Source organism: Bradyrhizobium sp. (genome assembly GCF_022844465.1).
Taxonomy (GTDB): Bacteria; Pseudomonadota; Alphaproteobacteria; order Rhizobiales; family Xanthobacteraceae; genus Bradyrhizobium.
In genome coordinates this window covers 1-111,799 of the sequence record NZ_JALHLP010000012.1, presented here as the reverse complement: position 1 = coordinate 111,799, position 111,799 = coordinate 1, and the positions used below count along the sequence as shown (strand labels likewise).

The window sequence follows — 111,799 nt, the reverse complement described above, 5'->3', positions numbered from 1 at the left end:
GTCCGGTGAAATCGTGCTGATGACGCTGGTCGGCGGCCTCGGAACCGTATTCGGCCCGGTCGTCGGCGCCTTCGTCATTATCGCCATGCAGCACAATCTCGCCGGTTTCGGCCAGTGGGTGCTGGTGATCCAGGGCGTGATCTTCGTGGCCTGCGTGCTGACCTTCCGCCGCGGCATTGTCGGCGAGATCGGGCATTACTTGAAGCGATCGCTGTAAGGCCCACGATCGTGCCTACCGACAGGGGCGCGCACGCTTGGCCGCGTGGACCTGTTGAGCGGCGGTGCCGATGCGCCGGTCAGGTGACCAGCTTCAGTCCGACTATTCCCGACACGATCAGCCCGATGCTGGCGAGGCGAGCCGCGGTAGCAGGCTCGTCGAACAGCCAGATGCCGAGCAGCGCCGTTCCAACGGCGCCGATGCCGGTCCACACCGCATAGGCGGTTCCGATCGGCAGTGATCTCAAGGCCAGTCCCAGCAGGAGGATGCTGGCGGCCATCGCCGCGAGCGTCAGTACCGACGGTACAGGCCGCGTGAACCCTTCGGTGTATTTGAGGCCGATCGCCCAGCCGATCTCAAGCAAACCTGCCGCAAACAAAAACGCCCACGCCACCGCGACCCTCCATGTTTTCAGGCAGGGTCGTCCCTGCGGATAGATGTATTCTTGGGAATGTCGTCATTCCCCGACGGATATGGGGTTGCCCCGTTACGTCACAATCGCCAAATCACGCTTGATTGAGCCGGTTTTCCCTGCCAAACGCTCGAGCCTCATGTCCGACCTTGCCGTCACGTCCGAATCGCCGTCCCTGTCGCCGCTTTCGATTGAAGTGGCGCGGCGGCGGACGTTTGCCATCATTTCGCATCCCGACGCCGGCAAGACCACGCTGACGGAGAAGCTGCTGCTGTTCGGCGGCGCCATCAATCTGGCGGGCCAGGTCAAGGCCAAGGGCGAGCGGCGCAACACCCGTTCCGACTGGATGAAGATCGAGCGCGAGCGCGGCATCTCGGTGGTTACCTCGGTGATGACGTTCGAGTTCGAAGGCCTCGTCTTCAACCTGCTGGACACGCCGGGCCACGAGGACTTTTCCGAGGACACCTACCGCACCCTGACCGCGGTCGATTCCGCGGTCATGGTGATCGACGCCGCCAAGGGCATCGAGGCGCGCACGCGGAAACTGTTCGAGGTGTGCCGGCTGCGCGACATCCCGATCATCACCTTCATCAACAAGATGGACCGCGAGAGCCGCGATACCTTCGAACTCATGGACGAGATCGAAAAGACGTTGGCGCTCGACACCACCCCGATGACCTGGCCGGTCGGTCGCGGCCGCGACTTCCTCGGCACCTACGACGTCATCAATGGCGGCGTGCGGTTGCTGGAGGGCGGCGGCGCCAAGACCGGCGCCGCGCAGCAGATCGACATCGCCGATCTCGCCGGCCGCAACCCCAATCTCGACGTTGCCCAGATCAAGGACGAACTCGCGCTGGTCTCCGAAGCCTGCAAGCCGTTCGAACTGGAGGCGTTTCGCGAGGGCCATCTGACGCCGGTCTATTTCGGCAGCGCACTGCGCAATTTCGGCGTCGGCGACCTGCTGCAAGGACTCGGCAAGTTCGCGCCGGCACCCCGCGCGCAGGAAAGCAATCTGCGCAAGGTCGAGGCGGCCGAACCGCGCATGAGCGCCTTCGTGTTCAAGATCCAGGCCAACATGGATCCGAATCACCGCGACCGGATCGCTTTCGCACGGCTTTGCTCGGGCAAGCTCAGCCGAGGGATGAAGGCGAAGCTGGTCCGCACCGGCAAGAACATGTCGCTGTCGGCGCCGCAATTCTTCTTTGCCCAGGACCGCTCGGTAGCCGACGAAGCGTTTGCCGGCGACGTCGTCGGCATTCCCAACCACGGCACCTTGCGGATCGGCGATACCCTGACCGAGGGCGAGGACCTCACCTTCGTCGGCGTGCCCAGCTTTGCGCCGGAAATCGTCCGCCGCGTCCGCCTGACCGACGCGATGAAGGCCAAGAAGCTGAAGGAAGCTTTGCAGCAGATGTCGGAAGAGGGCGTGGTCCAGGTGTTCCGGCCGCGCGACGGGGCGCCGGCGCTGGTGGGCGTCGTCGGTCCGCTGCAGCTCGACGTGTTGAAGGCGCGGCTCGAGGCCGAATATTCGCTGCCGGTGGAATTCGAAGTCTCGGAGTTCCAGCTCGCACGATGGGTTTCGTCCGACGACCGCAAGAAACTCGAGGCCTTCATCGCCGCCAACAATTCCGGCATCGCCGACGACGTCGATGGCGATCCCGTGTTCATGGCCAAAAACGAGTTTTATCTCGGCTACACCCGGGAGCGGGCCGAGGGGATCACCTTCTCCAACGTCAAGGACGTGAAGAAGAAGCCGTAAGGGGCGCGCTTTCGCCTTTGCCCTCGCTGTCGTCCTCCGCGAAAGCGGGGGACCCAGTACGCCGCGGCTTCTCCGTTGATCACTACCGTCTCTGGAATACTGGGTCCCCCGCTTTCGCGGAGGACGACGGTTGAGGCTTTGGCTCCACCAAGCTTCACTCATGCATCCAGTGGATGCATGTTCCGCCATGAACGCGGGGAACGCTGCCCCCTTGATCCCGGCCAAACCGGATATCAAGTTGTGGGACTGTACCCGAGGGATCGCCGCATGTTCCGGCGCTTCACTGTCTGCCTGATCATCATTGGCGGGTTGGGCGCCGCCGACGCCCAGCAGCGGCGCCAGATCGATGCCACGCCGTTTGCGCATGCGCCCTGCAGCGTGCTCGATGGCCAGCCCTGTACGCCGACGTTTTGCAGCGTGTTCAACGACGGCCCCTGCATTCCGGAAATCTTCTATCCATACGGCCAGAACCTGCAACTCACCATCGCAAGCGTGCCGTCGCGGGACCAGGCGGCGAAGTATCGCAAGCCGGACCACGACCTCGATACCATCGGCGACCTGTTTGCGGCGCTGCGATCCTGCTGGGCGCCGCCGCCCGCCGTCATCGCGCGCGAGGGCATGCAGATGTCGGTGCGCTTCAGCTTCAAGCGCTCGGGCGAAATCATCGGCACGCCGCGGGTGACGTATGCCACGGCGGGTGTCCCGACGGATACAAGGGCCGCTTATCTCAAGGCGATCAATGCCTCGCTCGCAGCCTGCGTGCCCCTGAAAGTCACCGATGCGCTCGGCTCCGCGCTGGCGGGACGGCCGATCGCCATCCGCTACGTCGACAATCGCGATCTAGGCCGGCCAGCGGCGCAGCCGTGATCTTTGATGACCGCCCGGCGCATTGCGCTCCACACCGTTTAGATGGTACGCGGTTTCCGGAAGAATCACCCGCGCAAGGAGGACATCGTGGGATTGCTGGTGTTGATCCTGGGCCTGATCGTGTTCCTCGGCGTCCACACGCTCCCCACCCAGCGCAAGCTGCGCGCGCAGGTAATCGCCTCGATGGGTGAGGCGGGCTACAAGATCGGCTATATGCTGGCCTCGTTTGCCGGCCTGGCGCTGATCATCTGGGGCTTTGGCGTTTACCGCGCGACCGGCTGGATTGACGTCTGGAACCCGCCGACCTTCCTCAAGCATATCGCCATCGCCCTGATGCTGCCCGCGGTTATCCTGGTGGTGGCCTCCTATCTCCGCGGCCGGATCTACACCACCCTGAAGCATCCGATGCTGGCCGGAATCAAGCTGTGGGCGGCCTCGCATCTGCTCGCCAACGGCGATCTCGGCTCGATCCTCCTGTTCGGCTCGTTCCTCGGTTGGGCGGTGTTCGACCGCATCTCGCTCAAGCATCGTTCCGACGCCGGCGCGCCGCCGATTCCCGTCGGCGGGCTTGGCAACGACCTGCTCGCGATCGCGGTCGGCGTCGTCGCCTATCTGGCGCTCGCGTTCGTGTTCCATCCGGCCGCGATCGGCGTCGCCGTGGTTGGAGCCTGACATGTCGGTTCAGTCGGCCATCAAGCGCAAAACTGCACCGGATATCCGCGCTCGCAAGAATGGCGAGCCGATCGTGATGCTGACCGCCTACCATGCACACACCGCGGCATTGGTGGATCGACATTGCGACGTCATCCTGGTCGGCGACTCCCTCGGCAACGTCATGCACGGCTTCGAGACCACGGTGCCGGTGACGCTGGAGATGATGATCCTGCAAGGGCATGCGGTGATGCGGGGGTCGCAGCACGCGCTGGTCGTGGTGGATATGCCGTTCGGTTCCTATGAGGCATCGAAAGAACAGGCGTTTCATTCGGCGGTGCGGATTCTGAAGGAAACCCATTGCGGGGCGGTGAAGCTCGAGGGCGGCGCGCGGATGGCGGACACCGTCGCGTTCCTCTCCGAGCGCGGCGTGCCCGTGATGGGGCATATCGGATTGACGCCGCAATCGATCAACACCCTCGGCTCGTTTCGCGCCCAGGGACGTGATGAAGGCAGCTGGGATCCGATCCTGAATGATGCGAAGGCGATCTCGCAAGCCGGCGCCTTCTCGGTCGTGATCGAGGCCGTCGCCGAACCGCTGGCGCGAAAGATCACCGAGACCATTGCCATTCCAACGATCGGGATCGGCGCCAGCGCGGCCTGCGACGGTCAAGTGCTGGTGCTGGAGGACATGCTGGGCCTGTCGCCGCGGACGCCAAAGTTCGTTCGTCGCTACGGCAACCTCGGCCCGGCAATCGAGGCTGCGATCCAGGACTATGCGACCGACGTGCGCTCGCGCGCATTTCCCGGACCCGAGCATGTTTACGAGATGAAGAAGAGCTGAAGAGGCGCGCCATGGACTGGTCGCAGCATTCCATTCCGCCGATGCGGCTCGAGCCCCGGTTCGGTGATCGCGTGGTGCCGGCCTTCTGCGACCGGCCCAAAAGCATCTCCGCGATGGTGGCCAATGCGGTCGCGACAAATCCGGAGGGCGAGGCGCTGGTTTGCGGCGACAGGCGAATGAGCTGGCGCGAAGTTGCGCAGGCGTCTGCGCGGATCGCGGCAGGCTTTCGGAAGCTCGGCCTGCAGCGCGGCGACCGCGTCGCGGTGCTGCTCGGCAACCGCATCGAATTCGTGCTGACCATGCTCGGCGCGGCGCATGCCGGCCTTGTGACGGTGCTGCTCTCGACCCGCCAGCAGAAGCCGGAGATCGCCTATGTGCTCGCGGATTGCGGAGCGCGGCTGTTGATCCACGAGGCCGGGCTCGCCGACCGGCTGCCCGACGGCGGCGACATCCCCGACGTGACGCATCGGATCGCCGTCGACGACGATGCGCTGATATCGCGATTCTCCGAACTGGCCGACAACGCGCCGCTGGCGGCGCCGGTCGAGGTCGGCGAAGAAGACACCGCGATGATCCTCTATACTTCCGGCACCACCGGGCGGCCGAAGGGCGCGATGCTTGCCCATTGCAACATCATTCACTCGGCGATGGTGTTCGTGTCGTGCCTGAAGCTGACCGCGGCCGACCGCTCGATCGCCGCCGTGCCGCTCGGGCATGTCACCGGCGTGGTCGCCAACGTCATGACCATGGTCCGTTGCGCCGGCGCGCTGATCATCATGGCGGAGTTCAAGGCTGCGGCCTATTTGAAGCTCGCGGCGCGCGAGCGCGTTACCTACACGGTGATGGTGCCGGCGATGTACAATCTTTGCCTGCTGCAGCCGGACTTCGACAGCTACGACCTGTCGAGCTGGCGGATCGGCGGTTTCGGCGGCGCGCCGATGCCGATCGCCACCATCGAGAGGCTCGACGCCCGGATTCCCGGATTGAAACTCGCCAACTGCTACGGTGCGACCGAGACCACTTCGCCATCGACCATGATGCCCGGCGAGTTGACGGCAAGCCATATCGACAGCGTCGGCTTGCCGTGTCCGGGCGCGCAGATCGCGGTGATGGACGCCGACGGCCGCGAACTGCCGCGTGGCGAGATCGGCGAAATCTGGATTCACGGCGGCTCGGTCATCAAGGGCTACTGGAACAATCCGAAGGCCACCGCGGAGAGTTTCACGGCGGGCTTCTGGCATTCTGGCGACCTCGGCTCGATCGACGCCGAAAATTTCGTCCGGGTGTTCGATCGCCAGAAGGACATGATCAACCGCGGCGGCCTGAAGATCTACTCGGCGGAGGTCGAGTCGGTGCTTTCGGGCCATCCCGATGTGGTCGAGAGCGCGATCATCGCCAAGCCGTGCCCGGTGCTGGGCGAGCGCGTCCATGCCGTCGTGGTGACGCGTCGCGCGGTCAGCGGCGAGGCGTTGCGCGCCTGGTGCGCCGAGCGGCTGTCGGATTACAAGGTGCCGGAAACCATCGATCTGACCGCCGAGCCGCTGCCGCGCAATGCCAACGGCAAGGTGATGAAACGGCAGTTGCGCGACGCCTGGGCGGCGGCGCGGGCCTAACAGAGGGAAGGCAGTTGGTCACGTGCACCCATCGGCGAGCACCAGTTTACTTGTCGTCGTCTCATGGCGCACCTTGAACAGGTCCTGAATTTCAGGGTCACCCAGAAATGCTTCTGCCTTCGCGCGCTCTGGAAATTCGATGATGACCATGCGTTCGGGTTTCCAGTCGCCCTCGATTGTCGTTGGCTGAACCCCTTGCACTATGTATTTGCCTGAATGTCTTGCGAGGAATGCAGGGATTTCATGTACTTTCTGAAACCACCGAAGTCATTCACCTTCAAGTCGAGCACCAAATACGCCTTCATTCCTTGCCTCGCGAACCAGGGCTTCGGTTCTGATTCAATCAGAACCTCTGTGCTTACAGCTTAGGCGCGCTGCCCTTGGGCATCGACTGCTGGTCGGCGGCAGCCGACGCGCTGTCGATCGCCGCCGCGCTGATGACCTGTTTGACGTCAAGCAGCGTGAATTGGGCGATGCTGACCCGGTCCGGCGAGGCGCCCGGAACCAGTTGCACGCTCAACACCCCCTCGCAATTGGCGCCCTTGGCTTCGGACAGGATGGCGTTCAGGTCCTTGGCCTTGGTCTGCGCCCGCTTGATGACCGCCACGCAGCTGCCGCGGACGGTTTCGCCGTTGAGCTTGACGGCGGCCTTGGGATCGAGCGGCTTGTCGATCGCCTGCAATGCCGCACCGTCCTTGTACTTGCCGCCGACCGACACGATCGAGCCTTTGCGATAGATGTAATACAGATGCTGATCGCCGATGATGGTGGGAACACCGTACTTGCCCATGACTTCCTTGATCATGTCCGCCTTCGACGGCTGCTGGTCCTGCGCGAATGTCAGGTTGCGCGCGACGAAATAGGCGCGGTTGGCGCTGGCCGGCGAGGAGAAGCTGGTCGCCAGCGTCTCGCCGTTCTGCCTGGGGTTCGCAGGCAGGCTGAAATTCATGGCGGCGACGTAGCTGGTGTTGCCGAGCTTCTGTTGCTGGATGTCGGTCTTGGTGTCGGTGCGGCCCTTGAACAGCGAGTCGAAGACCGCGCGCGCCGATTCAGCGTTCGATTCCGGCGAGATGCCGAGAATGTCGGGGCGCAGCTTTCCCGAGAACGCGGTCTCCGGCAGCTTCGGCTTGATGTCGTCGGCCAGCGCCGCTGCAGGCGGGGATGCCAGTCCCATGGCGAGCATCGAAACCAGGGCGCGGCGAAGCATGAATCACCTGCGAAAGCAGCAATGGATAAAATGTCGGGCGGGCGGGATTACGCAAACTTTGAACCGCCATGTCAACGTCGTCGAACGATTTCGCCGGCCGGCCGACGTCACCATTAACGCTTTGATCCGCCTAGCTTTGCCTTGCCAGCGCCATATCGTTAGGATACCCCCCGGCGATGCAGGAATCGGGCGCGCGACGCTGCTGCCCGCTTGCGGCTCCTTGGGATTGGATAGCTTTAAGTGTCTGAATTATTTAATGAAGTTGATGAGGAGGTCCGTCGCGATCAGCTCAGGAAGCTGTGGGAAAAATATTCGTTTCTGATCATCGCCGTCGTGATCCTGATCATCGCCTCGGTTGGCGGCTGGCGGGGTTATCAGTATCTGGAAGGCAAGAAGGCGGCCGAGGCGGGGGCTGCCTTCGACAAGGCGGTGGAGCTTTCCGAAGCCAACAAGCATGCCGAGGCCGAAGCGGCCTTTGCCGACCTGGCTGCAAAGGCGCCGTCCGGTTACCGCGTGCTGGCGCGGCTGCGGATGGCGGCGGAAGTGGTCAACCGCGATCCCCAGGCCGCCGCCAAGCTGTTCGACGAAATCGCCGCCGACCGCAATGTCGGCGCGGCCGAACAGGATCTGGCGCGGATTCGTGCCGCTCAGTTACTGCTGGAAAGCAGCAGCTATCCCAATATGAAAGCGCGCCTCGAAGCCGCCGCCGCGCCGGGCGCTACCTTTCGCCATACCGCGCGCGAATTGCTGGCGCTGTCGGCCTGGCGGGCAAACGACGCCTCTGCAACGCGGCAATGGCTGGATTTGATCGCCAATGACGGCCAGACGCCGCCGAGCCTGCGCTCGCGCGCGGAGGCGCTTCAGGCCTTGCTTCCGCCGGTCGCCAAGAGCTGACCGATCAAGAGCTGACGGAGACAGAGTTGAGTGGGAAAACGACCATGCGCCGCCTGCAACATCTGATCGCAGCCGTCCTTCTCATCGCGGCTTCCGGCACGCTGGCGGGTTGTGCCGGCGGCTTCGGCAGTTTCGACCCCACCGACATGCTCGACTTCCTCGACACCAAGAAGAAGCTGCCGGGCGAGCGCAAGCCGGTATTCCCTGAAGGCGTGCCGGGTCTGGATCAGGGTGTGCCTAAGGAACTCTACAGGGGCTCGCGTCAGCAGCAGGCCGATGATCCGAACGCGCAGGCGGCCGCGGCCCCGGCGCCGGAGGCGTCGAAGCGCGGCCCCAATGCCAAAGGCAAGTCGGCCCCGGCGACCGCCGCCGCGGACCCCGACGCCGCGCCCGAGGAAGACGCCAGCGCCGCCGCGCCGCCCCCGCCCAAGCCGGCAAAGATCGTGCGCAAGCGCACCACCGCGCCGCCGCCCGATCAGCCTGCGGTCCCGCAACAATCCGCCGCGCCGTTCCCCGCGCCGATGCCGAGCGGCACTTTCACGCGCTGATCTGTTCTTATCACTGGATTGACACGCCCTCGAAAACGGGGCGTCTGGATTATTCATGCCCTTTACGATCGCGATCATTGGCCGGCCGAATGTCGGAAAGTCGACGCTGTTCAACCGGCTGGTTGGGCAGAAGATCGCGCTGGTGGACGACGAGCCCGGCGTCACCCGCGACCGGCGCGAGGGAAAAGCCCGTCTCGGCGACCTCGAATTCACCGTGATCGACACCGCCGGCCTCGACGAGGGCGCCAAGGGTTCGCTGACCGCGCGGATGCAGGAGCAGACCGAGGCGGCGATCGGCCTTGCCGATGCGCTGATGTTCGTGGTCGACGCCCGCGCCGGGCTGACGCCGAACGACCGCGCCTTTGCCGATTTCGCCCGCCGCGCCAACAAGCCGGTGGTGCTGGTCGCCAACAAGAGCGAGGGCAGGCACGGCGAAGTCGGCGCGATGGAATCCTACGCGCTGGGCCTCGGCGATCCCGTTCAGATTTCGGCCGAGCACGGCGAGGGCATGAGCGATCTCTACGATGCGCTGGCCGCGCTGATGCCGGTCCCGGCCGACGAGGGTGAAGCGTTCGACGACGACGACGTGATCCTGTCCGACGAGGAACTGGCGCAGCGACCGATCCGCGTCGCCATTGTCGGGCGGCCCAACGCCGGCAAGTCCACGCTCATAAATCATCTGCTGGGCGAGGAGCGGTTGCTGACCAGTCCCGAGGCCGGCACCACGCGCGACTCGATTTCGGTCGAGATCACCTGGCAGGGGCGCGAGTTCCGGGTGTTCGACACCGCGGGCCTGCGGCGGCGCTCGCGGATCGAGGAGAAGCTGGAAAAGCTGTCGGTGGCGGACGCGCTGCGCGCGATACGCTTTGCCGAAGTCGTCGTGATGATGATGGACGCGCAGAACCGGTTTGAGGAGCAGGATCTGCGGATCGCCGATCTGATCGAGCGCGAGGGGCGGGCGATCGTGCTGGCGGTCAACAAATGGGATCTGATGGAGCGCAAGGGCAGCCTGATTTCGGCATTACGCACCGACGTCGATCACTGGCTGCCGCAGGTCAGGGGCGCGCCTGTCGTCGCGGTGTCCGGCTTGATGGGCGAGGGCATCGACCGGCTGATGACTGCGATCGAGGAGGCCTACGCGGTCTGGAACAAGCGGGTGCCGACGGCCACGCTCAATCGCTGGTTCGAGCAGGCGGTCGACGCCAACCCGCCGCCCTCGGTGTCCGGCCGCCGGCTGAAACTGAACTACATCACCCAGGCCAAGGCGCGGCCGCCGAGTTTCATATTGTTCTGCTCGCGCGCCGACGCGGTGCCGCAATCCTATCTGCGCTATCTCGTCAACTCGATGCGCGAGGCCTTCGATCTGCCGGGGACGCCAATCCGGATCATGTTGCGCGAGAAGGCCAATCCGTTCGCCCACAAGCGCAAGCGGCCGTCATGAGCGAAGGCGCGTCCGCGCGTGATTCGGACATGCCGCCGGCGCCGAACCGCGCGGCGGCGGCGTTCATTTTCGTCACCGTCCTGCTCGACATGCTGGCGCTCGGCTTGATCCTGCCGGTTCTGCCCAAACTCGTGGAGAGCTTCGTCGACAACGATACCGCGAGCGCGGCGCGGATGTTGGGATTGTTCGGCACCGCGTGGGCGCTGATGCAGTTCGTGTTCTCGCCGATCCTCGGCGCGCTCTCGGACCGGTTCGGCCGGCGGCCGGTGGTGCTGTTGTCGAATTTCGGGCTGGCGCTGGATTACGTGCTGATGGCGCTGGCGCCGTCGCTGGCCTGGCTGTTCATCGGCCGCGTACTTTCAGGGATCACTTCCGCCAGCATCTCCACGGCCTTTGCCTACATCGCCGACGTGACGCCGCCGGAACGGCGCGCGGCGGTGTTCGGCAGGATTGGCGCGGCGTTCGGCGCCGGGTTCATTCTCGGCCCCGCTGTCGGCGGCCTGCTCGGCGGCATGGACCCGCGCCTGCCGTTCTGGATCGCCGCGGGCCTCAGCTTTGCGAATGCGCTCTATGGCTGGCTGATCCTGCCGGAGTCGCTGCCGCCGGAACGCCGGGCGCCGTTCCGCTGGAAAAGCGCCAATCCGCTTGGCGCGCTGCATCTGCTGCGGTCCAACCGGATACTCGCCGGGCTGTCACTGGCGAATTTCTTTGGGCAGGTCGCGCATGTGGTGCTGCCCTCGACCTTCGTGCTTTACGCCACCTACCGGTACGGATGGGATACGACGACCGTCGGCCTCACGCTGGCGATGGTTGGGGTCTGCGCCATGGTGGTGCAGGGCGCGGGCGTCGGGCCGATCGTCAGGTGGCTTGGCGAGCGCCGCGCGCTGCAGCTCGGGCTCGCCTGCGGCGCGCTGGGGTTCTTCATCTACGGCGCGGCGCCGAGCGGGCCGTTGTTCTGGATCGGCATCCCCGTGATGTCGCTCTGGGGCGTTGCCGGGGCCGCAATCCAGGCGCTGACGACGCAGCTTGTCGCGGCGGATCAGCAGGGCCAGTTGCAGGGCGCGACCGGCAGCGTCAACAGCATTGCCCAGATGGTCGGACCGTTTCTGTTTACGCTGACATTCGCCTACTTCATCGGCGAACAGGCGCCCGTGAAACTGCCGGGCGCGCCGTTCCTGCTGGCGGCGGCACTGCTGGCGCTCGGGCTTGTGATCGCCTGGCGCACGCTGGCGACAAGGAAAGGCTCCGAGGCGTAGCAAGCTGGTCGCGCGGCGCGCCGCCTCATGCCCGGCCGCGAAAGCTCATCAGGTCGCGGGCCTTGTAGTCATACACCTTGCCGGTCTCGTTCCAGTCGGGCCCGCACATCGGCACGATGAACGCCGCAGCCTGCTCCGGCGTATCGAGCGTCATCGGATCCTCGCCGGGAAACACCGTGGCGCGCAGGCGGGTGCGGATCGGGCCGGGATCGAACAGGTTGACGCGCATGCTGGTGCTGGCGGTTTCATGCGCCCAGACCCGCACCAGGGTTTCCAGCGCGGCCTTCGAAGCGGCGTAGGGGCCGAGATAGGCGGTGGCCTTGCTGGCGGCCTGCGAGGTGACGAACACCGCGCGCCCCGCGTCGGACTGTTTGAGCAGCGGCTCCATGCAGCGGATCAGCTGAAAATTCGCCGTGACGTTCACCGCCAGCACCTCGTTCCAGGGCTTCAGCTCGATATGCCCGAGCGGCGAGGAGGGACCGGCGACACCGGCATTGCCGACGAGAATGTCGAGCTTGCCGTGGCGCTCATGCAACGCCGCGCCGAGCCGCGCGATGCCCTCGAAATCGGTGACGTCGAGCGGAACCAGCGTGGCGCTGCCGCCGTCATTGCGGATCTCGTCGTCGAGTTCCTCAAGACCCCCTTGCGTGCGCGCGACGGCGACGATGTGCGCGCCGGCGCTGGCGAGCGCGCGCGCGGTGGCGTAGCCGATGCCGCGCGAGGCGCCGGTGACCAGGGCGATGCGGGAGGCGAGGGGTTTGGTCATGCAAGCAACTCTAACTGATCGTCGTCCCCGCGCACGCGGGGACCCATACGCCGTGACGGTTATGATGGGGAAAGGTGGGTGTGTCTAATCGCGTCCGAAAACGAAGGCCGGTGGCTATGGGTCCCTGCTTTCGCAGGGACGACAAATCAGCTTGCTTCCGCCAGCAGCGACAATTGCCGGGGTTGCGGCTCGACCTGGGTCTGGTCGGTGAGGTTGGTCGGATAGGCGCCGGTGAAGCAGTGATCGGAGAATTTCGGGCTGGCGGGATCGCGCCCGGGCTCGCCCATGGCGCGGTACATGCCGTCGATCGACAGGAACGCCAGCGAGTCCGCGCCGATGATCTCGCGCATCTCCTCCAGCGAGTGGGTCGCGGCGAGCAGGCCACCGCGGTCCGGCAGGTCGATGCCGTAATAGTCGGGATACAGGATCGGCGGCGAGGCGAGGCGGAAATGCACTTCGCGCGCGCCGGCATCGCGCATCATGCGCACGATCTTCCTTGACGTGGTGCCGCGCACCAGCGAGTCGTCGATCAGGATGATGCGCTTGCCTTCGATCGCGGCGCGGTTGGCCGAATGCTTCATGCGCACGCCGAGTTCACGCACGCTCTGCGTCGGCTGGATGAAGGTGCGCCCGACATAGTGGTTGCGGATGATGCCGAGTTCGAACGGCACGCCGGAATGCTGGGCGTAGCCGATGGCCGCGGGCACGCCGGAATCCGGCACCGGCACCACGACGTCGACGTCGACATGGCTCTCGCGCGCGAGCTGGGCGCCGAAGGCCTTGCGGACCTCGTACACCGAGCGGCCGCCGACGATCGAATCCGGCCGCGAAAAGTAGATGTATTCGAAGATGCAGGGCCGCGGCGGCTTCGGCGGGAACGGCTTGTGGCTGTGGGCGCCGGCCTCGTCGAACACGACGATCTCGCCGGGTTCGACGTCGCGGACATATTTGGCGCCGATCATGTCAAGCGCGCAGGTTTCCGAGGCCAGGATCGGATGGCCGTCGAGGTCGCCGACGACGAGCGGGCGGATGCCGAGCGGATCGCGCGCGCCGATCAGTTTCTTGTTGGTCAGCGAGACCAGCGAGTAGGCGCCCTCGATCGCGCGCAGCGCCTCGATGAAGCGGTCGATGAATTGGCCGCGCCGGGACTGGGCGACCAGATGCAGGATCACCTCGGTGTCGGTGGTCGACTGCATCATGGCGCCGTTCTTCACCAGCTCGCGGCGCAGCGTCAGCCCGTTGGTGAGGTTGCCGTTATGGCCGACGGCGAAACCGCCGGCATTGAGCTCGGCGAACAGCGGCTGCACGTTGCGCAGGATGGTGGCGCCTGTGGTGGAATAGCGGACATGGCCGACGGCGGCGTTGCCGGGCAGGCGCTCGATCACCTCGCGGCGGGAGAAGGTGTCGCCGACCAGGCCGAGACGGCGTTCGGAATGGAAGCGGCTGCCGTCAAAGGAGACGATGCCGGCGGCCTCCTGGCCGCGATGCTGAAGCGCGTGCAGTCCGAGCGCGGTGATGGCAGCGGCCTCGGGATGGCCGAAGATGCCGAATACGCCGCACTCCTCACGCAGCGTGTCGCCTTCGAGATCGTCCTGCAACGCGATGCCCGGATCTGGGATGCCTGCCATCAGGCCGGGATTCGGATTGGGCTGGCCGGCGGGATCGGAGGGGTTTTGCATCGCGTCCATCGCCTCTCGTTTGGCCGGAATCAGCGGACCGCGGGTTTCTCGATCAGCTTTTTAAGGCCGTCGCGGGCAGGTTTACTGTAGCCATCGCCGGAGCCGGCGGCTGCCGGGTCGGCGTCAGTCTGGTCGTCTTCGGGTTTATTCTTCTTGAATCTCTTTAAGATGGTGTTCTCGGGGTCGTCAGGCAAGAGCGACATTAACCATTGCCCGGTGCCGTCAAGCACAGTCCGGGACTTGGCGCCGGTGATCCAGTCCGGCCGCTGCTTGTCCGGGACCAGCCAGCTGAAGAACAGGAAGGCGACCACCACGATCAGGAGGCCGCGGGCCAGCCCGAACAGGAATCCCAGCGTACGGTCCAGCGCGCCGATCCTGGAATCCAGGATCATGTCCGAAATCCGCACCGTGATGATGGACACCACGATCAGGGTGCCGATGAAGGTGCCGGCCACCACCACCACGGCCGCGACCGTGTCGTTGTTGAAATAGGTCTTGGCGGTCGGCAGCAGCTTCGAGAAGGCGTAGAGCGTCACCAGCGCCGCCGCGCCCCAGGCTGCGATCGAGAGGATTTCGCGCATGAAGCCGCGCACCATGGCGAGCAGCCCCGAAACCAGCATCACCCCGAGCAGGACGAGATCGAGTATCGTTATCGGCATCGGCTGGTCAGGTCCGCTCGTAAGGTCTCAAGCCCGCGAATCGATGGTCGGCATGGCCCCAAATGAGGGGCAGACGGCGCATCCCGCAAGGCCGGATATCCCGCCATTCCACCCGCCTTTCGCGCGCGTTGTATAGCGGCGGGGCGGGGGCGCGTCACGCCGCTTTAGCCGTTCTCCCGACGGAATCGCGCCGGTGTGGCATTTTTCTCAGGCGCGGCGGAATCCCGGCCGGCTCCGGCGTTTCCTGCCGCGTTTCGCGGACTGCCGCGCGCCGCGATTTCGGCAACCAGGCTGGTTAACCCGCCGACGCTGTTCAGCGTCAGGCCGCCGCCGTCGCCGCCGATCTCGCCGCGTGCCGATTCGGGCAGCACGGCCCGGCCAAAGCCGAGCTTGGCGGCCTCCTTCAGCCGGGCGGAAGTCTGCGCCACCGGCCGGACCGCGCCCGAGAGCGATATCTCGCCGAAATAGACCGCATCGGTCGGCAATGGCGCGTTCGCCAGCGAGGACACCAGCGCCGCCGCCGCCGCCAGGTCGGCCGCGGGTTCCTGGATCCGCAGGCCCCCGGCCACGTTCAGATAGACGTCGTAGCCTGATAGTTTGACCCCGCAATGGGCCTCCAGCACCGCCAGCACCATCGACAACCGGCTCGGATCCCACCCCACCACCGCCCGCCTGGGCGTGCCCAGCGTGGTCGGCGCCACCAGCGCCTGCAGTTCCACCAGCACCGGGCGGGTGCCTTCGATGCCGGCGAATACGGCGGTGCCGGGGCTGCCGATATCGCGTTCCGACAGGAACAGTTCGGAAGGGTTGGAAACCTCGCGAAGGCCGAGGCCCGTCATCTCGAACACGCCGATTTCATCGGTCGGGCCGAAGCGGTTCTTGACCGCGCGCAGGATGCGGAACTGTTGCGAGCCTTCGCCCTCGAACGACAGCACGGCGTCGACCATGTGCTCGACGACGCGGGGCCCCGCGATCTGTCCGTCCTTGGTGACGTGCCCGACCAGGATGATCGCCGCCCCGGATTTCTTGGCGAAACGAATCAGCGCCTGCGCCGAGGCGCGGACCTGGGTCACCGTTCCCGGCGCCGACTCCACGGTGTCGGTCCACATGGTCTGGATCGAGTCGATCACGATCAGCCGCGGCACCGCGCCCTCCGACAGGGTCGAGACGATGTCCTCGACCGAGGTTTCGGCGGCGAGCTGCACCGGCGCGTCCGCCAGCCCCAGCCGCTCGGCGCGCAGCCGCACCTGCGCGACCGCCTCTTCCCCTGATATGTAGACCACGCGATGGCCGGCGCGGGCCATCAGGCTGGTGGCTTGCGTGAGCAGCGTCGATTTGCCGATGCCGGGATCGCCGCCGACCAGCAGCACCGAGCCGCGGACAAACCCGCCGCCGGTGACGCGATCGAGTTCGGTCATGCCGGAGGACAGCCGCGGGGCGTCCTCGGTCTTGCCGGTCAGCGATTCCAGCTTGAACGTCCGGCCCTTGCGCCGGGAGCGGATCGACACCGGCATCGAGGTCGCGCCTGATGTATCCTCCTCGCTCAGCGTGTTCCACTCGCCGCAGGAATCGCACTTGCCCTGCCAGCGATTATACGCCGCGCCGCAGTTCTGGCAGACAAAGGAGAGGGTGGATTTGGCCATGAAGATTCGGTCACTGAGGGCGATCTGATATCGGATGAATGGCCGACTCAAATCCTTCATCTTTAGGTAGAATAGCGGCTTGACTTTGTTGTTCCTATTTTGTTCTATAGCGTTTCTTGGCGACCGCGTCAAAGGAAGGAAATTCGATCGGAATCCTCTGTAAGGACTTTGACCTGCCCCTGAACTTTCATCCAGCGGCGATTAGAGTCTCGGCGGATTTTTTACGCCGTCTGGCGCGGGGGGAGCGACGCTACGCGATACGGCCCGTTCCCGGCGAGCAAGAAGATCGGATGAAATGGACATTTCATTCTTCAGCGAAATAGATAATTCTCAACTGCCGAGCTGCACCAATGCAGCCTTCGGGCTAAGGTCGTTGGGAGCTAGGAGTTGTAATCCCCAGAGCGGTCGCGCCCGGCTGCGTAAAGAGCATTTTCAGCCACTTCGTCACGACATCGAGGTGAGGCATCGCGGTATCCCCGAGCGGCCTAATAAGGCCAATTTCCCGACTCAGTATATTCTCATCGGAAACACGCACGAGCCGCCGATCTTGCTCACCCATCAACTGCGGCAACAGGGCCTTAGCCAACCCGACCGCGACGATTTCCCGGATCGTCTCGGTGCGACTGGCCTTAAAATCCGGTTCGATTTTTCCGGATGTCCTTGCCGTCCAGCGTGCCTCGGGCAAGTGTGCGTATGCATCCTCCAGTGTCGCCCAGGGCAAATCTGCGGGCTTCGCTCTCGCGGCCGCATATACGGCATATCTCACTGCGCCAAGTCGCTGCGCGTCGCCACCCATACGCTCGCGAGGTGAATCAAACCGTACCGCAACATCTGCCTCGCGACGCGTGAGGCTAAGGTTGCGATTGTCTGCAACTAGCTCGATGCGAAACTTTGCCTGCCGACGGAGAGCAACGAGCCCGGGGACCAGCAGATAGTCCACCAGGAACGGTACGGCGGTTATGCGAACCGTCCGTTGGAACACCTTCGACGACGGATGCCCCACCGCTTCCTCGGCGGAGCGCAGCGCGGAGTCTGCGGCCTCGATGTTAGCCAACGCCTCCCGAAACGAATGAGTTGCGTGAAGCCGCAGACCGTGCCGCTCGAAGATACGAGTTCCCAGCTTGGCCTCAAGACGCTTCACCCTCCGGGATACTGTCGTTGCATCCACATTGAGGCGGGCCGCCGCCGCCGCGACGGTGCCGAGCTGCGCAACCAACAGTGCACACTGCCAATTTTCCCATTCCATAAGCTGCATTATTGCATGTCTTGAACCGAAAGTCTCCACTTTATCAAGCATTTTCGCCGCTTACAGTTGAAGCTCACTTGGAGGAGAAGACCATGAGCAACGCAAAGACACTGTTGGAGTTCGCGGGTGTGCAGTCGAAGCCGGCAAACCTGACTGGTGCAACGGTCATCATCATCGATGCGCAAAACGAGTATGTCGACGGCCAACTGCCGCTGCATGGGATTGGGCAGGCCGTCGACAAGATTGCCGAATTGATAGCCCGCGCCAGAAAGGCCGGCGCACCTATTGTCCACATCGTCCACAAAGGGCGGGCGGGCGGCTTGTTCGATCCCGACGGGAATGGCGGAAAAATGATTGAGCGAGTTCTTCCATCCGGCGCAAGAGTTATTTCAAAGACACTACCGAATGCATTCGCGAAGACAGACCTAGACGCGCAGCTAAAGGCGATTGGAAACGATGCCATTATCATCGTCGGTTTCGCGACCCATATGTGCGTGAGTGCCACAGCACGCGCAGCGCTCGACCTCGGCTATCGCACCACAGTTGTTTCCGACGCAACTGCCACTCGAACGCTTCCCGATCCGACCGACAAAGGTAACATCGACGCTCAAGATGTTCATCGCGTAGCCCTCGCCGAACTTGCCGACCGTTTCGCTTCAGTCGTGTGCTTGAACGAGATTCCGCTCTGACGGACAGCACGCCCTTGGGATTTAAGATATTGATATTTGCAATCTAAGATAGATAAAATGTCAACGGACGCATCTATCGCACAATTCAACGCATCACGGCGTGATGTTGTCCCGCGTCCAGATACCGAGCGGCTGTTCGAGACCGCGAATCGTCCGGGGCGGCTGTTCGACAAGCCGGATGAAGTCGGCGTTCGAACTGCCGGTTTCGGTCCGTGCGCGCCGCACGAGATCGTCGCTGGCCACCAGGGCGCAACCGAACTCGCGGGTCAGGGTCTCGAGACGGCTGGCCGCATTGACCGCCGTTCCGATGACGGCGAACTCCAGCCGGTTCAATCCGATATCGCCGAGCACGACCTCACCATAGTGCAATCCGATGCTGACCCGGATTGGCGGCTCGCCGCTTTTGTTGCGTTCCAAATTCAAAGCATCGATCGACCCGATCATGGCCTGCGCGCAGCGCAGCGCGTTGACGGCGTCGCGATCGCCGGTGAACGGCGTGCCGAAGGTCGCCATCAGGCCGTCGCCGAGATATTTGTCCAGCGTGCCGTCGTGCCGGAAAACCTCCCGTTCCATCCGCTCGTGGAACAGCCGCAGCGTGCCGATGATCTCCACCGGGGTCCGGCCGTCCGCATAGGCGGTGAAATCGACGATATCGGCGAACAGCACCGCGACGTTCTGGGTGCGGACCTGCTTGAGGGGCTGGTCGTTTCGCGACAGTTGCGCGACGACATTGGGCGAAAAATAGCGAGCCAAATTGGTGCGTTCGCGTTCGATCCCGGCATGGCGGATTAACAGGGCGTTGGCGCGGCGCGCCGCCTGCGCCAGGATCATGGCGACGATCAGGAAGACAACGATCTGCTGGAACCGGGCGCCAAGACCGATCGCCGCGGGGTCGATGATATCGAACAATCTGACGTCGGCGCCGACCGCGGCCCGGACGCGTTCCGACAGCGCAGCGTGGGTTTCGGGCTGCAGATAGACCCAGCCGACGCCGATGGCCCACAGGGCGGAAGTCGAGATTCCCATCGTCACGACGGTGCGCCACGAATAGGCCAGCGTCGCGGCGGCCAGGAAAACGAAAAAGTAGATGAAGCTGTCGAACCTGAACTGCATCCCGATCGGCCAATTGACCGTGCTCCAGGGATTGGGCACGACGCTGAGAAAGGTCAGCAGCGCCAGATCGCAAAACATCAGCAACAGCTCCGGCGGGGACCGGCCGGTCTTGCCGACCTTGAGCTGGGCCCAGCCGATGACGGCAAACAGGCCGAGCATCAGCACGTAGTAGATCACCTCCCGGTTTGGATTGACGATCGGCAGCGTGACGGCCGTCACCGCCAGCGCCACCCAGCGGGCGCGAACGGCGAGCAGCAGGCCCTGGCGCTTGCTGTCCGTAAGCGCCGCCTCGGCGAATTTCAAGGTGTCTTGCCGGACCTCGGCCCGTCCGGCTGCCGCGCTACCGGGATTGCTGATATCAGCCGCTTCCGCCAATGCGCTCAAGACGTCGCCTCCAGTTCAGACTTACCGGATCATGCCCTATTTTAGACCCTCATGGTGAGGAGCGCGGAACGCGCGTCTCGAACCATGCGGCTCCGACCTTCCCCGCGGCCATCCTTCGAGACGCCGCGGGGCCTGTCATCGGGCCGCGCTTCGCGCGGACCCGTTGGCGGCTCCTCAGGATGAGGTCGAGCAATTTTGACGCAGTAGGCTGATCACGAAAACGCCGTCCACAGCAGCGAGAGGCCGGCGGCCAGCATGATGGCGTCCAGCAGCAGGCGAAAGACACCGGGTTCGAGCCGCAGCACGATGCGCCTGGCGATAAAGGCGCCCGACATCAGCGAGGCGCCGGCGATCAGGCCCTTGAGCGCAATATCCGGCGTCAGCGCGCCGAAGCGCTCGAAGGTCACCGATTTGCTCAGGTAGAGCCCGAGCGAGCTGGCGGCCTCGGTGGCGAGAAACGCGCCTTTGGTCAGCCCGAACGACAGAAACAGCGGCACGCTGAGCGGCCCGGTCGAAACCACGATGCCGGTGAGATAGCCGATGATCGCGCCGCCCACCGCCAGATGCCAGAGCTGCGCCTTGAGCTGATGGCGCGCCAGCCAGTGCCGTAGCGGCACCATGGCGATCAAGAACAGGCCGATTGCGATCTCGACGGCGTGCGCGGGCAGCGCCAGCAACGTCCGCGCGCCGAGCGCCGCGGCCGGAATGCCTGTCAGCGAATAGGCCAGGCAGGCGCGCCAGTCGACCTCGCGCCACCAGGCCAGAACGCGCGACAGGTTCGCCATCACCGCCGCGACCGCCATGATCGGCACCGCTTCCCTCGGCCCATAGTGATTGACCAGTACCGGCATCAGCATGATCGACGCACCGGTGCCGACGATGCCCGAGAGGGTGCCGGCGACAAGCCCGGCCGCGAGGACGAAGACGAAGCTCAAGCGATGCGATCTCCGCGACGGTTCGGGCGAGAGCGGAAACAGTAGCAACTTCCGGATAGCGATGTCATGGCGGCCGCCGCCGCACAGCGTAGGCGTTGCCGCGAAGATCGCATATTGCGCGGCTGGCGGTCGAAGCCAAAGCTGCTAGGATAGGCTCAAACCACACGAACGGAGCATCGCCATGGACGCCGTGACACCGAAGGGCGGGCAGACCGCGGACGCTCATTCCCATCTGGTTCGCCCCGACAGCATGGAATGGCAAAAGACGCGCTTCCCCGGCTGCGAAGCCAAGACGCTGCTGTTCGATCGCAAGACCGGCTTAATGACCGCACTGATGCGGTTCGCGCCGGGCGCGGTGTTGCCCGACCACGAACACGTCAACATCGAGCAGACCTATGTCCTCGAAGGCTCGCTCGTTGACAAGGAAGGTCCGGCGCAGGGCATCGAATGCAAGGCCGGCGAATTCATCTGGCGCGAGGAGGGCAGCCGCCATGTCGCCTGGTGTCCGCAAGGCGGGCTGATGCTGGCGATCTTCCAGGTCCCGAACAAGTTCTTCGAGGCCGACGGCCGCGTCATCGACGCCGCCGGCGAGGACTGGGACGCGGCCTGGGGCCACACCCGAAAATAATCCTCCTAACGCAGCACGATCCACGCCGGCGCATGGTCGCTGGCGCCTTCCTCGCCCCGAACCTTGCGGTCGACGCCGGCCTTGCGCAGGCGCGGCGCAATCGCCGGGCTCAGCAGCAGATGATCGAGCCGCAGTCCGGCGTCGCGCGGCCAGCGGTTGCGCTTGTAGTCCCAGAACGTGAACATCGGTTTTTCCGGGTGCAACGTCCGGATAGCATCCGTCCAGCCCTGGTCCACCAGCGCCTTGAACGCCGCGCGGCTCTTCGGCTGGATCAGCGCGTCCTGGTCCCATGACTTTGTCGGATAGATATCGAGTTCGGTCGGCGCGACGTTGTAGTCGCCGGCCAGCACCACCGGGATATCCTGTTTGAGCAGTTTGCCGGCGTGCGAGCGCAGCCGCCTGAACCAGTCGAGCTTGTAGTCGAATTTCGGCCCGGGCTGCGGATTGCCGTTCGGCAGATAGATGCTGGTGACGATGATGCCGTTGACGGCGGCCTCGATGTAGCGCGCCTCGTCATCCCCGCGATCGCCCGGCAGCGCGGTGCGCGTCAATACCGGTTCGGCGTTGCGGGCCAGAATGGCGACGCCGTTCCAGGTCTTCTGTCCGCGCCATACCGCGCCGTAGCCGGCCTTGTTGATTTCCACAATCGGGAAATCGGCATCGGTCGATTTCAGTTCCTGAAGCGCCACGACGTCGGGTTTGGCCGCGCGCAGCCAGCGCAACAGGTTGGGCAGGCGGCGGTTGACATTGTTGATGTTGAATGTCGCGATCTTCATGTAAAGCTCGCCGGTGTCACGGTATTTTTCGCCTGACACTTCGGCCCGAACGGAGGCGGCCAGGGAGCTGCAAGCCTCCCATTCGCCTTTGCATGGGGTTGTTTTCGCAATTTTGTTTTTGGCCCGGCGGTGGGCGCGCTAGGTGGAAGCCGCGGCAGGCTGCGCCGGGGGCGCGGCGGGGGGTTCTGCAGTGACGTCGCCGCCCTTGTAGATCCGCGCATAGCGCTTGCCGAGGCTGGTCAGCACTTCATAGCCGATCGTGCCGAAATGGTGGGCAAGTTCGTCGACCGTGATGCCGTCGCCGATCAGCGTCACCCAATGGCCGCGCCGCACGGCGCTCCTTTCGAGATCGGTGACGTCGACCGCCGTCAGGTCCATGGAGATCCGCCCTGCGATCGGGCAGCGCTTGCCGGCGACCACGACTTCGGCGCCGCGGGTGCCGTCATTGGCGCTGGCGGCGCGGAAATAGCCGTCGGCATAACCCGCCGAGATGATCGCTATTCGGGTCGGACGCCGCGCGGTCCAGGTGCCGCCATAGCCGACGCTGTCGCCGCGCTCGACATCGCGGATCTGCACGATGCGCGCCTTCAGCGCGATCACGGGCTGCATCGGGTTGTCGGCTTCGGGCGTCGGATTGATGCCATAGAGGGCGGCTCCCGGCCGTGCCAGATCGAACTGGAATTGCGGGCCCAGGAATACGCCGGACGAATTCGCAAGCGACTTTGACACCCCGGAGAACAGGCTCGCGATCTCGCGAAAGGCAGTGAGTTGCCTGGCGTTGGCGGGATTGTTGAGCAGCTCCGCGGACGCGAGATGACTCATGACGAGGGTGATGCCGTGGTCGCCCGCGGTGATGCGTGGGATGATGCCCTGCGCTTCCGTCACCGTCATGCCAAGCCGGTTCATGCCGGTGTCGATGTGAATGGCGGCGCCGCCCGACCAGCCGGAGCGGCGGCAGAACACGTCCCATTCCGCGAGTTCATTGAGGTCGCCGATGACGGGCTTGCAGTCGATGCTGGCGTAGGCCTCGCCGGTGTTCTGGAAGAATCCGTCCAGCACGTAGATCGCAGCCGCCGGCGCCGCGCCGCGGACCACGCGGGCTTCATCGAGGGTGGCGACGAAGAACGTCTTGCAGCCGGCGGCGGACAGCGCGCGCGCGACTTGTTCAGCGCCGCAGCCATAGGCGTTCGCCTTGATCACGCCGGCGCATTCGGCAGGCACCGCGGTCTTTTCGAGCTTGCGCCAGTTGGCGACGATGGCGTCGAGATCCACGGTCAGCACGCCGGTCGCGCTCGCGAGCGCGGCGGCCTGGTTCGCCTCAGGCGAAAGCAGGGTGGCTTGCGGCATGGATTTGGGATCGGGGGCGATGTTCATGCCGCATTTTACGCGGCGGGGGGCGACGGTTCAACCGCGCCAGCCACCTCAATGGCCCCGTTCCGGCACGTTGCCGTCGTGCGCCAGGTCGCTGAAGCGCGTGAACTGGCCCTCGAACTGGAGCTCGACCGTCCCGGTGGGGCCGTGGCGCTGCTTTCCGATGATGACTTCGGCCTTGCCGTGAACCAGCGACATGTCGAGCTGCCATTTTTCGTACTCGGGCGTGCCGATGCGCGGCTCCTTGTTGGCCAGGTAGTATTCCTCGCGGTACACAAAGATCACGACGTCGGCGTCCTGTTCGATCGAACCGGATTCGCGCAAATCCGCCAGCTGCGGTCGCTTGTCGTCGCGGTTTTCGACCTGACGCGAGAGCTGCGACAGCGCGATGATGGGAACATTGAGCTCCTTGGCCAGCGCCTTGAGGTTGGTGGTGATCTCGGTCACTTCCTGCACGCGGTTGTCGGAGCGCTTGCCCGATCCCTGCAGAAGCTGGATGTAGTCGATCACGATGAGGTCGAGGCCCTTCTGCCGCTTCAGCCGGCGCGCCCGCGCGGTGAGCTGCGAGATCGACAGGCCGCCGGTTTCGTCGACGTAAAGCGGAAGCGACTGCAACTCGATGGAGTAATCGCGGATTTTTTCGAAATCGGTTTCGGTAATGCCGCCGCGGCGGATCATGCTGGAAGCGATGCTGGTTTGTTCGGCGAGGATACGCGTGGCGAGCTGTTCGGCGGACATTTCGCAGGAGAAGAAGCCGACGATGCCGCCATTGACGGATTTCATGGTGCCGTCCACCTGCACCTCGGCGCGATGCGCCTTGGCGACGTTGTAGGCGATGTTGGTGGCCAGCGCCGTCTTGCCCATGCCGGGGCGGCCGGCGACGATGATCAGGTCGGAGGGTTGCAGGCCGCCCATCTTGACGTCGAGGTCCCGCAGGCCAGTGGCAATGCCGGACAGGTTCCCGTCACGCTGAAAGGCTTTCGCCGCCATGTCGACGGCGACCGTGAGCGCCTGTGAAAAGCGCTGGAAGCCGCCATCATAGCGGCCGGACTCGGCGAGTTCGTAAAGCTGGCGCTCGGCATCCTCGATCTGCGCGCGCGGGGCGAAATCCACCGGCGCGTCGAAGGCGACGTTGACCATGTCCTCGCCGATACGGATCAGGTCGCGGCGCAGCGCCATGTCGTAGATGGTGCGGCCGTAGTCCTGCGCGTTGATGATCGTGGTCGCCTCGGCAGCCAGGCGGGCGAGGTATTGGCCGACCGTCATTCCACCGATGTCGGTCTCCGCCGGCAGGAACGTCTTCAGCGTAACGGGGGTGGCCACCTTGCCCATCCGGATCAGGCTGCCGGCGGTCTCGAAAATCGCCTGGTGAATGGGTTCGAAGAAATGCTTCGACTCGAGGAAGTCGGAAACCCGGTAGAACGCGTCGTTATTGACCAGGATCGCGCCCAACAAGCTCTGTTCCGCCTCGATATTGTGCGGCGCGCTTCGAAACGACGGGGTTCCCACGTCGGGAGCGAGCTTGAGGACGTTCGAATCAGTCGGAGCCATGGGCCAGATTATGCTTCGGATTGTTGACGTTGTCGGGATTCCGGGAATCGCGGAAGCGGGGCGCGATAAAGCGCCACTCCCAGGGAGAGTGGAAGAGTGAAACCCCCTTATGCACGATTCACACATGCGAGGTGTGAATCCGGACCGGCCCGCGCATTCTCCTTGACGACGTTTAAGCCGGAAGCGGGTAATACCGACAAGTTCCGCTGAAAATACCGGCGATCCCTAGGGGGAACCTGACCTCATCGCGCGCTGAACCGGGGCAAGGGCGACCAGGCGTTTCAACTCGCGCTCTCAGGTGTTGATCAGATCAGGATAAGATAGATCAACGCAACCAGGGCAGCGCCCACGCCGGCCGCGATCAACGCGTAGTCGGTCCTGGTTTCGGCATCGAAGGATGCTGGATGCTTCCGCTGCTTCATAACCGACGTCTACGGCAGACCGCCGGTTTCTTGTGTGAAGCAGATCACATCGACTCGATTTTTGCTCGCGGCGGCAGGACGCAATCGCGAACCTGGTCGCGACCCCTCGGCCGGCGTTCGTCAGCGCTGCCTGCGGCCGGTCCTACCGCATGCGAATCTGAGGCGCGTGTTGGCGCAGCGTCCTATTCGCCGGCCAGTTGCAGCCGCGGCTGTTTTCCCAGTTCGATCCCGCGAAGCCGCGCTTCTTCCCCCACAATGTAGTCGCGCGTCATCGGCACCACGCCCTGGCGCTTGGCGATCTGGATCTGGAAATTCATCAGGTTCTGTTTTCGGAACGACATTTCCGAACCCGCCAGGTAAAATTCCCACATCCTGGCGAACCGTTCGTCGTAAAGGCGCACGGCTTCTTCCCGCCGCGCCATGAAGCGCTCGCGCCAGGCTTTCAGCGTCTCTGCATAGTGCAGCCGCAGGATCTCGATGTCGCAGACCAGCAGGCCGGCTTTCTCGATCGCGGGAAGCACCTCGGAGAGGGCGGGAATGTAGCCGCCGGGAAAGATGTATTTGGTGATCCAGGGGCTCGTGACATCGGGTCCGGTGGAACGGCCGATCGAGTGCAGCACCATGACGCCGTCATTATCCAGCAATTCGGCGCATCGCCTGAAATAGGTTTCATAGAAGCCGACGCCGACATGCTCGAACATGCCAACCGAGACGATCCGGTTGAAGCGACCGGGGATGTCGCGATAATCGCTGAGCACGAACCTCGCCGTCCGCGACAGGCTGTTCTCGCTCGCCCGCGCGTTGGCGACCTGCAATTGTTCCGACGACAACGTAATTCCCGTGACCTCGGCGCCGGTCATCTCAGCCAGGTAGAGACCAAGACCTCCCCAGCCCGAGCCGATGTCGAGCACGCGGGCGCCGCGCCCGATCAGAAGCTTGGCGGCCAAGTGCCGTTTCTTGGCGAGCTGGGCGTCGTCGAGCGAGGCATCCGGGGTTTCGAAATAGGCGCAGCTGTATTGCTTGTCGGCGTCCAGGAACAGGGAATAGAGACGTTGGTCGAGGTCGTAGTGATGGGCAACGTTGTTCCGTGCCCGGCCGCGCCCGTTGAACTGCCGGATATGCCGGCCGAAATACCGAAGCCACCACTGAGCCTTGGCCCAGCCCGGCACCATCTCGGGCTGGTCCAGCAGGATTTCGAGCGCGTCGGCGATGGAACCGTCCTCCACCACGAAGGTGCCATCCATATAGGCTTCGCCGAACGCCAGTTCGGGATTGAGCAGGATCCGCAGTTGCGTCCGTTGGCTCAGGAAGCGGACCGACACCGGACGGCCAGTGCCGTCACCGCAGGTGAATCTGGTTCCGCCCGCGGCAGTGAAGGTGATCGTGCCGCGGCGAACGAATTGTTCCAAGAAATAACGCAGCAAACGATCCATCAGAGCACCAATGGAACGACCGGCGATTACACCCAACGCGCGATGGAGGCGATGTTCCAGACGGCGTTGGAACCAACATAGTACTGATGCTGCCACAGCGCTAGTGCCTTGTGGTCAAAGGAGATATTTCCGGCGGCCGCGATCCACGCGGGCGCGTGATCAGTGCGCTTCCATTCGCGGCGTAATCGGCTAAAAGGTGACGGCCGCCGTCCGCGTGGCGCGTCGCCGGAGGCGATTCCAGATCTGGAGAAGCAGGGAATGGTGAGCCGAGCGCTCAGTTTGGCGACGGTGACGCTGCTGATCGTCTGCCTCACAGCGGGGCCAGTGCGGGCGCAGGAAAACCTCGACGCCGGCAAGAGCCCCTCCCAGATATTCTCGGGAACCTGCAGTGCCTGTCACAAGAGCCCCCGTGGCCTGCTGAAGAACGTGCCGGCCTCGTCGCTGCCGGGCTTTCTCCGTCAGCACTATACGACAGGGAGCCAGATGGCCTCGCTGCTTGCCGGGTTCCTCATCTCCAATGGCGCTGCCGATCCCCGCTACCAGGCAAAGGATCAGCCCAGGCAGAAGGACGCCAAGCAGGACGGCCGGCCGGATCAGCCCGACCGCTTCGGCCGCAGGCCACCTGCGGGTGTACCGGCAGCCGAGGCTTCCCGACCCCAACTGGAAGAAGGAAGGCCGCAAGGCGAGGGCGGGCGTCCCGGCCGCGACGCCAAACGGCTTGCCAGGCCGACCGTTGCTCCCGATGGCGACCGGCCGGCTGATGGTCAGACGCCGGCGCAGGCTGCATCTGACAGCAAGACTGGCGGCAAGCAGAAGCCTGCCAAACGCGCCAAGCCCGGCGGCGACGAGCCGTCGAAAGCGGAGGAAGCCGCCCGGGGGCAGGCAGCAAAGGACGAATCGTCGACCGAGGCCGCCGGGGCGGAAGGCAGCAAGGCCGAGGCGGCCAAGACCGAAGGCGACAAGCCGGAGGCAGCCAAGCCTGGTGGCGCGGCCAGCAACCCCGCCGGCGAGGCCGACACGCCCACCGACGAGAGCAAGTCTGAAACCGCCAAGGTGAGCCCACTCAAGGAGAGCGCCGGCAACGAGCCCGCGCCGCTTCGGCCTGATTCGGTGCCGCCGGTCACGACGGCTCCGCCATCCCCTGCCGCCGTCGGCGGGCCTGAGCCTGCGGCGGGTTCGCCGGCTGCTGCTCCGGGGACACCGGCATCCGCAGCACCTCCCGCGACCACGGCTACGGCGCCTGTCTCCCCACCGGCACCCGTCGGCCTGCCGGCACCGCCGATTTCGCGATAAGCTTCGCGCCCGCTTGGAAACCGACACCCGCTTGACCGAATCTAGAGCGTTGCTCTAGAGTAAGAATCCAGTGCGGGATTCAAAATCAGGGTGGGGTAGGTGCGCGAAGATTTGCTGGCAGCGGGATTGGCGGTGTTCGACCGCGACGGCTACGAAGGCGCAACCGTGGCCGCCATTCGAACCCGCGCGCGGGCTTCCAACGGCAGCTTTTTCCATTTCTTCCGCTCCAAGAAGGAACTCGCCGGAACCCTGTTCCTGGAAATCCTCGGGCGCTATCACGCAGCGCTGCTGGCGGCGGTCGATGAATCCTGCGGCGCGCGGGAAGGCGTGGCCCGGCTGATCCGCGCGCATCTGGACTGGGTGGTGAACTCCAGGCGCGAGGCCCGCTATCTCTTCGAGATTTCCCGTGGCGAATGGAGCGAGGATATCCGAGACGCGCAGCGCGCACTGAATTTGCGCCTGGCGGAAGCGGTCGAGCAGTGGCGTGCCCCGTTACTCGCGCGCGGTGAATTGCGGCCGATGTCGGCGCCGATGTTCTTCAGCCAGATCATCGGGCCGGCGCAGATATTCTGCCGGGCCTGGCTCTCGGGCCGCGACCGCGCCGACCCCACCAGCCAGATCGACATCCTGATCGACTGCGCCATCCGTTCGGTTGTCGTGACCGAACCCATTACAAAACCCGGTGAAACACCATGATTGATCCCGATTTTGCTCCGATCGCCACCCGCATCCGCGAGCATGTCGGGCGGCAGGGTTTCATGACTCATATCGGCGCGCGGATATCCGAGCTGACGCGGGGCGCATGCACGCTCGCGGTAGACCGGCGGCCGGAGCTCTTGCAGCAGCACGGCCTTTTCCACGGTGGCGTCACCGCCTTCCTGATCGACAATGCGACCACCATTGCGGCCGCGACCTCGCGCGGGCAATCGGCGCTGACGGCGGAGTACAAACTGAATTTGCTTTCGCCGGCGACCGGCGAGCGTCTGATCTGCCGGGCGCGCGTCATCAAGCCGGGACGTCAGGTCGCCGTCGTTGCGGCCGATGTGTTTTGCGTGACCGAGGGCGTGGAAAAGCACACCGCGACCGCCCTGGCCTCGATCGCGATGCTCGACGAGCAGGCGGCGGCCAGAATGCCGAGCCCGGCCTGACGCGGCCGGGCTCGAATTCAAGACCATTCGAGCGGTAGAGGCGTTACTGCTCGCTGGCCGGGGCCGGCGCCACGTCGTCGTGCTGGGCTTCCGGGTCGAAGAATTCGCCTGCGGCGGCGAGCGCCTCGGCGGCGGCGTCCTGGTCCTCCTGACGGGTCGAGATGTCCTCGCCACGGTTGATGCGCTCGGCCTCGTCGGCACTGCGTGCCACGGTGACGCTGACGCTGACTTCGACTTCCGGATGCACCGCGATGGCGATCGTGTGCTTGCCGATGGTCTTGATCGGCGCATCCAGCATCACCTGGCTTCGGCTGATGGTGACGCCGTCCGCCTCGAACGAGGCGATGATATCGCGCACATTGACCGAGCCGAACAACTGGCCGGTCTCCGAGGCTTGCCGCAGCAAGACCACGTTGCGCCCGTTGATCTTCTCCGCCACCTTGGTCGCCTCGCCCTTGGCCTTGAGGTTGTTGGCCTCAAGTTCGGCCTTCATGCCGTCGAACTTCGCGCGGTTGTCCGAGGTGGCGCGCAGCGCCTTGCCGCGCTTGAGCAGAAAATTGCGGGCGAACCCGTTCTTGACGCGGACGACTTCGCCCATCTGACCGAGTTTGGCGACGCGTTCCAGCAAGATGACTTCCATGTTCGTTCTCCTTTTCAGTATTCGGTTTTCAATTCAGGGGATGGTTGGCGTTTCAGGAAGCGGGCAAGGGCGGCGGCTTGCCGCGCAAATAGCGTTGGCGAATTCCGAAGACGGCATCTGCAAGACCGAGCGCGATCATCGCCAGCACCGGCCAGCCAAACACCATGACGAGGGCGTAGGCGCAGGAGAGAAAGAAGGCGCGGCTCTTGAGCGCAAGCGTCACCGTGTGCAGGACGGCAAAGCCGGTCAAGGCGTAGGCCATCATCAGCGCGGCGGTCGCGATCTGCGCGAACATCGCAAGCAGCCCGCCGGTAAAGCAGAAGGCCAGCGCGACCGACAATGCCACCATTGTCATCGGCGGCAATTCCGCGGTCTTCAGATCGGGCCAGGCCCGATGCAGCCGGCCGGACGTCGCCGTGATCTTGGCCGCGAGCCAGAGGTTGAGCGTCAACGTCATCATGGCGACGATCGTTGCGGCCGCCGGCGCGATAATCGCAAGGGCTGCGACCCAACGTTCGATGTCGCCTGGGGGCACCGTATCGCGCGGCCCGAGAATTCGCGAGAGGCCGCGCCGCAACGAGTTGGCGATCGCCTCGGCGTCGGTCCCAAGCGTCAGCATGGCCGCGATCGTGGTCATCGCGGCAAAGCCTGCGATCCACAGCAGGATGCGGCCGATCGGATACCATTCGAGCGGCGGCGCGACCGGCGCCGAACCATTGCCCGGGGCTGCATCGGGCACCGGGCGTCCCAGCAGCGCGAGATGGCCAAGCCACCAGGCTGGCACGGCCACGGTGATCACGAAGGCGATGCAGTAGGCCAGGCCGAAGACCGCGCCCAGCCCGGAAGCCGCCACGATGCCGCCGACCGTCGCTGCGATCGGTCCCCACCCCAGGGCCGCCACCATCAGCGGCAGCGGCGCCAGATAGAACAACAGCAACGAGATCAGCGCGCCCGAAATGATCGAGGCGAACATCAGCGCCGACGCGCAGCCGGCTGCAAGACCAATGAGGACAATCGCGATCATCAGCTGTCCCGCTCCTTTCGAGCGGTTAGAGGTCGTCTCGACCCCAACCATCGGCGACCGGACGACCCGGAAGCCTTATGAAGCATTGCGACCGGCGGCGCGAAGGCCGCCGGTCGAAGACGTCCTAGCGAATGACGTAGGGCAGCAGGCCGAGGAAACGCGAGCGCTTGATGGCGCGCGCGAGCTCACGCTGCTTCTTGGCGGATACGGCGGTGATGCGGCTCGGCACGATCTTGCCGCGCTCGGAGACGTAGCGCATCAGCAGCTTGGAGTCCTTGTAGTCGATCTTCGGCGCATTCGGGCCCGTGAAAGGGCAGGTCTTGCGGCGGCGGAAAAACGGACGGCGTGCACCAGCTTCAGCCATGATGATTATTCCTCTTCCGTCGCTTCAACAACGTCCTCGCGCGGCCGGCGCGGGCCACGGTCGCCGCGGAATCCGCCGCCATCGCGATCACCCCGGAATCCGCCTTCGCGGTCGCCGCGGAAACCGCCGCCGCGATCGTCACGCTCGCGGTCACGATCGGCCTTGCGCATCATCGCCGAGGGGCCTTCCTCGTGCTCTTCGACGCGGACGGTGAGATAGCGGATGACGTCTTCGCTGATCCGCTCCTGTCGCTCGATCTCGGATACCGCGGCGGAGGGCGCATCGATGTTCATCAGCACGAAATGGGCTTTGCGATTCTTGTTCATGCGGTAGGTGAGCGAACGCACGCCCCAGTTCTCGGTCTTGGTGATCTTGCCGCCAAGCCCTTCGACGATGCCCGTCATCTGGGTGGTCAGTTCTTCGACCTGCTGGGTGCTCGCATCCTGGCGCGCGAGAAAAACATGCTCATAAAGAGGCATGGGTGTCCTTTCCTGTGTTGGCGCAGTTCCCGGCGGCAAGCCCTTCGAGACCTTCGGAAAGGACTCGATACTGCTCAGAAGGCGGAAGCACGGGACGACGGGCCGACTGGCCCTGCCACATCAACATCGCCAAGAAGGGTGAGATTGCTGGGACCGTCCGTTCAGCTCCCGGCCGGGATCTACGGATGCGCGGGTTATAAGGATTTTCGGCGCGCTGGCAAGGCTCGCCAGCGGCCGGAGCCTCCAGCCTTGATCTATTTGTTTGTATATCATACAAATAATGCAAGCGAGGGAAAAATGGCTCCCAAATCGGTCCAGACAGCTCCTAAGGGGAAGCCCGGCGATCCAAAGCACGACGCCCGCGCCACCCGTTCGGCCGGACGACAGATGCGCTCGCGGCTGTTGGACAAGGCCAGCGGGCTGTTCAAGGAGCGGGGTCTTTCCGGCGCGTCGATCTCGGACATCGCGCGGGCGGCCGAAGCGTTTCCGAGCCAGATCACCTATTACTTTCGTACCAAGGAAGCGCTGTTCGTGGAGGCTGCGTGCCGCGACCTGCTGTATGTGGCGCGCGCGGCCGAACAGGCGGCAGCGAACGCCCGCACGCCGCAGGAATATACCTGCGCGCTGGTCGAGGCCGTCACGGCGACGGATTCGGTCGCCTTTTTTGCCGAAGCGCTGACGCTCACCCGCCGCCGCCAGGACCTCGCCCCGCTGGTCGAGCGCACCATCGAGCGGCTTCACGGCGAGGGGATGCGGGCCTATGCCGGCCAGATCGAGCGGCACGGCTGGCAAAGCTTGCGCGATCCCGACACCAGTTCGCGGCGGTTCTGGGCGGTCGCGCTCGGCGTCATGGTGGAGGGCTATGCCATGGGCCGGTCGGCCAAGGAACTGTGCAGGGACATGCTGCGCGTCCTGGGCGATCAGGCCACCGCGAAGGCCACCGGCGACAAGGCCCGGCTGCGTGTGGTTGGCGATCGGGACGCGCCCGATTCAGACCAACCCGATTGGAAGAGATCACCATGACCGCGCTTCGCATGCGAGCCCGTGACTTCCTCGCCGAGGATCAATTGATCGCGGTGCGCCGCCGCGTAACGTGGAAGGGCGCAGCCCTGATTGCGCATGCCTGGGCGCTGATCCTGGGGTCGATCGCGCTGGTGGCGTGGTGGCCCAATCCGCTGACCTTTCTGCTCGCGGTTGGCGTCATCGGTTCGCGGCAGCTCGGGCTTGCCATCCTGATGCATGACGGCGCGCATGGGTGCCTGTCGGCGAACGAGAAGGTCAACCTGACCCTGAGCCAGTGGTTTTGCGCCTACCCCATCTTCGCCGAGACCCGCGCCTACCGCCGCTATCATCTGCAGCACCATGCCCGCACGCAGCAGGAGGATGATCCTGATCTGGTGCTGTCGGCACCGTTTCCGATCACCGCGATGAGTTACCGCCGCAAGTTCTTTCGCGATATCTCCGGGCAGACCGGGTATCAGCAACGCAAGGCGCAGCTACTAAACGCGCTCGGCCCCGCCGACTGGCCGCTCGCTCGGCGCGTCGCGCATTTTCGCGAGAAACTTGGCCCGCAACTGGCCGTCAACGCGGTGCTGTTCGCCGGCCTTGCCGCCGCCGGCGTATGGTGGGCCTATCCGCTGTTATGGCTGTTGCCGCTCCTGACCTGGCAGATGGTCATTACCCGCATCCGCAACATCGCCGAACATGCCGTGGTTCCGGACTCTTCGGATCCCTTGCGCAATACAAGGACCACGCACGCGAACTTCCTCGAGCGGCTGTTCATTGCGCCGTATTACGTGAACTATCATCTGGAGCATCATCTGCTGTTCTATGTGCCCTGCTACAACCTGCCGCGCGTCCATCGGATACTTTCCGAGAGTCGTTTTGCGGATCGCATGGAGGTGCAGCCCAACTACGCCACCGTACTGCGGTTGGCGACTGCCAGGCCAGACCATGAGGATCGGCCGGGCGACGTCGTGAGCAGCGTGCGCCGCGCCCGAGCCGGGAAGGAAGTCGGCGGCGACCAGCAAGCGGGCGGGTTCTAGGGCGCCAATTGGGAAGAAGCCCTCGCGATTCCGCAGCGCGGCTTGACATCACGGCCCCCGTCAGTGTCTTACGGCCCCATTCCAATGGGGGGGCGCCGATGACGGCCGCATTTACTTTTCCGGGGCAAGGTTCCCAGGCCGTCGGCATGGGCAAGGCCCTGGCGGAAGCCTTTCCGGCCGCGCGCGCCGTGTTCGACGAGGTCGATGCCGCGCTCGGCGAAAAGCTGACCGCCATCATCTGGGACGGCCCGGCCGAAACCCTCCAGCTCACCGAGAACGCCCAGCCTGCGCTGATGGCAGTGTCGCTAGCGACGCTGCGGGTGTTGGAGGCCGAGGCGGGCTTTTCCGTGGGGCGGGATGCGGCTTTTGTCGCCGGCCATTCGCTCGGCGAATACTCCGCGTTGGCCGCGGCCGGCAGCCTCAGCATCAGCGACACCGCGCGGCTGTTGCGCACCCGCGGCCTTGCGATGCAGCGGGCAGTGCCGGTCGGCGCCGGCGCCATGGCCGCGCTGCTTGGGCTCGACTATGAGGCCGCGGTGGCCGTCGCCGACGAAGCCGCCCAGGGGCAGGTTTGTCAGGCCGCCAACGACAATGGCGGCGGGCAGGTGGTGGTGTCCGGCGACAAGGCCGCCGTCGAACGCGCGCTCGATATCGCCAAGACCAGGGGCGCCAAGCGCGCCATGCTGCTGCCGGTGTCGGCGCCGTTCCATTGCCGGCTGATGCAGCCTGCGGCCGATGCAATGGCGAAAGCCTTGGCTGATGTGACGATCAAGCCGCCGGCCTCGCCGCTGGTTTCGAACGTGCTGGCGGCTCCGATCACCGATCCCGACGAAATCCGCCGCCGCCTGGTCGAGCAGGTCACCGGTACCGTGCGCTGGCGCGAGTCGGTGGCCTACATGGCCGGGAACGGCGTCACGCTGTTTTTCGAAATCGGCGCCGGCAAGGTGCTGAGCGGGCTCGTCAAACGCATCGCCGACGGCGCGGTCGGCGTATCGATCGGCGGCCCCAACGACATTGCCGCCGCCAGGGACGCATTGGCGGCTTCGGCCTGAAGCTCCCGAAAGGAGATATCGATGTTCGATTTGACGGGCAGGACGGCGCTGGTCACCGGCGCGACCGGCGGCATCGGCGGAGCGATCGCCCAGGCGTTGCACACGCGGGGCGCGACGGTGGCGATTTCGGGCACCCGCCGCGAGGTGTTGGATTCCTTTGCCGGCAAGCTTGGCGAGCGTGTCCACGTGCTACCGTGCAACCTGTCCGACAGCGCCGAGGTCGAGGCGCTGGTGCCGGCGGCTGAAGCCGCCATGGGACAGGTCGATATCCTGATCGCCAATGCCGGCATTACGCGTGACAACTTGTTTGTGCAGTTGCGTGACGAGGACTGGGATGACGTCATCAAGGTCAATCTGACCGCGACCTTCCGTCTGGCGCGCGCTGCGACGAAGCTGATGATGCGCAAGCGGTTCGGCCGGATCATCGCGATCACCTCGATCGTCGGCGTGACCGGCAATCCCGGTCAGGCCAACTACACGGCGTCGAAAGCCGGGATCATCGGCCTGATCAAGACGCTGGGCGCGGAATATGCCAAGCGCAACGTGACCGCCAACTGCATTGCGCCCGGTTTCATCAAGACGCCGATGACGGACGCACTCAACGACAAGCAGCGCGAGGCCATCCTGGCCAAGGTCCCCGCGGCGCGACTCGGGACGCCGGAGGATATCGCCGCGGCGGCCGTCTATCTCAGTTCGAACGAGGGAGCCTACGTCACCGGCCAGACGATTCACGTCAACGGCGGAATGGCCATGTTTTGAACCGGTTGTTGCCCCGATCGAAGCGGCCGAGGCTCGTTTGCCGGGGGCGGTCGAGGCTTGTGGTCAAGGCTTGGGAAGTGTGATAACCGAACCCCCGACGGGTGGGCAAACAAGGCCATTGCAGGACTCTGAAACCCTGTATATTGGCGTGGCGACGCCTGCCGTTCGCCGGGGCTTCTATCGGCTACCACCGAGCCGAATCAAGACACCGGGCCGAATCAAGACGATGCGCGAAAGCGAAGGAAGTTTAACGACCACGATAGCTCGTAGCGTGTCTGTAGCGTCTTGGGGTCGGGTCCAATGGAACAAGTACGAGGTTGAACGATGAGTGAGATTGGCGAGCGGGTTAAGAAGATTGTGGTCGAACATCTCGGTGTTGAACCGGAGAAGGTTGTCGACAACGCAAGTTTTATTGACGACCTCGGCGCCGACAGCCTCGACACCGTCGAGCTTGTGATGGCATTTGAAGAAGAGTTTGGCTGTGAGATTCCCGACGACGCCGCCGAGACGATCTTGACCGTCGGCGACGCGACCAAGTTTCTCGAAAAAAACGCGAAGAGCTGACGCCCCGGGCGGTTGGAGACAAAGCCGGACGGGCCGTTGTCGAACGGCCCCCCGGTTTCTTGTTGTGGACCGTTGATTCCGGGCTGGAGTTTTGACATGAGGCGGGTTGTCGTCACTGGGCTGGGCATGGTTACGCCGCTCGGCTGTGGCGTTGACGCCACGTGGAAGCGCATGCTCGACGGCCAGAGCGGGGCGCGGAAGATCGACACTTTCGAAGTCGCCGATCTCTCCAGCCGGATCGCCTGCGTGGTTCCGCGCGGCGACGGCACCGACGGCACCTTCAATCCGGATCAATGGATGGAGCCGAAGGATCAGCGCAAGGTCGACGACTTCATTATCTTTGCGATGGCCGCCGCGCGCCAGGCGCTCGACGACGCCGGCTGGCATCCCGTGAGCGAAGAAGAAAAATGCGCGACCGGCACCCTGATCGGTTCAGGGATCGGCGGGCTGTCCGGCATCGCCGATACCGCGCTGCTGCTGAAGGAGCGGGGGCCGCGCAAGATATCGCCCTTCTTCATCCCCGGACGCCTGATCAACCTGGCTTCCGGCTATGTCTCGATCGAGCATGGCCTCAAGGGTCCCAATCATTCGGTGGTGACCGCGTGCTCGACCGGCGCGCATGCGATCGGCGACGCCTCCCGGCTGATCGCGCTCGGCGACGCCGAGGTGATGGTGGCGGGTGGAACGGAATCGCCGATCTGCCGACTGGCGATGGCTGGATTTTGCGCCGCCCGCGCCCTCTCGACCGGTTTCAACGAGCAGCCGCAACGGGCATCGCGCCCCTATGACAGGGATCGCGACGGCTTTGTGATGGGCGAGGGCGCCGGGATCGTGGTGCTCGAGGAGTACGAGCACGCCAAGAGGCGCGGCGCCAAGATCTACGCTGAAGTCGCCGGCTACGGCCTGTCGGGCGACGCCTATCACATCACCTCGCCGGCGCCGGATGGCGATGGCGGCTTCCGCAGCATGGCCGCAGCGCTGAAGCGCGCGGGCATCGCGGCTTCCGACATCGACTATATCAATGCGCATGGAACCTCGACGCAGATCGGCGACGAAATCGAACTTGGCGCGGTCGAGCGGTTGCTTGGCAACGCCACGTCCAAGGTGTCGATGTCCTCGACCAAGTCCTCGACCGGCCATCTGCTGGGGGCGGCCGGCGCGATCGAGGCGATCTTCAGCATCCTTGCGATTCGCGACAACGTCGCGCCCCCCACCATCAATCTGGAAAATCCGTCAGTCGAGACGGCGATTGATCTGGTGCCGCGGGCGGCGCGCAAGCGCGAGATCAATGTTGCGCTGTCGAATTCGTTCGGGTTTGGGGGCACCAATGCCTCCCTCATCGTTCAGCGCGTGACCGGCTAGCAAGTGTCTTGAACGAATCCACCGTTTTGCCTTAATAGGCATGATCTCTACATATGGGCGTGTGCTAGTGACTCGGCAGGGGATTGCCGGCGGCGTTGAACCGGCAGGATTCAGGTTGTACCGATGAGTGAGAGGCCGCCCATTTCACCACGCAGCCCGCGCGCTGCGCTGGAGCCCGAGCAGGTGCCGCCGCCGCCGAAGCGGTCGGCGCGCGCCAGAAATCCTTTCGTTATCGTTGGCAATGCGATCATCACCCTTCTCATCATTCTGATGATCGGCGCAGGCACCGGCTATTATTATGGCAGGCAAGCGCTGGAAATGCCGGGCCCGTTGCAGGAAGACAAGATCGTCAACATTCCGGCGCGCGCCGGCAAGCGCGACATTGCCGACGTGCTGCTGCGCGAGGGGGTCATCAACGTCAATCCGTGGGCGTTCATCGGCGGGGTGTTTGCGCTGAGGGCGAGTTCCGATCTCAAGCCCGGCGAATACTCGTTCCAGAGGAATGCCAGCCTGCGCGACGTCATCGCCACTATTGTCGAGGGCAAGGTGGTTCAGCACGCGGTCACGATTCCCGAGGGCCTGACCTCCGAACAGATCGTGACGCGACTTACCGACAACGAGATCTTCTCGGGTTCGGTGCGCGAAATGCCGCGTGAAGGCACGCTGCTGCCGGAGACCTACAAGTTCCCGCGCGGAACCACGCGCGAGCAGGTCATTCAGCGCATGCAGCAGACCCAGCGGCGGGTGCTCGCGGAAATCTGGGAACGCCGCAACCCCGACGTTCCGATCAGGTCGCCGGAACAGCTGATCGTCCTGGCCTCGATCATCGAGAAGGAAACCGGCAGGGCCGACGAACGCAGCCGCGTGGCGGCGGTATTCGTCAATCGCCTGCGGCAGAAGATGAAGCTGCAGTCCGATCCGACCATCATCTACGGGCTGGTTGGCGGCAAGGGTACGCTGGGACGGCCGATCAGGCGCTCGGAGATCCAGCAGCCCTCGCCCTACAATACCTATGTGATCGAAGGCCTTCCCCCGGGGCCGATCGCCAATCCGGGCCGCGCCTCGCTCGAGGCGGCGGCCAACCCCGCGCGCACCCGCGACCTGTTTTTCGTGGCTGACGGCAGCGGCGGGCACACCTTCACCGAGACCTACGACCAGCACCAGAAGAACGTGGTCAAACTGCGGGCGCTCGAACGGCAGATCCAGAACGACACCGCCGAGCCGACCGATGATGGCCCGCCGACGACCGCCGCTGGCGGGTCTGCCGACACCAATCCAACCGCGACAACGACCCGGCCGGGGGCGGCGAAGAAGCCGCCGCGTCCCGCCGCGCAATCCACCGCAACCCCGCCAGTGCTGCAGCGCTGATATCAAGCGCTGGTCGGGCAAGGACCGGCCGGGCTGCGCCGGGACCGCAATTCCAATGGGTCGGAAATCGTTCTAAGGTTCGGCCGGCCCGGTTGAGTCTCATACCCCTGCCTTTCGGAGAGCCTTACGCGATGGCGCTATCGAGCATGACCGGTTTTGCCCGGAGTCACGGCGCCAGCGGTCCCTATGCGTTCGAGTGGGAACTGAAGTCGGTCAACGCCAAGGGCTTCGATCTGCGGCTGCGCTTGCCGCCGGGCTGGGACGAACTCGAAACCATTGCCAAGAAACGGGCCGGCGAGGTGCTGTCGCGGGGGACGGTGTACGCCAATCTCAGCGTCAAGCGCGCCAACGCGGTCGCCGCCGTGCGGATCAACGAGGACGTGCTGGCCGCGATCGTGAAGGTCGCGGGCACGCTTGCCGGCAAGATCGACGCGGTGGCGCCGAGCATCGACGGATTGCTCGGCCTCAAGGGGGTCATCGAATTGGTCGAACCCGACAGCGACGAGGCGGAGGACAAGGCGGCGCGAGAGGCGGCGGCGGCCGCCTTCGACCAGGCGCTTTCCCATCTGGTTGAGATGCGGCGCCGCGAAGGCGTGACGCTGGGGCAAGTTCTCATGCAGCGCATGGATGAAATCGAGCGGCTGGCGCGGAAGGCCGAGGCCGCCCCCGGACGCAAGCCGGAGGCGATCCGGGCGCGGCTGGCCGAACAGGTTGCGGCGCTGCTCCAGACATCCGAGCGCTTCGACGCCGACCGGCTCAACCAGGAGGCGATCCTGATCGCGAGCAAGGCCGACATCCGCGAAGAGCTCGACCGCATCGCCTCGCATGTGGCGCAGGCCCGCGAAATGATCGGCAAGGGCGGACCGGTCGGGCGGCGGCTGGATTTTCTGGCCCAGGAATTCAACCGCGAGGTCAACACCTGCTGTTCCAAGTCGAACGATCTGGAATTGACTCAGACCGGGCTCGAGATGAAGAACGTGGTCGAGCAGTTCCGCGAGCAGGTCCAGAACCTGGAGTGACCGATGACGGGTGGTGGTTTCGACGGAGTCGAGCGGCGTGGGCTGATGTTCGTGCTGTCGTCGCCCTCGGGCGCGGGCAAGACCACGCTGTCGCGGCTTCTGACCGAACGGATGCCGGATCTGAAGATGTCGGTGTCGGCGACCACGCGGCCGATGCGGCCGGGCGAGGTCGAGGGACGCGATTACTTCTTCGTCGACAAGGCCCGGTTCGAGGCGATGGCCGGGCAGGGTGACCTGCTGGAATGGGCCACCGTGTTCGACAACCGCTACGGCACGCCGCGCGCGCCGGTCGAGGCGGCCCTGGCGGCGGGCCAGGACGTGCTGTTTGACATCGACTGGCAGGGGACGCAGCAGTTGCGCGAGAAGGCCCGCGCCGACGTCGTCAGCGTCTTCATCCTGCCGCCGTCGGCGGCGGACCTGGAGAAGCGGCTGCACACCCGCGCGCAGGATTCGGACGAGGTCATTCGCGGCCGCATGAGCCGCGCCTCCCATGAACTCAGCCATTGGGCGGAGTACGACTACATCGTCGTCAACCAAGACGTCGATCAGGCGTTCGCGGAAATCCAGTCGATCCTCAGGGCCGAGCGGCTCAAGCGCGAACGCCGCACCGGCCTGACCGGCTTTGTCCGCAACCTGCAGCGCCAGCTGGAAAAATAACTGCGGCTTCCGTTCCGGTCAGTGCCGCGCGCCGCTGCGGGCGAGCCGGGCCAGCATGGCCGTTACCTGCCGCTCGCGATGCTCGACCGCAAGCGCGTGTTGTGCGCCTTCGGGACGACGGGCCCGCGCTCGCGGCTCCTCGGAGCGAAGTGACGCTGGCGGCGAACGCCGGGCGGGTACGGAATCCCACATCGCACGCCGGTTACGGCGCATGATAGCCCGGGCGCGGGCGCGGCCGATTCGGAAGATCAGGCTCACGGTGAGGCCGGCCAGCGCGAGTGCCGCGGCCATCACCGCCAGCAGCATCTGTAACGACGCGGTCGGCTTCGTCACCCATGGGTCGGCGGCGGGCGCCGCTTCAGCCGCTGAGGGCTGTTGCGGCTCGCCGGATTGCCATGACGTCGCCGCGGGCGCATCGGCCGCGGCGGTGAGGGTTTCGCTGGAACTGCCCGCAGCGGCGATGCCAGGCACATCGGGCCATCGCGTCGCGGCTGCCGGCGCCGGGGTGACCGCGTTTGCACCGACGCCAGCCAGGCCATCCCGCGCCTTTGGCGGGGAGGCGGCGCCGACCGTTCGCGGCTCGGCAATGGCGGGAACGTCGGCTTCGGGCCGGGCGCGTTGCGACATCCATTGAGCGCGCGCGTCCGAGATCGCCTTTGGCGTGAGCGCGCTCGGCTTTGCCGGCGCGGGATCCGGCGCCGCCGCAGATGAGGTCGAGGACGGGGCGGCAGCCGGCTGCGGCGCGGCGCGCGCGTTCTTGTCGTCCTTCTCGCGCAGATACCAGCATTGCCGATTGGTGGCACGATCGATGCGATAGTACCAATGGCTGCCGGCCGGCGTCGCGGCCTTGGGACTGGTGAGGCAGTTGTCGGTCGCGGCCTGCGCCCGGACTTCCGTGACGGTGGCAAGATTGGCGGCGGCGAGAATGCCGGCCAACAGGGCTGGGGCAAACTTCGTGGAAGGCTTTGGCATCTACGTTCCCGGTACTGATACGCAACGCTTACTGAGTCCAACCTGGCCGGAGAGTGGGGTCGCAATGCGCCGCAATTCCGGAACGGATGGGGTATAATTGGGGCTTTGGCGGCCGCCGCAACGAGGTCGGTGGAAGCCGTGAATTGCGGGGAAAACGTGCTGCCTGGAGGCCTCGCGGCCCGATGCGGCAATCGCGATCCCGGACGCGGCTTCGCCGTCCCGCGGCGCGGAGCGCCCGGGGTGTGCGGATCGCTTGTCCCTCCGTGAAAAAAAAGAGGGAGCAGGGAAGGCCGGGTGCCCACGACACCCGCAGTCGTGTGCACAAAATGCTCACGTGGACCGCAGGTGCGCCGGAAAACCGGGCCTTCCCTGCGCAATGGTTTTAACGGCTTATGGCGCGCTCTTGCGTCTGGAAAATCTGCCAGAATGTGCGAACGGGCGGTTCTGACCAACCGCCCGTCGCTGGATCTGATCCCGTGCGTGCTCAAAGGCCGAGAGCGTGTCGGGGAGCGAGGGACAGATCCGGTGTCTTCCTCAACCCGAACAGTTGCACGGGCTTCGAGCCCGAACCGAGCAAGGAAGGGAATGGATGATGGCACAAGATGAGATTGTTGTCTTGTATGAGGAGACATCGCGCGAGCGCGCGAAGCCATCATTGAGTGCGTTGACGCCGTGACTTCGATCACCGTAGTTGCGCGCTGCGAGCGAGATTTCCCGCGAGGTCTCCTGCGCATCTGACATAGGTCTCGGAGCCGCGCTTGCCCGACCACTTCAGCTTGTTTCCTGAAATTGCGAGACGAGCGGTCGATTCCCAGCGTGTCGTTCCGTCTGCGCACGCCGCTTTGATTTCCCACGCGGCGCTTCCTGTTTGCTTCCTATCCCGGAAGAACACGGCAAAATCGATGACGTGGACATGCTCGCGGGAGATGCCGCGCACCAGGACGACCCGGGCGATGATCAGGTCCAGGAGTGTCGCGGCGCCAACGCCAAGGACCAGCCCGCAGAAATGAACGACCCTGAGCCTGGTCCTGATCCAGGCCGCGGGATCGGTCGAGAGCAGTTGGGCGAGAGAAAGCATGAATCCTGATCCTCAGTTCGGAGCAGGATTTGCCGTCACGAACATGGCCTCTCCGCAATGCGACGGTGGCGTCTCCGTGCTGGTTCCGGAGAATCTGCGCCGCAAATGTGTTGCCGGGTTGTTACGGCCGGTACCGGACCTGCGATCGCATGGAGCGATTGGTGCCCGGGCTTGGCTGAGAGCGGCGTGATCGGGAGGCAGAAGTAGACGCGTCCAGCCATGACGGCGTCTAGGGGACTGGCTTCAGCGCGCCTCTTTCGGCATGGTCGGGGTCCACAGGCGCTTGCGGAAGGGCAGGGCCGCTGGAAGTGGTATGTCTATTGCATTCGAGCAAAGTGCGCCAAAGAGAAAGACATGGGATGATTAGGGTGTTTCTTGATCGGCTCTACCTGTTGTCCGGCTATCTCGCCGGACTTTTCCTGATTGCGATTTTTGTGCTGATGATGCTGCTGTCGGCCGGCCGGCCGCTCGGCGTCAATATCCCGGCGGGCGACGATTTCATCTCGTGGTGCATGGCGGCGACGGCCTTCCTCGGGCTCGCGCATACGTTCAGGCACGGCGAGATGATCCGGGTCGGCCTGTTGATCGACCGTCTCGGCGATACCGCACGCCATTATGTGGAGATCGCGGCGCTCCTGGTCGGCACCGGCTTCATCGGATTTTTCGCCTGGCACGCCGCGATCATGACCTGGCAATCGTTCAAATTTGCCGACATTTCGCAGGGCGTGATCGCGGTGCCGCTGTGGATTCCGCAACTCGGCTACAGTGGCGGCCTCGTGATCCTTTTCATCGCCTTTGTCGACGAACTGATCCATGTCCTGCGCGGCTTCGCGCCCCGCTACGAACTGCCGAAGCCCAAGAGCGCCGAAGAGATCGTCGAGCGCGCCATGCAGAGTGGGGTCTGACATGGAGCTGCTCTCGATTGCCGCCATTCTGTTCGGGTTTCTGGCGCTGCTGCTCGGCGGCGGGGTCTGGATCGGCGTCGCCCTGATGGCGACGGGATGGGCCGGGATGCAATTCGCCGGCGGCGGGATCCCCGCGGGCAGCGTGCTGGCGACAACGGTGTGGGGCAACAGCGCGTCGTGGTCGCTCGCGGCTTTGCCGCTGTTCATCTGGATGGGCGAGATTCTGTTCCGCACCCGGCTGTCGGAGGAAATGTTTCGCGGGTTTGCACCGTGGCTGAACTGGCTGCCGGGCCGGCTCATGCACGTCAACGTGCTGGCCTGTGGCGTGTTCGGTTCGGTGTCGGGATCGTCGGCCGCGACCTGCGCCACGGTGGCCAAGATCGCGCTGCCGGAACTGAAGAAGCGCGGCTATGACGAAGGCCTGAGCCTCGGCTCGCTGGCCGGGGCGGGCACGCTCGGCATTCTGATCCCGCCGTCGATCACCATGGTGGTCTACGCGGTGCAGGCCAACGTCTCCATCATCCAGGTGTTCCTCGCCGGGTTTCTGCCGGGCATGCTGGTGATGGCGCTTTATTCCGGCTACATCGCGGTCTGGTCGCTCGCCAATCCCGGGCGCACGCCGCCGGCCGATCCGCCGATGAGTTTTCGCAAGCGCATCTCAGAGTCGCTCAACCTCATTCCCTGCCTGCTGCTGATCGTTTTCGTCTTCCTGTCGTTGCTGATGGGCTGGGCGACGGCGACGGAATGCGCGGCCTGGGGCGTGCTGGGGTCGCTCACGATCGCATGGTGGCAAGGCGCGCTGAGCTGGCAATCGTTCTGGGCGAGCGTCATGGGCGCGACCCGGGTCAACTGCATGATCCTGCTGATCCTGGCCGGCGCTTCCTATATGGGCACGTCGATGGCCTATACCGGCATCCCGCTGGCACTGGCGAACTGGGTGAACGGCCTCCAGCTCAGTCCCTATGCACTGATCTCGGCGCTCACCGTTATGTATATCGTGCTCGGCACGGCGCTCGACGGCATCTCGATGATCGTGCTGACCACCGCCATCGTCATCCCGATGGTGAAGCAGGCCGGCTTCGATCTCGTCTGGTTCGGTATTTTCCTGGTGCTGGTGGTGGAAATGGCGGAAGTCTCGCCCCCGGTCGGATTCAACCTGTTCGTCCTGCAGACCATGAGCGGCAAGGATTCCAACACGGTCGCCAAGGCGGCCCTGCCGTTCTTCTTTTTGCTCGTTCTGGCGGTTGCCATCATCACGGTTTTTCCTGATATCGTGATGCTGCTGCCGCGGATAGCGTTCCCTGGCTAGAGAAAGGTATTGTCATGTTCAGTTTCTTGAAAACCTCCGCAATGGCCGCCTGCGTCGCGGTGGTTGCGGTTCCCGCGCTCGTCATTCCTGCGATGGCGCAGACCAAGTGGAATCTTCCGGCGGCCTATCCGGCGGACAACCCGCATTCGGTGAACCTGATCGCGTTCGCCAAGGACGTCGGCGACGCCACCGGCGGCAAGCTGCAGATTGCCGTGCATCCGGCGGCATCCCTGTTCAAGGCGCCGGAAATCAAGCGCGCGGTCACAACCGGGCAGGCGCAGGCGGGCGAAGTCCTGATCTCGCTGCATGAGAACGAGGATCCGATGTTCGGCATCGACGTCATTCCGTTCCTGGCGACGAGCTACCCGACCGCCAGGAAGCTGTGGCTGGCGTCAAAGCCCGCGGTCGAAAAGAAGCTCGCATCGCAGGGCCTGATGCTGCTGTTCGCGGTGCCGTGGGGGCCGCAGGGCATTTACGCCAAGAAGGACCTCAACTCCCTGGAGGACATGAAGGGCCTGAAGTGGCGCGCCTATAACGTCGGCACCTCGCGCATCGCCGAACTGGTCGGCGCGCAGCCCATCACCATCCAGGCGGCGGAACTGCCGCAGGCGCTGGCGACCGGCGTCGTCAACGCATTCGTGACCTCGGGCTCGACCGGCTACGACAGCAAGGCCTGGGAAACCATGACGCATTTCTATGATACGCAGGCCTGGATTCCGAAGAACGTGACCTTCGTTAACAAGGCGGCTTTCGATGCGCTCGACAAGCCCACCCAGGACGCCATCCTCAAGGCGGCGGCGGTCGCCGAGGAACGCGGCTGGAAGCTCGCGGAGGAAAAGGCGAAGTGGTATGTCGAACAGCTTGCGGCCAACAAGATGAAGGTGCTTCCGCCGCCCCCGGCGCTGAAGGCCGGCCTGGAGAAGATCGGCGAGCAGTTGACCGCCGATTGGTCGAAAAAGGCCGGTCCCGAGGGTGAAGCCGTGATCGCCGCCTACAAGAAGTAAGACGATCGTCCGGTAGCGTCCGGCGTTCGATGGCCGGACGCTACCATGGCGACGCGTCAGTTCTTCAGCACGAGGATTCGGAACGTCCCAAGGGGCTGCGGCGGTTTATCGAGGGCGATGACAAGAGCGGCATACAGGTGGTGTCGCTGATTGGGGGAAGCGAGAACAGGTTTATTTCCGTCGCAATGACCGGATGGGGCAAATCACGTTGACTGGATTGAAGATATTTGCTCCACCGCGCATCGTTCCGCTGGCCGCAATCGGTAGCCTTTGACCAGTGCGAAGATCGCCGGGATCACGATCAGCGTGAGCAGTGTCGAGGAGACCATCCCGCCGATCATCGGCACCGCGATGCGCTGCATGATCTCGGAGCCGGTACCGCTGCTCCACATGATCGGCAGCAGGCCCGCCATGATCGCCACAACCGTCATCATCTTCGGGCGCACGCGTTCCACCGCTCCCTCCATCACGGCGTCATACAGATCGTCGCGCGTCAGCGGGCGGCCTTCTCGCTCCCGCCGCGCCGTGATGCTTGCCAACGCCTGGTTGAGGTAGAGCAGCATCACGACGCCGGTCTCCGCGGCGACGCCGGCGAGCGCGATGAAACCCACCGCGACGGCGACGGAAAGGTTGAAACCCAGCCACCACATCAGCCAGAGCCCGCCGATCAGCGCGAATGGCAGCGAGAGCATGACGATCAACGTCTCGGCGATCGAACGGAAGTTCAGGTACAACAGCAGGAAGATGATCGTCAGCGTCATCGGGATGACGACCTTCAGCCGGGCTGCCGCACGTTCGAGGTACTCGTACTGACCGCTCCACATCACGTAATAGCCGGGCGGAAACTGGATGCTCGCTTGCACGGCGCGTTGCGCATCGGCGACGTAGCCGCCGAGGTCGCGGTCACGAATATCGACGTATATGTAGGTGGCCAACTGCCCGTTTTCGGTCCGGATCGACGTCGGCCCGCGGGCCGGGGCGACCCTGGCTACTTCGCCGAGCGGAACGGCGCCGCCGGCCGGCATCGGCACCAGCACGTTGTCGGCGATGGCCTGCGGATTGTCGCGCAGGTCTCTCGGATATCGCATGTTGACGGGGAAGCGTTGGCGGCCTTCCACCGTCGTGGTCACCGTTTGCCCGCCCAACGCCGTCGCAATAACGTCCTGCACGTCCTGGATCATGATTCCATAACGCGCGAGCGCCTCGCGGTCTGGCGTCACCTCCAGATAGTAGCCGCCGATCCCGCGCTCGGCGTAGGCCGACGACGTCCCGGGTACCGTCTTCAGCACCCGCTCGATCTGCCTGGCCAACTTGTCGATCTCGACCAGATCAGTCCCGATCACCTTGACGCCGATTGGCGTCCGGATGCCGGTCGACAGCATGTCGATACGGGCCTTTATCGGCATCGTCCACGCGTTCGACACCCCTGGAAACTGCAACGCCTTGTCCATTTCCGCGATCAGCCCGTCGAGCGTCATGCCAGGACGCCAGTCCTCTTTGGGTTTGAGGTTGACCACGGTTTCGAACATCTCGGACGGGGCCGGGTCGGTCGCCGTCGCCGCGCGGCCCGCCTTGCCGTAGACCGAGGCAACTTCTGGAAACGAGCGGATGATCCGATCCTGCGTCTGCATCAATTCGCCGGCCTTGGTGACGGAAATCCCCGGCAGCGTAGTGGGCATGTAGAGCAGCGTTCCTTCGTTCAGGTTTGGCATGAATTCGGTACCGAGCTGGCGCGCGGGCCACACGCTGATTGCGAGTACGACGATGGCGAGGAAGATGACCAGCGTCTTGGCGCGCATCACGGCCTTGATCGCGGGGCGGTAAATCCAGATCAGCAACCGGTTGATCGGGTTGCGGTGCTCCGCAACGATTCGACCGCGGACAAACATCACCATCAGCGCCGGCACCAGCGTCACCGACAGCAGCGCTGCGGCGGCCATGGCAAAGGTCTTGGTGAACGCCAGCGGACTGAACAGCCTGCCTTCCTGCGATTCCAAGGTAAAGATCGGCATGAACGACACGGTGATGATGAGCAGGCTGAAGAAGAGTGCAGGCCCCACTTCGGACGCGGCGTCGATCAGCACCGTGACCCGCGACTTGCCGGGCTCGGCCCGTTCGAGATGCTTGTGAGCGTTCTCGATCATGACGATCGCCGCATCTACCATGGCGCCGATCGCGATCGCGATGCCGCCGAGGCTCATGATGTTGGAGCCTAATCCGAGCAGCTTCATTGCACCGAACGCCATCAGGATGCCGACCGGCAGCATCAGAATAGCCACAAGGGCGCTTCGCACGTGCAGCAGGAATACGATGCAGACCAGCGCGACCACCACGCTCTCCTCGAACAGCGTGCGCTTGAGGGCGTCAATGGCAGCATAGATCAGGTTTGAGCGGTCGTAGACCGGCACGATCTCGACCGACTTCGGCAGGCTGCTGGCGATCTCCCTGAAGCGCTTCCTGACGTTCTCGATCACGTCGAGCGCATTGACACCGAACCGTTGCAGCACGATGCCGCTTGCGACCTCGCCCTCGCCATTTAACTCCGTGATGCCCCGCCGTTCGTCAGGACCGAGTTCGACGCGGGCGACATCCCGCACCAGAACTGGCGTGCCGTTGTTCGCCTTCAGGACGACGTCGCCGAGATCGTTGATGCTCCTCAGATATCCCTTGCCGCGGATCACATATTCGAACTCGGACAGTTCAACGGTGCGCCCGCCGACATCGGCGTTACTGGCGCGAATGGCATCACGCAGCTTCTGCGTGGTGATGCCGAGATCGCGCATCCGCTGGGGATCGAGGATGACGTTATACTGCCTGACGAAGCCGCCAACGCTTGCTATCTCGGCGACGCCTTCTGCCTTGGCGAGGGCGAACTTCAAATTCCAGTCCTGGATCGCGCGCGTGTCGGCGAGATTCAGCTCCTTCGACACCACCGCGTACTGGTAGACCCAGCCGACGCCGGTCGCATCGGGGCCGATCGTCGGCGTCACGCCCGCCGGCAAGCGGGATGTGACGCCGTTGAGAAATTCGAGCACGCGCGAGCGGGCCCAGTAGATGTCGGTCCCGTCTTCAAAAATGACGTAGACAAAGGAGACGCCGAAGAAAGAGAAGCCGCGGACGACTTTCGACTTCGGGACGGTTAGCATGGCGGTCGTCAGCGGATACGTAACCTGGTCCTCGATCACTTGCGGCGCCTGGCCCGGGTACTCCGTGTACACAATGACCTGCGTGTCGGAGAGGTCCGGAATGGCGTCGAGCGGCAGATGGACCAGGGCGTAGATGCCGGCCGCGGCGGCAAAGCCGGCGCCGAACAGCACCAGCAGCAAGTTGCGGGCCGACCAGCCGATGAGGCGCGCGATCATTGGCGGGCTCCCTCGGAAAAGCCCTTCAACGCTGCCTTCAGGTTGCTTTCGGCATCGATCAGGAAGTTCGCTGAGGTTACCACGGCCTCGCCCTCCGCCACGCCGTCGGTGACTTCGGCGAATCCGCCGCCGCGACGGCCAAGCTTGACGTCGCGCGGCTCGAAACGACCTTCGCCCTTGTCGATCAGAACGGCCTGACGGCTGCCGCTGTCGAGCACGGCGCTTTCCGGCACTGCGAGCACCGGGCCGGGCGTGCCTGTTTCGATTTCGGCATCGACATACATCTCGGGCCGCAGCACCGAATCGGGGTTGGGCAATTCGATGCGGACACGGGCTGTGCGGGTCTGGGCGTTGAGGTGCGGATAGATCAGCGATACCGAGCCGGCAAACGTCCGGCCCGGAAGCGCACGCGGCCTGACAGTCACTTTCGTTCCGAGCGTCACCTGCGCGAGATCGCGTTCGGCGATGTCGACGAGCACCCAGACGAGCTGATGGTCTGCGATTCTGAACAGCACGTCGCCGGGTCCGGCCCGCATGCCGTTTACCGCGTTGCGCTCGAGGATTTCGCCATCCTGCGGGGCGAGCCAGGGAATGGAGAGCGAGATTTCGCGCGTACGTTCAAGTTCCTTGATTGCCGACTCCGGCGCGGAGAGGTTCTCCAGCCGTCGGCGGGCGCCCTTCAGCGCCTGGCCGGTCGCGCCTGCGTTGAGCGCCGAGAGATATTCGGCGGCCGCACTGGAAAGCGCGGGACTGAATACGTTCATGAGCGGCTGCCCCTTGTGGACGTGCTGCCCGGTAGTGACGTTCGCGACGCTCTCGACGAAACCTTCGAATCGCAGGGTCACGACCGAGATGCGGCGCTCGTCCTCCCGTACTGTCCCCGGCGCCCTGATCAGCGACTTGATGGGCTGACGCATGACCGGCTCGGATTTGGCGCCCGTGCGCTGAACTCTGCCTGGCGACAGCTTAACGGACCCGTCATCGGTGTCTTCGCCTTCAAATACGGGGATATAGTCCATCCCCATCGAGTCCTTCTTCGGCGTCGGTGAGGTGTCCGGCAGACCCATCGGGTTCCGATAATATTTGACCTTTCGCTCCGATGCCGCTGCCGTCGGCGACGGCGCCTCCGGAGCCTCGGAATCGAAGCTGACGTCGGCGCCGATGGGGACGGCTCGATAATCTCTGCCCTCCGGCGTCTTCCGGGGCGTCAGCGAATAGAACGGCTTGCCGTCGGGGTCCTGGTAATAGATCGGCTTGCCAGTGGACTCGGCCGCCGCCGATGCCGACATCTCGATCGGCTCGACCCCGCGTAGCGCGAGGACGCCGACAAATGCGCCGCCGCCCGCCGCGACGATCGCGACGGCGGTTGCGCCGCTCAGCAAGGCGCGGGTCATTTCTGCGCCGCTATAACAAGCTTGCCTTCGACGGTCCCGGTTTCACCCTGAACCTTGGCGCCGAGCGAAAGTTGCCAGCGGCCCGCCATGCCGAACGTCGCCTTGAATTTGTAAGTACCGGGTTCAGCGCCCGGTACCGGCACGACTTTGGTAGCCATCTCCTGCATTCCATCCGGAGCCATGTCTAGACGAGTGGCGAAGATCACGGCGTCCGGTACGGCCTTTCCGGTTTTCGTGTTTATCAAGCGGGCAGTCACGACCTTGTCTGGACCCGCCTGGACCGTCTGATCGACCAGTTCGAACTTGTAGTCTTTGATATCGGCGAGAGCTGCCGAGTTGAGGCCGCCGGTTGCGGCAGCGATCAGCGCCGCGCGTGCGGCGCGCGCGAAATTCAACGTGTTCATATTTCCAATCCTCGATTGTCCCGGCCTGCCGCAAAAGCGGCTTGTGTCATCGGCGCGCTCAAGGCGCGCGGCAGCCACGGCGCCCAAACGCCGTCAGGACAGGTTTCGAGGAGGGTGGTCGGCTGGGGGGCGTTTGAGCCCATCGGCAGGCGCGTCGTCGAGAACCGAATGCGCCGTCCGGATCGCTTGGCGCAGCGGCAAGGCCTCGGTCGGAGACCGGCCTGGCTGCGCCGTCTTGAGGGCGCAGATCGCCAGCAACGGGCAATTCTGACAATCCTTGCTGTTATGCTCCTCCGGGCAGCACGGCATGTCCGCCGACATCCACGCCATACCGATGGTTTCCGATGCCTTCAAAGCCGTGGGCGTCACCACCGGCGCAAGAATGAGGCTGGCGATCACGGATACCGCTAAAAATCGGGCAACTAGTCGGCGCAGGACCATTGCATACCCTGCCACGCCGAACAAAGGTTTGGAAGTGGCGCCGCTTCACAAACCGCTTACTTTCGCGGGCGCTCTTACCTACGGTGAAAACGCACTTAATTTGCCGGATACTGCCTTCGAAGCATTCACATCGTTGCAATTAACCAAGGCGACAGCGAGCTTCGCACCGTCTCAATTCTTCAGCACGATCCGCCCGACGACCTTGCTCGCCCATAGTTCCTCGATCCATTGCAACAGGATCGTAGCGGCGAGCCCTTGCATTGATCAAAGCCAAGCGAAGACGGGCCTGAGGCGGACCCATCACGCTCGTCAAAGGAGCTATCGCTTCTCGTCAACCGACCCGGCGCCGAACGTGGCCCGATAGATCGTCCAGTACACGGCGCCGACCATGCCGGCGCCGCCCACGATATTGCCAAGGGTAACCGGAATGAGGTTGTGGACGATCCCGGATAACGTGATCGCGGAGGCGTCGAAACCGTCAGGAACCTTGCCTATGCTGGTCATCAGCCAGGCCAGGGGCAGGAAATACATGTTGGCCACGCAATGCTCGAAGCCGGCCGCGACGAAAGCCGAGACCGGAAATATGAGAGCGACGATCTTGTCGGTGACCGACCGCCCCGCATAGGCAAGCCAAACCGCTAGGCAGACAAGCGCATTGCACAGTATGCCCTTGATAAAGAGTGTGAAGACGTCAGGCTGAATCTTGGAGACAGCGGTGTTCAATATCGACAAACCGACGCGGCCGCCGTTCATGTCGAGGTGATGGGAAAGAAGAACCAGGACGGCAAGGCCGAGCGCACCTACCAGATTGCCGAAGTAGACGATGAACCAGTTGCGAAGCATCTCTCCGGTGGAAACTTTCCGGCTGGCCCACGCCATCACAATCAGGTTGTTGCCCGTAAACAGCTCCGCGCCTCCGACGATCACCAGCGCCAGGCCGAGCGAAAATACGAGGCCGCCGAGCACGCGGACCGTAGCGAAACTCAGCTCCGCGTCGCTGGCGACGATGGTATAGTAGAGCGCCCCGAGCCCGATGCTGCCGCCCGCGACGATCGCAAGCATGAACGACGCGAGATACGGCAATCTCGCCTTCGTGACCCCGACTTTCTCAATGGCCTCCTCGATCTCGGCGGGGCTGTAGGCATTCGAATTGAATACGGGCGGCTGCGGCGTGGGTGCTTGGTTATCCATCCGGAATCTCCTTCGTACCTACGCAGGCTATCCACGACGCTCGTCGCAAGACAGCGGCAAAGCCACAACCTCAGCACAGCAGCGCTTCCGACCGTCGGGAAACCAACGATCTGCGCGGCACGGATTTTCACCAGTGTCGTCGAAGGAAAGATCATGACGCACCCGAGGTCGGTCCACCCGGTCAGCGGCATCTTGGTCGAAATGATGCGAGACGCACCGCCTCAGTTCTTCAGCACGATCCGCCCGACCACCTTGCCGGCGCGCAATTCCTCGATCCATTTCTGGACGTCGGCCATCGGCTCTTCTTTCATCGGGGTCGGTTTGATCTTGCCGGCGCGGGCGAGCGCCATCAATTCCTTGCCCTCGGCGAGCGTGCCGACCATGAACCCTTCAATCGTCATGCGTTTGTAGACCCACTGCACCATCGGCAGGCTGAAATTGCCGCCCATCAGGCCGGAGACCACGATCTTGCCGCCGCGCGCCACCGCCGCGACCGCGAAGGCCATCGACTTCTCGTTGCCGGCGAAATCGACGATGGCGTCGAAGCCGCCCTCGGTCTCCTTGATCATGCGCTTGATCACGTCGGGCTCGGCTGGATCGTAGGCGACGGACGCGCCGTTCTGCAGCGCGCTCTCGCGCGCAGCCGGGCTCAGATCAGCCACCGCGACCTTCTGCGTGAACATCGCTTGCGCGAACGAAAGCCCCATCATGCCGACGCCGCCGAGGCCGATCAGCAGCAGATTGCGCTGGCGCGGGCGATCGACCAGCCGCTTCAGCGCGCCATAGGCGGTGACGCCGGAGCACATCAGGGTCGCCGCCTGGTTGACCGGCAGGGGATCGTATTCCAGCAGGTATTTGGCGTCGGGCACCAGCACATGGCTGGCGAAGCCGCCGTCGATGGCGACGCCGAGAAAGCGCTGCTTGGCGCAGAGGTTCTCGTCGCCATTGGCGCAGTCGCGGCACTGGCCGCAGCCGATCCAGGGAAATACCGCCCGCTTCTTGCCGATCAGGTCCTTGGCGACGTCGGGGCCGACTTCGTCGACGACGCCTGATATCTCGTGGCCGAGCGTAAAGGGCAGCGTCATGCCGCGGGTGGTGTCGAGCCGCTTGCCGCCGCCGAGATCGGCGTAGCCGTCCTGGATGTGCAGATCGGAATGGCACAGCCCGCAACGCTCGACGCGCACCAGAACCTCGCGGCCTTGCGGCTTCGGCGTGTCGATGATGGTTTCGCACAACGGCGCATCGAACTTGACGAGGGATTGGCGAACCATTCGCGCCATGGCGTTTCTCCTTGAAGGGCGTTTTATTTTGCGTTTCGTATATCGGTCAATTCACGGGCCATGGCAACAAAGCCGGATACCGGGATCGTCTCGGCCCGCCGTGTCGCGTCGACGCCAGCGACGGCGGCCAGCCGGGCCGGATCGACCGACAGCGATTTCAGGCTTTGCCGCAGCATCTTGCGGCGCTGGCCGAAGGCCGCGGCCGCCACCTGCTCGAGGGCGCGGCGGTCGCACGGCTCGGGCGCGGTGCGTGGCAGCAGCCGCACCACCGAGGAGGTGACCTTGGGCTGCGGCACAAAGGCCGCCGGCGAAATGTCGAACAGGATTTTGGTCTCGGCGCGCCAGTTGGCGAGCACGGCGAGGCGCCCATAGGCCTCGTCGTCCTCGCCCGCGACGATCCGTTCGGCGACCTCGCGCTGAAACATCAGGACCATGCGATCGTACCAGGGCGGCCAGGGCTCGACCGAGAGCCAGTCCACCAGCAGCGCGGTGGCGATGTTGTAGGGCAGGTTGGCGACGATGCTGGCGCGCTGCCCGCCGAGCATGGGCCGCGGGTCGAAGTGCAGCGCGTCGGCATGCACGATCTCGAGCCGGCCCGGATAACGCCTGGCGACCGCTTCAAGCGGCGCCAGCGCGCGGGCGTCGCGCTCGATCGCGATAACGCGCCCGGCTCCAAGCGCCAGCAGCGCGCGCGTCAGCCCGCCGGGGCCGGGGCCGACCTCGATCACGGTGGCGCCTTCCAGCGGACCGGCGGCCCGCGCGATCCGCGCGGTGAGGTTGAGGTCGAGCAGAAAATTCTGGCCGAGCGATTTTCGCGCCGACAGCGCGTACTCGCGGATGACGTCGCGCAGCGGCGGCAGGTCGTCGATCGCGCTCATGCAGATTTCACGGCCGCCATCCGCGCGGCAAGCCGCAACGCGGCGATCAGGCTCGACGGGTTGGCCTTGCCGCTGCCGGCGATGTCGAAGGCGGTGCCGTGGTCTGGCGAGGTGCGGATGAACGGCAAGCCGAGCGTGACGTTGACGGCGTCCTCGAAGGCGATGGTCTTGATCGGGATCAGCGCCTGGTCGTGATACATGCAGATGGCGCAGTCATAGCTGTTGCGGGCCGCGGCGTGGAACATGGTGTCGGCGGGCAGCGGCCCCCTGACGTCGATGCCTTCGGCGCGCAGCGCTTCGACCGCCGGCGTGATGATAACGATGTCTTCCTCGCCGAACGCGCCGTGCTCGCCGGCATGCGGGTTGAGGCCGGATACCACCAGGCGCGGACGGGCCCGCCCGAAACGGGCGCGCAGGTCGGCCACCGCGATCCGGGCGGTGGTCACGATCAGATCGGTCGAGAGCCGGTCCAGCGCCTCGCGCAGCGAAAGATGGACGGTGACGGGGACGACGGCGAGCGCCGGCGACCACAGCATCATCACCGGCTGCGGTGCGCGCCCGCCATCGGCGGCAAGCTCGGCCAGAAACTCGGTGTGGCCGGGATGGCGGAATCCGGCGCGGTGCAGCACGCTCTTGGCGATCGGGTTGGTGACGATGGCGCCGGCCCTGCCGCGCCGGACATCGTCGACCGCGCGACGAATGGCAGCGAGCACGACGCTGGCGCTGGCGTCGTCGGGCTGTCCGGGGCGGGCGGTGGCGACCTCGCCGGTGGCGACCACCGGCAACGTCGTGGCGAACGCCTTAGCCGCATCTTCCGGCGCGACATCGACAAGATCGATTTTCAATCCCAGGATTTTCGCGCGCTCGGCGAAAAAGCCGCGGTCGCCGAGCAGATAGAACGGCGGCAGGTCGAACTCCCCGCGCCGCAGCCATGCCGCGAGGGCGATATCCGGGCCGATGCCGGCCGGCTCGCCTGACGTCAGCGCGAGGGGGCTGGCCATCACCGGTATTCGATCATCGCGGCTTTGCGGATGTCGTTGAGATAGGCCTTCGACTTCGCCTCGTACTTTTCGGCGTACATCTTCTCGCGGATTTCCCGCTTCTTCGGCGTATCCACCTTGGTGGGCTTGCGCTCGCACAGCGCCACCATTTCCACGCCCTGCTTGGTGACCTCGGGCGGGGTCAACCGGCCGACCGGGGTCTTGTCGAGCAGTTCGCGCAGCGGGCCGGGGATGTCGGCCGAGGTCTTGGTGACGGTGTCGCGGATCGCAGCGTTGCGCATCGACTTGAAGAACGCGTTGGCCTGCTCGCAGGTCTGGACGCGCTCGCGCAACGACTCCGCCTCCTTGCGCCGCAGGTCGATCGCCGCCGGCGCCGATCCGCGCGGCACGATCAGGACGATCGGCTGCAGCTTGTATTCGAACGCCTCGGCCTGGGTCGCCTCGCCGCTGCCCTGGGCGGCGGCGGCGACGTCTTTCTCGCCGACCTGCAGGCTTTCCTTGTAGCGACCGCGTACCAGGCTGGTCCACACCATGTCGGCCCGGAGCCGGGCCTTCAGGGTTTCCGGCCGGACGCCCTGGCTCTCGAGCGACTTGACCAGTTGATCGGGCGTGATCCGCATGCGCGAACTCATGCCGGCAAAGGCCTGGTCGATGTCGCTTCCGGTGGGGTCGACGCCGAACCGCTTGGCTTCCTTGATCTTGACCTTTTCGTTGATCAGTTCGTCGATCACTTCCTGCCGGGCCATCTGCTTGCGCGTCGTCAGGAAGTTCAGCTTGGTGCGCTGCTCGATGTCGTAGTTGGTGATGGGTTCGCCATTGACCATGACGGCGACGCTCTGCGCGCGCGCAGGTGAGGCCCCGCCGGCCAGCACCGCAAGCGCCAGGGCGCAGCCCGCGAGCAGGAGCCTGACACGGCGTGAGAAAAACAAGATGGTGATCCTAATCATGTCAGTCGCATCAACCCATTCGAATCGCGATGGCCAAGCATCTCCGGCAAGGGCAAGCCCCGCACTACTGGAGAAAGCCGGCGCCGCTGGCCGACGTCGACGAATTGGCAATTGTCCGCAAGCCAATCTGGAACATGAAGCCGTGGCTCAGCACCGGGGGCGTCGTCCCCGCAGAATAGGTGTAGGAGGTGACGTAGTTGGCGGCCAGCACGAAGCAGTCGTCCACATAGCCGGCGCCGATGATGTACTGGTTCAGCTTGTTGGCTTCGAGATCCCAGCGCGCGCCGCCCGAGACCACCCAGTTGGTCGCAACCTTGAGCGAAGCGCTGCCGAGCAGGCCTTCCCGTCGCGTCAGGTATCCGAGCTCCGGCTGGGCAGCGTAATTGCCGTACATCATGCTCACCGACCAGCGGTCGAAAGCGGCTTTTCCTTCGGCCTCGAACCGGTTGATGTTCATCGTCGCCTCGTCGGTGCGCGAGCGCACGCTGAACGTGTAGGTCCGGTTCGGCGAATAATTGACGCGGGCGACGTAGTCGGAGCGGGGATTCTGCAAGCCGGAAGCCAGCCCGGTATTGGTCGGGTCGGAAACCGCAAACGAATTCAGGCCGAACAATTGATAGGATTGGCCGAACAGCACGTTGATGCTGCCGCCGCGGTCGAACTGGGTGGTCGCCTGGACGCCGACATTGGCGCGTCCGCCGCCTTCGACGCGGTCATAGCCCGAGAACTTGTCGACGGCGAACAGGTTGCTGGCGTCGAACACCATGCTCTGCGCGTCTTCGTTAGGCAGCCTGCCGGCATGGCTTTCATTGGGGCGGAGGATGACCTGCGCGATCGGCTCGATCGTGGTGGTGCCCCAGGGCTGCACGTTGATGAAGGGGTAGCGGTATTCGAGGCCAACGGTCGGCATCACCCGCAGCGCCTGGGTGTCGCCGACCGGCAGGAAGTTCGAAACGCCTGGCTGGTTGGAAATCGAGGCGTCGATGGCGTCCGCGCGCAGGATCGCAAACGGCGTCCAGATCTGACCGGCCGTATCGGTGAACGACCGCCGCCATTGCGCCTCGGCCGTCAGCCGCGTGTAGGTGCCGGGTATGCCGCGCAGCAGGCATTGCGCCGGCAACCGCGCCAGCGGGTCGGCCGAGGCCGTCAGGCACAGTCCGTTGGTGTTGGCCAGCGTCGTGATCGGATCGAAGGCCGCCGTCGAGCGCGACAGGCTGGTGAAATTGGTCTTGTAGCTGACTTCGCCGCCGAAGATCGGACGGTTGATCACGTTCGAATAGTCGATGACGGGATGGATGACCGGAACCTTGTCCTGGCTGCCTGAGTAGCTGAGGTAATGGATCGTGCGCGCATCGAAGAAGCTGCGATTGCCGACGCCGGTGAGATAGAGCTGCGACAACGCCTCGGTCGGCAGGCTGAGGAACGAGCCGAGTGGATCCCGGTACTGCGCAAGCCGGTAGTCCGAGAAGAAGAAGTGATCGGTCAGCAGGACGCCATCCCAGCCCCAGACCCATTTGTCGGAAAGCGCGAACTGGCCCTTGGTATCGACGCCGCCGCGGAACTGGCGATCACCGGGTTGTCCGGCAAAGGCGCCCTGATCCATCTGGCTGATGCCATAACCCCTGATCTGGTACGATCCGTTGACCAAGCGCTGGCGAAATTCGCCCTGGAACAGCACGCCCTGGCGGCTGGTGAAGCGCGGCGTGAATGTGGCGTCATAGTCGGGCGCGATCGCCCAGTAGAACGGGGTCTCGAGCGCGGAGCCGAAGGTCGAGGACTGCATGAAGCCCGGCATCAAGAACCCGGTCTTGCGCTTCACGGTCGGGTCGGGGGTCGAGAAGTATGGCAGATACGCCATCGGCACGCCGAAGAACTCGAGTTGCGCGTTCTCGAAGTACAGCATCTTCTCGGTCTGGTCGTGGATGATGCGCGCGCCCTTGACCTGCCACAGCGGCGGCTTCTTCGGGTTGTCCTTGCAGGGCGCGCAGGCGGTATAGACGCCGTTTTCGAACACGGTGTAATTGCCGGCGGAACGGTCGGCCCGCGTCGCCGCCATGCGGGTGTCGTCCGCGGTGTCGACGCGCAGCGAATCGACGAAGCCATCGCGGTAGTCGTCGCTCAGATCCAGGAAGCTGGCATAGGTGACTTTGCCTTGCGCGTCGGTCAGGCGGATGTTGCCTTCGGCATGCAGTCGCTTGGTCTTCTGGTCATAGGTGACCTTGTCGGCCTCAATGCTGGTACCGTTGTGGTACATCTGCACATTGCCGACCGCCGACACGCGCTGATTGTTGTAGTCGTAATTCACCTCGACCGCCTGCACGAGCATCTTGCCGTCATTGTTGGCGGGACGCGGCGGGGGTCTTGGCGGTCGCGGATTGTAGGTGAAGCTTTGCGCCGAGGCGGATGCGATCGAGGCAAGCTCGAGGGTTCCGGCGAGCAAGAGGCCGACGAGCAGGGCGATCAAGGGGGCGCCGAAGGCAGCCAAGCGGGCCCGATAGCGGCGCACGGCGGTGCGCCGCCTGCGCGCAGGCGGCCTCAACTGGCGGGTGGCGACAACGGCCACTACCCGTCCTCCTGGTACAGCAAAGCTAGAAAGCCGGTGAGGCCGCCCACACAGACGGGCAGCCACGCCGCAGCGATGGGATGCATCAACTCAGCCTTGCTCAAATCCTCAGTAACTTTCGATAGAACGTAGAGCAGAAAGCCTGCTCCCACGCCACTCAAAACCATCTTTTGGACGCCTCCCATCCGGAAGAAGCGGAGGCTGACGGAAGCCGCCAACATGACCATCGCAGCCAGCAAAAACGGCTGTGCGATGAGCTTATGGTACTGCAGGCGGTAACCGGCGGTGGCGAAGCCGGAGCTCTCGGAAGACCTAATATAGCCAGGCAGTTGCCAAAAAGACACGGTTTCCGGGGTGGAGAAACTATTGCGGACCTGGGCAGGGGTGAGGGTGGTGGTGAGGTAATAGTCATCCTGGTCCACCGGCGGCTTGTCCAGGGAGTATCTGCGTACCGATTTGAAGACCCAGCGCCCGTCCTCAAGGGTTGCTTCCCGCGCCTCGATTCGCTCCTTGAACTGGAGATCGGTGTCGAACCGGAACACGGTGAGCCCGGTCAGCCGCGCCCCCTGCTGCTCGCTGCGCGCGGCATTGATGATCGACTGTCCGTCGCTGTTGATCTGGTTAAGCCAGAAACCGGCGGCGTCCTGGATGCCGCCTCCGGGCGCCGAGCCGAACAGTTCGGCCTCCATCCGCTTGGAGAGCTCGCGTAAGTGCGCCGACACCGGATTGTAGGCGGTCGTCGCCAGGATGCCGAGGATGATCGAGCTTGCCAGGGCGGGGGCGATGAACTGCCACGCGGACACGCCGGCGGCGCGCGCGACCACCAGTTCGAGCCGCCGCGACAGCGCCAGATAGCAGGTCATCGCGCCGATCAGCACGCAGAACGGCATCAGCTTTTCGAGCAGTTGCGGCACGCGGAACAGCGAGGTCTGCGCCACCGTGATCGCGGAGGCCGATGCCAGGCCCGAGGTCTTGCGGACCATTTCGATATAGTCGACCAGCACCAGCAGCACGAAGATGCTGGCGAACACGCCCACTGCCGCGACCAGGAAGCGGCCGGCGAAATATCGCCCAAGGGTGTTCGTCATCATGTTCATGCCGTGGCCGGTCGTCCAAACAGCCGTGCCAACCGCGCGTTCGACCTGTTGATCGCCTCCATCAGCGCGGCCGGGGGTTCAACCACGACGCCGCCGACGATCATCCACAACCCGACACCCATCGAACCGAACAGCATCGCATACTGGACCAAGGCCATTGCCGGGGTCTTCACCGTCATCACCGAACAGGCGAATCCCGCCATGCGCAGGCCGAACACCGCCAGGATCGATCCGCCGATCGAGAAATTGCGGCTCTGCCGCGTGGTGCGCGGGGTGCCGAGAAAAGCAAAGGTGAGGACCGCAAACGCAAAGGGGTAAAGCGGCGACATCAAGCGATCGTGCAGTTCGGCGTAGAATTGACCTGACAACTGCTTGAACACCGGATCGTCCTCGGCGGGCGAGACCAGTTCCCAGAGATAGCGTTCGCGAATCCCCAAGGTGACGTCACGGCCGCGATTGGAGAATTTCGACATGTCGAAGGCGTACCGGCCGAACGCCACCAGCGCCGGATCCCGCTTTCCGGTCTCGAAGCGTTCGAGATTGCCGTCCTCCAGAACCAGATAGGAGCCGCTCTCGTTGCGAAGGACCGTGCCGCGGTCGGCAATGATGGTGACGCGCTCTTTCGGGTCGCGGCGATCGTCGACGAAGATGCCGGCCAGTACGCCGCCGGGCAGGCGCTCGCGGATGCGAATCGTCAGGTTCTGGTCGAGCTGGGCGAAGCGTCCCGGTTGCAGAATGTTGGTGAGCACGTCCGCGGTGATCTCGGCGTCCCATTGCTTGATGCGGCGCATGCCGTCGGGGGCGAGATGGGCGGCGATGAACGCAACCACGATCGCCACGACGCAGCTGGCGTAGAAAAACGGGCGGAACAGCCGGAAGGGAGAGAAGCCGGCGGCGTTCATCACGATGATTTCGGAATCGGTGGCGAGCTTGTTCAGCGTGTGCGAGATCGCAATCATCAGCGCAATCGGCGCGATGATCAGCACCAGCGCCGGAATCACCAGGCTGGTGATGCCGAGGAAGGTGATGATGGTCTGGCCTTGGCTGGTCATCAAGTCGATGCCGCGCAACGCCTGGGTAATCCAGATCACGCCCGTCAGGCTGACCAGCACCAGCGCAAACGACGCGAGCGTCGTGCGGAAAATGTACCTGTCGATCGACCCCATCGGTTACCGCACGATCCCACCTTGCGCACTTGCCGAGCCGCTGTCAGACCAATCCCGTTACCGGTTGTCCCTTGGTCGGACCGCAAGCGGCGCGCCGCCTCATCTTCTCTATCATCCCTTTGATCCATCAACAAAATGGCCGGGGCGTGGCACCTTGGCTGGATGGTTAATATTCACCCGATGTGGCGAACGCGCCACGGCGACGCTTGGCAGCGGCGCGGCGGGCAGGCCATAGTGCAGGAACGTCGCGTCCCGCGCGATCTGGCCGGTCAATCATAACTCGTCGACGACCGCGGGGCCGATTCCGGACCCGCAGGACAGCCTGAATACTGGAGGATCTACCCATGCCCGACGCCGTCAAGGTCGGTTTTGTCGCTTTTCCCGCAGCGACTCGCGGCGTTCTCGTGGTGTTTTGCGACGATGCCCTGAAGTACGGCGCGGAAACGCGGAAGGCGCTCGGGACGGCCGCCGACACGCTCAAGCGTGCGGCCGCCGCCAACCAGTTCAAGGGCAAGAGCGCTTCAACGCTCGATATGCCCGCGCCGGAGGGAATCAAGGCGGAGCGGCTGATCGTCGTCGGCCTCGGCAAGGTGGCTGACATCGAGGAGAAGGACTTTCTTAGGTTTGGCGGCGTGACCGCAGGCAAGCTCAACGCCGCCAGCACGGTGGTCACCATCATCGCCGAACTGCCGGACGGGGCCATGCCGGCCGACGCCGCCGCCGCGATTGCGTCGGGTATCCGGCTGCGCGCCTACCGCTTCGACCGCTACAAAACCAAGAAGAAGGAGGGCGAGAGCGAGACCCTGCGCGCCGACGTTTCGCTTGCCGTCGGCGATGTCGCCGCGGCGCGCAAGGCGTTTGCGCCGGCGTCCCATGTCGTGGACGGCGTCATCATGGCGCGCGAACTGGTCAATGAGCCGCCGAATATCCTTTACCCCGTGGAATTCGCGCGGCGCGCGAGCCAGCTCAGGAAGCTCGGCGTCGATGTCGAGGTACTTGACGTCCCGGCGATGAAGAAACTCGGGATGGGCGCGCTGCTCGGCGTCGCGCAGGGCTCCACGCAGCCCGGTCGAACCGTGATCATGCGCTGGCACGGCGGCAAGAAGGGCGATCAACCCGTGGCGTTCGTCGGCAAGGGCGTTTGTTTCGACACCGGCGGAATTTCCATCAAGGGCGCCGCCAGCATGGAAGACATGAAGGGCGACATGGGCGGGGCGGCCTGCGTGGTCGGGCTGATGCACGCGCTGGCCGCGCGCAAGGCCAAAGTCAACGTCGTCGGCGCGATCGGCCTGGTGGAGAACATGCCCGACGGCAATGCCCAGCGCCCGGGCGACATCGTCACCTCAATGTCAGGCCAGACCATCGAGATCATCAACACCGACGCCGAAGGCCGGCTCGTGCTCGCCGACGTCCTCTGGTACGTCGCCAAGAAGTTCAAGCCCAAGTTCATGGTCGATCTCGCGACGCTGACCGGCGCGATCATGGTTGCGCTCGGAACCGAATACGCCGGCATGTTCTCCAACAACGATGAATTGTCAGAGCGGCTGAGCAGGGCCGGGAACGAAACCGGGGAGCGCGTCTGGCGGATGCCGCTCGGTCCGGAATACGACAAGCTGATCGATTCGAAGTTCGCCGACGTCAAGAACGCCGGCGTGCGCAACGGCGGCTCGATCACGGCCGCGCAGTTCCTGCAGCGATTCGTAGACAATACACCGTGGGCCCATCTCGACATCGCAGGAACCGCCATGGGCGCGCCCAACACCGATATCAACCACAGCTGGGGCTCGGGCTACGGCGTTCGGCTGCTGGAACGGCTGGTCGCGGAACATTACGAAGCCAAGAAGTAGCTCGATGGATGGAAAATCCGGATGACGGAAATCCTATTCTACCACCTGCAGAACATGTCGATCGAGAGCGTGTTGCCGCCGTTGCTGGAAAAGTCGCTGGAGCGCGGCTGGCGCGTGGTGGTGCAATCCACCTCGCAGGAGCGAACCGACGCGCTCGACGCCCACCTATGGAGCTACAGCGAGGATTCCTTCCTGCCGCACGGCACCTCGCATGACGGCGACGCACAGGACCAGCCCATCATCCTCTCGATCGATGAACGCAACCCGAACCGCGCCCAGGTCAGGTTCCTGATCGACAACGCCGCGCTGCCGGCCGATTCGGAAAATTACGAACGGCTCGTGCTGGTCTTCAATGGCGACGACGCCGACGCACTGACCACGGCGCGCGAAGTCTGGACCGATTGCAAGGCGCGTGGCTTCGAGGTGACGTATTGGCAGACCGACGAGCGGGGACGGTGGCAACGTCGGCAATAGCGATCCACGGGAATCGATGATACTCTGCCGTTGCTGCGCCTGATCTTTCGTGCAGCCATGGTCATGCCGCAAAGTGATGTTCGGACAAATGGTTACAGTCTAGGGCAGGAGCATAGTGTAGCGTGCGACTCGGAACGATCGATCGGAAACCTCTGCTGATCTGGTTGCTGCTCGCTCCCGCGCTGGCGGGCTGCTCGGGCGCTTCCGACCTGCTGTCAAAGGACGCGGACTGGTTTTCACGCTCCGGCCGCGTGTTCATCCGCAACGTGTCGATCGACACGCCGCCGCTCACGCCGACCAAGGCGGTCGCGCCCGACGAACTGGTCAGCGCCGACGGCGGCTGCCCGGGAATGGCGCCGCCGGGCGCGGACGCCAACGCCCTGGCCGATGGCGCGGCGGCCAGCCCGCCGCCGTCGACCACGGGCACTGTGGCGCTCGGTCATACCGAATGCGACGTGGTGCGTGGCATCGGCGCGCCCGACAATGTGAATTTGTCCAACAATCCGCGCGGCGACCGGGTCGCTGTCATCAACTATTCGCGGGGGCAGCGGGCTGGCATCTACACCTTCACCGCGGGACGGCTGACCTCGATCGAGCGTGCGCCCGAGCCGGCTGCGCCGGCAAAAGCCGCCAAGCCGAAGAAGAAACCGGCCGCATAGGCTCAACCCGTCGCTTGATCATGCTGCGAACTGGCCTGCAGCCAGTCTTCCTCCGCCCGCCGCAGCGCGTCTTCAGCGCCGGCGCGAGCCTTGCTCAGCTGGGCGGCTTGCCGGGGATCGCGGGTAAACAGATCAGGCAGGGCGAGGGCGGCGTCAATCTTGGCGATGATGGCATTAATGCGCTCGACTTCCGCCTCGGCTTCAGCGATCCGTTGCTTCAGCGGCTTCCGCTTTTCGTTCCTGCCGCGGCCGGGCGAAACGCTGTTCCCGGCGCTTTCCTTGACGCCCTGTTTTCCGCGTTCGCCGGCGCGCTCGCGCGATCCGCCACGCGCGCCACGGACCGACAGCACCATCCGCCGGTAGTCTTCGAGATCGCCGTCATAGACGGTCACGGTCTGGTTGGCGACGACCCACAATTGATCCGCGCAGGCCTCGATCAGATAGCGGTCGTGCGAGACCATGATCACGGCGCCGGGGAAATCGTTGATGGCCTCGGCCAGCGCGGCGCGACTGTCGATATCAAGATGGTTGGTCGGCTCGTCAAGGATGATCATATTGGGGCCGAAGAAGGTGGCCAGCCCCAGCAGCAGCCGGGCTTTCTCGCCGCCCGACAGGCTCTTGACCAGGGTATCGCCGGCCTTGCCGGAAAAGCCGATCGCGCCGGTGCGTGCGCGCACCTTTGTTTCGGGAGCGTCGGGCATCAGCCTGCGGACGTGATCGTAGGGGGAAGCGTCGAGGCTGAGTTCGTCGACCTGATGCTGCGCGAAATAACCCACCGACAGCTTTTCGGCGCGGGTGGTCCGCCCCGAAAAGGGTTGCAGCTTGTTGGCCAGAAGCTTGACCAGCGTCGATTTACCGTTGCCGTTGGAACCGAGCAGGGCAATGCGGTCGTCGGTGTCGATCCGCAGTGTCACGCGGTTGAGCACCGGCTTCTTCGGATCATAGCCGACCGAGACGTCATCCACCGCGATAATCGGTGGCGACAGCATCCGCTCCGGTGTCGGGAACGAAATCTCGCGCACGTCCTGCGTCACCAGCGCGGTGACCGGCTTCATCCGCTCCAGCATCTTGACCCGGGACTGTGCCTGGCGGGCCTTCGAGGCTTTCGCCTTGAAGCGATCGACAAAGGCCTGCAGCCGCTTTCGCTCGTCGGCCTGGCGCCTGGCATGCTTGGCGTCGAGCAGCTCGCGGCTGGCGCGCTGTTCCTCGAAGGAGGAATAGGTGCCTTTGTAGAGTGTCAGCTTGCAGCGGTCGAGGTGCAGGATCTGATCGACCGAGGTATCGAGCAGATCGCGATCATGGCTGATCACGATCACGGTGCGCGGATAATTCGCCAGATGGTCTTCCAGCCACAGCGTGCCTTCCAGATCGAGGTAGTTGGTGGGCTCGTCCAGCAACAGCAGATCGGGCGCCGAAAACAGCGTCGCCGCCAACGCCACCCGCATGCGCCAGCCGCCCGAGAATTCGGCGCATGGCCGCGCCTGTTCCGCGGTGGAAAATCCGAGGCCGCTCAGGATCGCCGCCGCGCGCGCCGGCGCGGAGTGTGCGTCGATGTCAACCAGCCGGGTCTGGATTTCTGCGATCCGGTGCGGGTCATCGGCGGACTCCGCTTCGCGCAGCAGCGCATCGCGCTCCTGATCGGCCTTGAGCACGACTTCAATCAGGCTTTCCGGCCCATCGGGCGCCTCCTGCGCCAGACTGCCGATGCGCCAGCGCGGTGGGATCGAGATACTGCCCGACTCGGTCGGCAGCTCGCCTCGGATCGCACTAAACAGCGTCGACTTGCCGACGCCGTTGCGGCCGACGAAGCCGACGCGCGCGCCGGGCACGATTTGCACCGTGCTGTTATCGATCAAGAGTCGCCCGGCGATGCGGACGGAAATATCCGATATTGAAAGCATGCGGGGTTGTCACCGGAGCCAGCGGCAAACGCAACCCATTATTGGCGAAATCGATCGCCCAAGCGATCGATCAGGACGCATATGTAGCGCCCCGAGGCGTTCAACGCAGATGCCCTGGATACCGAGTGCGGTCGCGCCGGACAAGCTCGTCCACCAATTCGCGCAAGCGGGAGGGCAAATCGGTCTCGGGGCGGATACTTCGCTGCAGCCGTTCACCCACGGCATCGCAGATGGAACGGCACGTCCTGTGATCAAGCTGTTCTGGATCGCGGTTGATTTGGGTTTGCATGGCTATTCTCTCGGCGGTTCCACCTCACAGCAGCGGTCGCAAGGTTTGAGTGGTATTTGCAGGGACAAGTCACGGCGGGAGATTTGGTTTCGCTTGCGTTTTGTCGCACGCCGCCACCCCGAAACGGCCGAAGCATGTTAGCTCTGCCGGCTCGGCCAGCTCGGCAAAATGCCCGGCTGACCCATCCACCGGGGCGCGCGCCGGCGTCAACCACTGCTAGCCATTCGTCTAAGCGCTCCTGTCCGAAGCGCTCCCCAGCGCCCTTGAACCAGGAATGAGCCGGGGAAGGCAGGTCACCGAGCCGCTTGCCGTCGACGGGGCGCGCCGATATAAGCGCCGCAACTCTCCAATCCGCGTTTTTTGTAAGGACTTCGACATGGCGGTTGAACGCACGTTCTCGATCATCAAGCCGGACGCGACCGCGCGCAATCTGACCGGCGCCGTCAACGCGCTCATCGAAAAGGCCGGGCTGCGGATCGTGGCCCAGAAGCGCATCCGCATGACCCGGGAACACGCTGAGACCTTCTATGCGGTTCACAAGGCGCGACCGTTCTTCGGCGAACTGGTCGACTTCATGATTTCGGGCCCGGTGGTGGTGCAGGTGCTTGAAGGCGAGGGCGCCGTCCTCAGATATCGCGACGTGATGGGCGCCACCGACCCCTCGAAGGCGGCGGAGGGCACCATCCGCAAGGTTCACGCGCGCTCGATCGGCGAGAACTCGGTTCATGGGTCGGACGCGCCGGAGACTGCGGCGATCGAAATCGCGCAATTCTTTTCGGGCAACGAAATCGTCGGCTGATCGACGCAGACGGCTGAGAATGCCGGAGGAGAACCGCTTTGAACTGGCTGTGGCACGTTTTCGATCCGGCGACGATCGCCGCATTCTTTACCCAGTTCCAGGCCGAGATGCAGCATCCAGCCTTTTGGGTCGCACTCGGCAAGATCATGTGGATCAACATCCTGCTGTCGGGTGACAACGCGCTTGTGATCGCGATGGCCTGCCGCGGGTTGCCGCCGCGCCAGCGGTTCTGGGGCATGGTGCTGGGCGCCGGTGTCGCCGTGCTGCTGCGGATCATCTTCACGGGGATCGTCGTGACGCTGATGGGGCTTCCTTTCCTCAAGCTGGTCGGCGGGCTGGCGCTGCTTGTGATCGCCGCGAAGCTGCTGGTTCCGGAACCCGAGGGCGAGGGCGGCGTGGATGCGGCCTCGCACCTGTGGGCGGCCGTGCAGATCGTGGCGATCGCCGACATCGTGATGAGCCTCGACAACGTCATCGCCGTCGCTGCGGCTGCCAATGGCAGCATTCCGCTGCTTGTCATCGGGCTGGCCGTCAGTGTTCCCCTGATCGTCGCGGGAGCCGCGCTGATCATGGCGCTGTTGACGCGGCTGCCTGCCCTGGTTTGGGCCGGCGCCGCCTTGCTGGGCTGGATCGCCGGCGAGGTAATGGCGACCGACCCTGTGGTTCAGCCGCCGCTGAACGCCTTCTTCAACGGCCCGGTCGGCATCGGCCTCGACGGTGTGCTGAAATCGATCGGCATGGGATCGCACTTCACCAATGGCGGCCATGGCGGCGAGGTCGTGCTGGGAATACTCGGCATCGTGGTGGTGCTTGTCGCGGGATCGCTCTGGCGCAAGCGCAGGCTGGGAAGCGCCGCAGAGTCCGCGCACGCGGCGTAACCTGCCCTGTTCGGGCTCGGCGCCGCCGGCGCGCGAGCGCCGATCAAACAGGATTCAGTCGGAGACACCGCGAGCGCAGGGGGCGCGCGATTTTTCGCGGTCTTCCGGAACGAATGCGATCCTAGAAAATTAGACACTCTGTACGCGGGGATCAAACAACAATTCCAGGCGGTTGACATCGCATTCCCGCGGAAGGACGCCAGCCGCGTCGTCGATGGCCAGTTCCATGAAAAACTTTGCCAACGCGTCGTTTCCCCCCGAGGTCGTTTCGGTGATGGAGGTGGCGCTTGACTCCGCCGTGGCTTCGCTTCCCGAGCCTGTGATTTCTTCACATGTACGGCTGATCGCCGAGGCGATCCTGCGCGCGGCTCACAGCGGCGAGCGAGATCCGGTCGTGCTGCAGAGGCTCGCCTTGCTGGAATTGCAACTCACGCCGCGCTGATTGCTCTACTTGCGCACGATCGAGCCGGTGCGTCCGATCAGCCGCGCCAGTTGCCTGAACCGGCTGCCGACGCGGTCGGCCACGAGATCGACCATGCGGTGTTCGAACACCAGCATCAGCTTGCGGCCGCTGCTGCGGAAATGCGTCGCGGGCAATACGCCGGTGCGCGCGGCCGAAATCAGATGCGCGACGCGGAACGCTGCGCCGAGAATGCGGGCACGGTCGTCCATCGCCGGCGGAACCAGCGCCCGGATGCGCGCCGGCGGCTGGTTCTCCTCGCTCAGGCCGGCGTATCGATAGAATACCGACAGCGCGACGAAAGCGCGGCCCTGGTGGCTGATCGAGCCGAAATTGCCGTTGGTGATCAGGCTCAGCGTCTCCTCGCCGCGATGGTCGGGATGCACCCGCCATCCGATATCGGAAAGCAGGCAGGCGGCATGGCGCAGGCGGCGGTCCTCGGCGGTTTCGGTCAGTTTCACGACCCTGACCAGGCGGTCGGTCCAGGCCACCAGCTCCTCGGCATGGCGGGCTGACCGCGACAATAGTTCGTTCAGGGTCTGGGCGGCGCAGATAAACCCGTCCTTGGCGCGCTCCGGGGGCGGCAGCATCTCGTAGAGCAAGCCTTCGCGTACGCCGAAGGTTGAAAACACGATCGTCTTCGGCTTGCCCACGCGGATAATGTATTCGAGCACGAGCGCGGCGTAGGCCAGGAGCGGACGTCGGGCGTCGGCGACCAGTTCGATATTGGCGAGCATGTTGGCGGCCGCGAGCCGGCGCAGGCGCCGGGCGAAATCCAGCGCGTCGGCGGCCGGCAGCGAATAGCCATGCATGACGCGCAGCGGATAGCCGCTCTGAACGATGTGGATGCGCGCCAGCGCGCGCCAGGTGCCGCCGACCGCGTAGAAGGTGCGGCCCTGGCCGGCCTTGAGCTGGGCCACGTTGGACAGTTCGGCGCTGACGATCGGTTCAGCGCGCTTTAACGACTTTTCCGACAGGTCCTGCAGCGCCAGGCTGCCAAGCGGCAATGTGACGCCGCTGTGGACGCGATTGCGCCGCACGTCGATCAATTCAAGCGATCCGCCGCCGAGATCGCCGACAATGCCATCGGGATTGTGGATGCCGGAGACGACGCCGAGCGCGGACAGCTTGGCCTCGCGCGGTCCCGAAAGCACTTCGATCGGAACGCCGCAGATGCGTTCGGCCTTGGCGATGAAATCGGGGCCGTTGGAGGCGTCGCGGCACGCGGCGGTCGCGATTGCATGGACGCGGCCGACCCGCTGGATCCGGCAAAGCGCGCGAAAGCGCCGAAGCGAGGTCAGGGCCTTGGTGACGGCGTCGGCCGCCAGCAGGCCGGTGCTCTGCACCTCGCGACCGAGCCCGCACAGCGCCTTTTCGTTGAAGATGGTGACGAGGCTGCGGGCCATCGTCTCATAGACGACGAGGCGAACCGAATTCGAACCGATGTCAATGACGGCGACGCTGCGGGCGCGCTTTCGCGGCCGCCTCACCACCACAACCCCTTGCGATTACGATTGCTGACGTTCGTTACGGCGCGTAAGGCGGCGCGGCGAAGATTCCTTGAGCGACTTTCCACGGCCAGACAGACTCGGATTCGTCATGAAGTAATTGTGCAAATTGAAGGGCTCTTCGCCTTTCGCGGCCTTCATACGCGTTGACGACCCGTCCGGCAACAACTGCCAGCTCTGCTCGGTATCCTTCAGGTTGGCAACCATGATCTGTTCGAGAACCTGCTGATGTACCGTAGGATTTTGCAGCGGACAGAGGATCTCGACGCGGCGGTCGAGGTTCCGCGGCATCATGTCGGCGGACGAGATATACACAGCCGCCTTTGGTCCGGGCAGGCCGTGTCCCATGCCAAAGCAGTAGATTCGGCCGTGTTCCAGGAACCGGCCGATGATCGACTTGACCCGAATATTCTCCGAAAGTCCTGTCACGCCCGGCCGCAGGCAGCAGATGCCGCGCACCACCAGTTCGACCGACACGCCGGCCTGCGAGGCTTCGTACAGCGCGTCGATGACGTCGGGATCGACCAGCGAGTTCATCTTCATCCAGATGACACCCGGCTTGCCGTGCCGGGCGAAATTGGCCTCGCCCCTGATATGTTCGACGATGCGCTTGCGCAGCGTCAGCGGCGACACCGCCATCCGCTCAATGTCGCTCGGCTCGGCATAGCCGGTGATGTAGTTGAAAACGCGCGCGGCATCGCGGCCGATGATCGGGTCCGAGGTGAAGTAGGAAAGATCGGTATAGATGCGCGCCGTGACCGGGTGGTAGTTGCCGGTGCCGGTGTGGACGTAGGTGGCAAGACCGCCACCTTCGCGGCGCACCACCATCGACAGCTTGGCGTGGGTCTTGAGTTCGAGGAAGCCATATACGACCTGCACGCCGGCGCGTTCGAGGTCGCGCGCCCAGCGGATGTTGGCCTCCTCGTCGAACCGCGCCTTCAGCTCGATCAGGGCGGTGACTGATTTGCCGGCCTCGGCGGCCTCGGCCAGCGCGCGCACGATCGGCGAGTTATTCGAGGTGCGGTAGAGCGTCTGCTTGATGGCGACGACGTCGGGATCGCGCGCCGCCTGTTGCAGGAACTGCACGACGACGTCGAAGGATTCATAGGGGTGGTGAACGATCAGGTCCTTCTGACGGATCGCGGCGAAGATGTCACCGCCATGGTCGCGCACCCGCTCGGGATGGCGCGGCACGTAGGGCACGAATTCCAGGTCGGGACGGTCGAGCCGGGTGAGCTGCGAGAGTTCGTTCATCGCCAGCACGCCATCGACCAGAAACACCTCGTCATCGGCCGCGGACAGCGCCCGCTGCACGAACGCGCGAAGTTCTTCCGGCATCTTGGCTTCCATCTCAAGGCGGATCACCGAACCCCGCCGGCGCCGCTTCAGCGCGCTCTCGAACAGGCGAACCAGATCCTCCGCCTCCTCCTCGATTTCGAGCTCGGAGTCCCTGATGATGCGGAATGCGCCCTGGCCCTTGACGGTGTAGCCGGGGAAAAGCCGGCCGATGAACAGGCCCGTGGCCTGCTCCAGCGTGATCAGGTGAACCTGACCGTCCTTGCCCTGGGGCATCCGGATGAAACGGTCGATCTTGCCGGGCATGCGGATCAGCGCGTTCATCGGCTTGCCGTCGGATACCCGCGACAATTGCAGCGCGATGGTGAAGCCGAGGCTGGGGATGAACGGGAAGGGGTGCGCCGGATCGACCGCAAGCGGCGTCAGCAGCGGGAAGATGTTGAGGAGGAAGTGATCCTCGATCCAGCTTCGCTCCGCCTTGGTGAAGTCGTGACCGTCCACAAGCGTGATGCCGGCGTCCGACAGGACGCCGCGCAGATCACGCCAGATCCGCTGCTGGTCTGAGGCGAGTTCGGAAACGGTTTCGTTGATGCGCACAAGCTGCTCGGACGGCGTCAGGCCATCGGGGCTGCGTTCGGCGATTCCTTCACGGACCTGGGCCTTGATGCCGGCGACGCGGACCATGAAGAATTCATCAAGGTTATTGGCGGAAATCGACAGGAACCGCACTCGCTCCAGCGCGGGATGGTGCGGATTGACCGATTCTTCCAGTACCCGGCGGTTAAAATGCAGCCAGGACAGCTCGCGGTTAATGAACCTTTCGGGGCCCGCGGCAATAGAAGGGAGGGCCTCGTCAGCTACATTTTTTTCTTTTTTTTCAACGACTTGGGCCGATTCCATAAGGCTTTGATCCATCTCGGGTCAGGGTGCGGTACGCCAGCGCGCCAAGTGCTGAGTTTGTGATACGCCAATGTCGTTTCAATGACATTGACGGTCCGGCCGCGCTTGCCGGGAGGAGGGCGTTTCAGACGTTGCGCAGCAGCTCGGCGGCCAGCGCCCGGGTCACCGGCCTGCCCAGCCGCAGCGCCTCGTTATCCAGCAGGGCGACCGCCCGGCGGGCGGCCGCATAGGAACGCTCGATCCGGCTGGCCAGATAGCTGACGACGGCCTCGTCGATGCCTAACTGGCGGTCCGCGCAATATTTGACGATCAGGCTGCGAAACAGCAGGTCGTCGGGTGGCAGCAGCGATACGACCGGCACCGCGCGCAGCCTTGACCGGAGGTCGCGCAGTTCGACCTCGAACGAAGCCGGCGGGGTCCGCGCCGTAATGAGAACGCAGGCCTCGTCCTCGCGCGCCAGATTCAGCAGGTGAAACATCGCGCGTTCGTCGAACCCGGCGGACTTGAGGTCTTCCACCACCAGTGTCCCGGTGGCGAGCGCACCGGGGACGTCAGGGGCGGTGAGCGCGTGGGCCGAGGTCGCGCGCGCGCCGGCCTGCTCCGCCCAGATCGCGGCGAGGTGGCTCTTGCCGGAACCCTCCGGCCCCACCAGCAGCATGATGCGGTTCGGCCAGTCGGGCCAGCTTTCGATCAAGGCGAGGCCGGCCTCGTTGGCGGGCCCTTCCAGAAAATTGTCGCGGGTCAGGCTCTCCGCGTGCGGCAGCGCAAAGGCGAGCTGACGAGGTTGAACACGCACTGCCACGCAAGTCTCCAGGCCGGGGCCGTCCCGGCGCCTGACACCATCGAGCTAGCCGGCTTCGATCGTGCTCATGTGACGCACCCACTCGACGAGATAGAGCGAGACCGAAACCAAAGTAAAGACCGTTACCAGGCCTATCAGGATCGTGTCGTAGGGCGCCGGCTTGAAGTTGAAGCCGAGCGAAGCCAGCACCAGCGCCGCGTACGCCACCTGCGCCACCGTATTGAGCTTCGACACCATCAGCGGTTTCATCGGGACCGGCCTGTCGAGCAGCCACGACACCATCACGGCCGTGACAATCATGATGTCGCGCGACACCACCAGGATGACGATCCAGCGCGGCACCGCGCCCCAGATGCCGAGCGCCACGAAGATCGAAACCAAGAGCGCCTTGTCAGCCAGCGGATCGAGCAGGGCGCCCAGTTCGCTCGCCATGTTGAATCGCTTGGCCAGAAAGCCGTCGACGGCGTCGCTGACGCCGGCAATGACAAAGATCGCAAACGCGACTTCCATCTGGCTGGATACGATTGCCCAAACAATCACTGGCACCAGAATGATGCGGCCGAGCGTGATGATGTTCGGTATGCTCAACGCGGTCGCTTCCCGGCTCCCGGCCCAACCCGGCCCTTGGCGAGATCGGCCGGTTCTTGTCTGCTTGTTATCTACATAGTACATGCGGGAAGCGCCCGGCAACCATTGCAGGATCGCGGAATTCCTCGTAACCAGCGGTCATCATACTGGAATTCGGGCATGACCGACCGCAAAAACGGGCTAACTTACGCGGATTCGGGGGTCGATATCGACGCCGGCAACCGCCTGGTCGACCTCATCAAGCCGATGGTCCGCGCCACTGCGCGCGCCGGCGCGGACGCCGAAATCGGCGGGTTCGGCGGGTTGTTCGACCTCAAGGCCGCCGGCTTCAAGGACCCGGTGCTGGTGGCGGCGACCGACGGCGTCGGCACCAAGGTCAAGATCGCGATCGAGACCGGCCTGCATGCCGGGATCGGCATCGACCTGGTGGCGATGTCGGTCAACGACCTTGTCGTGCAGGGAGCCGAGCCGCTGTTCTTCCTCGACTACTTTGCCTGCGGCAAGCTCGACCCCGAGGCGACGGCGGCCATCGTCGCCGGTATCGCCGAGGCATGCCGGGAATCCGGCTGCGCCCTGATCGGCGGGGAAACCGCCGAGATGCCGGGGCTCTACAAGGACGGGGATTACGACCTCGCGGGCTTTGCGGTCGGCGCGGCCGAGCGCGGCACGTTGCTGCCGCGTGCAGACATCGCCGCAGGCGACGCCGTGATCGGGCTGGCGTCCTCGGGCGTTCACTCCAACGGGTTCTCGCTGGTTCGCAAGATCGTGGAGAACTGCGGCCTTGGCTTCGGCGACCCGGCGCCGTTCTCCCCGGTCATGACGCTCGGCGGCGCCTTGCTGAGGCCGACGAGGCTCTACGTGAAGTCATGCCTGCGCGCGATCCGCGAAACCCGCGCGGTCAAGGGACTGGCCCACATTACCGGCGGCGGCTTCACCGACAACATCCCTCGCGTGCTGCCAAAGCATCTTGGTGTGGGCATCGATCTGGCACGGCTGCCGGTGCTGCCGGTGTTCAAATGGCTGGCGGCGCAGGGAGGCATCGCCGAGCTCGAACTGCTGCGCACCTTCAATTGCGGCATCGGCATGATCGCCATTGTCAAGCCGGAGGCGATCGGGAAGGTGACGGAGGTGCTGACGGAAGGCGGCGAGACCGTAGCCTTGCTCGGCGAAGTGATTGCGGCCCGGACCGATGACAAGGGAGAGCATCGCGTGGTCTATAACGGTCATCTCGATCTTTCGCCATGAAGCGCCGAACTGCCATCCTGATTTCCGGGCGCGGCTCCAACATGGCGGCGCTCGTCGCGGCGGCCGAAGCGCCGGATTTTCCCGCCGCGATCGTCGCAGTGATTTCCAACCGCGCCGACGCGCCCGGGCTGGCAAAGGCCGCCGCCAGCGGCATCCCGACCCTGGTGATCGAAAGCCAGCCGTTCGGGCGGGATCGCGCCGCGTTCGAGGCCGCGCTTCAGCGGGCGCTGGAGCACAGCAAGGTCGAACTGATCTGCCTCGGCGGATTCATGCGGTTGTTCACCGCCGAATTCGTCCAGCGCTGGCACGGCAAGATGCTCAACATTCACCCCTCGCTGCTGCCGTCCTTTCCGGGCCTCGATCCGCACCGCCAGGCGCTCGACGCCGGGGTGAAGATCTCGGGCGCGACCGTGCATTTTGTGACCCCGGAAACCGACGCCGGCCCGATCGTGATGCAGGGTGCGGTCGCGGTTGCCGATGACGACACGGTGGAAACGCTGGCGGCGCGCACCCTCGGCGTCGAGCACCGAATCTATCCGGAGGCGCTGCGGCTCCTGGCTGCCGGCCAGATTCGCCTTGAGGGCGACGTCTGCAGGATATCGGGCGCCGCTGAGCGCGATGGCGTTCTGATATCGCCGCGGAAAATCTGATATGGCGCGATGTCGACTGCCGTTGGCTGTGGCAGTCGAACAACAGCGCCCCGTATTCGACCTCCTGGCCGGCCGCGTGCCGATTGACGCTTCCCGAAAACTCAGGGCAAATCGGTGTGGCTGATCGGATTTGCGCGCGTTTTTCGCGCTGGCGCTTTCTTGCTCTTGGGAATGATTGGATGCGCTGCTCACCGCGGCTTCGGCGAGGGTGGAAAATCGAGATCGGTCATGCCCGGCTGCTGGTGATTGCATTCGTTACGATCGCATCCGTTGCGCCGGCTTGGGCGCAACTGACGCCGCAGCGCATACCGACCCCGACCATGGTCAATTCGACGGTATCGTCGGGCAGGGCGCTGGCCAATCTCGGCAGCCACTTCCTGGAGCGGCTGGGTGGCCAGTCCGGCAACGGCTTCAACCGGATGCAGCGGACCAACCCGGACGGCGGCGGCGCTTCCGTGCTGACGGAGGCGCCGCGCTACCGGACCTGGTTCGAGGGCTACGGCAATACGACGACGAACGGCGCGACCGGTGATTTCGTTGGCGACAGCCGCAGGACCTGGGGCGGCGCGGCTGGCATCGGCGCGCGGGTGGCGCCGGGCATCAACATTGGTCTCTCCGTTGATCAGAGTCGCTCGGCGATCGACATTCCGCTGGCGCTGCAATCGGCCACGATCGACCTCAGCCAATTCGCGTTCATGGCGTCCGTCGATAGCGGGGCGTGGACCTGGGCTAGCGCCGTCGTGCACGGTCTTGGCAACATCGACTCGCGCCGCGATACCGGCCTTGGCCTTGCGACCGCGGGATACAACGCCCGGCTCGACGGGGTGCTCAGCGAGGTCAGCTATTACTGGTCCAACGGCCAGGGCCGTATCGTGCCGAAGGCGGCATTCGAATATGTCCGCGCAAGAACCGGATCGCTGCAGGAGACCGGCGGCCTCGACCCCGTCGCGGCGACCGACGCATCGGTGCAGCGCGCGCGGGTCATGATCGGCGCGGAAGCCGGCCACTATTGGATTCTCGACCGGAAGGTTCTCGACGTGTCGGCCTACGGCAAGCTGGTCGACAACGTCGTGCAGAATTTCTCCGACATCACCGTCAGCCTCGGCGCCAAACGCATCACGCTGCAGGGCATCGGTGAAAGCCGCTATGGCGCCGACGCCGGCGCTTCGGCATCGCTGGTCCTGACCCGGACCGCGCGTCTCTACGTCAATTACGATGCGAAATTCCGCGCCGCGATGCAGTCGCATCAAGGAACGTTCGGCGTCGAGTTGAAATGGTGACTCTATGCGTGGTCCGGAACGGGGACCTCCGCTACGGCTTTACACTGTCCCGCACAGCAGGTTCAGTGGTCATCAGTGAGGGTTGCAAGGTCCCGGCGGCCTGCTTGCCGGCTCGCTGCGTCGCGGGTGCATTGACGAGTGCGATGAGTTCGGCTTCGTCCAGCGTTTCCTTCTCGAGAAGGCGCCGGGCAGTCCGCTCGAGAAGCTCGCGCCGCTCGACCAGCAGGTCGCGCGTTCGGGCAAGTGCGCTTTCGACGATCTTTCGCACTTCCTGATCGATCGCGTCGCCGGCTGTTTCGCCGTAGTCGCGCTCGCGCATCGCGCCGACGCCTTGCGGGCCAAGGAAGGACCTCGCATCGCGTTCATAGGCGACCGAACCCATCGTCTCGGACATGCCGTACTTCGTCACCATGGAACGCGCGATGTCGGTCACTCGCCTGAGATCGTCCGCCGCGCCGGTAGACAGATGCCCGAACACCACGAGTTCGGCCGCCCGGCCACCGAGCAGCACGCACATCTTGTCGATCAGTTCCTCGCGCGTCATCAGAAAACGGTCCTCGATAGGGCGCTGGATGGTGTAGCCGAGCGCGCCGACGCCGCGCGGGATGATCGAGACCTTGTGCACGACGTCGCTGCCGGGCAGGGCCATCGCGACCAGCGCATGCCCCATTTCGTGGTAGGCCACGATCTCGCGCTCCTTGGCGTTCAGAATTCGGTTGCGCTTCTCGAGACCGGCGATGATGCGCTCGACCGCCGCATTGAAGTCGCTGAGCGTCACGGCGTCAGCTCCGCGGCGCGTCGCCAGCAGCGCCGCCTCATTGACCAGGTTGGCGAGATCGGCGCCGGTGAAGCCAGGTGTCAGGGCTGCGATCGTGTCGGCGCTGACGTCGGGACCGAGCTTGGCCTTCTTCAAGTGGACATTGAGGATCTGGATGCGGCCTGCCTTGTCCGGCCGGTCGACGAGCACCTGGCGATCGAAACGGCCGGCGCGCAACAAGGCAGGGTCCAGCACCTCCGGACGATTGGTCGCCGCCAGAAGCACGACGCCCTCGCTGGCGTCAAACCCGTCCAGTTCGACGAGAAGCTGGTTCAGGGTCTGCTCCTTCTCGTCATGTCCGCCCGCGAATCCGGCGTTCCTGGCTCGGCCGAGCGCATCCAGTTCATCGATGAAGATGATCGCCGGGGCCTTGCCACGCGCCTGTTCGAACAGGTCACGGACCCGCGCGGCCCCCACGCCAACGAACATTTCAACGAATTCCGAGCCCGAGATGGAGAAGAACGGAACTCCGGCTTCACCGGCGACCGCCTTGGCCAGCAAGGTCTTGCCGGTGCCGGGGGGGCCGACCAGCAGCACGCCCTTCGGCATCCGCCCGCCCAGCCGCCCGTAGTGTTTCGGGTCTTTCAGGAAGGCGACGATCTCCTTCAATTCGTCCTTGGCCTCATCGACGCCGGCGACGTCAGCGAAGGTGACCCCGGTGTCGGCCTCGACATAGACCTTGGCCTTCGATTTGCCGATTTGCATCAGGCCGCCTCCCAGACCACCGGCCCCCGTCATGCGGCGCGAGATCCAGTACCAGACGCCGAAGAACAGGACGATCGGCATCACCAGGGACAGCACGTTGCCGAGCAAGTTGCTCTCGATCTGGCCGGTGAACTTGACGTTCGCGTCGGTCAACTCGCGCGCAAAATTCTGATCGACGCGGGTCGTCGTGAACTGGCGCTGCCCGCCCGGCAACGGCTCTTTCAGCGTGCCTTGCACGAAATTGTCCGACACGCCGATCTCGGCGATCTTGCCGGCCGCCAGCAGTTGCTGAAACTCGCTGTACGGGATGCGGGCGATTTGCGTCAGACCCGTCCAGGCGTTGTGGATCAGGATGATGCCGAAGATGGCGATCATCGTGTACCAAAGGTTGAATCGCGTCTGCTTGTTCATCGGTTTCGCTGCATCGATAGATGTCTTAGGGATTGCGTTCGCCAGACCTGCGCAGGAATCAGGCGGGGGTTTCCGAAATCTCCGGCGGTGGCGGCCCGGAGGGCGATGGGACGATAACCGTTACCGCCTTGGGCCGAACCGTAAAGCGCGCAGGGGTGAAGGTAACCAATTCCCCGTCGGTATTGACGGGGCGAGGTCGTCGGGTCCGGACTTCGAAAGAGGCCCCTCGCGCAGCGCGCACTTCGCGCCAGGCGCCGTGGCGACCGAGACGAAAATCCTTTGCCATGGCGATGAGCTTCCAGACGCCCGACAACTCCAGAGAATAGAGATCGAGGTGAGAATCGTCGATCTCGGCGGAGTGCTCGACGGCCATGCCGCCGCCGTAATACCGTCCGTTGCCCACGGCGATCTGCAGCGTCCTGACGCGCACGGCCTCTTCGGACGAAACGATGATGGCCCGAAACGGCCTTGAGCTGGAGAGGATCCTGATCGCGGTGAGAAGATAGCCCAGGCGGCCGAACCGGCGCTTGGTCTCGCGGCTGAGCTGGCGGGCAAGTTCAGCGCTGAGTCCGAGGCTTGCGACGTTGAAGAAGAGATGGCCGTTGACGTCGCCGAGATCGATCTGGCGCCTATGGCCGGCGGCGATGACATCGGCGGCGGCTTCGATCGTTGGCGGCAGGCCGAGGGTTCGCGCGAGATCATTGGCGGTGCCGGTTGGCAAGATTCCAAGCGCCAGTCCGGTGCGAGCGAGCGCTGGCGCCGCTGCATTAAGGCTGCCGTCGCCGCCGGCGATGACAACGGCGGCCGCGCCATCGGCATGGGCCTCGATCCAGGGTGAGACCTCGGTCGGGCATTCAGGCGAAAAGACCTCCAACTGGAATCCTGCGGCGCTCAGTCGCGCGATCGCGTCGCCTGCCGCTATACCGCCGGACCGGCTGTGCCGGTTGATCACGACGAGCAGCCTGCATCCGCGCGGAGACCACGGTCGTTGCAACGCCTGCGGGCGCGTCAATGTGTCGGCGGCTACCATCGGGGTCGCCCCGCGGGGAAGCGCCGTTGCGCGAACCAGGACAGCAGCGACGGGACGATCGCGATCACGATCAGGCCGATGACCCAGATCAACACCACGCCGAACAGGCCCAGGCTTGTCGCGAGATTGGCGAGCCAGGACAACCATACGACGGTTTCGGCGTGTCCGGTCGCCCAGTCGGAATTGCTCGCGAGCATCCTGCCAATCGCACCGATCAACGCGTAAGTGCCCCAGGCGAGAAGCAACCATAGGGCGGCAAGCGCGGCCGCCGCGATCCAGAACCAACGCTTCATCGCGCGACCTCCTGCCGCGAGGCAAAGCGTCGCAGTTCCATGAGCTTTGCGTGTTGGTTCGGAGCCATAGCGCGCCAAAACCGGTCCGGAAAAATCTTCAATGTCGTACATGAACTTTTGCTTGCCTTGGCGATGAGCCTCCCAAGATCGGAACGCCAACTGCGCGTTCGTCAGGTGGATGTTGGGTATTGGGAATGCCGATGCAAGAGCCTGCTACATTTGGTCGTTGCGGCAATCACCGGCTTGAAGAAACTGCGCAGCGTCACCATTTGGAACGGAACCTTTTGGGTCCGGGCTCCTCTGGTGAAGGCCGTCGGCGCGTTCACGATGTCGGATCGTTTTCGAAATCGTCGGCCGATCGAGGACTGTTCCGGTGGATATCGCTTTCCTGTCCGCAGACTTCTTGGGCAAGCCTGCCTGGATGTGGCTCGCCTTTGTTGCCGTCGTCATCGCACTTCTCATCTTCGATCTCGGTATCCTGCACAGGGAAAGCCGCGAGATCGGCGTGACCGAAAGCCTCGTGATGAGCGCCGTGTATATTTCACTCGGCCTCACGTTCGGCGGTTGGGTCTGGTGGTATCTCGGCGCCGAGCCGGGCATGGCCTACCTGACGGGGTTTGCGGTCGAGAAGGCGCTGGCGATGGACAATGTGTTCGTCATCGCGATGATCTTCGCCTATTTCTCGGTTCCGCGCCTGTACCAGCATCGCGTGCTGTTCTGGGGCATTCTCGGTGTCATCGTTCTGCGCGCGATCATGATCGGGCTAGGCGCCACAATCGTCGCGCAGGCAAGTTGGGTGTTGTATGTCTTTGCCGTGTTCCTGATCGTTACCGGCGTGAAGATGATGATCTTCGCGGATCAGAACTTCGATGTCGGCGCGAATCCCGTGCTCGGCTGGGTGCGACGGTACGGCAACGTCACCGACCAGCTCCACGGCGAGCGCTTCCTGGTCCGGCTGCCGGACAAAGCTGGCCGGTTGCGATGGTTTATGACGCCGCTTTTCCTGGCGCTGGTCCTGATCGAGATCGCCGACCTGATCTTTGCGGTCGACTCGGTGCCGGCGATATTCGCCATCACGACCGATCCCTTCGTGGTCTACACCTCGAACATCTTCGCGATCCTCGGCTTGCGGTCGCTCTATTTTGCGCTCGCGGCGATGGTCGATCGCTTCCACTATCTGAAGTTCGCGCTTGCGGCCGTGTTGATCTTCATCGGCTCGAAGGTCTTCATAGCCGACCTGTTCGGGGTGGATAAAGTGCCGCCATCGCTGGCGCTTGGCGTTACCTTCGGCCTGCTTGCGCTCGGCGTTCTCTATTCGTTGTGGAAGACGCGCAGCGGCGCGGGTCCCGATCACATCGCGGAGAACCGATCGGCCAAGTCGTGAACCGTCGATGACGCGGTTCGCGAAAGAGCAGCTGAGCCAGCCCGCCACCCGTTCGATGGTACGTCATCGCCATGGACCGGTCGGGCGGCGGCTGCTGGATGTCGCCCGCGTGCTTCGCGAGCGTGATCTCACCGCGGGATCGTTGGTCGACCACATGGGCGAACAGGGCCTTGGGCTGTTGCTGCTCGTGCTGACATTGCCGACCATCATCCCCGTGCCGGGTCCCTTCGGCATGGTCTTTGGCGCCCTGCTTTCCCTGGTCGCGCTGCAGATCATGTTCGGCGCCAGCCGCCTTTGGCTGCCGGAGCGGCTGCGCTCGCGGGCCGTCCCGCGCCAATTCCTGCGGGCGGTGATCCGACGCGCGCTGCCGCTCGTCAGCGTTCCCGAACGGGCGCTCCATGAAGACCGGTTGAGCTGGTTGACCGGGCGCCGCGCGCGGATGTCGTTTGCTGCGCCGCTTCTGGTCATGGCGGTCACCATCGTGCTGCCGATTCCCTTCGGAAACGTGCTGCCCGCCATTGCCCTGCTCGTGGCGGCGATCGGTTTCATTGCCCACGACGGCTTGGCGGTTCTGATCTCAATGGTGATCGTCGCCCTGGCTTTGCTTTGGACGCTGGCGCTGTTCTTCTTCGGCGCCGAGCTGTTTCGTGTCGCGGCCGATGCGGCCACGACCTTGCTTGCGAGCTGGCCATTTGGATTCTAGAGGTAAGCGATCCGTATCGTCGTCAGCATTGTGAACAGAGCCAGACTGCGCTGCCTGACGCATGATCCGGAAAAGTGTGTAGCGGTTTTCCGAAGAGATCATGCGCAAACAAAGGGCCAGAGCGGGAATGGCGATTCGAAGAAAAGTCATCCCGCTCTAGGCGCGGTCGACCCTGACGACGCGGCCTTTTTCGATCGCCAGCGCCAACTTGCCGTGCTTGAGCGCGATCGCGGCTTCGCCGAACAATTCGCGCCGCCAGCCGCGCAACGCGGCGACGTCGGCTGCATCGTCGGCGGCGATCTGGTCGAGATCGTCGACGGTGGCGATCACCTTGCTGGCGACCGCGTGGCGCTCCGAGGTCATCCGCAGCAGCACCTTGAGCAGTTCGACGGTCGCAGCGCCATTGGAATTGCCGCGCGGCTTTTCCAGCTTCGGCAGCGTCGCCTGGTCGCGGGCGAGGCCGCGGTGCACGGCGGCGATGATGTCGCTGCCCCATTTGGAGCGGTCGAAGCCCTTCGGCAGCGATCGCAGATTGGCCAGACGCTCGGGCGTAGTCGGCGCGTGGGTCGCGATGTCGCTGACCGCATCGTCCTTCAGCACCCGGCCGCGCGGCACGTCGCGGCTTTGCGCTTCCTGCTCGCGCCAGGCCGCGACTTCCATCAGCACCGCGAGTTCCTTCGGTTTGCGGACCCGCGTCTTCAGCCGCTCCCAGGCGCGCTCGGGGTGGAAGTCGTAGGTGCGCGGCGAAGTCAGGACTTCCATTTCCTCGCTGACCCAGTCGCTGCGCCCGCGCTTCTTCAGGTCGGCGTCGAGGGCGGCGAAGACGTCGCGCAGATGGGTGACGTCGGAGATCGCATAATGCATCTGCTCTGATGTCAGCGGCCGCCGCGACCAGTCGGTGAAGCGGTGGGTCTTGTCCGGCCGGTGGCCGGTGACGCGCTCGACCAACTGGTCATAGGCGATGCTCTCGCCGTAACCCAGCACCATCGCGGCGACCTGCGTGTCGAAGATCGGGTGCGGAATGGTGCCGGACTGGTGCCAGACGATTTCGATGTCCTGGCGCGCGGCATGGAATACCTTCAGCACCGCCTCGTTGCCCATCAGCTCGAAGAACGGCTTGAGGTCGATTCCGGGGGCCAGGGTGTCGATCACGACGGCCTCGTCCGCGCTGGCGATCTGCACGACGCAGAGCAGGGGGTAGTAGGTCGTTTCCCGCAGGAACTCGGTGTCGACGGTGATGACCTTGTGCTGGGCCAGTCGGGAACAGGCGGCCGCAAGGTCGGCAGTGGTGGCAATCAGGTCCATGAACAATCCATACGCTTTCGACAGGCGTTCTGCCGAAAGCGTTGATATGTCAAGGGTGTTGAACGGGAATTCAGCCCTGCATGCAAGCCGGGCAGCATTTTTGCGGGTTTCGGCGGTTCAGGCCGAACGGGCCCTGGCTCCCATGTCACTGCCAATCCCGGAACAATACGGTATCCGAGAAGACGTCACTCGTAGCGGACGTGCCGCGAGGGTCGCCGGCCCGACGGTATCGCAAGCACCGCGAGGCAGAGCGCAATCATTCCCAGTCCCATCAATTCGAAAGCAAAGGCGTCCACGGCAATTCTCCCCCGATAGATCGCTAGAATTGTCGGGAGCGCGTTGACGGCTGCTTAACTTGCGAAAGTGGGGCGAAAGTGCGTCGGCGGATGGTGGACGCGCGCTTAAGGATTGCGGTTAACGGCGTGCCCGAGTTGGAACCCTTGAGTGGGACCTGGAAGCGCGACGGGTCCCGACCGCCGCGCATGTGCCAGCCATCAGTGCGTCAAGGCGGGGTTTTCTGCCGTTACTTCTGCACAAACTTTACGGCTGAGACAGGCCACTTTCCAACGTGGTCTTTGATTGAGAGCCGCAAACCGTGAAACTCGTCCAGCCAAATGTTCTCCACCGTTCCCGCCTTTCCGTCTGTGAGGACCACGGACTTGCCGACAAGCTCAGCCTCCGCCTGCCCAAAAGCGCTCAAGATCGTGGACGCAAAGAGCTCCGCAGTGGACATTGTGACGTTTCTCCCGAACAGGACGAGCGTTTACATCGATGGAAGAGTCACATCGATTGAAGATGGTGTAGCAGATGTTGTCCGCAGGCCATGTGCAGGAAGAGAGCATCGATTGGACTGCAATCACATTGAAGTTTGACGAAGTCGTGACCCTATCGCGAAGCGAAGCAGCACGTAGGATGGGTAGAGCGCAGCGAAACCCATCACGCCGCCTCCACGCAAGTATTGATGGGTTTCGCTACGCTCTACCCATCCTACGAGAATCACGTCCCGCAAAACGTCTGCAGCACGCGTTGCTCCGGCAGCGGCGGTTCCATATAGGACGCGTAAACCGGCTGATCCTCAAACGGCTTCGCCAGCACCGTCAGCAATTCCTCGAAGGGTGCGTAATCGTCATTGTTCATCGCAGCCTGGATCACGGCTTCGACGCGGTGGTTGCGCGGAATGAAGGCCGGGTTGACCGCGCGCATCGCGGCCTGCCGTTCGCCGGCGGATTGCGGCTCTTCGGCGAGGCGCCGGCGCCAGCGCGCGGCCCATTCGTCGAACGCGGCGGGATCGGTGAACTGATCTCTCGCCGTGTCGCCGGCGCCATCGCCCGCGGCATCCGACAACCGGCGGAAGGTGATGGTGAAGTCGGCCTGGTTCTTCGCCATGGCATCCAGCAGATCCTGCACCAGCGCCTCGTCGCCATCGCGCGCAGTGAAGAGACCGATCTTGCGGCGCAGCCCGGCCGGATAGGCGGCGCTGAATTGTTCGGCGAATTCGCCGAGGATGGCTTGCGCCTGTTCGATCGCCTTGTCGTTGTCGTCGGACAACAGCGGCAGCAGGCATTCGGCCAGCCGCGTCAGGTTCCACAGCGCGATCCGCGGCTGGTTGGCGTAGGCGTAGCGGCCCATCTCGTCGATCGAGGAGAACACCTGCGCGGGGTTGTAGTCGTCCATGAAGGCGCAGGGGCCGTAGTCGATGGTCTCGCCCGCGATCGAGCAATTGTCGGTGTTCATGACGCCGTGGATGAAGCCGACCAGGAGCCAGCGCGCGACCAGGTCGGCCTGGCGGGCGACGACGCCTGCGAGCAGCGCGTGATAGGGGCGGTCGGCGTTCGCAACATCCGGGTAATGCCTGGCGATCACATGGTCGGCGAGCTGGCGCACCCCATCGGTGTCGCCGCGCGCGGCAAAGAACTGGAAGGTGCCGACGCGGATGTGGCTTGAGGCCACCCGTGTCAGCACCGCGCCGGGCAACATGGTCTCACGCTGGACGCGCTCGCCCGAGGTCACGGCGGCGAGCGAGCGGGTGGTGGGGATGCCGAGCGCGAACATCGCCTCGCTGACGATGTATTCGCGCAGCACCGGCCCCAGCGCGGCGCGGCCATCGCCCCGGCGCGAGAACGGCGTCGGGCCGGAGCCCTTGAGCTGGATGTCGCGGCGGAGGCCATCCTGGTCGATGACCTCGCCGAGCAGGATGGCGCGGCCATCGCCGAGCTGCGGCACGAAATGGCCGAACTGGTGGCCGGCATAGGCCATGGCGATCGGATCGGCGCCGTCGGGCAGGCGCTTTCCGGCCAGGATCTCAGTCCCTTCCGGGCTCGCCAGCAAGTCGGGATCGAGGCCGAGCTGGACCGCAAGCGCCCGGTTGAGCTTGATCAGCCGGGGGGTAGCTACCGGGGTCGGCGCGACGCGGGCGAAAAAGTTCGCCGGCAGCGCCGCATAGCTGTTCTGGAACGGGAAATGCAAGGTCATGACCCCAAGATAGGGACAGCCCGGGAATAGGCAAACGGGGCAAGGTCAGACGCGGCCGGAAATGTCACCTGGAGGGCAGGAAACAGCCCCCGCCATTGGTTGCCGCCCCCGGCCGCGTCGGGTAAACCCTGCGCAACTCGGAACGGCTTTTGCCGCCGATTCTGGCCTCATGCATCTGTTTTTGGGAATTCCATGCATCGCTACCGGTCACATACCTGCGGCGCGCTGCGCGAGAGCGACATCGGCCAATCCGTCCGCCTTTCCGGCTGGTGCCATCGTATCCGCGACCATGGCGGCGTGCTGTTCATCGATCTGCGCGACCATTACGGGCTGACCCAGTGCGTCGCCGACCCGGATTCTCCGGCGTTCAAGGACGTCGAGAAATTCCGCTCGGAATGGGTGGTGCGGATCGACGGCAAGGTCCGCCGCCGGCCCGAAGGCACCGACAACCCGGAACTGCCGACCGGCATGGTCGAGATCTACATCAGCGAGATCGAGGTGCTGGGCCCGGCCGGCGATCTGCCGATGCCGGTGTTCGGCGAGCAGGATTATCCTGAAGACATCAGGCTCAAGTATCGTTTCCTCGATCTGCGTCGCGAGCGGCTGCACCGGAACATCATCAAGCGTGGCCAGATCATCGATTCGATCCGCAAGCGGATGAAAGATCAGGGCTTCTTCGAGTTCCAGACCCCCATCCTGACGGCGTCCTCGCCGGAGGGCGCGCGCGACTTCCTGGTGCCGTCGCGGCTGCACCCCGGCAAGTTCTACGCACTGCCCCAGGCGCCGCAGCAGTTCAAGCAGCTGACGATGATCGCGGGTTTCGACCGCTATTTCCAGATCGCGCCATGTTTTCGCGACGAGGACGCGCGCGCCGACCGCTCGCCCGGCGAGTTCTATCAGCTCGACGTCGAGATGAGTTTTGTGACCCAGGCCGACGTGTTCAGCGCGGTCGAGCCTGTCATGCGCGGGGTGTTCGAGGAATTCGCCGGCGGCAAGCCGGTGACGGCGAAGTTTCCGCTGATCCCCTACAAGGAGGCGGTGACGAAGTACGGGTCCGACAAACCGGATCTGCGCAATCCGATCGAGATGCAGGACGTCTCCGAGCATTTCCGCGGCTCCGGGTTCAAGGTGTTTGCGCGGATGCTGGAAGACCCCAAGAACCGGGTTTGGGCGATTCCGGCCACCGGGGGCGGCTCCCGCGCGTTCTGCGACCGGATGAACTCCTGGGCGCAGGGCGAGGGCCAGCCGGGGCTCGGCTACATCATGTGGCGCGAGGGCGGCGAGGGAGCAGGTCCGCTCGCCAACAATATCGGCGCCGAGCGGACGGTTGCGATCCGCGGGCAGCTCGGCTTGAAGGAAGGCGATGCGGCCTTCTTCGTCGCCGGCGATCCCGAGAAGTTCTGGAAGTTCGCAGGCCTTGCCCGCACCAGGCTCGGCGAGGAGCTCAACCTGGTCGCCAAGGACCGCTTCGAGTTTTGCTGGATCGTCGATTTCCCGATGTACGAATGGAACGAGGAGGAGAAGAAAATCGACTTCTCCCACAATCCGTTCTCGATGCCCAATATCGAGCCGGAGGCGTTCCTCGCGCTCGATCCAAACGACAACGATGCGCTGCTTGGCCTGAAGGCGATCCAGTACGATATCGTCTGCAACGGCATCGAACTGTCGTCCGGTGCGATCCGCAACCATCGTCCCGACGTCATGAAGAAGGCGTTCGCGATTGCGGGCTATCCCGAGGATGTGCTGGAGGCCAAATTCGGCGGCATGCTGCGCGCGCTCTCGCTCGGCGCGCCGCCGCATGGCGGCATCGCACCCGGGATCGACCGGATCGTCATGTTGCTGTGTGGCGAGGAAAATCTGCGCGAGGTCGTTCTTTTCCCGATGAACCAGCGGGCCGAAGACCTGTTGATGGGCGCGCCGTCGGAGGTGACACCCAAGCAGTTGCGCGAACTTCACATCCGGCTCAATCTGCCGCAAACATAACGCCACGGCTTGAACGGAGACCGGTCGCCGAAAGTGGATTCGGGGCTGTTGGCAGCCTGCGGGGGGATTGAATGCCGTCCTATTCTGAAGAACTCCGCGACGCGGCGCTGGCGTATCATCGGCTGCCGAAACCGGGGAAGCTCGAGATCCAGGCGACCAAGCCACTTGCCAACCAGCGCGACCTCGCGCTCGCCTATTCCCCCGGCGTAGCGGCCGCCTGCCTCGAGATCGCGAGGAATCCGGCCGAAGCGGCGTCGCTGACGGCGCGCGCCAATCTGGTTGCCGTGGTGTCCAATGGCACCGCAGTGCTTGGCCTTGGCAATATCGGCCCGCTGGCCTCGAAGCCCGTGATGGAGGGCAAGGCCGTCCTGTTCAAGAAGTTCGCCGGGATCGACGTGTTCGACATCGAGATCGCCGCCGATACGATCGAGCGCGTGGTCGAAACCGTAGCGGCGCTGGAGCCGACCTTCGGCGGCATCAATCTTGAGGACATCAAGGGGCCGGAGTGCTTCGAAATCGAGGCGCAGCTCAAGGCGCGGATGAAGATCCCGGTGTTCCACGACGACCAGCATGGCACCGCCATCATCGTCGGCGCCGCGATCACCAATGCGCTGCGGCTGACCGGCAAGAAACTGCCCGACGTGAAGATCGTCTGCTCCGGCGCCGGGGCGGCCGCCATCGCGTGTCTGAACCTGCTGGTCTCGCTGGGGGCGCAGCGCCAGAACATCTGGGTTTGCGATATCGACGGCGTGGTCCATGAGGGACGCAACACGCTGATGGATCGCTGGAAGGCGGTCTATGCGCAGAAGACCAGCGCGCGCGTGCTGGCCGACGTGATCGGCGGGGCGGACATCTTCCTGGGGTTGTCGGCGCCTGACGTGCTGAAGCCTGACATGGTCAAGGCGATGGCGGACCAGCCGCTGGTGATGGCGCTGGCCAATCCGACGCCGGAAATCATGCCGGACGAGGCGCGCAAGGCGCGTCCCGATGCGATGATCTGCACCGGGCGGTCGGACTTTCCCAATCAGGTCAATAACGTCCTGTGCTTTCCCTTTATCTTCCGTGGCGCGCTCGACGTCGGCGCCACCGCCATCAACGAGGAAATGAAGCATGCCGCGGTCGATGCGATCGCGCAGCTGGCGCGCGATCCGCCGTCGGATGCGGTGGCGCACGGCTTCGACGGCAGCGAGACCCAGGGGTTTGGACCGGGCTCGCTGATCCCGAGCCCATTCGACCCGCGGCTGATCCTGCGCATCGCGCCGGCGGTGGCGAAAGCGGCGATGGACTCCGGGGTGGCGACGCGCCCGATCAGCAATTTCGACGAATATACCGCGCTGCTGGAGCGCTTCGCATTCCGCTCCGGTCTGGTCATGAAGCCGGTGTTCGCCAAGGCCAAGACGCAGCCGGTTCGGGTGATCTACGCCGAGGGCGAGGACGAGCGGGTGCTGCGCGCCACCCAGGTCGTGCTTGAGGAAAAGCTGGCGCGGCCGATCCTGGTCGGGCGGCCGTCCGTGGTCGAGGCCAGGATCAAGCGGTTCGGCCTTGCGATCGAGGCCGGCAAGGATTTCGACCTCGTCAACCCCGAGGACGATCCGCGCTACCGCTCCTACGTGCAGACCTATATCGACGTGGCCGGCCGGCACGGCGTCACGCCGGAAGCCGCGCGCACCGTGGTTCGCACCAACGCCACCGTGATCGCCGCGCTCGCGGTGGTCCGCGGCGAGGCCGACGCCATGATCTGCGGCGTCGAGGGCCGCTACATGAGCCATCTGCGCCATGTCCGCGAGATCGTAGGATTCCTGCCGGGCGTCAGCGACTTCGCGGCGCTGGCGATGATGATCACCAGCAAGGGCTCCTATTTCATCGCCGATACGCAGGTGCGGCCCAATCCGAGCGCCGAAGAGCTTGCCGAAGTGGCGTCGCTGGCGGCGATCCACGTGCAACGGTTCAACATGAAACCGCGCGTCGCGTTCGTGTCACATTCCGACTTCGGCAGCTACGATACCGATTCCTCCCGCAAGATGCGCCGCGCCACCGCGCTCTTGAAGGAAAAGCACCCGGAAATCGAGGCCGACGGCGAGATGCAGGGCGATACCGCGCTCTCCGCGGCCGCGCGCAGGCTGGTGCTGCCGCACTCGAACCTGGAGGGCGAGGCCAACATCCTCATCATGCCGAACCTCGACACCGCCAACGTCGCCTACCAGATGATCAAGTCGCTGGCTGACGCGTTGCCGGTCGGGCCAATTCTGATCGGCCCGGCCCGGCCGGCGCATATTCTCACCCCCGGCGTGACGGCGCGTGGCGTGCTGAACATGACGGCGGTTGCCGCCGTCGAAGCCCAGGAACGTGCAGGCCGCGCGCAGCCGACCCTGTTCGGCTAACCAGGAATGGCCTTGGTTCTGCTGCTATCGGGGGCTTGATTGCGAGGGTGGGGCGTTCCGATTTCGGAGTTTGAAAAGCGGCGGCGAAACGCCCATAGTCATTGTGCCGCGTGTCAATCCTGCATTGCCATCTCAACGAGGCCTGTTCATGCCAGCGTTCGTTATTTTCGGGCGGATCCTGTTCGCCGTGCTCTTCATGTACACAGGCGCAACCAAGCTCTTTGCGATCCAGCAAACGGCGGACTTCATTGCCTCCAAGGTGACCATCCCCGCGCTGCTCGCGCCCTACACGTTGCAGCTCGAGAGCATGACCGGCATGCCGACGCCGCAATTGCTGGCGATTGCGGTCGGCGGGCTGGAGATTCTTGCCGGTTTGATGATCGCGGTGAATTTCCTGGCGAGATTCTTCGCGATCCTGCTGATCCTGTTTGTGCTCGCCGCCACCTTCTACTTCCACGATTTCTGGAATCAGGCGGCGCCCGACAACGCCAGGACATTGATCGAGGCCTTGAAGAACCTGTCGATCATCGGCGCCCTGTTCATGATCGTGGGCTATGGCCGCGGGCCGCGGCGGGACGAACCGGCCTACGGCGACGGCTGAGCCAGTTGGCGCCGTGGCGGCGCCTGTTCAGGCGCCGCGCCGCCATGGCGTCACGGTGACGCCCTCGGCCGCATCGAGCGTCTTCGGCGCGCCGGGGTGCAGACCGTGCGCGGCCAGGATGTCCTGCGGAGAATACGCGGGGACGCCGGGAAAGCAGGGTTCGCCGCCGGGAAGCCGCACCCGCGAGGCCACCGAGAGCCAGAATACGTCGTAGCGGTCCATGAACAAGCCGAATACGCCGGGGCCGCCGATCACCGCGATGGTGCCGCTGTCGACGCCGGCATGCGTGCAGGCGGCGGCAAAGGGTGCGCCGGCGGGATTCCACAGGGTCGCGTTCGGATTTAATGGGTCGGTCGCGATCGCTCCGACCTTGCGCGTCAGGACGATCCGTTTGCGCCGCGGCGAGTTCGGCTGGTCCTCGTAGGAATTGCGGCCGTGCAGGACGAGGTCGGCATGGTCAAGGGCGGCGCTGAAGAACGCCTTGTCACCCTCGAACTTCAATTCGTCGGGCATGAGATTGCGCGCGTCCGCCAGCATGCCGTCGGCGGAGACGATGACGTATCCTTCGATGCGCGGCTCCGGCACCGGCCTGGCCGCGTTATTCCGAGATCGTCTGCACGACGCTGGAAACCGGACGCGAATTCATGGTCGGCAGCTTCAGGTCCTTGACGACGCCCTCGTCATACTGGGCGATGGTTTGCACCGGCGCCTTGGCGCGCATCGCGACTACCTTGTAACCGCCGGCCTTCAGCCGCTTCAACAGATCGGGCAGCGCCTCGGCGGTGTGTTTCTGGAAGTCGTGCATCAGGATGATGCCCTTGCCGAGCTTGTCGACCTTGCGCATCACATTGTCGATCACGGTTTGCGGCTTGCTTGCCTTGAAGTCGAAGGAATCGAGATCGCAGGAGAAGATCGCGATGTTGCGGGTGCCGAGATAGGTCACCATCTCCGGCGGGTGCTGCAGCGCCGGGAAACGGAAGAACGGCGCCGGCGCCTTGCCGCCAAGCGCCCACTTCACGGCGCTGAAGCCTTTCTCGACCTCGTCCTTGCGCTGCTGCTCGTCCAGCTTCTTGTTGATGAGGGCGGCATGCGACCAGGTGTGCGATCCGATGGTATGACCCGCCGCCATCACCTGCCTGAGAATTTCCGGAAAATAGGTGGCGTGCTTGCCGATCGGGAAAAAGATGCCCGTGGTGCATTCTTCCGCGAGCGCTTTCAAGACCGCGGGCGTGTTGACCGGCCAGGGGCCGTCGTCGAAGGTCAACACCACTTCCTTGTCGCGCAGGAAGTCGAGATCCTTGAAATGCTCGAAGCCGAATCCGGGACCTCCTGTCGTGTCGATCTCGACGGTGCGGCCGATGCCGAGCGCGCCCGGGTTGTTGCAGGGCGGGCGGGTCGGGGCCGCCTGCGGCGAAGCCGGCGCCTGCGACCAGGCCGCACCCGACGCCAGCAGTGTCACCGCGCCTGCAAAGATCAACCCTGCTGCTATGCGCATGTTGTTTTCCCCAAAATCCATTTGTGGCCCGGTCGCCGGTGCACCCGTCGTCCCTCGGCCCTCGGGCCCCAATTTTACGTTATGGTATAGTACCCTAGTTAGAGGTGGCGCGCCAAGGCGGTGGTGGTCGTCACACCCAGCGGATTGGCTGGCAATTGATCAATCAGCTGTCGGCCAGAACCCGCGCAATCGCGGTCTTGACCCGTGTATCCGCGGGCACGACGGATTCTGGAAACACCTCGGCGATGTAGCCGTCCCGGCCGATCAGATATTTGTGGAAGTTCCAGCGCGGAACGTCTTTCGGTCGCGCCTCTGCCGCCCATTTGTAAAACGGGTGCGCGCCTGCGCCTTTCACCACCGTTTTGGCCGCGATTGGAAATGTGACGCGGTGATGTTGCGTGGCCGCGGTGATTTCGGTGGCGCCGCCCGGCTCCTGTCCGCCGAAATCATTGGAGGGCACGGCAATGATCATCAGGCCGCGGCCGCTGAACTCGGTCCACAATTCCTGCAAGCCGCCATATTGCGGCGTGAAGCCACAGAGCGAGGCGGTATTGACCACCAGGATCGGACGTCCGGCAAATTCGGCCAGCTTGATATCGCCGCCGGCCAATCCCAGAAACGAAAACGCGTAAGCTGTGATTCGGCTCATCGCTGGTTGCGCCGGGGCCGGTCTGGATGTCGTCAGGTCTGCGATTGCGGCCAGTGCCGCCGTCATCACGGTCCTGCGGTCGATCATGGAAAACCTCCGCTTTGCGCATCAATGGCGCTTAACATACTCCAACGCGCGCGCCGGCACGGCTCAACAAGACGTTATGAGTCGGTCCGAACTAGCGTAAGGGGACGATGAAATCGGTGCCTTCGCCGGTCTCGCCGCCCTGGCTGATGCCAAGATCGGACACCACGATCGAGGCGCCGGTGGTCAGCGTCTCCGCGATCCGCGCCATCGCATCCGGAGCAATAGTGATCCGGTCCAGCGCCTCGTGCGGATTGTTCGGAGCGGGGAGCGGCTTTGTTTCTGCAAGCGCGCCGCCGCCGGGGGCGCGGCGCCGTGCCGAACGGTCGGTTTCGTCGATGCGGACGGCATAGCGGGCCGTGACCGGCAGCGAGACCACCGACCAGCGCAGCAGATTCGGATCGTTCTTGTCCGCTTCCGCGGTGAACAGGTGGGTTCCAAGCGGCCGGTCGCTGGGCGCGATCGTCACCGGCACGTCGAACTGCGGCTTGAAGCTCTCTCGAACGTAAAGCTTCGAATCTTTGCGGCTCACGAATACTGCAATCTGGCCCGGACGCCTGGGCGGTTCGGGCTTTGCGGCGACCGCTTTCTCGGCGCCGGGCAGACGCGAGGTATCTTTCATGTCGGGCAGGGAAGCCGGCGTCGCGGCGACCGCCGCGACGGACTTGTCTTCGGCCTTGGGTACGGCCTTGTCTTCGTTCGCGGGATCGGCCCTGGCTTCGGCAGCGCCGGTCGGCTCCACGGCCGGAGCAACGGCGGTAACCTCGTCGGGCCTGGCTTCCGGAGGGGTCAAGCCCTTCGCCTCGGCCGGCTTATCGTCAGCCTGCATGGCGCCGATGGAAGCTCCGGCGTCCGATATCGTCGCGGCCGTGTCCCCCGCCTTCAAGGCGCTGCTCGCATCTGCTTTATGCAATTGTTCGCGCAATGAAGCCGCGTGTCCGACGGTCGATCGGAGTTCAAGGCTCGCATGCGCGTTGGCAAAGCTCGGGCTTGCAAACCGGATCGTGGAGCCGGCGTCAGCGCCCTTGTCACCTTTCACAGCAGGCGCAGACATGTTCGGCTCGTCGGCAATGAGGGGTTGTGGCCTCACCTTTTGCGCCACCAGCAGCGGATGCCCGAACGCCGCGGGCGTGATTTCGCCGGGCGTTATGATCACGCGCGCGCCCATCCGGGTCCAGTTCCACATCTTTATCGCGAACGCCATCGGCATGCGGATGCAGCCATGCGAGGCCGGATAGCCCGGCAATACGCCGGCATGCAGCGCGATGCCGGACCAGGTGATGCGTTGCATATAGGGCATCGGCGCGCCGCTATAGATGTTGGAGCGGTGTTTCTTGTTTTTCTGGATAATGCTGAACACGCCCATCGGGGTCGAATGCCCCCTCATGCCAGTGGACACCGGGCTTTCCGCGAACAATCCCTTGCCGTCGTAGACGCGGACCCGCTGCTGATCGAGCGAGACGGCGATGATCAGCGGTCCTTGCGGCTTGGCGCTCGCTTCCCTCTGGGTTGTCTCGGACTTGGCGGAGGGCCGGCGTGTCCGCTGACGCCGCGGCTGCGCCGTGGGCGCGGGCCGGTAGTAGCCGGGATAGGAGTCCTGCCAATAGAACAGGGCAGCCTCAGCCTCCGGTGCCGCGACAACGATTGCGGCCGCGGTCAGGATCGCCATCCGCCAAAATCGCGTTCTTGAAGCATCTACGCTTGCAAGTTTCGCACTGAAACGCCGATACCTACTCACGCGCACAATCCTCAACTCCGGATATTCGAGCCTGCTGTCCCGATGTCTTGTTGGTTGTCGCAGAGGGGTATGGCGTTCACCAGTATAGGCCCTCCAATTGCAGCGCTTTTGCCGCCAAGCGTAGCAAAAAAGCCTCACAATCCGTTAACTGGCCTAGCCGGCGGCTGGGCCGGCTACCCGACCTTCCCGTTGCTGGCCCGACCTTCCTGTACGGCTTTCCCGCACTACATAGGCGGGGATCGTTGCAGCGGAGATATCAATGACACCAGGGGCCGTCGTGAGATGTGACAGGAAATTGGCCGTTCTGGCCTTGATGGTGCTCGCCCTGAGCCTTTGGCAGTCGAACCCGGCTTCGGCCGCGGAGGAGCCGGACCTGATCTTTCGCCGTTCGACCGTTTTCAAATGGCTCAGTCCGAACGACAAGCTGGCAACCTATGCGCTGGATGACCCCGAGATCGAGGGGGTGGCGTGCCATTTCACCGTGCCGGAAAAGGGCGGATACAAGGGTTGGCTGGGTCTGGCGGAGGAGGTCTCAGACATTTCGCTGGCCTGCCGCCAGATCGCACCGATTCGCTTCAAGCAGAAGATGGAGCAGGGCGATGACATGTTCCGCCAGCGCCGATCGTTGTTCTTCAAGAAGATGCAGATTGTCCGTGGGTGCGACGCCAAGCGCAACGTGCTGGTTTACATGGTCTATTCGGACAAGCTGATCGAGGGTTCGCCGAAGAACTCGACCTCCTCGGTGCCCATCATGCCTTGGGGGCCCGCTGACGCTTCCGTTCAAAAATGCGGTGAATTCATCCAGTAGGGTAAGGTCTCGCCGCCAGAAGGCCCCGGGGCTTTATCGTTTGGGCGGATAGGAAGATGAATTTCTTTCGTCGCCTGGCGTGACCTTGCGCTCGCGGCATCCGACCAGATGCAAAAAACCCTGCGGTGCAGATATGTTATCGCCGAATTCTCCGGCCTGCTGCGACATCGCCCCACATGAGACTGCAACACCCGCCGGTGATTGTGGCCTGCCCGTCATGTTCAGGGAAAGTTCGATCCGCGGTTCACAAGGGCTATTTCCGCCTGTCACATTCTCAATAGCCGGCTGAGTGCAGGTCGTGGTTCCATTGCCAACATTGAGGTTGCCATTGCCCACGACGGCTCTCCTTCTGCGAGGAAGAATTGCAACGCGCGTTCACGAGAAAAGTTTCGGGTATTTGCGTGAGTCGGCGGGCGCGCGCCTGGGTTCAAGACGCTTCTGATATTGCTGGAGGACGGGTTTCCGACGCCGGCGATGACAAGGCGTTTTCGCTGAAATTATTGAGGTTTTTTCGCCAATGTTTCGTCGCTTTCCGCCGAAGAAACAATTCTCCTGTTCAATGAAACCGTTTTCCGCTTTCGGCGGAGATACCGTGAAACGGCCGAGCGATAAGCACATGCTGAGAGATGCCGCAAACCATAGCGAGGTTCGCGCCGCGGCCCATGGTGGTTGCGCCCGACTGAGCGAAGCAGACAGTTTTTCAGGAAGATCGCCGACAAAGGCCTTACATGCTTTCACGAATTTGCTCCGGCGTGATCCTAGCGTTCTGGCTCATCCTCGGGTCGGCGCATGCCCAGGTCCAGGTTCAGCCGCCCCAGACCTCGTTACGATCCCTGTTCAAGCCCGCCGATCCCCGCGGCGACTTCGTGCGGCAGTGCGCTCCGCATATGCTGGGACGCTGGGCGTATCCTGAAAGTGTCTGCGGTTGCCTGCACGATTATGCCGCGGCGGCCGTCGAGGATGCCGATTTGCGCGAAGCGCTGCTGCGCGGCATCAGCGAAACCGGCGTGCCGACGATCGAAGCCGCGTGGGTGCCTCCCGCCAAGCGTTCCCAGATCGGCCCGACCTTCACCAAGATCGCCAAGCCGGCGTTGCAGTGCATGTTCGAGCCGTCGAATCCGTGAGCGGCTTGGCGCATCGATCGTCCGCAAGTTCTAACGTCTTTTCGTTCCTAGCCTTGGAATGCATTGGCGTGTGCGCAGCACGCCTGTCGACGTCATCTGCGAGCCCAACACTTCCTTGACCTGCCCGGTCGGGCACGAGCCGTCATCGACGAGGACGCGCTGGCCAAGCCTGAGATCGACGATGTCCTGCTCGCGCGAAACCTGGTACGCGAGCGCCGGCGCTGCCATCAGCCACAGCACGATACTGGCGAGCGCGGCAAGTGACCCGCGTGCGGCCGTCTTCGTGAGCGTCAATACGATCTCCGTTGAGTTCGCTCTGGATCGGCCCTGACTGTAGGAGCGACTGGCCGATTCTGAAAGCAATCCAGGGGGTGGAGTTCCCGCCGGACTGTGCTTTGATCGAGCCTCGATCAGCACCAGGGAACCCCCATGAACGCCAACGAGAATACCCAGAGAATCCTCGACGCCGTCGATTCCGGATTTGCGGCGCAACTGGCAACGACGCGGGATTTTGTCGCGATTCCCTCGACTCGCGGCGCCGAAGGGCCTTGCCAGGACATGATCGGCGATCTCTTGCGGGCGCGCGGCTATGAGGTCGACGATTGGCATATCGACGTCGAGGAATTGAAGGATCTGCGCGGCTTCGGGCCGATCGAGCACGATTTCTCGAAGGCGCGGACGGTGGTCGGCACCTACCGGCCGGCGAATATCGCCGGCAAATCGCTGATCCTGCAGGGGCACTGCGACGTCGTTCCGGCCGGACCGCTCGACATGTGGGACGCGCCGCCATTCGCGCCTGTCGTCAAGGACGGCAGAATGTACGGTCGCGGCGCCTGCGACATGAAATCAGGCACCATCGGCGCGCTCTATGCGCTCGACGCGATCAAGGCCGCGGGCTTGCGGCCGACCGCGCGGATCCACTTTCAATCCGTGATCGAGGAAGAATCCACCGGTGTCGGCGCGCTCTCCACGCTTCAGCGCGGCTATCGCGCGGACGCCTGCTTCATCCCCGAGCCGACCGGCGGCAAGATGGTGCGCTCGCAGGTCGGCGTGATCTGGTTCCGGCTGCGGGTGCGCGGTTTCCCGGTGCATGTGTTCGAGGCCGGCTCCGGCGCCAACGCCATCATGGCAGCCTACCACCTGATCCAGGCGCTGCAGAAGCTCGAAGCCGAGTGGAACGCGCGCGCCAGCAAGGACAATCACTTTGCGGCAATCAACCATCCGATCAATTTCAATCCCGGAATCATCAAGGGCGGCGACTGGGCCTCCAGCGTGCCGGCCTGGTGCGACCTCGATTGCCGGATCGCGATCCTGCCGGGCTGGTCGGTGGCCGATTGCCAGAACGAAATCCTGGCCTGCGTGTCGTCAGCGGCGCGCGATCACCGTTTTCTTTCCAACAATCCGCCGCAGGTGGAATGGTCCGGCTTCCTGTCGGAAGGATATGAGCTGAAGGATTCCGCGGCGCCGGAAGCCGCCTTCGGCAAGGCGTTCAATGCGGTCTATGGCGGTGAGGTCCAGGACCTCGTCTTCACCGCGCTGACCGACACGCGCTTCTATGGGCTGAACTATGGCATCCCGAGCCTGTGCTTTGGCGCCAGCGGGGCGGCGATGCACGGCTTCAATGAATATGTCGATCTGGAGTCGCTGCGCAAATCGACCAAGGCGACTGCGCTGTTCATCGCCGAATGGTGCGGCGTGGAGAAGGCGTAGGGGAGTCTTCCACCCACAACGCCTTCACGATCTCATCCAGCCCGTCGGTCAGCGCGGCCGGGCCCGGCTGCAGGATCAGCGGCGACTTGATCTCGACGATGCGGTTGTCGCGCACCGCCGGAATATCGCTCCAGCCTGGACGTTGCCGGATGCGATCAGGTACCACCTTCTTGCCGCACCACGACGCGAGGATCACGTCGGGCGCGGCCGCGCGCACGACGTCGGGTGCGATGATGCGGTCCTTGGCCGCCTGCTGAAATCGCAGTTTCGGCAATACGTCCTCGCCGCCGGCGATCTCGATCAGTTCCGACACCCAGCCGATGCCGCTGATGAGCGGATCGTCCCATTCCTCGAAATAGACTTTTGGTTTGGGCTGCGGCCGCGGCGTCGAAGCGATATGCGCGAGGCGCTGCTCGAAGCCGGTTGCGAGTTGATCGGCGCGTTCGGACGCGTCGACCATGGCGCCCAACGTACGGATCATCGCGAGAATACCGGCAATGTCGCGCTGGTTGAAGACGTGGATGGCGACGCCCGCGCGGACCAGATCGGCGACAATGCCGGCTTGCAGGTCGGAGAAGGCCAGTACGAGATCCGGCTGCAGCGCCAGAATCTTCGGAATGTCCGCGGAGATGAACGCGGAAACCCGCGGCTTCTCGCGGCGGACTCCCGGCGGCCGCACGGCATAGCCGGAGACGCCGACGATGCGGTCCTGCTCGCCGAGCAAATACAGCGTCTCCACGGTCTCTTCGGTCAGGCAGACGATCCGGCGGGGCGGGAACTGGCGCATGCCGACGATATGCCCAATTCCCCGTGCCATGTCACGGCAACCATTACCTCGGAGGTCATTGTCTGATTTACCAGAGCAATTCATTCTGCTCTGGAACACGCACAGGGAAACCGGAGGATCCATGACGCCGCTCGAAAAACTCCAGTCGATGAAGATGCCGTTTGCGGAGCTGAAGGGCGTGACCTTCACCGAAGCGGAAGTCGATCGCGTGGTGGCAAAAATGTCGGTGCGGCCGGATCTCTGCACGCTCCGGAATACGATTCACGGCGGCGCGGTCATGGCGTTTGCGGATTCGGTCGGCGCGGCCGCAACCGTCCTCAACCTGCCCGCAGACGCGAAGGGCACCACCACGATCGAGAGCAAGACCAACTTCATCGGCGCCGCCAGGGAGGGGTCTACCGTGATCGCGACTGCAACCCCGCTACATCGGGGGCGGCGAACCCAGGTCTGGCAGACGCGGCTGGAAACCGAGGACGGCAAGCTGGTCGCGATCGTCACCCAGACGCAAATGGTGCTGTGATGAGGGTTTGGTTCCCTCTCTTCACAAAAAGTTAACAACAGTTGATTTTTTATGAAGCATTCCAAGGACTTGAATTTAATGGTGCGGCGCACAATGTTGACGGTCTAGGGATTCGACGCCTCCTTGAGGGTCTTTTCTCAGAGGAGATAGAACATGTACCTCACCGTCATCGCGGCCGCGCTCGCCAACAGCAGCGTGCGCACCTTGAGTCAGCTTGAATTGCCGTTGCTGCGCGATCACCTGTTGCGGCTCGACCGCAACAGCCGGCGTGACCGCTTCCAGGGCTTCATGGACGACAGCTTCATCGAGCGCTACGCCGAGAAGTGCACCGACGATGGTACGATCGTGATCGGATATTTCGAGAACGGGTTGGTCCGCGGCGCAGCCGAACTGCACCCGCCCGATTCATCGCCGGGTTCACTTCCCGAAATCGCCTTCAGCGTCGAATCATCGGTACGGCGGCGGGGATTGGGCAGCATCCTGTTCCGAAAGCTGATCGCGGAAGCGCGCGCCAAGGGCTACCAGAGCCTGCGGATCACTACCGGCGCACAGAATGACGCGATGCGAGCGCTTGCGCGCAAGTTCGGGGCGCAGCTGACGTTCCGCCACGGAGAATCCACTGGCACGATCGACGTGTCGCAGCCGATCGCGGGCGAACTTGGGACCTCATGGGTCGAAAACGCGGCGAGCGCCACGCGCGCGATGGCGGGACTGAACCGCGCCTATTGGCGATTGCTGCTTCGCATCTATGGATTTGGCCGCACCATCTGACGGGCCCGCGTCAGCGCGCTCGCTGGTGCGCATCACGATGCCAGGCAACCCGGCCGGACTTTACGTGCCGGTGCGCTTGTCGTTGCTGAAGCGCCTGACCACGCGGCGCTCGACCACGACCGAGCGCTGCGCGCCTTGCTCGCCGGTAATAACGCGGGTGGCTGATCGCGCCAGCGCGCGGCCGGTCTTCTTCACTTCAGCCATGACGTCCTCATAGGGCAGTCCCATCAGGGCGGCAGCGATTTCCGCTTGCTGTTTCGGATCATCGGTCATGCCGACCGCGGCGAAGATGGCCTCTTCCAGCGTTGGCGGATCGCGCCGAACGCGTCGAGTGCCGTATTTCGTTTTCCAGTCTTCACTCATTGGAGCCTCGCGCCGGGTCATGCAAACCTAGGTGTCCCAATGTTGCATTGCAATATGAATTTCGCATGGCATTGCAGCCATGCACCTACAATTTTTCTCCAGCTCGGTCGCGGCATCGTTCCTAGGGTGCGCGATTGCCGGTCGCGCGCTCATCCAGCGACTGCTGCGGCCAGCGTTTAAGCGCGGCGTGTCCGGCGTCGGTAAGCACGTAGATGCCGCGCTCGGCGCGGTCGAACCAACCATAGACGTTGTTCAAAAGGATCTTGCCAGCGTCCGGCACTTCCACCCTAATATCTCGAACGCGACGTGGACCCTGCGCCAGCGCCGACGCGCAGGCCAGCGCCTGCTGTCGGTAGGCCGTCATGATCGGCGCGCGCGTCGACCCGCCCTTCGCCGGATCGCCCCTTCGCTTCTGGTGCTCCGCGATCAGCCGCGAGCGCTTTTTCTGGTTGCGGCGTGGGGCCGCGGTCGGCGGCTTGACGATCACCTCGACGTCACCGGTGTTGGTGACGGCCAGCATGCCAAACCCAAGGCGGCGGCAGAGATTGCGATATCGCGCGTCGCTTTCGCGCCCCTTGCCGCGTGTAGAAAGTCTTGCGGCCAGCCAGACCTCGTCGGCCGCGCCGGCGCGATCGACCGCCTGCAGGATGAGTTCCAGATTGAACGAAAGCTTCAATTCGCCGATCACCACGACCGGCGGATCGTCGCCGCTCAGCGCCACCAGGTCGCAGCCGCCGACCTCGCCCTTGACCGTGAAGCCGAGCTTTTCGAGGAAGCGTTTGACGGGCAGGTAAAGCGCGGTTTCCACTGCTAGCTCCGGCGGCGCTTGCTGGCCGCGAATCAACCTGTGGATACTAACCGATTCAAGCCGCACCCATGATCGGGCATCACAGGGGGAAACTAAACGCGTCCGCTCACCGGCAGTAGCGCGCCGGTGACGCCGCTTGCCCTATCGCTGGCGAGAAACAGGATCACCTCGGCCAGTTCTTCCGGACTCACCCACTTCGCGAAATCGGCTTTCGGCATGCTGGCGCGATTGGCCGCCGTGTCGATGATCGAGGGCAACACCGCGTTAACCGTGATCTTGCCCTTGTATTCGGCGGCGAGCGCCTCGGTCAGGCGATGCACGCCGGCCTTGGAGGCGGCGTAGGCGCCCATGCCGGCGCCGGCCTGCAACGCCCCCATTGCGCCGATATTGACGATCCGCCCGGCAGCCGATGCGAGGAGATGCGGGATCGCCGCGCGGGAGGCGTTAAGCGCCGTGGTGACATTGAGGGCATACATTCGCTGCCAGGTCGCGGGATCGCCATCGGCCACGGTCTCGAAGGAGAATCCGCCCGCGATATTGATCAACGCGTCAAGCTTGCCAAAATGCGCCGCGACGGCATCGACTGCCTTCCGCGCCAACGCTGCGTCGGTGAGATCGACGCCACCAAGCAGCAGCAGATCAGCCGTGGTCGGGGACGGGGTCTGCGTCGGGGCGTGGTCGATGCCCGCTACCTTGGCCCCGCGCGCCAACGCCTCTTCCGCGACCACCCGGCCCAACGCACCCAGCGCACCCGTCACGACCACGACTGTTCCGTCCATGATGGGTTTCCTGCGGCATCAAGAAGCGAGGGCTACTATCGTCAGTTGCCCTTGGATTGCAATGCGGTGGATATCCGGACAAAAAGCCGATAAATGGGGCCGAATAGATAAAATTTGCCGGAGTTTTGTAAGCCGTTTGCAGAATCCCTTCGCTACAACCGCGCCAGCAAACCAGGCAGGGGATTAGCCATGAGGAGTCTAGCCGATCACGGTTTACCGCTCGTTCAGCTTAAGGAGCAGCGGCGCGACCTGGTTGTGGCGCTACAGAATCGCAACGGACCGGTTTCAAGCTGGGAATTGATGCAGATCGCGGCAATCCAGCAGGCGATATCAGCCTTCGAAGACGTCATCGCCGATCTCGATGCCGAACTGGAAATGGAAGCGGCGGCGTAAGCCCGCTGCCTTCCACCCAGCCGCAAGGAGCGATCCAGCGGTCAGCCTCCCGAATTCAGCCTTGCAGGTAGCGCGCCTGGAGGCTCGCACGGTCGGCAGCGCCGAGACCCAGGCCGTCGCGGAGGTAGGCTTCCAGGTCGCCATAGTCGGCGTCGATGGCCTCGAACGCGGCGGCAAGAAACGATTCCTGCACCGAGCCCAATACCTGCTTGACGTCTTCGGGCAGATCGCTGCCGGAGGCGGGATCCCTGCGGTAGTAGCGGTTAGTAAGCAGATAATCTTCGGCAATGATGTCGTCGGCAACGCCGAGGGTGTGCAGGATCAACGCGCAGGCAAAGCCGGTGCGGTCCTTGCCGGCGGTGCAATGGATCACCAGCGGCGCGCGGTCTTCCAGCAAATGGGCAAACAACGCGCGGAAGTGGCGCGTGTTCTGCTGGACATAGTTGCGATAGGAATCCCGCATGATGTCGACGGCGTGCGCCGTCGACAGCGCCGTGCCGGCAGCCATGATCGCGCGCAGCGCGGCGACCACGGTAGGCTCGACCGGCAGTGAATGTACGGCAATATCGGGCATGCCACATAGCGCGGCGGCGCGTTCTTCGGTACCCCGGAAATCGAATGCGCTGCGGACGCCGAGGTTGCGCATGACGGCGATGTCGTCGTCGGTGAGATGGCCGAGGTGGTTGGAACGAAAAATCTGTCGCCAGCGCACGAGGCGGCCATCGCGGGTGGGATAGCCGCCGAGGTCGCGAAAATTGCTGGCGCCAGCCAGGTTGAGATGGCGGGCAGGTGATTCTGACATCTGGCTCAAACGATCTCGCGCGGCGGACACGGAACGGGCAGGGCCCTGCCGTCTGCCCCGCCTCGTCTATACTGGACTCTCTCGCCAGCAAAAGCATGAATTGTCGGGGGCAGCAATTTTCGGCGCTGGTTTGGTCGGCACGTCCGCTGGGTTCGCAATACTCGGGAGAGGTAGCGCCCCCTTGGGATCACGAAAGCCGGGCGACAGCCTCAAATACGCCAGTCGGCAAGTGACCGTTTGCCGGCAGGCGTGAAGCGAGCAGAGTGAAACGGGCCGAAACGATTTCGCCCCGGCCCGCCGTAGTTCCCACACCTAGCGACGATCGCCGGGCGGGTCCTTGCCGAGGATCTTGCGGACATCAGTGGTTTCGCTCGGCGTCGGCTTCCGCAATGGCGGCTGCGTGGTACCAGCTACCACTGCAGTCCGCGAGGTTCACCGACGGCGCGGCTAACTCGCTCCTGATCTCTTCAAGGGGAGGTCCCTTGAGCGCCGACCGGCCCCCGGCAGGGAATTGGTAGATCTTGGCCGACCCTTGAGGTGTGGTTGGATTCATCATCTGTCTCTCCATCGCGCCAAGCGCGAGCTTCCATGGTGCGCCCGACTCGTTTTCCAGTCGTTACATCCGCGATATCATTGGTGCCTGTGGTAGATGCAAGATGACCAAGATGGCATCACCTGTTGGCCAAATATTGGGCATTTCCGCCGCTGCTACTAATATAGCAGCGCATTGTAATCAACGCGCGACCATTGGGAAGGTTGCCCGCGAAGAGCGGGTCATACGCCTGACAGCTTTGGGAAGTGCCGCGGCGGGCGTTGATCAATGCAATTTCAGCATTGCGCTAATGCCGGAAAAATGGGCGTGACAGGCGTGGCCAATCGAGCGCGCGGCTGTCTGCGCCGCGCAGTTGCCGCGCGTCTATGCCGCACCTTTTTTCGTTCGGCCAAGCGCGGTATCCGCCGGTTGGTGGGTACCTCAATTGGCATGCAAAATGCTTATAGGAAAATGGCCTGACCTGGCCGGGTACATCTGTGCGCAAATCGACGGTTTTGGATCAGAGAATCAGGGTCCTTGGTTTCCCGCAATATGCCGCACCAACTCAAGAGAGGCTCAATGACCAAGTACAAGCTCGAGTATATTTGGCTCGACGGGTATACGCCGACACCGAACCTGCGCGGCAAGACGCAGATCAAGGAGTTCGACTATTTCCCGACGCTGGAACAGCTTCCGCTGTGGGGCTTCGACGGTTCCTCGACCCTGCAGGCCGAAGGCCACAATTCCGATTGCGTACTCAAGCCGGTCGCAATCTTTCCCGACGCCGCCCGTGAAAACGGCGCGCTGGTGATGTGCGAAGTCATGATGCCCGACGGCAAGACACCGCACCCCTCGAACAAGCGCGCGACGATCCTCGACGATGAAGGCGCCTGGTTCGGTTTCGAACAGGAATACTTCTTCTACAAGGACGGTCGCCCGCTCGGCTTCCCGAGCAGCGGCTATCCGGCGCCACAAGGTCCGTACTACACCGGCGTCGGCTACAAGAACGTCGGCGACGTCGCCCGCAAGATCGTGGAAGAGCATCTCAACCTCTGCCTCGCCGCCGGCATCAACCACGAAGGCATCAATGCCGAAGTGGCGAAGGGCCAGTGGGAATTCCAGATCTTCGGCAAGGGCTCGCGCAAGGCTGCCGACGAGATGTGGATCGCCCGTTACCTGATGCTGCGGCTGACCGAGAGTTACGGCATCGATATCGAATTCCACTGCAAGCCGCTCGGCGACACCGACTGGAACGGCTCCGGCATGCACGCCAACTTTTCGACCAAATTCATGCGCGAAGTGGGCGGCAAGGAGTATTTCGAAAGGCTGATGGATGCCTTCAGGAAGAACCGCGCCGATCACATCGCGGTCTACGGTCCGGACAACCATATGCGCCTGACCGGGAAGCACGAGACGGCGTCGATCGACACCTTCAGCTACGGCATCGCCGACCGCGGCGCCTCGATCCGGGTTCCGCACTCGTTCGCCAACAACGGATACCGCGGTTACCTGGAAGATCGCCGCCCGAACTCGCAAGGCGACCCCTACCAGATCGCTTCGCAGATCCTCAAGACCATCGCGGAAGTTCCGACCGGCGCCAAGGCGGTCGCGGCCTGAGATACGATACTGGGCGGGTACGTGTGCGCCAACTGATCCGCCGGGGCCTATCGTCTCGGCGGGATCGTTGCGTCTTGATGACGCTGACGCCAAATAGCTCGGCTCTAAGCCGTTTCCCGGCGTCATGAACCGCGCTACATAGCGGCCTTGGGTTTGCCTAGGGGCGTTCATTGTTCGAAGGATTTTACAAGGTCAGGTTTCAGCTCGGCGCCGCGGTCGGGCGCAGCGTCATGTATGCGGGCGATGGCAGGATGCTGGGCGGCAATTCGGCCTTTGCTCATATCGGCACCTACGAAAAGGGCGATGACGAGGTCGGCATCGAGATCAAGACGGTCCGCCATAATCCGGATCCGAACTATCGCGCCATGGCCGGCACCGACGATGCAACCTTGCTGGCGAAGGGCAGGCCGGACGGCGATCTTTACCGTCTTGAGGGCGGGTTGAAAGAACTGCCCGGCGTGATGTTCCAGGCCGTCATGACGCCGATCGAGCAGGAGGCGGTGCCGATTGCCGGCGGTGTCGGAGAGGCGGGCATTGTCAACGGCCTCTATTCGATTCACGTCCGCATGCTCGACGGTGTCGAGGGCGGCTTGACCGGCGTGATGCTGCTCAATGACGGCCGTATCCTCGGCGGCGACGCCTCGTTCTATTATCTGGGCACCTACACCTCGGAGAAAGGCCGCTGGAAGGGCCAGATCCTGAATCAGGAACACACCCCGTCCAAGGGGGAGAATCCCGTATTCGGCGGCCATGATGTCGGCATCGGCTTTTCCGGTACCTGCGACGAGCAGGGGGCGTTACTGGAAGCGACCGCGCTCGCCGGCAAGCGCAGCCTGCGTATGACCGCGGTGCTCAAGTTGATGCGCCTGTTGTAGCGGGCATCGCGCCCGCGACAGCTGCACGGCGATCGCGGCAACCGCTTCCACAAACGGGCCAGATGTCCTAAGCAGCGGCCGCAACGATTTCCTCCGTTTCAGGCCCCAATGATCCGTCTCGATAACGTCAGCAAGCAAGTCGGCCACCAGATCCTCTTCATCGAAGCTTCGGCGGCGCTGCAGAAGGGCGAGAAGATCGGCCTCGTCGGCCCGAACGGGGCCGGCAAGACCACGCTGTTCCGGATGATCTCCGGCCAGGAGCCGCCGGATGAGGGCCAGGTCTCGCTCGATCGCGGCATCACCATCGGCTATTTCAGCCAGGACGTGGGCGAGATGGCCGGGCGCAGCGCCGTAGCCGAGGTGATGGACGGGGCGGGGCCGGTCAGCGCCGTGGCGGGCGAACTGAAGCAACTCGAGGCCGCGATGGCTGATCCCGATCGCGCCGACGACATGGACGCCATTATCGCGCGCTATGGCGAGGTGCAGGGGCGCTTCGAGGAACTCGACGGCTATGCCCTCGACGGCCGCGCGCGCGAGGCGCTGTCCGGCCTCGGCTTCAGCGAGGAGATGATGGAGGGCGACGTCGGCGCGCTCTCGGGAGGCTGGAAGATGCGGGTGGCGCTGGCGCGCATTCTGCTGATGCGGCCGGACGTCATGCTGCTGGACGAGCCGAGCAACCACCTTGATCTGGAAAGCCTGATCTGGCTGGAGCAGTTCCTCAGGGGCTACGAGGGCGCGCTGCTGATGACCTCGCACGACCGCGAGTTCATCAACCGCATCATCAACAAGGTCGTCGAAATCGACGGCGGCACGCTGACGACCTATTCCGGCGACTACGAATTCTACGAGCAGCAGCGCACGCTGAACGAGAAGCAGCAGCAGGCCCAGTTCGAACGCCAGCAGGCGATGCTGGCCAAGGAAATCAAGTTCATCGAACGCTTCAAGGCGCGCGCCTCGCATGCGGCGCAGGTGCAGAGCCGGGTCAAGAAACTCGACAAGATCGAGCGCGTCGAGCCGCCGAAGCGGCGCCAGACCGTGGCGTTTGACTTCCTCCCGGCGCCGCGCTCGGGCGAGGACGTCGTCAGCCTGAAGGGCGTCCACAAGGGCTATGGCGGCCGCAGCATCTATCAGGGACTCGATTTCATGATCCGCCGCCGCGAGCGGTGGTGCGTGATGGGCGTCAACGGCGCCGGCAAGTCGACGCTGTTGAAACTGGTGGCGGGCGCCACTGAGCCCGACAACGGCACGGTGGCGGTCGGCGGCAGCGTCAAGATGGGCTACTTCGCCCAGCACGCCATGGATCTGCTCGATGGCGAGCGCACCGTGTTCCAGTGGCTTGAGGATTCGTTTCCGCAGGCCGGCCAGGGTTCGCTGCGCGCGCTCGCCGGCTGCTTCGGCTTCTCCGGCGACGATGTCGAGAAGAAATGCCGGGTGCTCTCGGGCGGTGAGAGGGCGCGGCTGGTGATGGCCCACATGCTGTTCGACCCGCCGAACTTCCTGGTGCTGGACGAGCCGACCAACCATCTTGACCTCGCGACCAAGGAAATGCTGATCAACGCGCTGTGCGAATTCGAGGGCACCATGCTGTTCGTCTCGCACGACCGGCATTTCCTGGCCGCGCTCTCCAACCGCGTGCTGGAACTGACGCCGGAGGGCCCGCATCTCTATGGCGGCGGCTACACCGAATATGTCGCACGCACCGGCCAGGAAGCGCCGGGGTTGCGCAGTTGAGCCATTCCCTTCCGCCGGGTTGTGCGACAACGGGCCTGCCGATACGCTGCCGCGCAAAACGGGGAGCGAACGGCCATGAAGCAGCTCAGGATCGGCGACATCACCATCGACGCGGTCATCGAGCGGGAGGGGCCGTGGCGAAGGCCGCAGGATTTCTTTCCGGCCTATGACGACAAGGTCTTCAAGCACCATCTCGCCACCATGGAGCCGGAGGTGTACGACGCCGCGCTGGGCATGATGGTGATCACCTACCAGACCTTCGTGGTCCGCACCCCGCGCCATGTCATCCTGGTCGACACCTGCACCGGCGAGGACAAGGGTCACCCGCCGCCGTTCGACTTTCCCGGCAAGGAGCGCTGGCGCAACGAATTGTTCGCGCTCGGCGTATCCTACGAGCAGGTCGACTACGTGTTCTGCACCCATTTGCACATCGACCACACCGGCTGGAACACGACGCTGCGCGATGGCCGCTGGGTGCCGACATTCCCCAATGCGAAATACATCTTCCACAAGCGGGAATACGCGGCGTGGGAGGCGGAGAACGCCAAAGGCGCCAACCCGCCCGGCACGGTGTTCCGGGACAATTGCCTGCCGATCATGGAAGCCGGCCAGGCGGTGCTGGTCGACGACGACTACGCGCTCGACGATACCGTGACGCTGACGCCGACGCCGGGGCATTCGCCCTGTCACTGCTGCGTCAACATCTTCTCCAGGGGCAAGCGCGCGGTGGTGGCCGGCGACCTCATGCATCACGTGATCCAGTGCCGCGAGCCCGACTGGTCGGCCAAGCCGGACTGGGATCCGAAGCAGTCCGCGATTTCGCGGCGCAAGTTTTTCGCCTCCGTCGCCGGCACCGACACGCTGATCCTGCCGGTGCATTTTCCGACACCGACCGCCGGCCTGATCACGGCGGACGGCGACCGTTTCGATTATCGTTTCCGGAGAGACTGATCCGGCGGTTTACGCGCGCATGCGGGCGATGGCGCCGGCGATGATCTGCATGGCGACGCCGCCGACCCATCCGGCCATGATCATCCAGATCCAGGTCATATGCGGATCGTGGCGCAGCACGATCAGGCCGACGGAGGCGAAGGCCGCGGCGGTGGCGAGGAAGGTGCCGATCGCGCTCAGCAGCTCCGGCGTGTCGATGTCGCGGATCCGGTTGCCGCCGTCAAAGGGCCGGGGAGGGGTGTCGATCCCGAGATAGAAGCCGAACGCGCCGCCGATCATCATCATGAGCAGGAAGGCCTGGGTGGTCAGCGCGGCGTGGCTGGTTCCAACCAGCGCCGCCACGAACAGCCCGCTCGCCGCGCCGGCCATTGCAAGCCCGAGGCGTTCCAGGACGTGGGCGAACTTTCGGACGCGGGTTTGCATGGCTTCACCGCCGCTGAGGCGCACAGGATAGGCCGATCGGCGGCCCGGTGGAAGCAACCTGCCGCTGTGGAGGGAACGCCGAATTGATCCAGCGCAAGCGCGAACGTAGGGTGTCGCGCGATGACCCACCGGGAGACCCCACCGCCATGAGCATTTTCAGCAGTCCCTTCGACCCCGCGCGCGAGGCGGCGCTGGTCACCGGCGCCGGCAACGGCATCGGCCGCGCCATTGCCCAGGCGCTGGTCGCCGAGGGCGTCCGCACGGTGTTCGCCGACGTCAACCCGGATACGGTCGCGGCGGCCGCCAGGGCCTCGGCCCGGCCGGATCTGGCGACGACCTGGGTCGGCGATCTCGCCGATCCCGCCGCGCGCGAGGCGCTGCTGGCGGCGGCCGCCGCCGCGGTCGGACGGGTGACGCATTTCGTCCACTCGGCCTCGCCGCCGAGGCGCGAGGCCGACCACGCCATGGCCGTCAGCGCGGCGACCTGGGCGCAGATGCACGCGGTGAATCTGGATGCCGGATTTCACCTTTCGCGCGAGCTGGCGCGCAGGCTGATCGCCGACCGGGAGCCCGGCTCGTTCCTGCTGCTGACCTCGCTGCATGCCGGCACGCCGCGCAACATCGTGCATTATTCGACGGCGAAGGCCGGGCTTGCGATCCTGGTCAAGGAGCTGGCGCGGACGTTCGGCCGCTCCGGAATCCGCGTCAACGCGCTGGTGCCCGGCGCAATCGCCGCCGGCGGCTTCGTCGCCGATCCGGCACTCGCCCGGCACATCCCGCTCGGACGGCTCGGCCAGGCCGAGGACCTCGCGCCGATGGCGCTGGCGGTGCTGTCGAACCGGATCTCGGCCTATGTCACCGGCGCCGCGATCGTGGTCGACGGCGGCCTGTCGCTGATGAACTGGTTCGAGCCGCCGGAAATCTGAACCCCGCTAACGCGAGCCTAACCATGCGGTTGAACGAAATTTTAACCGCGATTTGTGAGCATGACGGAACATTCCTGAGAGCGTTCGCATGGTCTACCCCCGGCGGTTTGCGCGTACCCGGCCAACAGGCCACGTCTCCAAGACAGTCAAGCTCCAGGTCAGCCCCAAGTCGCCGTTGATCGAGTGCCGGCTGGTGGACTATTCCGCCGGCGGCGCCTGCCTCGAGCTGAACGGGCAGGTCAAGCTGCCGGAGCGGTTTGACATGTTCTACGGCACCACCAAAAAGCGCTGCCGGGTGGTGTGGAGCCGCGGCATCCGCCTCGGCGTCTGCTTCTAGCGCTCGCGGCACTTTCACCCCGATTTACCGCAACGGCATCGGCGGGCGCACCACCGGCGCGCCGTCGTTGGCGAGCGCCGGCGGCGCGGGCTGGGCCGACCCGGGAGGCGGCGGCACGTAAGCGGCCTGCGGCGGCGGATCGGCG

112 protein-coding genes (1 of these 112 cut by a window edge) are annotated in these 111,799 nt (G+C 64.3%); 54 read left to right on the top strand and 58 right to left on the bottom strand.

Annotated elements, in window-relative coordinates; genetic code table 11:
- Positions 1-217, top strand: the 3' portion of a protein-coding gene (locus Q0D31_RS17710) for a branched-chain amino acid ABC transporter permease (protein WP_291853815.1). 752 nt of this gene lie to the left of the window's left edge; only the last 217 of its 969 coding nucleotides appear in the window; its start codon lies beyond the left edge, outside the window; its stop codon occupies positions 215-217.
- Positions 218-296: 79 nt separating this feature from the next.
- Here the strand turns inward: Q0D31_RS17710 and sugE are convergent, their stop codons facing one another.
- Positions 297-611: a quaternary ammonium compound efflux SMR transporter SugE gene (sugE, locus tag Q0D31_RS17705; protein WP_291853813.1), complete on the bottom strand. Its 315-nt coding sequence runs from the start codon at positions 609-611 to the stop codon at positions 297-299.
- Between the two features lie 157 nt (positions 612-768).
- Here sugE and Q0D31_RS17700 point away from each other — a divergent pair, with 157 nt between their 5' ends.
- The 5 genes from Q0D31_RS17700 to Q0D31_RS17680 all read left to right on the top strand — a co-directional run bounded on the left by Q0D31_RS17700 (position 769) and on the right by Q0D31_RS17680 (position 6,363).
- Positions 769-2,388 (top strand): peptide chain release factor 3, encoded by a 1,620-nt coding sequence (locus tag Q0D31_RS17700; protein ID WP_291853810.1) that lies wholly within the window; start codon positions 769-771, stop codon positions 2,386-2,388.
- Between the two features lie 267 nt (positions 2,389-2,655).
- Positions 2,656-3,255: a hypothetical protein gene (locus tag Q0D31_RS17695; protein ID WP_291853808.1), complete on the top strand. Its 600-nt coding sequence runs from the start codon at positions 2,656-2,658 to the stop codon at positions 3,253-3,255.
- 87 nt (positions 3,256-3,342) lie between these two features.
- The gene (locus Q0D31_RS17690; RefSeq protein WP_291853806.1) at positions 3,343-3,927 is read left to right on the top strand and encodes an NnrU family protein; all 585 of its coding nucleotides are present in this window, start codon (positions 3,343-3,345) and stop codon (positions 3,925-3,927) included.
- A gap of 1 nt (position 3,928) precedes the next feature.
- Positions 3,929-4,750, top strand: coding sequence for a 3-methyl-2-oxobutanoate hydroxymethyltransferase (panB, locus tag Q0D31_RS17685; protein WP_291853804.1), 822 nt, complete (start codon positions 3,929-3,931; stop codon positions 4,748-4,750).
- A gap of 11 nt (positions 4,751-4,761) precedes the next feature.
- Positions 4,762-6,363, top strand: coding sequence for a class I adenylate-forming enzyme family protein (locus Q0D31_RS17680; protein ID WP_291853802.1), 1,602 nt, complete (start codon positions 4,762-4,764; stop codon positions 6,361-6,363).
- 18 nt (positions 6,364-6,381) lie between these two features.
- Here the strand turns inward: Q0D31_RS17680 and Q0D31_RS17675 are convergent, their stop codons facing one another.
- Together Q0D31_RS17675 and Q0D31_RS17670 are read right to left on the bottom strand one after the other, a co-directional pair.
- Positions 6,382-6,603, bottom strand: a complete 222-nt coding sequence (locus tag Q0D31_RS17675; protein WP_291853864.1) for a DUF1330 domain-containing protein — start codon at positions 6,601-6,603, stop codon at positions 6,382-6,384.
- A gap of 118 nt (positions 6,604-6,721) precedes the next feature.
- Positions 6,722-7,570: a hypothetical protein gene (locus tag Q0D31_RS17670; protein WP_291853800.1), complete on the bottom strand. Its 849-nt coding sequence runs from the start codon at positions 7,568-7,570 to the stop codon at positions 6,722-6,724.
- A gap of 240 nt (positions 7,571-7,810) precedes the next feature.
- On the opposite strand from Q0D31_RS17670, the gene Q0D31_RS17665 reads away from it, so the two are divergent.
- The 4 genes from Q0D31_RS17665 to Q0D31_RS17650 are packed head-to-tail and all read left to right on the top strand — an operon-like array spanning position 7,811 to position 11,709.
- On the top strand, positions 7,811-8,464 hold the full coding sequence (locus Q0D31_RS17665) for a tetratricopeptide repeat protein (protein ID WP_291853798.1): 654 nt from the start codon (positions 7,811-7,813) through the stop codon (positions 8,462-8,464).
- 44 nt (positions 8,465-8,508) lie between these two features.
- Positions 8,509-9,012 carry a hypothetical protein gene (locus tag Q0D31_RS17660; RefSeq protein ID WP_291853796.1) on the top strand — a complete coding sequence of 168 codons (504 nt, stop codon included), beginning with the start codon at positions 8,509-8,511 and terminating at the stop codon, positions 9,010-9,012.
- A gap of 55 nt (positions 9,013-9,067) precedes the next feature.
- Positions 9,068-10,453: a ribosome biogenesis GTPase Der gene (gene der, locus Q0D31_RS17655; protein ID WP_291853794.1), complete on the top strand. Its 1,386-nt coding sequence runs from the start codon at positions 9,068-9,070 to the stop codon at positions 10,451-10,453.
- Between the two features lie 29 nt (positions 10,454-10,482).
- Entirely contained in the window at positions 10,483-11,709 is a 1,227-nt protein-coding gene (locus Q0D31_RS17650; RefSeq protein ID WP_291853862.1) for a TCR/Tet family MFS transporter, read from the top strand.
- Between the two features lie 25 nt (positions 11,710-11,734).
- Here Q0D31_RS17650 and Q0D31_RS17645 read toward each other — a convergent pair whose 3' ends face one another.
- The 5 genes from Q0D31_RS17645 to Q0D31_RS17625 form a co-directional block, all read right to left on the bottom strand.
- Entirely contained in the window at positions 11,735-12,475 is a 741-nt protein-coding gene (locus Q0D31_RS17645; RefSeq protein ID WP_291853792.1) for an SDR family oxidoreductase, read from the bottom strand.
- 146 nt (positions 12,476-12,621) lie between these two features.
- Positions 12,622-14,103, bottom strand: coding sequence for an amidophosphoribosyltransferase (gene purF, locus Q0D31_RS17640; protein WP_291853860.1), 1,482 nt, complete (start codon positions 14,101-14,103; stop codon positions 12,622-12,624).
- 80 nt (positions 14,104-14,183) lie between these two features.
- A complete protein-coding gene (locus tag Q0D31_RS17635; RefSeq protein WP_291853790.1) occupies positions 14,184-14,813 on the bottom strand; it encodes a CvpA family protein in 630 nt (209 codons plus the stop codon).
- A 164-nt stretch (positions 14,814-14,977) separates the two neighbouring features.
- Positions 14,978-16,456 (bottom strand): DNA repair protein RadA, encoded by a 1,479-nt coding sequence (gene radA / locus Q0D31_RS17630; protein ID WP_291853788.1) that lies wholly within the window; start codon positions 16,454-16,456, stop codon positions 14,978-14,980.
- Between the two features lie 364 nt (positions 16,457-16,820).
- On the bottom strand, positions 16,821-17,753 hold the full coding sequence (locus Q0D31_RS17625; protein ID WP_291853786.1) for a LysR family transcriptional regulator: 933 nt from the start codon (positions 17,751-17,753) through the stop codon (positions 16,821-16,823).
- Between the two features lie 41 nt (positions 17,754-17,794).
- On the opposite strand from Q0D31_RS17625, the gene Q0D31_RS17620 reads away from it, so the two are divergent.
- Positions 17,795-18,391: a cysteine hydrolase family protein gene (locus Q0D31_RS17620; protein WP_291853785.1), complete on the top strand. Its 597-nt coding sequence runs from the start codon at positions 17,795-17,797 to the stop codon at positions 18,389-18,391.
- 93 nt (positions 18,392-18,484) lie between these two features.
- Here the strand turns inward: Q0D31_RS17620 and Q0D31_RS17615 are convergent, their stop codons facing one another.
- Entirely contained in the window at positions 18,485-19,888 is a 1,404-nt protein-coding gene (locus tag Q0D31_RS17615) for an adenylate/guanylate cyclase domain-containing protein (protein ID WP_291853783.1), read from the bottom strand.
- Between the two features lie 212 nt (positions 19,889-20,100).
- Complete coding sequence (locus Q0D31_RS17610; protein WP_291853781.1) at positions 20,101-20,823, bottom strand: sulfite exporter TauE/SafE family protein; 723 nt, start codon at positions 20,821-20,823, stop codon at positions 20,101-20,103.
- Positions 20,824-21,004: 181 nt separating this feature from the next.
- Here Q0D31_RS17610 and Q0D31_RS17605 point away from each other — a divergent pair, with 181 nt between their 5' ends.
- The gene (locus Q0D31_RS17605; RefSeq protein ID WP_291853779.1) at positions 21,005-21,451 is read left to right on the top strand and encodes a cupin domain-containing protein; all 447 of its coding nucleotides are present in this window, start codon (positions 21,005-21,007) and stop codon (positions 21,449-21,451) included.
- Between the two features lie 5 nt (positions 21,452-21,456).
- On the opposite strand, the gene Q0D31_RS17600 is transcribed toward Q0D31_RS17605, so the two are convergent.
- The 4 genes from Q0D31_RS17600 to Q0D31_RS17585 form a co-directional block, all read right to left on the bottom strand.
- Positions 21,457-22,227, bottom strand: coding sequence for an exodeoxyribonuclease III (locus Q0D31_RS17600; protein WP_291853777.1), 771 nt, complete (start codon positions 22,225-22,227; stop codon positions 21,457-21,459).
- Between the two features lie 138 nt (positions 22,228-22,365).
- Positions 22,366-23,601: an alanine racemase gene (alr, locus tag Q0D31_RS17595; protein ID WP_291853775.1), complete on the bottom strand. Its 1,236-nt coding sequence runs from the start codon at positions 23,599-23,601 to the stop codon at positions 22,366-22,368.
- A 48-nt stretch (positions 23,602-23,649) separates the two neighbouring features.
- Positions 23,650-25,149, bottom strand: coding sequence for a replicative DNA helicase (locus Q0D31_RS17590; protein WP_291853773.1), 1,500 nt, complete (start codon positions 25,147-25,149; stop codon positions 23,650-23,652).
- A gap of 604 nt (positions 25,150-25,753) precedes the next feature.
- Positions 25,754-27,004: a cyclopropane-fatty-acyl-phospholipid synthase family protein gene (locus Q0D31_RS17585; RefSeq protein ID WP_291853771.1), complete on the bottom strand. Its 1,251-nt coding sequence runs from the start codon at positions 27,002-27,004 to the stop codon at positions 25,754-25,756.
- Between the two features lie 258 nt (positions 27,005-27,262).
- Here Q0D31_RS17585 and Q0D31_RS17580 point away from each other — a divergent pair, with 258 nt between their 5' ends.
- The 3 genes from Q0D31_RS17580 (at position 27,263) to Q0D31_RS17570 (ending at position 29,445) form a co-directional block, all read left to right on the top strand.
- Entirely contained in the window at positions 27,263-28,297 is a 1,035-nt protein-coding gene (locus Q0D31_RS17580; protein WP_291853769.1) for a hypothetical protein, read from the top strand.
- A 99-nt stretch (positions 28,298-28,396) separates the two neighbouring features.
- Positions 28,397-28,993: a TetR/AcrR family transcriptional regulator gene (locus Q0D31_RS17575; RefSeq protein ID WP_291853767.1), complete on the top strand. Its 597-nt coding sequence runs from the start codon at positions 28,397-28,399 to the stop codon at positions 28,991-28,993.
- The gene (locus Q0D31_RS17570; protein ID WP_291853765.1) at positions 28,990-29,445 is read left to right on the top strand and encodes a PaaI family thioesterase; all 456 of its coding nucleotides are present in this window, start codon (positions 28,990-28,992) and stop codon (positions 29,443-29,445) included. Before Q0D31_RS17575 ends, Q0D31_RS17570 begins: the two co-directional genes overlap by 4 nt.
- A 43-nt stretch (positions 29,446-29,488) precedes the next feature.
- Here the strand turns inward: Q0D31_RS17570 and rplI are convergent, their stop codons facing one another.
- From rplI to rpsF, 4 genes are all read right to left on the bottom strand, one after another.
- The gene (gene rplI / locus Q0D31_RS17565) at positions 29,489-30,085 is read right to left on the bottom strand and encodes a 50S ribosomal protein L9 (protein WP_291853763.1); all 597 of its coding nucleotides are present in this window, start codon (positions 30,083-30,085) and stop codon (positions 29,489-29,491) included.
- 52 nt (positions 30,086-30,137) lie between these two features.
- Positions 30,138-31,109 (bottom strand): hypothetical protein, encoded by a 972-nt coding sequence (locus Q0D31_RS17560; RefSeq protein ID WP_291853761.1) that lies wholly within the window; start codon positions 31,107-31,109, stop codon positions 30,138-30,140.
- A gap of 124 nt (positions 31,110-31,233) precedes the next feature.
- Positions 31,234-31,473 (bottom strand): 30S ribosomal protein S18, encoded by a 240-nt coding sequence (gene rpsR / locus Q0D31_RS17555; protein WP_002711478.1) that lies wholly within the window; start codon positions 31,471-31,473, stop codon positions 31,234-31,236.
- A 5-nt stretch (positions 31,474-31,478) separates the two neighbouring features.
- Entirely contained in the window at positions 31,479-31,952 is a 474-nt protein-coding gene (rpsF, locus tag Q0D31_RS17550) for a 30S ribosomal protein S6 (protein ID WP_291853759.1), read from the bottom strand.
- 297 nt (positions 31,953-32,249) lie between these two features.
- Here rpsF and Q0D31_RS17545 point away from each other — a divergent pair, with 297 nt between their 5' ends.
- From Q0D31_RS17545 to gmk, 9 genes are all read left to right on the top strand, one after another.
- Positions 32,250-32,975, top strand: coding sequence for a TetR/AcrR family transcriptional regulator C-terminal domain-containing protein (locus Q0D31_RS17545; protein WP_291853757.1), 726 nt, complete (start codon positions 32,250-32,252; stop codon positions 32,973-32,975).
- Entirely contained in the window at positions 32,972-33,997 is a 1,026-nt protein-coding gene (locus Q0D31_RS17540; protein ID WP_291853755.1) for a fatty acid desaturase family protein, read from the top strand. Before Q0D31_RS17545 ends, Q0D31_RS17540 begins: the two co-directional genes overlap by 4 nt.
- Before the next feature lie 98 nt (positions 33,998-34,095).
- Positions 34,096-35,049, top strand: coding sequence for an ACP S-malonyltransferase (gene fabD, locus Q0D31_RS17535; protein WP_291853753.1), 954 nt, complete (start codon positions 34,096-34,098; stop codon positions 35,047-35,049).
- A 21-nt stretch (positions 35,050-35,070) separates the two neighbouring features.
- On the top strand, positions 35,071-35,808 hold the full coding sequence (gene fabG, locus Q0D31_RS17530; RefSeq protein WP_291853751.1) for a 3-oxoacyl-[acyl-carrier-protein] reductase: 738 nt from the start codon (positions 35,071-35,073) through the stop codon (positions 35,806-35,808).
- 324 nt (positions 35,809-36,132) lie between these two features.
- A complete protein-coding gene (locus Q0D31_RS17525; protein WP_006610957.1) occupies positions 36,133-36,372 on the top strand; it encodes an acyl carrier protein in 240 nt (79 codons plus the stop codon).
- 96 nt (positions 36,373-36,468) lie between these two features.
- Complete coding sequence (gene fabF / locus Q0D31_RS17520; RefSeq protein ID WP_291853749.1) at positions 36,469-37,734, top strand: beta-ketoacyl-ACP synthase II; 1,266 nt, start codon at positions 36,469-36,471, stop codon at positions 37,732-37,734.
- Positions 37,735-37,857: 123 nt separating this feature from the next.
- On the top strand, positions 37,858-39,102 hold the full coding sequence (mltG, locus tag Q0D31_RS17515; RefSeq protein ID WP_291853747.1) for an endolytic transglycosylase MltG: 1,245 nt from the start codon (positions 37,858-37,860) through the stop codon (positions 39,100-39,102).
- 131 nt (positions 39,103-39,233) lie between these two features.
- Positions 39,234-40,121 (top strand): YicC/YloC family endoribonuclease, encoded by an 888-nt coding sequence (locus Q0D31_RS17510; RefSeq protein ID WP_291853745.1) that lies wholly within the window; start codon positions 39,234-39,236, stop codon positions 40,119-40,121.
- Positions 40,122-40,124: 3 nt separating this feature from the next.
- The gene (gene gmk / locus Q0D31_RS17505; protein ID WP_291853742.1) at positions 40,125-40,778 is read left to right on the top strand and encodes a guanylate kinase; all 654 of its coding nucleotides are present in this window, start codon (positions 40,125-40,127) and stop codon (positions 40,776-40,778) included.
- A gap of 18 nt (positions 40,779-40,796) precedes the next feature.
- Here the strand turns inward: gmk and Q0D31_RS17500 are convergent, their stop codons facing one another.
- Positions 40,797-41,750: a hypothetical protein gene (locus Q0D31_RS17500; RefSeq protein ID WP_291853740.1), complete on the bottom strand. Its 954-nt coding sequence runs from the start codon at positions 41,748-41,750 to the stop codon at positions 40,797-40,799.
- A 682-nt stretch (positions 41,751-42,432) separates the two neighbouring features.
- Complete coding sequence (locus Q0D31_RS17495; protein WP_291853739.1) at positions 42,433-42,828, bottom strand: hypothetical protein; 396 nt, start codon at positions 42,826-42,828, stop codon at positions 42,433-42,435.
- Between the two features lie 359 nt (positions 42,829-43,187).
- Here Q0D31_RS17495 and Q0D31_RS17490 point away from each other — a divergent pair, with 359 nt between their 5' ends.
- Genes Q0D31_RS17490 through Q0D31_RS17480 form a run of 3 tightly spaced genes read left to right on the top strand, consistent with a single transcriptional unit; the run spans position 43,188 to position 46,046 of the window.
- On the top strand, positions 43,188-43,733 hold the full coding sequence (locus tag Q0D31_RS17490) for a TRAP transporter small permease (RefSeq protein WP_291853737.1): 546 nt from the start codon (positions 43,188-43,190) through the stop codon (positions 43,731-43,733).
- A 1-nt stretch (position 43,734) separates the two neighbouring features.
- Positions 43,735-45,042 (top strand): TRAP transporter large permease subunit, encoded by a 1,308-nt coding sequence (locus Q0D31_RS17485; RefSeq protein WP_291853736.1) that lies wholly within the window; start codon positions 43,735-43,737, stop codon positions 45,040-45,042.
- A 14-nt stretch (positions 45,043-45,056) separates the two neighbouring features.
- A complete protein-coding gene (locus Q0D31_RS17480; RefSeq protein WP_291853734.1) occupies positions 45,057-46,046 on the top strand; it encodes a TRAP transporter substrate-binding protein in 990 nt (329 codons plus the stop codon).
- 203 nt (positions 46,047-46,249) lie between these two features.
- Here the strand turns inward: Q0D31_RS17480 and Q0D31_RS17475 are convergent, their stop codons facing one another.
- The 13 genes from Q0D31_RS17475 to Q0D31_RS17415 form a co-directional block, all read right to left on the bottom strand.
- Entirely contained in the window at positions 46,250-49,408 is a 3,159-nt protein-coding gene (locus Q0D31_RS17475) for an efflux RND transporter permease subunit (protein WP_291853732.1), read from the bottom strand.
- Positions 49,405-50,802, bottom strand: a complete 1,398-nt coding sequence (locus Q0D31_RS17470) for an efflux RND transporter periplasmic adaptor subunit (RefSeq protein WP_291853730.1) — start codon at positions 50,800-50,802, stop codon at positions 49,405-49,407. The genes Q0D31_RS17475 and Q0D31_RS17470 overlap by 4 nt, the downstream gene beginning before the upstream one ends.
- Positions 50,799-51,206, bottom strand: coding sequence for a FixH family protein (locus tag Q0D31_RS17465; protein ID WP_291853728.1), 408 nt, complete (start codon positions 51,204-51,206; stop codon positions 50,799-50,801). Before Q0D31_RS17465 ends, Q0D31_RS17470 begins: the two co-directional genes overlap by 4 nt.
- A 93-nt stretch (positions 51,207-51,299) precedes the next feature.
- On the bottom strand, positions 51,300-51,605 hold the full coding sequence (locus Q0D31_RS17460) for a hypothetical protein (protein ID WP_366518530.1): 306 nt from the start codon (positions 51,603-51,605) through the stop codon (positions 51,300-51,302).
- A gap of 360 nt (positions 51,606-51,965) precedes the next feature.
- On the bottom strand, positions 51,966-52,838 hold the full coding sequence (locus Q0D31_RS17455) for a formate/nitrite transporter family protein (RefSeq protein ID WP_291853724.1): 873 nt from the start codon (positions 52,836-52,838) through the stop codon (positions 51,966-51,968).
- A 221-nt stretch (positions 52,839-53,059) separates the two neighbouring features.
- The gene (locus Q0D31_RS17450; protein WP_291853722.1) at positions 53,060-54,118 is read right to left on the bottom strand and encodes an alcohol dehydrogenase; all 1,059 of its coding nucleotides are present in this window, start codon (positions 54,116-54,118) and stop codon (positions 53,060-53,062) included.
- A 23-nt stretch (positions 54,119-54,141) separates the two neighbouring features.
- Positions 54,142-54,996, bottom strand: a complete 855-nt coding sequence (gene rsmA, locus Q0D31_RS17445) for a 16S rRNA (adenine(1518)-N(6)/adenine(1519)-N(6))-dimethyltransferase RsmA (RefSeq protein ID WP_291853720.1) — start codon at positions 54,994-54,996, stop codon at positions 54,142-54,144.
- Positions 54,993-56,006 (bottom strand): 4-hydroxythreonine-4-phosphate dehydrogenase PdxA, encoded by a 1,014-nt coding sequence (gene pdxA, locus Q0D31_RS17440; protein ID WP_291853858.1) that lies wholly within the window; start codon positions 56,004-56,006, stop codon positions 54,993-54,995. Before pdxA ends, rsmA begins: the two co-directional genes overlap by 4 nt.
- A complete protein-coding gene (locus Q0D31_RS17435) occupies positions 55,997-56,944 on the bottom strand; it encodes a SurA N-terminal domain-containing protein (RefSeq protein ID WP_291853717.1) in 948 nt (315 codons plus the stop codon). The genes pdxA and Q0D31_RS17435 overlap by 10 nt, the downstream gene beginning before the upstream one ends.
- A 64-nt stretch (positions 56,945-57,008) precedes the next feature.
- Positions 57,009-59,429 (bottom strand): LPS-assembly protein LptD, encoded by a 2,421-nt coding sequence (locus tag Q0D31_RS17430; protein WP_291853857.1) that lies wholly within the window; start codon positions 59,427-59,429, stop codon positions 57,009-57,011.
- A 77-nt stretch (positions 59,430-59,506) separates the two neighbouring features.
- Entirely contained in the window at positions 59,507-60,604 is a 1,098-nt protein-coding gene (gene lptG / locus Q0D31_RS17425) for an LPS export ABC transporter permease LptG (RefSeq protein WP_291853715.1), read from the bottom strand.
- Positions 60,601-61,770 carry an LPS export ABC transporter permease LptF gene (gene lptF, locus Q0D31_RS17420; protein ID WP_291853713.1) on the bottom strand — a complete coding sequence of 390 codons (1,170 nt, stop codon included), beginning with the start codon at positions 61,768-61,770 and terminating at the stop codon, positions 60,601-60,603. Before lptF ends, lptG begins: the two co-directional genes overlap by 4 nt.
- Positions 61,771-61,881: 111 nt before the next feature.
- A complete protein-coding gene (locus tag Q0D31_RS17415) occupies positions 61,882-62,043 on the bottom strand; it encodes a hypothetical protein (protein ID WP_291853711.1) in 162 nt (53 codons plus the stop codon).
- 71 nt (positions 62,044-62,114) lie between these two features.
- Between Q0D31_RS17415 and Q0D31_RS17410 the strand changes: the two genes are divergently transcribed.
- From Q0D31_RS17410 to Q0D31_RS17400, 3 genes are all read left to right on the top strand, one after another.
- A complete protein-coding gene (locus Q0D31_RS17410) occupies positions 62,115-63,617 on the top strand; it encodes a leucyl aminopeptidase (protein ID WP_291853708.1) in 1,503 nt (500 codons plus the stop codon).
- A 21-nt stretch (positions 63,618-63,638) separates the two neighbouring features.
- On the top strand, positions 63,639-64,091 hold the full coding sequence (locus tag Q0D31_RS17405) for a DNA polymerase III subunit chi (protein ID WP_291853706.1): 453 nt from the start codon (positions 63,639-63,641) through the stop codon (positions 64,089-64,091).
- 122 nt (positions 64,092-64,213) lie between these two features.
- Positions 64,214-64,750, top strand: a complete 537-nt coding sequence (locus tag Q0D31_RS17400; protein ID WP_291853703.1) for a hypothetical protein — start codon at positions 64,214-64,216, stop codon at positions 64,748-64,750.
- 2 nt (positions 64,751-64,752) lie between these two features.
- On the opposite strand, the gene Q0D31_RS17395 is transcribed toward Q0D31_RS17400, so the two are convergent.
- Positions 64,753-66,651, bottom strand: a complete 1,899-nt coding sequence (locus tag Q0D31_RS17395) for an ABC-F family ATP-binding cassette domain-containing protein (RefSeq protein WP_291853700.1) — start codon at positions 66,649-66,651, stop codon at positions 64,753-64,755.
- 100 nt (positions 66,652-66,751) lie between these two features.
- Entirely contained in the window at positions 66,752-66,940 is a 189-nt protein-coding gene (locus Q0D31_RS17390; protein ID WP_291853696.1) for a hypothetical protein, read from the bottom strand.
- Between the two features lie 376 nt (positions 66,941-67,316).
- Between Q0D31_RS17390 and ndk the strand changes: the two genes are divergently transcribed.
- The 3 genes from ndk to Q0D31_RS17375 all read left to right on the top strand — a co-directional run bounded on the left by ndk (position 67,317) and on the right by Q0D31_RS17375 (position 69,059).
- A complete protein-coding gene (ndk, locus tag Q0D31_RS17385) occupies positions 67,317-67,739 on the top strand; it encodes a nucleoside-diphosphate kinase (protein WP_291853693.1) in 423 nt (140 codons plus the stop codon).
- A gap of 38 nt (positions 67,740-67,777) precedes the next feature.
- Complete coding sequence (locus Q0D31_RS17380; protein WP_291853690.1) at positions 67,778-68,617, top strand: TerC family protein; 840 nt, start codon at positions 67,778-67,780, stop codon at positions 68,615-68,617.
- Between the two features lie 226 nt (positions 68,618-68,843).
- Complete coding sequence (locus tag Q0D31_RS17375; RefSeq protein WP_291853686.1) at positions 68,844-69,059, top strand: hypothetical protein; 216 nt, start codon at positions 68,844-68,846, stop codon at positions 69,057-69,059.
- A 5-nt stretch (positions 69,060-69,064) separates the two neighbouring features.
- Here Q0D31_RS17375 and ppx read toward each other — a convergent pair whose 3' ends face one another.
- The 4 genes from ppx to Q0D31_RS17355 form a co-directional block, all read right to left on the bottom strand.
- On the bottom strand, positions 69,065-70,567 hold the full coding sequence (gene ppx, locus Q0D31_RS17370) for an exopolyphosphatase (RefSeq protein ID WP_291853683.1): 1,503 nt from the start codon (positions 70,565-70,567) through the stop codon (positions 69,065-69,067).
- A gap of 18 nt (positions 70,568-70,585) precedes the next feature.
- On the bottom strand, positions 70,586-72,781 hold the full coding sequence (locus tag Q0D31_RS17365) for an RNA degradosome polyphosphate kinase (protein ID WP_291853679.1): 2,196 nt from the start codon (positions 72,779-72,781) through the stop codon (positions 70,586-70,588).
- 124 nt (positions 72,782-72,905) lie between these two features.
- A complete protein-coding gene (locus Q0D31_RS17360) occupies positions 72,906-73,583 on the bottom strand; it encodes a DnaA/Hda family protein (RefSeq protein WP_291853676.1) in 678 nt (225 codons plus the stop codon).
- A 45-nt stretch (positions 73,584-73,628) separates the two neighbouring features.
- On the bottom strand, positions 73,629-74,171 hold the full coding sequence (locus Q0D31_RS17355; RefSeq protein ID WP_291853674.1) for a CDP-alcohol phosphatidyltransferase family protein: 543 nt from the start codon (positions 74,169-74,171) through the stop codon (positions 73,629-73,631).
- A gap of 159 nt (positions 74,172-74,330) precedes the next feature.
- Between Q0D31_RS17355 and purM the strand changes: the two genes are divergently transcribed.
- The 3 genes from purM (at position 74,331) to Q0D31_RS17340 (ending at position 77,346) form a co-directional block, all read left to right on the top strand.
- A complete protein-coding gene (gene purM / locus Q0D31_RS17350) occupies positions 74,331-75,416 on the top strand; it encodes a phosphoribosylformylglycinamidine cyclo-ligase (RefSeq protein WP_291853671.1) in 1,086 nt (361 codons plus the stop codon).
- Complete coding sequence (purN, locus tag Q0D31_RS17345; protein ID WP_291853668.1) at positions 75,413-76,066, top strand: phosphoribosylglycinamide formyltransferase; 654 nt, start codon at positions 75,413-75,415, stop codon at positions 76,064-76,066. Before purM ends, purN begins: the two co-directional genes overlap by 4 nt.
- A 179-nt stretch (positions 76,067-76,245) precedes the next feature.
- Positions 76,246-77,346 carry an autotransporter outer membrane beta-barrel domain-containing protein gene (locus Q0D31_RS17340; RefSeq protein ID WP_291853665.1) on the top strand — a complete coding sequence of 367 codons (1,101 nt, stop codon included), beginning with the start codon at positions 76,246-76,248 and terminating at the stop codon, positions 77,344-77,346.
- A gap of 31 nt (positions 77,347-77,377) precedes the next feature.
- On the opposite strand, the gene ftsH is transcribed toward Q0D31_RS17340, so the two are convergent.
- The 3 genes from ftsH to Q0D31_RS17325 are packed head-to-tail and all read right to left on the bottom strand — an operon-like array spanning position 77,378 to position 80,713.
- Complete coding sequence (gene ftsH / locus Q0D31_RS17335; RefSeq protein WP_291853662.1) at positions 77,378-79,279, bottom strand: ATP-dependent zinc metalloprotease FtsH; 1,902 nt, start codon at positions 79,277-79,279, stop codon at positions 77,378-77,380.
- 58 nt (positions 79,280-79,337) lie between these two features.
- The gene (locus Q0D31_RS17330; protein WP_291853658.1) at positions 79,338-80,309 is read right to left on the bottom strand and encodes a lipid kinase; all 972 of its coding nucleotides are present in this window, start codon (positions 80,307-80,309) and stop codon (positions 79,338-79,340) included.
- The gene (locus tag Q0D31_RS17325) at positions 80,303-80,713 is read right to left on the bottom strand and encodes a hypothetical protein (protein ID WP_291853655.1); all 411 of its coding nucleotides are present in this window, start codon (positions 80,711-80,713) and stop codon (positions 80,303-80,305) included. Before Q0D31_RS17325 ends, Q0D31_RS17330 begins: the two co-directional genes overlap by 7 nt.
- A gap of 262 nt (positions 80,714-80,975) precedes the next feature.
- On the opposite strand from Q0D31_RS17325, the gene Q0D31_RS17320 reads away from it, so the two are divergent.
- Both Q0D31_RS17320 and Q0D31_RS17315 read left to right on the top strand, forming a co-directional pair.
- Complete coding sequence (locus Q0D31_RS17320; RefSeq protein WP_291853651.1) at positions 80,976-81,986, top strand: TerC family protein; 1,011 nt, start codon at positions 80,976-80,978, stop codon at positions 81,984-81,986.
- 7 nt (positions 81,987-81,993) lie between these two features.
- Entirely contained in the window at positions 81,994-82,689 is a 696-nt protein-coding gene (locus Q0D31_RS17315; protein WP_366518529.1) for an exopolysaccharide biosynthesis protein, read from the top strand.
- Positions 82,690-82,845: 156 nt separating this feature from the next.
- Here Q0D31_RS17315 and rnd read toward each other — a convergent pair whose 3' ends face one another.
- From rnd to Q0D31_RS17300, 3 genes are all read right to left on the bottom strand, one after another.
- Positions 82,846-83,994 carry a ribonuclease D gene (gene rnd / locus Q0D31_RS17310; RefSeq protein WP_291853648.1) on the bottom strand — a complete coding sequence of 383 codons (1,149 nt, stop codon included), beginning with the start codon at positions 83,992-83,994 and terminating at the stop codon, positions 82,846-82,848.
- 523 nt (positions 83,995-84,517) lie between these two features.
- Positions 84,518-84,727 carry a PRC-barrel domain-containing protein gene (locus Q0D31_RS17305; protein WP_291853645.1) on the bottom strand — a complete coding sequence of 70 codons (210 nt, stop codon included), beginning with the start codon at positions 84,725-84,727 and terminating at the stop codon, positions 84,518-84,520.
- Between the two features lie 263 nt (positions 84,728-84,990).
- The gene (locus Q0D31_RS17300) at positions 84,991-86,466 is read right to left on the bottom strand and encodes a protein adenylyltransferase SelO (protein ID WP_291853642.1); all 1,476 of its coding nucleotides are present in this window, start codon (positions 86,464-86,466) and stop codon (positions 84,991-84,993) included.
- A gap of 192 nt (positions 86,467-86,658) precedes the next feature.
- Here Q0D31_RS17300 and aspS point away from each other — a divergent pair, with 192 nt between their 5' ends.
- From aspS to Q0D31_RS17285, 3 genes are all read left to right on the top strand, one after another.
- On the top strand, positions 86,659-88,449 hold the full coding sequence (gene aspS / locus Q0D31_RS17295) for an aspartate--tRNA ligase (protein ID WP_291853639.1): 1,791 nt from the start codon (positions 86,659-86,661) through the stop codon (positions 88,447-88,449).
- A 71-nt stretch (positions 88,450-88,520) separates the two neighbouring features.
- Positions 88,521-90,830, top strand: coding sequence for an NADP-dependent malic enzyme (locus Q0D31_RS17290; protein WP_291853636.1), 2,310 nt, complete (start codon positions 88,521-88,523; stop codon positions 90,828-90,830).
- Positions 90,831-90,978: 148 nt separating this feature from the next.
- Positions 90,979-91,431, top strand: coding sequence for a DoxX family protein (locus Q0D31_RS17285; protein WP_291853633.1), 453 nt, complete (start codon positions 90,979-90,981; stop codon positions 91,429-91,431).
- A 27-nt stretch (positions 91,432-91,458) separates the two neighbouring features.
- Here the strand turns inward: Q0D31_RS17285 and Q0D31_RS17280 are convergent, their stop codons facing one another.
- From Q0D31_RS17280 to Q0D31_RS17265, 4 genes are all read right to left on the bottom strand, one after another.
- On the bottom strand, positions 91,459-91,968 hold the full coding sequence (locus Q0D31_RS17280) for a dihydrofolate reductase (protein WP_291853853.1): 510 nt from the start codon (positions 91,966-91,968) through the stop codon (positions 91,459-91,461).
- A gap of 61 nt (positions 91,969-92,029) precedes the next feature.
- On the bottom strand, positions 92,030-92,926 hold the full coding sequence (locus Q0D31_RS17275) for a polysaccharide deacetylase family protein (RefSeq protein ID WP_291853630.1): 897 nt from the start codon (positions 92,924-92,926) through the stop codon (positions 92,030-92,032).
- Positions 92,927-93,089: 163 nt separating this feature from the next.
- Positions 93,090-93,662: a glutathione peroxidase gene (locus Q0D31_RS17270; RefSeq protein ID WP_291853627.1), complete on the bottom strand. Its 573-nt coding sequence runs from the start codon at positions 93,660-93,662 to the stop codon at positions 93,090-93,092.
- Between the two features lie 91 nt (positions 93,663-93,753).
- Positions 93,754-95,328 (bottom strand): L,D-transpeptidase family protein, encoded by a 1,575-nt coding sequence (locus Q0D31_RS17265; RefSeq protein WP_291853624.1) that lies wholly within the window; start codon positions 95,326-95,328, stop codon positions 93,754-93,756.
- Between the two features lie 328 nt (positions 95,329-95,656).
- Here Q0D31_RS17265 and Q0D31_RS17260 point away from each other — a divergent pair, with 328 nt between their 5' ends.
- On the top strand, positions 95,657-96,205 hold the full coding sequence (locus Q0D31_RS17260; RefSeq protein WP_291853621.1) for a CreA family protein: 549 nt from the start codon (positions 95,657-95,659) through the stop codon (positions 96,203-96,205).
- A gap of 33 nt (positions 96,206-96,238) precedes the next feature.
- Here Q0D31_RS17260 and Q0D31_RS17255 read toward each other — a convergent pair whose 3' ends face one another.
- Positions 96,239-96,541 carry a hypothetical protein gene (locus tag Q0D31_RS17255; protein WP_291853618.1) on the bottom strand — a complete coding sequence of 101 codons (303 nt, stop codon included), beginning with the start codon at positions 96,539-96,541 and terminating at the stop codon, positions 96,239-96,241.
- Between the two features lie 392 nt (positions 96,542-96,933).
- Between Q0D31_RS17255 and Q0D31_RS17250 the strand changes: the two genes are divergently transcribed.
- The gene (locus tag Q0D31_RS17250; protein ID WP_291853615.1) at positions 96,934-97,329 is read left to right on the top strand and encodes a hypothetical protein; all 396 of its coding nucleotides are present in this window, start codon (positions 96,934-96,936) and stop codon (positions 97,327-97,329) included.
- A gap of 30 nt (positions 97,330-97,359) precedes the next feature.
- Here the strand turns inward: Q0D31_RS17250 and Q0D31_RS17245 are convergent, their stop codons facing one another.
- The gene (locus Q0D31_RS17245) at positions 97,360-97,623 is read right to left on the bottom strand and encodes a DUF6719 family protein (RefSeq protein WP_366518528.1); all 264 of its coding nucleotides are present in this window, start codon (positions 97,621-97,623) and stop codon (positions 97,360-97,362) included.
- Positions 97,624-97,758: 135 nt separating this feature from the next.
- On the opposite strand from Q0D31_RS17245, the gene Q0D31_RS17240 reads away from it, so the two are divergent.
- Complete coding sequence (locus Q0D31_RS17240; RefSeq protein WP_291853612.1) at positions 97,759-99,039, top strand: ArgE/DapE family deacylase; 1,281 nt, start codon at positions 97,759-97,761, stop codon at positions 99,037-99,039.
- Here the strand turns inward: Q0D31_RS17240 and Q0D31_RS17235 are convergent.
- Complete coding sequence (locus Q0D31_RS17235) at positions 99,005-99,826, bottom strand: cobalamin-binding protein (RefSeq protein ID WP_291853848.1); 822 nt, start codon at positions 99,824-99,826, stop codon at positions 99,005-99,007. The two genes, Q0D31_RS17240 and Q0D31_RS17235, sit on opposite strands and share 35 nt — an antisense overlap.
- Before the next feature lie 121 nt (positions 99,827-99,947).
- Here Q0D31_RS17235 and Q0D31_RS17230 point away from each other — a divergent pair, with 121 nt between their 5' ends.
- Positions 99,948-100,346, top strand: coding sequence for a PaaI family thioesterase (locus Q0D31_RS17230; protein ID WP_291853609.1), 399 nt, complete (start codon positions 99,948-99,950; stop codon positions 100,344-100,346).
- A gap of 153 nt (positions 100,347-100,499) precedes the next feature.
- Positions 100,500-101,117 (top strand): GNAT family N-acetyltransferase, encoded by a 618-nt coding sequence (locus Q0D31_RS17225; protein ID WP_291853607.1) that lies wholly within the window; start codon positions 100,500-100,502, stop codon positions 101,115-101,117.
- Positions 101,118-101,177: 60 nt separating this feature from the next.
- On the opposite strand, the gene Q0D31_RS17220 is transcribed toward Q0D31_RS17225, so the two are convergent.
- The 3 genes from Q0D31_RS17220 to fabG (Q0D31_RS17210) all read right to left on the bottom strand — a co-directional run bounded on the left by Q0D31_RS17220 (position 101,178) and on the right by fabG (Q0D31_RS17210) (position 103,067).
- Entirely contained in the window at positions 101,178-101,480 is a 303-nt protein-coding gene (locus Q0D31_RS17220) for a hypothetical protein (protein WP_291853604.1), read from the bottom strand.
- A gap of 121 nt (positions 101,481-101,601) precedes the next feature.
- Positions 101,602-102,288: a DUF2161 family putative PD-(D/E)XK-type phosphodiesterase gene (locus Q0D31_RS17215; protein WP_291853601.1), complete on the bottom strand. Its 687-nt coding sequence runs from the start codon at positions 102,286-102,288 to the stop codon at positions 101,602-101,604.
- Between the two features lie 92 nt (positions 102,289-102,380).
- Complete coding sequence (gene fabG, locus Q0D31_RS17210) at positions 102,381-103,067, bottom strand: 3-oxoacyl-ACP reductase FabG (RefSeq protein WP_291853598.1); 687 nt, start codon at positions 103,065-103,067, stop codon at positions 102,381-102,383.
- 189 nt (positions 103,068-103,256) lie between these two features.
- On the opposite strand from fabG (Q0D31_RS17210), the gene Q0D31_RS17205 reads away from it, so the two are divergent.
- Positions 103,257-103,460, top strand: coding sequence for a hypothetical protein (locus Q0D31_RS17205; RefSeq protein ID WP_291853595.1), 204 nt, complete (start codon positions 103,257-103,259; stop codon positions 103,458-103,460).
- A 55-nt stretch (positions 103,461-103,515) separates the two neighbouring features.
- Here the strand turns inward: Q0D31_RS17205 and Q0D31_RS17200 are convergent, their stop codons facing one another.
- A complete protein-coding gene (locus Q0D31_RS17200; RefSeq protein WP_291853592.1) occupies positions 103,516-104,262 on the bottom strand; it encodes a tyrosine-protein phosphatase in 747 nt (248 codons plus the stop codon).
- Between the two features lie 358 nt (positions 104,263-104,620).
- Positions 104,621-104,815, bottom strand: coding sequence for a DUF2735 domain-containing protein (locus tag Q0D31_RS17195; protein WP_366518531.1), 195 nt, complete (start codon positions 104,813-104,815; stop codon positions 104,621-104,623).
- A gap of 103 nt (positions 104,816-104,918) precedes the next feature.
- Between Q0D31_RS17195 and Q0D31_RS17190 the strand changes: the two genes are divergently transcribed.
- The 5 genes from Q0D31_RS17190 (at position 104,919) to Q0D31_RS17170 (ending at position 109,968) form a co-directional block, all read left to right on the top strand.
- Positions 104,919-105,125 carry a hypothetical protein gene (locus Q0D31_RS17190; protein WP_291853588.1) on the top strand — a complete coding sequence of 69 codons (207 nt, stop codon included), beginning with the start codon at positions 104,919-104,921 and terminating at the stop codon, positions 105,123-105,125.
- A 248-nt stretch (positions 105,126-105,373) separates the two neighbouring features.
- Positions 105,374-106,411 carry a glutamine synthetase beta-grasp domain-containing protein gene (locus Q0D31_RS17185; RefSeq protein WP_291853586.1) on the top strand — a complete coding sequence of 346 codons (1,038 nt, stop codon included), beginning with the start codon at positions 105,374-105,376 and terminating at the stop codon, positions 106,409-106,411.
- Between the two features lie 170 nt (positions 106,412-106,581).
- Positions 106,582-107,286 carry a GrlR family regulatory protein gene (locus Q0D31_RS17180; RefSeq protein ID WP_291853584.1) on the top strand — a complete coding sequence of 235 codons (705 nt, stop codon included), beginning with the start codon at positions 106,582-106,584 and terminating at the stop codon, positions 107,284-107,286.
- A 108-nt stretch (positions 107,287-107,394) separates the two neighbouring features.
- Positions 107,395-109,017, top strand: coding sequence for an ABC-F family ATP-binding cassette domain-containing protein (locus tag Q0D31_RS17175; protein ID WP_291853582.1), 1,623 nt, complete (start codon positions 107,395-107,397; stop codon positions 109,015-109,017).
- Between the two features lie 75 nt (positions 109,018-109,092).
- On the top strand, positions 109,093-109,968 hold the full coding sequence (locus Q0D31_RS17170) for an MBL fold metallo-hydrolase (protein WP_291853580.1): 876 nt from the start codon (positions 109,093-109,095) through the stop codon (positions 109,966-109,968).
- Between the two features lie 9 nt (positions 109,969-109,977).
- Here Q0D31_RS17170 and Q0D31_RS17165 read toward each other — a convergent pair whose 3' ends face one another.
- Positions 109,978-110,391: a hypothetical protein gene (locus Q0D31_RS17165; RefSeq protein WP_291853578.1), complete on the bottom strand. Its 414-nt coding sequence runs from the start codon at positions 110,389-110,391 to the stop codon at positions 109,978-109,980.
- A gap of 146 nt (positions 110,392-110,537) precedes the next feature.
- Here Q0D31_RS17165 and Q0D31_RS17160 point away from each other — a divergent pair, with 146 nt between their 5' ends.
- Both Q0D31_RS17160 and Q0D31_RS17155 read left to right on the top strand, forming a co-directional pair.
- Positions 110,538-111,317 (top strand): SDR family oxidoreductase, encoded by a 780-nt coding sequence (locus Q0D31_RS17160; protein ID WP_291853576.1) that lies wholly within the window; start codon positions 110,538-110,540, stop codon positions 111,315-111,317.
- 88 nt (positions 111,318-111,405) lie between these two features.
- Positions 111,406-111,654 (top strand): PilZ domain-containing protein, encoded by a 249-nt coding sequence (locus Q0D31_RS17155; protein WP_291853574.1) that lies wholly within the window; start codon positions 111,406-111,408, stop codon positions 111,652-111,654.
- Positions 111,655-111,799: the final 145 nt, after the last annotated feature.

Bases quoted from the DNA above. Each gene is read 5' to 3' on its own strand.
- Q0D31_RS17270 (WP_291853627.1), bottom strand. From the start codon at position 93,662: ATGATCGACCGCAGGACCGTGATGACGGCGGCACTGGCCGCAATCGCA.
- Q0D31_RS17280 (WP_291853853.1), bottom strand. From the start codon at position 91,968: ATGCTGGCGGACGCGCGCAATCTCATGCCCGACGAATTGAAGTTCGAG.
- Q0D31_RS17325 (WP_291853655.1), bottom strand. From the start codon at position 80,713: ATGTACGACATTGAAGATTTTTCCGGACCGGTTTTGGCGCGCTATGGC.
- Q0D31_RS17670 (WP_291853800.1), bottom strand. From the start codon at position 7,570: ATGCTTCGCCGCGCCCTGGTTTCGATGCTCGCCATGGGACTGGCATCC.
- Q0D31_RS17235 (WP_291853848.1), bottom strand. From the start codon at position 99,826: ATGCGCCAGTTCCCGCCCCGCCGGATCGTCTGCCTGACCGAAGAGACC.
- Q0D31_RS17405 (WP_291853706.1), top strand. From the start codon at position 63,639: ATGACGGAAATCCTATTCTACCACCTGCAGAACATGTCGATCGAGAGC.
- Q0D31_RS17485 (WP_291853736.1), top strand. From the start codon at position 43,735: ATGGAGCTGCTCTCGATTGCCGCCATTCTGTTCGGGTTTCTGGCGCTG.
- Q0D31_RS17260 (WP_291853621.1), top strand. From the start codon at position 95,657: ATGACACCAGGGGCCGTCGTGAGATGTGACAGGAAATTGGCCGTTCTG.
- ftsH (WP_291853662.1), bottom strand. From the start codon at position 79,279: ATGAACAAGCAGACGCGATTCAACCTTTGGTACACGATGATCGCCATC.
- Q0D31_RS17185 (WP_291853586.1), top strand. From the start codon at position 105,374: ATGACCAAGTACAAGCTCGAGTATATTTGGCTCGACGGGTATACGCCG.
- panB (WP_291853804.1), top strand. From the start codon at position 3,929: ATGTCGGTTCAGTCGGCCATCAAGCGCAAAACTGCACCGGATATCCGC.
- purN (WP_291853668.1), top strand. From the start codon at position 75,413: ATGAAGCGCCGAACTGCCATCCTGATTTCCGGGCGCGGCTCCAACATG.
- Q0D31_RS17365 (WP_291853679.1), bottom strand. From the start codon at position 72,781: ATGGAATCGGCCCAAGTCGTTGAAAAAAAAGAAAAAAATGTAGCTGAC.
- Q0D31_RS17305 (WP_291853645.1), bottom strand. From the start codon at position 84,727: ATGTCCACTGCGGAGCTCTTTGCGTCCACGATCTTGAGCGCTTTTGGG.
- Q0D31_RS17560 (WP_291853761.1), bottom strand. From the start codon at position 31,109: ATGATCGCGATTGTCCTCATTGGTCTTGCAGCCGGCTGCGCGTCGGCG.
- Q0D31_RS17465 (WP_291853728.1), bottom strand. From the start codon at position 51,206: ATGAACACGTTGAATTTCGCGCGCGCCGCACGCGCGGCGCTGATCGCT.
- Q0D31_RS17585 (WP_291853771.1), bottom strand. From the start codon at position 27,004: ATGGATCGTTTGCTGCGTTATTTCTTGGAACAATTCGTTCGCCGCGGC.
- Q0D31_RS17165 (WP_291853578.1), bottom strand. From the start codon at position 110,391: ATGCAAACCCGCGTCCGAAAGTTCGCCCACGTCCTGGAACGCCTCGGG.
- Q0D31_RS17590 (WP_291853773.1), bottom strand. From the start codon at position 25,149: ATGGCTCCGACTGATTCGAACGTCCTCAAGCTCGCTCCCGACGTGGGA.
- Q0D31_RS17680 (WP_291853802.1), top strand. From the start codon at position 4,762: ATGGACTGGTCGCAGCATTCCATTCCGCCGATGCGGCTCGAGCCCCGG.
- alr (WP_291853775.1), bottom strand. From the start codon at position 23,601: ATGAACATCGCCCCCGATCCCAAATCCATGCCGCAAGCCACCCTGCTT.
- aspS (WP_291853639.1), top strand. From the start codon at position 86,659: ATGCATCGCTACCGGTCACATACCTGCGGCGCGCTGCGCGAGAGCGAC.
- purM (WP_291853671.1), top strand. From the start codon at position 74,331: ATGACCGACCGCAAAAACGGGCTAACTTACGCGGATTCGGGGGTCGAT.
- Q0D31_RS17455 (WP_291853724.1), bottom strand. From the start codon at position 52,838: ATGGATAACCAAGCACCCACGCCGCAGCCGCCCGTATTCAATTCGAAT.
- Q0D31_RS17650 (WP_291853862.1), top strand. From the start codon at position 10,483: ATGCCGCCGGCGCCGAACCGCGCGGCGGCGGCGTTCATTTTCGTCACC.
- Q0D31_RS17250 (WP_291853615.1), top strand. From the start codon at position 96,934: ATGCTTTCACGAATTTGCTCCGGCGTGATCCTAGCGTTCTGGCTCATC.
- fabG (WP_291853598.1), bottom strand. From the start codon at position 103,067: ATGGACGGAACAGTCGTGGTCGTGACGGGTGCGCTGGGTGCGTTGGGC.
- Q0D31_RS17435 (WP_291853717.1), bottom strand. From the start codon at position 56,944: ATGATTAGGATCACCATCTTGTTTTTCTCACGCCGTGTCAGGCTCCTG.
- Q0D31_RS17175 (WP_291853582.1), top strand. From the start codon at position 107,395: ATGATCCGTCTCGATAACGTCAGCAAGCAAGTCGGCCACCAGATCCTC.
- Q0D31_RS17605 (WP_291853779.1), top strand. From the start codon at position 21,005: ATGGACGCCGTGACACCGAAGGGCGGGCAGACCGCGGACGCTCATTCC.
- Q0D31_RS17205 (WP_291853595.1), top strand. From the start codon at position 103,257: ATGAGGAGTCTAGCCGATCACGGTTTACCGCTCGTTCAGCTTAAGGAG.
- Q0D31_RS17375 (WP_291853686.1), top strand. From the start codon at position 68,844: ATGAAAAACTTTGCCAACGCGTCGTTTCCCCCCGAGGTCGTTTCGGTG.
- Q0D31_RS17315 (WP_366518529.1), top strand. From the start codon at position 81,994: ATGACGCGGTTCGCGAAAGAGCAGCTGAGCCAGCCCGCCACCCGTTCG.
- der (WP_291853794.1), top strand. From the start codon at position 9,068: ATGCCCTTTACGATCGCGATCATTGGCCGGCCGAATGTCGGAAAGTCG.
- Q0D31_RS17625 (WP_291853786.1), bottom strand. From the start codon at position 17,753: ATGCTTGATAAAGTGGAGACTTTCGGTTCAAGACATGCAATAATGCAG.
- lptG (WP_291853715.1), bottom strand. From the start codon at position 60,604: ATGAACATGATGACGAACACCCTTGGGCGATATTTCGCCGGCCGCTTC.
- Q0D31_RS17620 (WP_291853785.1), top strand. From the start codon at position 17,795: ATGAGCAACGCAAAGACACTGTTGGAGTTCGCGGGTGTGCAGTCGAAG.
- Q0D31_RS17500 (WP_291853740.1), bottom strand. From the start codon at position 41,750: ATGCCAAAGCCTTCCACGAAGTTTGCCCCAGCCCTGTTGGCCGGCATT.
- fabF (WP_291853749.1), top strand. From the start codon at position 36,469: ATGAGGCGGGTTGTCGTCACTGGGCTGGGCATGGTTACGCCGCTCGGC.
- Q0D31_RS17155 (WP_291853574.1), top strand. From the start codon at position 111,406: ATGGTCTACCCCCGGCGGTTTGCGCGTACCCGGCCAACAGGCCACGTC.
- fabG (WP_291853751.1), top strand. From the start codon at position 35,071: ATGTTCGATTTGACGGGCAGGACGGCGCTGGTCACCGGCGCGACCGGC.
- rsmA (WP_291853720.1), bottom strand. From the start codon at position 54,996: ATGAGCGCGATCGACGACCTGCCGCCGCTGCGCGACGTCATCCGCGAG.
- Q0D31_RS17475 (WP_291853732.1), bottom strand. From the start codon at position 49,408: ATGATCGCGCGCCTCATCGGCTGGTCGGCCCGCAACTTGCTGCTGGTG.
- Q0D31_RS17645 (WP_291853792.1), bottom strand. From the start codon at position 12,475: ATGACCAAACCCCTCGCCTCCCGCATCGCCCTGGTCACCGGCGCCTCG.
- purF (WP_291853860.1), bottom strand. From the start codon at position 14,103: ATGGCAGGCATCCCAGATCCGGGCATCGCGTTGCAGGACGATCTCGAA.
- Q0D31_RS17330 (WP_291853658.1), bottom strand. From the start codon at position 80,309: ATGGTAGCCGCCGACACATTGACGCGCCCGCAGGCGTTGCAACGACCG.
- fabD (WP_291853753.1), top strand. From the start codon at position 34,096: ATGACGGCCGCATTTACTTTTCCGGGGCAAGGTTCCCAGGCCGTCGGC.
- Q0D31_RS17265 (WP_291853624.1), bottom strand. From the start codon at position 95,328: ATGGCGATCCTGACCGCGGCCGCAATCGTTGTCGCGGCACCGGAGGCT.
- Q0D31_RS17340 (WP_291853665.1), top strand. From the start codon at position 76,246: ATGCGCTGCTCACCGCGGCTTCGGCGAGGGTGGAAAATCGAGATCGGT.
- Q0D31_RS17195 (WP_366518531.1), bottom strand. From the start codon at position 104,815: ATGAATCCAACCACACCTCAAGGGTCGGCCAAGATCTACCAATTCCCT.
- Q0D31_RS17285 (WP_291853633.1), top strand. From the start codon at position 90,979: ATGCCAGCGTTCGTTATTTTCGGGCGGATCCTGTTCGCCGTGCTCTTC.
- Q0D31_RS17170 (WP_291853580.1), top strand. From the start codon at position 109,093: ATGAAGCAGCTCAGGATCGGCGACATCACCATCGACGCGGTCATCGAG.
- gmk (WP_291853742.1), top strand. From the start codon at position 40,125: ATGACGGGTGGTGGTTTCGACGGAGTCGAGCGGCGTGGGCTGATGTTC.
- mltG (WP_291853747.1), top strand. From the start codon at position 37,858: ATGAGTGAGAGGCCGCCCATTTCACCACGCAGCCCGCGCGCTGCGCTG.
- Q0D31_RS17495 (WP_291853739.1), bottom strand. From the start codon at position 42,828: ATGCTTTCTCTCGCCCAACTGCTCTCGACCGATCCCGCGGCCTGGATC.
- Q0D31_RS17290 (WP_291853636.1), top strand. From the start codon at position 88,521: ATGCCGTCCTATTCTGAAGAACTCCGCGACGCGGCGCTGGCGTATCAT.
- Q0D31_RS17695 (WP_291853808.1), top strand. From the start codon at position 2,656: ATGTTCCGGCGCTTCACTGTCTGCCTGATCATCATTGGCGGGTTGGGC.
- Q0D31_RS17300 (WP_291853642.1), bottom strand. From the start codon at position 86,466: ATGACCTTGCATTTCCCGTTCCAGAACAGCTATGCGGCGCTGCCGGCG.
- Q0D31_RS17480 (WP_291853734.1), top strand. From the start codon at position 45,057: ATGTTCAGTTTCTTGAAAACCTCCGCAATGGCCGCCTGCGTCGCGGTG.
- lptF (WP_291853713.1), bottom strand. From the start codon at position 61,770: ATGGGGTCGATCGACAGGTACATTTTCCGCACGACGCTCGCGTCGTTT.
- Q0D31_RS17200 (WP_291853592.1), bottom strand. From the start codon at position 104,262: ATGTCAGAATCACCTGCCCGCCATCTCAACCTGGCTGGCGCCAGCAAT.
- rplI (WP_291853763.1), bottom strand. From the start codon at position 30,085: ATGGAAGTCATCTTGCTGGAACGCGTCGCCAAACTCGGTCAGATGGGC.
- Q0D31_RS17470 (WP_291853730.1), bottom strand. From the start codon at position 50,802: ATGACCCGCGCCTTGCTGAGCGGCGCAACCGCCGTCGCGATCGTCGCG.
- Q0D31_RS17395 (WP_291853700.1), bottom strand. From the start codon at position 66,651: ATGCTTTCAATATCGGATATTTCCGTCCGCATCGCCGGGCGACTCTTG.
- Q0D31_RS17230 (WP_291853609.1), top strand. From the start codon at position 99,948: ATGACGCCGCTCGAAAAACTCCAGTCGATGAAGATGCCGTTTGCGGAG.
- Q0D31_RS17410 (WP_291853708.1), top strand. From the start codon at position 62,115: ATGCCCGACGCCGTCAAGGTCGGTTTTGTCGCTTTTCCCGCAGCGACT.
- radA (WP_291853788.1), bottom strand. From the start codon at position 16,456: ATGGCCAAATCCACCCTCTCCTTTGTCTGCCAGAACTGCGGCGCGGCG.
- rnd (WP_291853648.1), bottom strand. From the start codon at position 83,994: ATGGACCTGATTGCCACCACTGCCGACCTTGCGGCCGCCTGTTCCCGA.
- Q0D31_RS17545 (WP_291853757.1), top strand. From the start codon at position 32,250: ATGGCTCCCAAATCGGTCCAGACAGCTCCTAAGGGGAAGCCCGGCGAT.
- Q0D31_RS17580 (WP_291853769.1), top strand. From the start codon at position 27,263: ATGGTGAGCCGAGCGCTCAGTTTGGCGACGGTGACGCTGCTGATCGTC.
- Q0D31_RS17525 (WP_006610957.1), top strand. From the start codon at position 36,133: ATGAGTGAGATTGGCGAGCGGGTTAAGAAGATTGTGGTCGAACATCTC.
- Q0D31_RS17225 (WP_291853607.1), top strand. From the start codon at position 100,500: ATGTACCTCACCGTCATCGCGGCCGCGCTCGCCAACAGCAGCGTGCGC.
- Q0D31_RS17275 (WP_291853630.1), bottom strand. From the start codon at position 92,926: ATGCGCATAGCAGCAGGGTTGATCTTTGCAGGCGCGGTGACACTGCTG.
- Q0D31_RS17660 (WP_291853796.1), top strand. From the start codon at position 8,509: ATGCGCCGCCTGCAACATCTGATCGCAGCCGTCCTTCTCATCGCGGCT.
- rpsR (WP_002711478.1), bottom strand. From the start codon at position 31,473: ATGGCTGAAGCTGGTGCACGCCGTCCGTTTTTCCGCCGCCGCAAGACC.
- Q0D31_RS17570 (WP_291853765.1), top strand. From the start codon at position 28,990: ATGATTGATCCCGATTTTGCTCCGATCGCCACCCGCATCCGCGAGCAT.
- Q0D31_RS17160 (WP_291853576.1), top strand. From the start codon at position 110,538: ATGAGCATTTTCAGCAGTCCCTTCGACCCCGCGCGCGAGGCGGCGCTG.
- Q0D31_RS17390 (WP_291853696.1), bottom strand. From the start codon at position 66,940: ATGCAAACCCAAATCAACCGCGATCCAGAACAGCTTGATCACAGGACG.
- Q0D31_RS17510 (WP_291853745.1), top strand. From the start codon at position 39,234: ATGGCGCTATCGAGCATGACCGGTTTTGCCCGGAGTCACGGCGCCAGC.
- Q0D31_RS17635 (WP_291853790.1), bottom strand. From the start codon at position 14,813: ATGCCGATAACGATACTCGATCTCGTCCTGCTCGGGGTGATGCTGGTT.
- Q0D31_RS17450 (WP_291853722.1), bottom strand. From the start codon at position 54,118: ATGGCGCGAATGGTTCGCCAATCCCTCGTCAAGTTCGATGCGCCGTTG.
- Q0D31_RS17220 (WP_291853604.1), bottom strand. From the start codon at position 101,480: ATGAGTGAAGACTGGAAAACGAAATACGGCACTCGACGCGTTCGGCGC.
- Q0D31_RS17700 (WP_291853810.1), top strand. From the start codon at position 769: ATGTCCGACCTTGCCGTCACGTCCGAATCGCCGTCCCTGTCGCCGCTT.
- rpsF (WP_291853759.1), bottom strand. From the start codon at position 31,952: ATGCCTCTTTATGAGCATGTTTTTCTCGCGCGCCAGGATGCGAGCACC.
- ndk (WP_291853693.1), top strand. From the start codon at position 67,317: ATGGCGGTTGAACGCACGTTCTCGATCATCAAGCCGGACGCGACCGCG.
- Q0D31_RS17190 (WP_291853588.1), top strand. From the start codon at position 104,919: ATGACCAAGATGGCATCACCTGTTGGCCAAATATTGGGCATTTCCGCC.
- Q0D31_RS17600 (WP_291853777.1), bottom strand. From the start codon at position 22,227: ATGAAGATCGCGACATTCAACATCAACAATGTCAACCGCCGCCTGCCC.
- Q0D31_RS17490 (WP_291853737.1), top strand. From the start codon at position 43,188: ATGATTAGGGTGTTTCTTGATCGGCTCTACCTGTTGTCCGGCTATCTC.
- Q0D31_RS17540 (WP_291853755.1), top strand. From the start codon at position 32,972: ATGACCGCGCTTCGCATGCGAGCCCGTGACTTCCTCGCCGAGGATCAA.
- Q0D31_RS17240 (WP_291853612.1), top strand. From the start codon at position 97,759: ATGAACGCCAACGAGAATACCCAGAGAATCCTCGACGCCGTCGATTCC.